Raw genomic sequence first — 115,343 nt, 5'->3', positions numbered from 1 at the left:
TTTAACCTGGAGAACCCGGGCGAGGCGGATCAACCGGACGGTTCCTTTGCCCAATTGCTGGAGGAGATGAGGAATACGATTGAGGCCTGTCTTAAAATTCCGGTAAGCATCGGTGTAGGCAGCGTGTGCGAAGGTTTCGCCCAGATCCCCTACTCCTACAATAAAGCCCTGACGGCTGCGCATATGAAGGATGTTGCCGGCGAACCCGGCCTGTTCTTCTGTGATGAAATGCGCCATTCACAGCATTCGCATCACATGCTGCTGAAGCAAATGGAGCAGTATATTATCAAACATTACGCTGATGAGAAGCTGAGTCTCGCGGCAATTGCCGGTGAAGTTCATATCTCACCATCGTACGTAAGTACTCTCTTCAAAAAATACAGAGAGATCAACGTAATCGAATATATCGCCGGCATCCGGATGGAAAAGGCGGCGGAGCTGCTGAAGCAGACAGATTACAAATCCTATGAAATTAGCGAAAAGGTAGGCTACCCTAATCCTCAATACTTCAGCGTGCTGTTCAAAAAGCACTTCGGCATGTCCCCTTCGGACTACCGTAAGGCTCAGCAGGGTTAAGCCGGCAGCCGCTAACTTATACGCAAACTGTTAAAGAAAACAAACAACCTTTGAAATATATCTTATTCAGCTGATCCGTTATCTGAATTACGATTGTTTTGGAGGTGCAGTTATGGATATTACGCGACAAACCGGGGGCAAGCTTGCCTTATCCAAACCGGGAAAAAGAAAACGCATCAAAGGGGACGGGTGGCTTCCCTATTTGCTTATCGCCCCCACAGTCCTGCTCATTGCGGGCATCCTGATCTTTCCGATATTCCGGGTATTCGACCTGAGTGTTCAAAGCTACGATTTCACCCGCCTGCAGGAAGCAGGCTATATCGGACTGGAGAATTTCCGCCATATCTTCACGGAAGACGATTTGTTCTACACCACACTGGTCACTACGCTGAAATGGGTGTTTTCCGAGGTGGCCCTTCAGCTGGTCTTCGGGCTGATTGTTGCCCTGCTGCTGAACCAGTCCTTCCGGCTGCGCGGCCTGGTCCGCTCGCTGGTGCTGGTTCCCTGGGCCGTATCCGGTGTGCTAACGACCATGCTGTGGTCGCTCATGTTCAACCAGCATATCGGGATCATCAACGATATCCTGATGAAGCTTGGCATCATTGATGAAGCCATCGCCTGGCTGGCTAATCCGAGCACTGTGTTCGGCTCCGTAGTCTTCGCCGAGCTGTGGCGGGGTATTCCGTTCTTTGCGATCACCCTGCTCGCCGCGCTGCAGACCATTCCACACGAAGTGTACGAATCCTGCGAGGTGGACGGTGCCGGGCCCCTGAAGAAGCTGTTTCATATCACTCTTCCCTATCTGAAGGAGAGCATTATTTTCGCCACCCTGCTCAGAGCCATCTGGGAATTCAACTCCATCGACATGATCTTTACGATGACGAACGGCGGCCCGATGGATATGACGACAACGCTGCCGATTTATATGATGAAGACCTCGATCCTTGAGGGCAACTACGGATATGGCTCGGCGCTTGGCGTCGTCACCTTCCTGTTCCTGATGCTCTTTGTCATTCTGTACCTGAGACTCAACCGGGGAGGAATGCAGGATGAATAAGACTACCGGCCGCAAAATAGGCAGCAGGCTGCTCTTTTACATTCCGCTGGCCTTAACGCTGATCTTTGTACTCGTTCCTTTTCTATGGGCTATCTCCACCTCTCTAAAAAAAGAAACGGACATTATGAGCTCGACAATTCAATATCTTCCGTCTCCGCTGACCTTCGAGAATTATATCAATGTGTGGAACGATAATAATTTCTCGCAATATTTCCTCAACAGTGTGCTGGTCTCCATCCTGTCGGTGATCGTCATTACACTGCTGTCGGTGATGAACGGTTATGCGATGAGCCGGTTCAAGTTCAAGGGAAAAAGCGCCTTTATGCTGATCCTGCTGGCTACACAGATGATGCCCGTCATCCTGTTTGTAATTCCGCTGTTCCTGATTTTCAAGAACCTCGGGCTAATCAACACGCCTTACTCGCTAGTCCTGTTCTATATCGTGCTGCAGGTCCCGTTCAATACGATATTGATGCGCGGCTTCATCGCCTCCACTCCGAAGGAGATTGACGAAGCGGCCATGGTCGACGGTGCGGGAAGATTCCGCATTATCTTCGCCATTATTGCGCCGATCGTGCTTCCGGGCATCGTGGCAACCAGCGCCTTCGCATTCATCGGCGTCTGGAATGAATTCCTGGTCGCGTTCTCGTTTATCACAACGCCGGACCGCTTCACAATTCCTATCGGGCTGAAATTTATGATCGGCGAATTCAGTGTGCAGTATGCCTCACTGGCAGCGGGAAGCATTATCGGGCTGATCCCTCCTGTGCTGCTGTTCATGTACATCCAGCGTTATTTGGTGGAAGGCCTCGGCGGTGCCGTCAAGGGCTGAATCCGGCTCCAGTCATTAAGGACGGGGCCGGAAAGGCTTTTCCCGGAAACGTCCTTAATATATACAACAATATAACTTTCAGGGAGGTCTAAAGATTTATGAAGACAAGAAAATTACGGAGTTCCGTATTGGTGGGCGCCTCGCTTCTGCTGGCATTGACCGGCTGCGGCTCGAACAAGGCAACGAACTCCGCCTCATCAGGCGAAGCCAGCAAGAACGGGGATAAGGCTAAGCAGACAACCATCAGCTTCTGGGCAGCTGCGGTGACTACGGAGCGCAACGCTTTTTTCGAGAAGATCATCAAGCAGTTTGAGGAAGAGAACCCGGATATTAAGGTGGATTATCTCGGGGTTCCCGGTGATTTGTCCGCTTACGAGCAAAAGGTAAATGTCGCGATCTCCGCAGAACAGGCACCGGATATCATGAATGATTTCAAGGCCGACCTGCTCGCCAGAGATGTGCTGGAGCCCCTCGATGCCTATTATGACAGCTGGGCCGACAAGGATCTGATTTCCGCTGAGCTGATTGCCAGTAACCGTAAGCTGGATACCAAAGAAGGAAAATTGTATGCGCTACCATACAGCTCCCAGACCTGGAATCTCTGGCTGCGCCCTGACTGGTTCAAAGAAGCCGGCCTTGCGCTCCCCGATACCTGGGATCAATTCTTCGAGGATGTTGCCAAGCTTACCGATAAATCCAAAGACCGCTACGGGCTCAGTATCCGCGGTGGTGCCGGAAGTGCCAATACGCTGGAAATGCTGATGTACTCCTACTCCGGAATTGCTGATTATTTTACGCCTGAAGGAAAAGCAACGATCAATGATCCCCTTCACGCAGAGTTTCTGGAGAAATATTTAGGCGCCTATAATGTCTATACTCCAGAGGATGATCTCAACAAGGGCTGGAGCGAGCTCGCCGCCACCTTCCAATCGGACAAAGCGGCTGTTGTTGTGCATAACCTCGGCTCGGCAAGCTCCCATGAGAAAGCATTCAACGGAGACTATACCAAGTTTGAAGCCGTTCCGTTTCCGAAGGGTGTCAACGGCTATCGTGAACATCCCGGCCTCATGCCGCTGGGTCTGACCATGACCAAAACCGCCGAAAACAAAGACGCGGTATGGAAATTCATGACCTTCTATCTGTCTCATGACATCAACAGCCAGTACGCCAAGCTTTATGGTGAAATCCCTGCCAATCAGGAGGCGGCGGCCGATGCCTGGATTCAGGACATTCCTTATATGAAATCCGCTTCGGAGCTGCTGAATTCAGCCGATACGCATTTTGCCGGCACTCCGTATTATTTACCGGGCTACAGCAATATCCAGAAAAAGATCGAGCCTATGATTCAAAAGGTGATGGCCAAAAAAATGACCGGAACAGAAATGCTGGACGAATGGGCTAAACTGCTTGAGGCAGAGAAACAGTCCTATGATCAGACTCAAAAATAATACGCCGCCGCGAATGGGAGGGCTGGAATGAATACTCATGCTGTTACAGGTTCCGGACGCTGGATTCCCGACCAGGGAGACGGGACTTACAGAAATCCGATCATCTATGCCGATTACTCTGATCCCGATGTTATCCGTGCAGGCGATGATTTCTTTATGACCGCCTCCAGCTTTGCGCATACACCGGGTCTGCCGATCCTTCACTCCCGTGATCTGGTCAACTGGAGCATCGTCAATCATGCGCTGCCGCAGCTGGAGCTTCCCGGCTATGAGCGGGTGCAGCACGGCAAAGGCGTGTGGGCGCCCAGCCTGCGCTTTCATGACGGGCAGTTCTGGATCTTCTACGCAACACCCGACGAAGGCATCTTCATGACCAAGACGGATAACCCGTTTGGTGCCTGGGAACCACCGCATCTGGTGAAGGCCGCCAAAGGCTGGATCGACCCTTGTCCTTTCTGGGATGAAGACGGGCAGGCCTATCTGGTCCATGCCTTTGCCCATAGCCGTTCCGGCCTGAAGCATATTCTGAGCCTCTGCAGGATGTCCCCGGACGGCAGAAGCCTGCTGGATGAAGGCCGGATTATCATCGACGGCACAGTAAAGCATCCTACACTGGAAGGTCCGAAGCTGTACAAAAGAAATGGCTATTATTATATCTTTGCCCCCGCGGGCGGAGTGCCCACAGGCTGGCAGGCGGTCTTCCGCTCCACCGCCATCGAAGGGCCTTATAAGGATAAAATCGTGCTGCATCAAGGGGATACCGCGGTGAACGGCCCGCATCAGGGAGGATGGGTTGAGCTTGCGTCCGGCGAGTCCTGGTTTATTCATTTCCAGGATAAAGGCGCCCACGGGCGGATCGTCCATTTGCAGCCCATGGAATGGCAGGAGGATTGGCCGCTGATGGGCCGGCTTGCACCCGGGCAGGACATCGGAGAGCCGGTAGAGCTCTGGAGCAAGCCCAATATCCGTGCCGCCGGAGAAATTGCCGTTCCCCAAACTGCAGATGACTTCCGCGGACCGTCGCTCGGCCTGCAATGGCAGTGGCAGGCCAATCCGGCCACCGGCTGGTACAGCCTGAATCCCTGGGGCGGCTTGAGACTGTATGCCGCAGCACTTCCAGAGGACTGCCGCACTCTTTATGACGCCCCGCAGCTGCTCATGCAGAAGTTCGCCGCTCCCGTTTTCTCGGCAGCCGCACAGATTACGCCCAGCTTTGCCACCTCCGAAGAACGGGCGGGCCTCGTGGTCTTGGGACAGCGGGCCTTCTATCTGGCCTTGTCTATGGACCAGGACGGAGCGCTCCGGCTGACCCAGTATGAGAGCCGTAGTGTTACAGAGAACCTCACGGAAGCCGGGGATATTAAAAAAGCTGAGATACTCACCGGTGCAGACAGCCTGCACTTAAGGTTCAGCTTGGGGGAAGATTGCCTTTGCCGGTTCAGCTTCAGCCAGGACGGTTCACAATACACCGATTTCGGTGAGCCGTTCACGATTGCTGAAGGACGGTGGGTCGGAGCCAAAGTTGGCCTGTTCGCAGCCTCCTTTGCCCCGGTCCAGTCCGGGGGCTTTGCGGACTTTGACCATTTCCATATCTAAGCTAAATTCTTCGCCGATATCCCAGGATATCGGCTTTTTTCCACTTAAAAAGCTGGCGGGAGCAGAAATTAGACAGCTGGATGGAAAATCATTCAAAACTTGGTTTGTATCCCTTTTCAACAAGTGTTACAGTGTTAGAAACGGCCTATTTTAAGGCTGAAGCAAGGAATGCAAGACATCTGGCGGGAAAGGAGTGCCCAATTTGCGGGAGTACCTTAATAAGCATCCATCCTTCAGCTCTCTGAAATGGTTCAATTTCTTCGTATATGGAACCGTGGTCCTCTTCACCAGCTTCTTCCCACTATATCTGCAGGATGTAGGGATGAATAAGTTGGAGATCGGGAGCTTAATGTCGGTAGGCGCACTCGTTTCAATTATTGCCAATCCTTTCTGGGGCATATGGAGTGACCGTTATCAGAATATGCGGCGGATTGTCCTCGTCATGCTGACGGGAACACTGGTATTGTCTCAGCTTGTATTTCAGGCGCATACATATGAAATGATTTATGTTTCCATCCTTTTCTTCTATTTCTTCCAGGGTCCGCTGTTCGCCCAGAGCAACACGATGATTCTTAGCTATATTGACGGCACGAATCACAAGTTCGGCTCTTTCCGGCTCTGGGGCTCACTCGGATGGGCGCTGACCGCGATCCTGGCCGGGCCCGTTATTGAGTGGGCCGGCGTATCTATCTTGTCTTATCTCTTTGCTGCACTGCTCTGCGCGGCCATGCTCTCGCTGGTTGCCCTGCCGAGGCTCGATCATTCCATAGGCGTTGCGCCATTGCCGTTCAGGGGCTTCCAGAAAATCTTCTATAATCCGTTTTTTCTATGTTTTATCTTCTTCGGCATTCTGGTCTCCATCCCCAATACGATGAACAATACCTTCGTGTCGCTCTACATTACAGAGCTTGGGGGCAGCAAAACAATGATCGGCCTTGCCGTATTCCTCTCCTCTATCCTGGAGGTGGGAGTGCTGCTGCTGTGCGACCGTTTCCTGAAACGCAAAGTCTCGGTGCTGCTGGGCTGGCTGGCACTCGTGAGCGTCTTATTTGTCCTGCGCTGGTGGCTGATGGCCGGTGCGACAACACCGCTTCAGGTAGCTTTTATTCAAATTCTGCACTGCATTACGTTTGGCGGCTTCTTCTATGTGGGAACGCAGCTGACCATGCTGCTGGTCCCACGCCCCTACCGTTCCTCTGGACAAGCCCTCTACACTCTGACCTGGAGCGGCATTTCCGGCATTCTGGGCGGTGTCCTCGGCGGTTGGCTGTATCAGACTCTCGGGGCCCAGAGCATGTACCAGTCCGGTGTATTCCTCTCGTTCATTGGAACGCTTGGCTTCGGCTTAATGTGGCTGTTCGTCAGCCGCGGCGACTACCTGAACCCGGCGGAGCAGGAGGAAGAGCTGGCGGGCCACGAGTAATAGTCTCATAAGCAGCGGATACACCCTATAGGACATAACACAAAAGCAGGCTTGGACTTCCCGATAAGGAAGCCAAGCCTGCTTTTATGTTAGCCTGCCAGATTACAATTCTATGAATTAGCCCTGCTTAGGCGGCTGGAATGAGCTTTTGAGGGATACCACAAGATTGAACACGAGATGTCCCGGCGCGGAGTATTTGCTGTCCACGTTAAAATAGCCATGGCGGAAGAATTGGAACTTGTCCTGCGGCACGCTGTCCTTCAGACCCGGCTCCACAAAGCCCTGCAGAATCTCAATGGATTGCGGGTTCAGCTGATCGAGGAAACTCGGCTCCGGTTTGTCGGCCACAGGCTCCATTCCTTCAATCTCAGCCTCCGCATCCGCTTCTTCAGCGGAAATCAGCGGCTCATAGAGGCGGAATTCCGCCGGTACTGCCTGGCTGGCATCCACCCAGTGCAGTGTTCCCTTGACCTTGCGGCCGGTAAATCCGCTGCCGCTCTTCGTCTCGGGATCATACGTGCAGTGCAGCTCCACAACCTCGCCATTCTCATCCTTGATGAACTCGTTACACTTAATGAAATAGGCGTTCTTCAAGCGCACTTCGTTGCCGGGAAAGAGACGGAAATATTTGTTCGGCGGAATCTCCATGAAGTCATCGCGCTCAATGTAGATTTCACGGGAAAACGGAATCTGCCGGTTACCCATTTCCGGATTCTCCACATTGTTCTCAATCTCGAAGTATTCGGTCTGACCTTCCGGATAGTTGGTAATGACCACTTTCAGCGGCCGCAGCACGGCCATCGTCCGGGGAACGGTCAGCTTCAGGTCTTCACGGATGAAATGCTCCAGCATTTGCAGGTCCACCAGACCCTGGCTTTTGGAAATGCCTGTTTCGTACACAAAGCTGCGGATCGCTTCCGGAGTGTACCCGCGGCGGCGCAGCCCGGAAATCGTCGGCATACGGGGATCATCCCAGCCGTCCACATGGCCTTCGTCCACCAGCAGTTTCAGCTTGCGCTTGCTCGTTACCGTCTGGGCCAGGTTGAGCCGGCCGAATTCATACTGATGCGGCACAGCCGGCATCTCGCATTCTGCTACCACCCAATCATAGAACGGGCGCTGATCTTCAAATTCCAATGAGCAGAGGGAGTGGGTTACACTCTCAATAGCATCTTCCAGCGGATGTGCAAAGGTATACATCGGATAGATGCACCATGCATCGCCGGTATTATGATGATGCGAGTGGGAAATACGGTAAATGACCGGATCGCGCAGGTTGATATTCGGCGAGGACATGTCAATTTTGGCACGGAGCACCTTTTCGCCGTCCTTGAATTCCCCTGCCCGCATGCGGCGGAACAGATCCAGGTTCTCTTCGATTCCGCGCTCACGGTGAGGGCTGTTCTGCCCCGGCTGGGTCAACGTACCGCGCAGCTGGCGGATTTCGTCGGCGCTGAGGTCATCGACATAGGCTTTGCCTTTTTGGATAAGCAGTTCTGCCCGCTCGTACATTTCTCCGAAATAATCGGAGGCAAAACGCAGTTCATCCCATTCATAGCCGAGCCACTGTACATCCTCTTGAATGGAATTCACATATTCTGTATCCTCTTTAAGCGGATTGGTGTCGTCAAATCTCAGATTGGTCTTTCCGCCAAATTCATCAGCCAGCGTAAAGTTAATCCAGATCGCCTTGGCATGTCCGATATGTAAGTAACCGTTCGGCTCCGGCGGAAAACGGGTGACGATCTCCTTAACCTTCCCCGAGCTCAGATCTTCAGTAATGACATTCTTAATAAAATTGGAGGGTGTTCCACGGTTCTCCACAGCTATCAACCTCTCGTTCTGTATTGTTCTACTTCCTTGTATGAACATGTTTCCTACTAATATACCCGTTAACCGTAGAATGTTCAATAAAATGGGTGACTCACTCAGCCTTGCCGGACGCTTTGACTTCTCTCCCGGCGATAGAGTAGCATGGAAATTATAAGGCATGATTAACGAATAACTTAACAATGGGGGACTCATTCTTATGAAACCGATGAAACTGCCTAAAGAGCAGCGCGACATTATTACAGAGAACATCCGCACTTACTTCGAAGCCGAACGCGGAGAGACCATCGGCCATCTCGCAGCCGACAATTTGCTGGATTTCTTCCTCAAGGAGCTAGGACCTGCCCTATACAATGGAGCGCTGAGCGATTGCCGCGCCCTTGTAGGACAGCGGATGCAGTCGCTGGAAGAAGATATTTACGCTCTGGAATGGAAGAAGCGTTAATCAGTACATCCGGCCCTAGTGGCACAGAGGGAGGTAGCCGCTTGTTTAATTATGTCATTGATGAAGAGCTTGTGCTGAAACTGTTGATGCCGGAGCAGGCCCGCCACATGTTCGCGCTGGTAGAGCGCTCGCGGAGCAGGCTCAGGCAGTGGCTGCCTTGGGTTGACGGAGTCACCGAGCAGGACCACATCGCCACATTTATCAAAAATGCCGTCAAGCAGGGCAGCGACAACGGCGGCTTCACCGCCGGACTGTGGGTCCGGGGAGAACTGGCCGGCATTATCGGCTATCATGAGATAGACTGGCAGAGCCGCTCCGTCGGAATCGGCTATTGGCTTGGCGAAGGATATGAAGGCAAAGGCTACATGACCAGCGCCTGCCGGGTTTTCGTAGATTATGCGCTGCTGGAAATGGAGCTGAACCGCATTGAAATCCGCTGCGCCACGGGCAACAGGCCCAGCCGAGCGATTCCCGAGCGGCTGGGTTTCGTATTCGAAGGGGTTCTGCGCCAGGCGGAGAAGCTGCCCGAGGGCTATGTGAATCATGCGGTATACGGCCTGCTGCGCAGTGAATGGAAGCTGCTGAGCTAAACAGTGGGACATATACAACCCGGCCGGATGTAACGGAATTTTAGATCTTTTATAACAAACCAAGCCCCCCGTAACAGGTGTCCGGGGGGACTTGGCATACCATCAAATTCACCGATTTTGGATATCAGCAATCGTTAGCTCTCCGCAGCCTCAAGCCAGCTCCGGAACTTCATCCGGGTTCCCGACGCCAAGGTGTCCAGTTCCGATAGCTCAGCCAGACCGTTCTTGTCCTTACGGCCATGTTCCATCAGATAGAGCACCCGCTTTACAGGGTAGCCTCCCGCACCGGATTCCTTCTTGACGATTCGATCACCGGCTGTAATCTGACCTTCACGCAGTACACGGAAATAAAATCCGCTGTATCCGGTAGCTAGCACTTTGGCTGGCATATCAGCCGGGCCATGCTTCTGCGAGAGCTTAAAGCAAGGAAACCGCGGCTGGCTGACCTGCAGCAGAGTCGAACCGATCTCATACACATCACCGATGCAGACCTCGGTCTCCAGCAGCCCGCTGACTGTGATATTCTCGCCGAAGGCGGAGAACTCCAGTTTCTTCCCGAGCAGCTCCTCCCAAAAGGCATAATGCTCAATCGGATACACACAGACCGCTTTGTCCGGCCCCCCATGGTTCACCAGGTCCGCTTGCCCGTCACCGGCGAATCCCTCAAGATGAAGCTGTACCGGTCCAGCCGCCGGCATTTTATAAATCCCCGTTTCCAGCGGCTTACCACGGTAATCTACCGTTACAGGTTTGCCCACATTAAGCGAAATGACTTCCATTTCCCTTCCCTCCAGTCAGCATGCAGCTCATAAATACCTCATCTACATAATGTCCGCCAAGATAAAACTCTTCCCTGAGCCGGCCCTCTTCCTCAAATCCGCATTTCCGGTAGAACGAGAGCGCAGGAATATTGCTGGACAGCACCCGCAAGCGGAGTTTGCGTATCCCGTTCTCTCCGGCATGCTGCTTGATCGCCTCGATCAGCTGTCCGCCGATGCCAAGCCGCTGGAACTTCGGATGGACAGCGATGTTCACCTCGCACACATGGCGGTTGCTCACCATCCCGCTGGGACAGCCGAAACCGACATACCCGCATAGTTCTCCTTCCTGCAAAGCTACAAGCTGGGAACCGGGAGGGGCATGGAGCAGATAATCCTCACGCGAACACCACATTAATGGACCCGGTGTGGTCTCCTCCGTCCAAATCATGTTATCGAGAATAATCAGCTCACGGGTATCCTTTAACTCCGAGGGACGAATCGTGAGCGAGCCTCTAATAATTTGTTGCATAGCTCTTTGCACTCCTTGACTTACCTTTAAGTGATTCTTCTACAGACCATTATACCCCATTTTGTTCCAGTGCACGGCCAGAACGGTTGATGAAGGCATGGACCGCGAAGAATCCTACCGCCAGCAACGCCATTCCGCAAGCCAGCCAGCCTGTCGGCGCAATGCCTCCCCGGTCATACAGGCTGCCCATCATATAGGGGCCGAGAACTCTGCCAACCGCGCCGATCCCACCGCTAAGCCCGAGATAGAAGGGCGCACTGCGGTCCGCATGATCGGAAATAAATGAAGGCATCGCCGGAGAAATAAGCATCTCTCCCAGCGTGGTCAGCAACATCGCCAGCACCAGGCCGGGATAGCTTGGCATTAACAAGATCACTGCATATCCACTCAGGTAAAAAACAGCGCTTGCCGTCATCTGCGCCGTCGAGGTCTCCGCGAACCAGCGTTTGATCAAACTTACCAGCGGCTGCGCGGCAAAGATCAGAATCCCGTTGAGCGTCCAAAGAAGGCTGTAGGTGCTCTTAGCCCAGCCTTCCGAAATAATAAACGGAGAAACTCCCGTATTCCAGATCGAGTTGCCGATCAATAAAAACATCGAACCTAAGGCCATATACAGATAGATTCGGGTGTGGCCTATAAGCTTCCAGTTCGACAGCTCTCCGGGGCCGTTTCTCCTATGCGGCTCGGCATGGGCCGGCTCTGTGCCAACCTTCCGCAAATACACAAAGAAAAATGCGGCAAACACCGCTGAGGTCAGCCCATTAAGCACGAAACTCAACAGATAGGAAATATCGGCCAGAAAACCGGCCAGCATCGTGCCCAGCGCTACCCCAATATTATTGGCGACATAAATTACATTAAAAAGCTCTCCGCGCTGTTCTGCGAAGCGGAAACCTATAAAGGCCTGAATGGCCGGCAATGACAACGAATTGAACAGACCCACCAGTCCCATCACCAGCATGAACATGTTCCAGTTCACGCTTGCCGCCGGCAAGGTAAACAAGGCCAGGGCATTCATGGCCAGCGCACCGACGATCAGGCGTTTGACACCAACTTTATGATAGAGTGATCCACCCAGCAGTTGTCCGAATATGCCTCCGAGGGATTGAATAACAATAACGAGTGCGGCATCTGTCATACTGCGGCCCAGTTCATCAAATACATACATCGTGACAAGCGGCCACATTAGTGCGCTGCCTGTTGCATTAATAAGACTGGCAATCAGGAATACTTTGACTTCCTTTGGATAAGCTTGTAAAAACCTCATGACTTGTCTTTCAACCCCTGTAATATATGTGTCATTAATTTCATCCAGTATCATCCCAAAACAGGACGAAGAGCAAGCATTCACACTGACGCATTATCGCGTCACTCAAACACAATATCCCTCATGATTCTTGACCAAAACCTGTGGACAGCCTCAGCAGTAAAAAGCCTGTCCAATCGGATCTTTATATTTTATAACTGCTGCCACCATGCGTAAATAAAATTGCTGAACAGGGACTGATTCGTTCTTCGTTTGCCCGGGTAATAGAGCATATGAAACACTCCCTATTAATTCGCCGTGAGCCCGATTTCGTTCCCCCGAGTCGGATATGCACGGCGAATTTTGTGTTGTGCGCCCCTATTTCACCTCACAAAAAAACACCCCGAGAACCTTCCCTCTTGAGCCGTTAGCTGGAAGAGAGAAGGTTACAAGGAGTGTCTATTGCCGTTTAAGACTGCATTTAATTAGTAAGAATTAAGCGTGTTTCTTCACCCCGACAGAGGATACACCCTCTACGGATTGCACAGCCGCCGGCCCTTTGCGAAGGTAAGCCATATAATAGGCTGCGGCTACGAAGATGGCTCCGCCCGTAAGGTTGCCCAGCCATACCGGGGCAAAGTTGCCGAAATATTGTGCCCAGGTAAAATGCCCCTCAAATATAGCAGCAGGAATAAGAAACATGTTGGCTACAACGTGCTGGAATCCGATGGCCACAAATGCCATGGTTGGGAACCAGATACCGAGGATTTTGCCGCTGAAATTATCCGCCCCGTAAGAGAGCCACACGGCCAGAGCTACCAGCCAGTTACAGCCGATCCCGGAGACAAAGGCCTGCAGGAAGGTTGCATCAATCTTATGTTCAGCCATATCGACCAGTTTATCGAGATACACTCCGTCTGCGGTGAGGCCGACAACGTGGCCGAAGAAATAAGCAACGAACAACGCGCCTGCCAGGTTGCTGAGCGTGATCAGTACAAGGTTCTTGATGACTTCCCAGAAGGAAATCTTCTTCGCAATAAATGCCAGCGGCACGGCCATCATATTGCCTGTCAGCAGTTCCCCGCCGGCCAGCAGCACCAGGATCAGTCCTACCGGGAACACCGATGCCCCGATAAAGTTTGCGATGGAGCCCCATTCCGCCGGAGCACCGGCAATGACACGAATATCCAGTAAAAATCCGAGCGCAATAAACGCTCCCCCCAGAAAACCGAGAATAAGTACGGTGGCAAGCGGGTTGTGAGCCTTCTTGATTCCGTTCTCTACCGTTACCTCGGCAATCTGCTGCGGTTTGTTATAAGCCATGATTCCTATCCCCTTTTAATACTTAAAATTTGTTCCTTTATGCCATTGTAGCGTGATCGCAATCACATTTACGTGATAAAAGTCACGTCTAGGAAAACTAAGTGAAAGTTTTCACTGACATGTCAAATTTACCTTATCTACACAATTCAGATTAACTTAATCACAAAAACATTTCTCACCATACATCCCATATCACGCTAAATATTCGGGCCGATTGTACCGATAGTGGAGTAAAAGAGGTGGTGATCGTGTTCCCGTAAACACAGGAAAAAGCACATACATATTGATAGACAACCTGAGGCGTGTCAGCCTGGCACTGCTATGTCTGATCCTAATCGGAACTGCTGCTGTCACTCCAGCTGCAAGGGCAAATAGCGCTCCATTTGTGGATACTGAGCGCAGCTATGCCCATCAAGAAATTGCACAGCTGTTCTCCAGAGGGATCGTTCAAGGCTATGGCAACGCAACGTTCAGACCCTATCAGCCGATTTCTATTGCAGAGATGGGCACCATGATGTCAAGGGCATTATCCATTCCCATTCCTAGTTCGGACTATCCGCTAACAACGGAAGCGGCACCGAATTGGGCCATCCCCTCCATACGCTCGCTTTTGTCTGCAGGCATTATACAAGACCAGACAATAGCATGGAGAGGTGAATTAACACGCGAGAGCTTGGCAGTATGGTATATCCGGGCCTTTGGAGTGTATGACCAGGTCCAAAAACAAGGGGATATGGCTTCGTTTAAGGATAGTCACTCTATCTCGGAAGAAGCCCAAACAAGCGTCTGGGCAGCCCAGCAGCTCGGGCTGTTCCAAGGAGATGAATATCAGCGGTTTAACCCAAAGCAATCCGTTGACCGTCAAAGCGCAGCTATGGTAACTGCTCGTGCATGTCTTCTGCTTGAGGATGCCAACCGTATACAAGATTTGCTTGAGCCTGGTAGTGACTTGCCTGATTATCCTGAAGTCCCCAAAGGCGCACCTTTAGAAGATAGCGAGATCGCTTATCCAAACGCTTCTTCTACAGATCCCGTAACACCAGTTCCACCGGCTTCACCGGATCCAACGCTGGGTCCATCCGCTTCACCGGATCCAACAATGGTTCCATCGGCTTCACCGAATCCAACGCCGGTTGCATCGGCTTCACCAGCTCCAACACCGGGGCCATCGGCTTCACCGGCTCCAACAATGGTTCCATCGGCTTCACCGAATCCAACGCCGGTGCCATCCGCTTCACCGGCTCCAACACCGGGTCCATCGGCTTCACCGGATCTAACACCGGTGCCACCGGCTTCACCGAATCCAACACTGGTGCCATCCGCTTCACCGGCTCCAACATCGGCGCCATCCGCTTCACAGGTTCCAACACCGGTGCCATCCGCTTCACAGGTTCCAACACCGGTGCCATCCGCTTCACCGAATCCAACACCGGTGCCATCCGCTTCACCGAATCCAACACCGGTGCCATCCGCTTCACCGAATCCAACACCGGTGCCATCCGCTTCACCAGTTCCACCAAAGGTTCCATCGGTTTTACCGGTGCCACCAAAGGTTCCATCGGTTTCACCGAATCCAACACCGGTGCCATCCGCTTCACCGGTTCCAACAACGGTGCCATCCGCTTCACCGGCTCCAACACCGGTGCCATCCGCTTCACCGGCTCCAACAACGGTGCCATCGGCCTCACCGGATCCAACAACGGTGCCATCCGCTTCACAGGCTCCAACAACGGTGCCATCGGCTTCGCCAGATCCAACACCGGGTCCATCGGCCTCACCGGATCCAACAACGGTGCCATCCGCTTCACCGGGTCCATCGGCCTCACCGGCTCCAACAACGGTGCCATCCGCTTCACCGGCTCCAACAACAGTGCCGCCAGTATATGAGGCAGTGGATTCTGTACAGGTAACCACCGATACAATTGACGTTTCGTTTAATGTATCTATGGAGGATTGGAAGCTGGCTTATGTGACCTTGGATGTATACGGAAGCGAAATCATGCCGGAGCATTTGCCGCCAGACCTCAAAGTGCTGGTTACTGATGATTACTCTGTACTGGCAGAGGATGGGACGGTAGCAAACTTTTATAACATCCCGAAGCCTGGAACTATAATCCATGGTCGAATCCTGCTCAGTTCCGAGGTCGCCGACTTTAGCATCATCAGCAACTTCGAGCTTGAGGTACTATCGCCTCAATACAATTCAACAGCTTATTTCACTGTATCCTTGTTGCTGGAAGATACAGGAGCAAACGCTACAACAGTTGCCGAAATGCAAACCATGCGGAATACACTGGCAACTATTGATCCCGATTTGCGGGTAACCTGGGCCATGGACAACCGATTTGTGTTCGATGATGCACAGCGCCCTCAATTGCAACAGGTGCTTAACTACGTGGATCTATATGGAGATGAGGTAGGGATCGCATCCGGCTATCCGAATGATAATTTCAACCTGGCCCAATGGATTGTAGAGATGAACTCGTGGCTGTACATGTACAGATATAATGCGCTCAATTCCCTGCACCAGGGGGGCACCAACGGAGATAGCTCCGTATGGGAGAGTATTCCTGACAAGTATCGTCCCAAGTCACTGTCCACCTATGCCATCAATCCCGAGCAGGCTGCCTGGTTAAAAGACAACTTCCGGATCGATGCGTTTATGGGCTGGGCTGCAACACAGTATAATGTAGGCCAATTGTCTGCTGAAGGATCACCGCTGATGCCATACTGGGCACATACCGCTAATCCGATGCTGCCCGCACAGGATGCTGCTACTAACAGTAACAATGTATTTATGAATGCCCTAAGCATTGATCCCATCGGCTCCCGCTATATTACAGGGGCATCCAGATGGACACTGCATCCGGCGGATCCATTTGTAAACGATACGAAGGCAGAACCTCAGCTGCATCTGGCCTCTCAGTATCTCAACAATCCTTTTCAGAACAGAAATACGGTCAATTACCTCTCACTGGTAATTGGTACCAATTGGGTGATGAGGTCACCCAACCTATTCGCAACCTGGCAAGACTTCATCAGCAGGTTCCCGAAAGATGCCGGCGTTGAAATATTGGGTGTTCATGGACTGGCAGAGATCTACAAAACAAAAACAGCCCACAGCAATGAACATTCAGAATTCACTCTGATGTTCCGGGGGGCTGGATACACTACGGTCAGTGGAGAGAATTCTCCGGGGGATTTAAGGTATCTGTGGACAGAAACTGCAACAGAGCGTATTATCCTTGCCAAAAGAGACGGAGACCCACTCTGGAGCATCATTGACTTCACCGATTACTCCAGATCGCCTGTTACCAAGCTTCCATATACGTCCAATGGAGCGGCGGACGATATAAGCTACATCACAGGGAGAAACTACAAGCTGACTCCCGCGGCTCCGTTAACCTCAACAGAAATCGAACGTATCCGTGCCCGGCTGGATGTCATTGATTTCCATGAAGATATCGACTACCAATGACCAATAAGCCATGCCAAGTGGAAACGGCTTCGCCGTCCTCAAAAGGACGGTATCCGTTTCAGCGAGAAATAGAAGGATAATTTATAGCGTGAAGCATATAAATTCTTATCTTTTAAAAAAAAACACGCCCTGCCAACCTTTTCGAAGGATTGGACAGGGCGTGTTTTCTTAGCTGTTATACCGTCACTGTTTCTTTATGTGTCACACTCTTTGGCAATGCCTGAAGGCCAGCAGTGTTCAGGAAGTTCCACGGCTTGTTGTAATGCGGCTGGAAGAAGAAATCAATGAAGGCCAGCTGATCCACCGTCATTTTGTTCTGGATGCAGACAGACACGGTATTGATCGACTGTGTCAGATCCATCTTGGACATAATCTGCGCTCCGAGAACCCGGCGGGTGGCGCGGTCAAATACTACTTTTAACTGAACCTGCTCAAAGGTCGGCATAAACTCCGGACGGTAGTTGTCGATCAGCAGCACGCTCTCGATATCCATGCCTTCGGCTTTGGCCGCGTCTTCCGTCAGTCCTGTTCCGGCGATGTTATCCTCATAAATCTTAATCCCCGATGTTCCCTGCGTACCCATGTATGGGATCGTATTCGCCACCAGGTTGCGCGCTACCAGTGTTCCCATACGTACGGCATTCGTAGCCAGCGGAATATAGGCATGTTTGCCGGTTGGGTTATAATGAATCGCACAGCTGTCGCCGGCGGCATAGACATCCGGGAGGCTGGTCTGCATATAATCATTGACGATAATCGCCCCGTTAGGCAGCATATCCACTTGCCCTTTCAGCAGCTCTGTATTCGGACGGAACCCGATGCAGAGAATAACCAGATCGGTCTCATGCTCCCCTTTGCTTGTGATCACCTTGGTCACTTTACCGTTCTCTCCGGCAAACGAGCTGACCTTCTCACCGAGCGCCAGCTTGATGCCGTGATCCTCCAGTGTCTGCTGGATCGGTGTAGTGAATTCTTCATCCAGATATTTGCTCAGGATCCGGTCCTCACCATCGATCAGCGTAACCTGTTTGCCGTTCATTTGAAAAGCCTCCACCAGCTCGACACCGATATAACCGGCTCCGACAACGGTGATTCTGTCCACCTGCTGCGCTTTTTCGATAATGGTGTTGGAGTGATTGTAGTTCTTCGAGAGCAGGATGCCATCCAGCTCCATGCCTTCCAGCTTTGGCACAATCGGCCACGAGCCGGTAGTCATAATGAGTTTGTCGTACGTATCTTCAAATTCCTGGCCGTTTGCCAGATTACGGGCTTTTAAGGTTTTGCGGGCTGTATCCACATTGATCACTTCATGGCGCATCTTTGTATTGACACCCAGTTCAGCGAGCTTCTCAGGCGAAGAATAAAATAAGCCTTGCGGATCTTTAACCACTCCGCCGACATATAGAGCAATGCCGCACGACAGGAAGGAAATATTATCATTGCGTTCGTACACCGTAATTTCGGCATCCGGGTAAAGCTGGGCGGTATTAACAATTGCTGCGGTTCCGGCATGGGTACATCCAATGACTGCTACTTTCATGATTTCTTCCTCCTCCAAATTGGCAAGCATATTTTTGTCTGTTTGTTTGTGATATATTTCACTTTATATACTGATTATATTGTGATTAATATCACATTGCAAGCCCTTTGGTACATCTTCTCATATTGTTCACATTTGAAATGTATGAACTGCACCGTTTTTCGGCACTCTGCGGCTTCCTTTAGCTTTTCCCCGGCGGCAAGACATTATGTCTTAAAAATGCAGGAAGCAGCAGCCAGCCTAGGATAACAGCCGCAGCGCAGCAGGATAATATCAATCCAGGAAACCCGTCACGCAAAAACCCCGGCACCCGCGAAAATTACGCAGCGGGTCCGGGGTTTCGGCCATACTAAAAGATATAGAGACTACTCCAAGCCGTGAATTACACCGTCTTCGTCGACGGAAATCCCTTCGGCGGCCGGCTTGGCCGGGAGCCCCGGCATGGTCACAATATTGCCGGTAATCACAACAGCGAAACCTGCGCCCAGCGACAATGTAATATCACGCACACCCATCGTGAAACCTTCCGGCGCACCCAGCAGTCTTGGCTGATCTGAGAAGGAATACGGTGTTTTGGCCATGCACACCTGAAGCTGCTGTAAGCCCAGCCGTTCGATGATGGCCAAACTGCGTTTGGCCGCAGGGGAGAACACGACTTCCGCACCACGGTAAATTTCGGTGACGATTTTATTGATTTTGGACGGAATATCCAAATTCTCTTCATACAGTGGGGTATAACTCCCTGCATCTTCACGATCCAGCAGTTTCTTCAGCTCCGCTGCCAGCTCGAGTCCACCGGCACTGCCTTCTGCCCATACCTTGGAAACGGCCGCAGGCACGCCAAGGCGGCTGCAGGCGTTCAGCACCTCTTCAATCTCCGATGGCGCATCACCTTCAAAGTGATTGAGCGCAACGAGCACAGGAACGCCGAATTTGCCTAAATTCTCAATATGGCGTTCCATATTGGACAGTCCCGAGAGCAGTGCCTCCCGGTTGCCTACATACAGCTCTTCTTTGCGGACACCGCCGTTATATTTCAGCGATTTCACCGTCACAACCAGCACAGCTGCAGAAGGGGCAAGCCCGGCCTGACGGCATTTGATATCCATAAACTTCTCCGCACCAAGATCAGCGCCAAACCCCGCTTCGGTTACAACCACGTCACCCAGCTTCAGCGCATAACGGGTCCCGATGACACTGCTGCAGCCATGGGCAATATTCGCAAAAGGTCCACCGTGCACAATGACCGGCGTCCCCTCCAGTGTCTGCACAAGGTTAGGCTTCACAGCTTCCTTAAGCAGCGCGGTCATCGCTTCCACCGCCCCGAGATCCTTGGCCGTTACCGGCTGTCCCAACTGGTCATAGCCGACCAGCATACGGCCTAAACGCAGCTTAAGGTCAGCAAGGTTATCGCAGAGGCACAGCACAGCCATAATCTCCGATGCTGTTGTAATCTGGAAACCGCTCTCCCTAACCGTTCCATTGCCGTCGCCCAGCCCGGTCACAATGCTGCGCAGACTGCGGTCATTCATATCCATGACCCGCTTCCAGACGATGCGCTGCGGATCGAGGCCCAGCACATTCCCTTGGAAGATATGATTGTCGATCATCGCCGACAGCAGATTATGCGCTGAAGTGACTGCATGAATATCTCCTGTAAAGTGCAGATTAATCTCATCAGCCGGAACGATCTGTGCCTTGCCTCCGCCGGTTGCCCCGCCTTTCATGCCAAGGCATGGCCCCAGCGAAGGCTCGCGCAGTGCCGCTACCGTCTTCACCCCCGCTGCATTCAGCGCCTGGGATAGCCCAATGGTTGTTAAAGTCTTGCCTTCGCCTGCCGGTGTAGGATTAACCGCAGTAACCAGAACCAGCTTGCCATCGGGCTTGTGCTTCAGCTCATCCCATAGCGTTGGCGCCAGCTTGCTTTTATATTTGCCGTACAGCTCCAGATGCTCTTCACTAATCCCTGCTGCCGATGCTACCTCTGTTATTAACCTCATGCCCTTATAAAACCCTCCTGCCGTTATTATCCTGCTTAGTACTGCGCATTATGCGCTTAATGTGCTTTATGTATGGCCAACGATGATGTTGCTCTCTTCAAAGGATACAGCGTCTCTGAAAAGCGTCAAGGATTATTTTCATAGTATATTTCACAGCGCAAGCCGTGGCAAAGGTTTCAGTGCCTGCTTTCACCGGAGATCAGCTATGGCTAATCAAATAAAAGCCCTCCCAAAATGCGGTTTGCACCGGGTTTCGGGAGGACACTGAATTTGCACTAAGCCGGACTTGGCCCAGGTTTGCAAATGCTGTTTACAGCAAAGATTCTATGAGTCCCTTCATCGTTTCAGGGGATTCCTTCGGCTCGATGCGGGCCACAACCTTGCCGCTGCGGTCAACCAGAAACTTGGTGAAGTTCCACTGGATGTCACTGCTCTCGGCTGTACCCGGCTGCTGGCCCTTCAGATATTGAAAGAGCAGGCTTGCATCCGGTCCATTGACATCCACTTTGGCGAAGACCGGAAATTTGACGCCATAATTAATCTGGCAGAACTCCTCCGCTTCTTCACTCGTTCCCGGCTCCTGGCCGGCAAATTGGTTGCAGGGAAAACCCAGCACGACAAGACCTTGGCCGCCATATTGCTCATAAAGATTCTGTAAATCTCCGTATTGCGGGGTAAGTCCGCATTTGCTGGCCGTGTTGGCGATCAGCAGCACTTTGCCTTCATAATCCTTAAGCGGCACTTCTTTACCGGAAGGCGTTACTCCGGCAAAACTGTAAATAGACATCCTGCATCCCTTCCTTTCGGGTGTATGTTAATAAATGACCGGTATTGCAGCGAAATGCCCAGACTGGGACTTTGCATTTCATTTCCCATCTTACCTTATCGGAAACGGAAAACAAAACTCAGCAGATTATTTATTATCCAGCGTCTGAGCCCCGCGGGGACAGCCCGCAAGCCTCAGCGATAAGCCGGAGGGATTTCAGCCGGTCCTCAAAGCTATGCATAAAACTTGCAAACATAATCTCTTCACATTGATATTGTTCGGCAAGAGCCTGGAACTGGCGCCGGATATCCTCCGGCGCCCCCACAACCATCCGCCTGCGGTTTTCCTCAATACGAAACCGGTCATACGGAGCAAAATTATAGCGGAGCGCGGCTTCTACGGAAGGCGTGCCTGTGGAGACATGTCCTTTCTCCAGCAGTACAAGCGAAAGATCCATGCTGGTTGCCAGCCGGTCTGCCTCTTCAGCGGTTTCGGCACACACAGCAAATACGGAAACCAGCGCACGCGGCTTCGCGGCAGCGTGAGACGGCCTGAAGCTCTGCCGGTAGGCACTTACCGCTTCAGAGCCTCCGTTGCCGTTAATAAATTGGGCGAAGGCGAAGCCGGTCCCTAGCTTCGAGGAGAGTTCGGCACTGTCTTTGCTTGAGCCGAGCAGCCAGATTTCCGGCGCTGTACGGACGGCCGGAGTGGCCTGCAGTCCGGCAAAACGGTGCCCGGAATCCACTGTGCCGTGCAAATAGGCAATGAGATCCTTAACCTGCTCCTCATAACGGCTTATGTCGTCTAACCGGTTCTCTTGCAGGGCGCGCACAGCCAAAGCCGCACCTCCCGCTGCCTTGCCCAGTCCAAGGTCAATCCGTCCGGGATACAGCCCTTCCAGCACGCGGAAATTCTCAGCCACTTTAAAGGTACTGTAATGCGGAAGCAGAACGGCACCGGAGCCAATCCTAATGGAAGAGGTCACAGCAGCCAGGTGGGCCATGAGTACTTCCGGGCTGGATCCGGCCAGTCCGGGAGCCGCATGATGCTCCGATACCCAGAAACGGTGATAACCCAGCCTCTCCGCCTCCCGGGCGAGCATGGACGTTTGGGCCAAGGCCTCGGCGGGGGAGCTGCCCTCGGAGACCGGAGACTGATCCAATATGCTTAATTTCATATTCCAAGCCACTCCAATGATAAGATTTGAGATATCCAGATACTTCCTCCATTATATCCTGAACGTTCCCTATGTACCTATCCCCAACAGCAAAAGTCCTTCTCCTGCGAACCGGAGAAGGACTTTACCTCGCTATATACCAGCGCATGCACCGGTAGAGCTGCGCACCCGCTTAACCAGCCTGTGGGCAAGCTTTGAATTACTCCTGAACCAGCTTGACCAGCATATGCGCCAGACGATGCCGCTCTTCCTTGCTGCCAACCTTCCACAGCTCCAGCAGCAGTTTCTCCTCGCTGTTGCGGGGCTCTTCATAAGCCGCCAGATAATCAGCGATTTTCTCGGCTGCTAGGGCCAGCTGCTCATCGCTGAGCCCGATTTTTCGGGCAAGATGAATCCGCTTACTTAAGTAGCTTTTAAACTCCTGAAAATTGTTCAGAATAACCTCTTTCTGCTCAGGTTCAATCCGGTCCAGGGCGTCATTGACACGGTTCATGGTTACACTTCCATCCTTGCTTACCACATGGTTATGTTCGGACACGTGATGCGCCTCCTTATGAAAACTAATTAGTTTCCCACTACTTAACCATCGGCCGCATAGCTGAACCATAGCATTGCAGGAAGCAGACGTTACGCATTGGCCAATCAAAAAAGCGGCCCCGTTATCCCGGGACCGCTGATGGAGCTGTTGCTAAACATATAGTGAGCCTACTTTTTAATAAGATGGCTTGCAGCCGGTTAATTCGATACGGGAACAGCATCAAAGTACTCTTCCAACGTAATACCTTTCTCTGCAATGGAGGCGGCAATCTCCTTGCCTACATAGCGGACATGCCAAGGCTCGTACTTATAACCGGTAATCGACTGCTTACCTTCCGGATAACGGATAATGAATCCGTACTCCGCAGCATGGCTAGCGAGCCAATCAGCTTCAGGCGTACCCGCAAAGCAGCTCTCGGCGGCGCATTTGCCGTCACTGCCGGAAATGTCAATCGCCAGGCCCGTCTGATGCTCACTATGGCCGGGAACTGCGCTGTAGGTGCGGGCTTTCTCTTCCCCGTCTCTGTCTACATAGTTGTTAAATAGCCTGATCTGGGTTTTCTCGGAACGGTAGGCCGAAACACCGGCCAGCTGTATGCCGTCCTTCTTCGCCCCTGCGAACATTTCCTCAAGCGCACCAGCTGCAGTGCGGCGCATCATCCGCTTCTCAATCTTCTCCGAGAAGAGGAACCGCACATTCGGATATACCAGATCCGAAGGCTTATACTTATCCGGCAGCTTGTACTGCTTGTTGACCATGACTGACATGCTTTCGGGCTCTGCGGCAGTCAGTTCGGCTACATTATTGCCTGAGTCCGGCGTGCCCGGCTTATTTGTAACAACAGAAGTTGGATTGGTAGCCGTATCCCCGCTATCGTTCTCTTCCGGATCAGCCGTAGCAGCCGGAGACCCTTCGGCTCCCGTGTTGTTTCCAGAAGTCTCCTGGTCCTGCTCGTCCGGGTTTACACTGGCAACTGGCGAAGGTTCTGCACTTGCATCCGGCTGACCCTGAAGGGCACTGCCGTCGCTTACTACTGTTCCTTCTTCCTCTGAAGCGGATGGAGCCGACGTATATTTCCCGATTCCCCAACCGATCGCAATCACGACAACGAACAAAATAACTATTTTGGCGGTCTTGGACATATGATGTATGTTTCCTCCTATACTTGTTGGCATCCTGCTTCCGATCCGTCTGTACGAAACCAACAGTTGCCTCATTCTCTGCACTCCTGCAGCTGGCACTCTATTTATCTATTAGACAGGCTAAAGGGCAAAAAAGTTTCAGTCGTATAAAACAAATGTTACCACAGGTCGTTGGCGGATACGCCAACTGCCCTATGGTAACAAGTTTCATCTATAGCTGTCGAGCGCCTTTATCTGGATGAGCCGCGTCCGCCGCGTGAACCGCCGCCGGAGCTCTTGCCACGCCCGCCGCGCGATGCACCGCCACCGCCGCCGCTGTTCCGTCCGCCGGAGCTGTACCCGCCTTTGCCGCCCTTGGAGCCGCCGCGCGCACCTTTGGGAGCTGCCGCATTGTAGCCGCCTGCTTCACTGCTGCGGGCTACATTGGCTCTGTGTTTAGGGCTGGCTTGCGCACCGCCCGGATTATAGCCGCTTCCGGAGCCTGCGCCTTTGGAAGCGCCATAGCTGAAGCCGCCAGCTTCCATTCCTCTGGTGACGTTGGAGCTGTAGCCGCTGCTCGGGCCGCCTTTGGATGGGGCGGCCGTTCTGCTGCCGCCACGCCCGCCGGCGGCATTGCCGCCTGCCCCGTAAGCTGCAGCCGGGCTGGCGCTTCTAGGGTCAAAGGCACCGTAGCCGCCGCCCGGTCTTGGCTTCGCCGCGCTCTTGCCGGCGGAATCGCCGCCTCTGGGCGCTGCCGCCTCATAGGCGCTGCGCTTGCCTCCAGCCGCTGCATTGCGGCTGATCTTCTCCGCAGGCGCGCCCCAGCTGCCTGCTTCCTTGTTGCCGCCGCGGCCGCGGCCGCCCGGCCGTGCTCCGGCTTCGGCGCGCGGTGCTCCGCCGCTGCGCCCTTGCCCGCGCCCGCCGCGGCCGGCACGCGCCGCTTCAGGCGCTGCGTTCTGGCGTCCGCCGCGCGGGGAGCCGCCGCCTTGCACGGAGGTGAATTCGCCTACGCCGAATTCATCCTTCTCGTAGCGGCGACGGTCCAGCCGCTGGGAAATGCCGTGCTCGATCAGCTCGAGCCCGGCGCGTTCGCGCGGCGAGGAGAAAGTGATCGCGAGGCCTTTGCCTCCGGCGCGTCCGGTCCGGCCGATCCGGTGAATGTAGCTGTCCGCATCCAGCGGCAGGTCGTAGTTGAAGACATGGGTAATCCCTTCAACGTCCAGACCGCGCGCGGCAACATCCGTAGCTACCAGCAGCTGCAGCTTCGCATCGCGGAACCGCTTCATCACTGCTTCGCGTTTGCCCTGGGACAAATCGCCGTGCAGCTCGTCGCAGTCATAACCTGCTGCCTGCAGCGCTTCGTTCAGCTTCGATACCCGCCGTTTGGTCCGGCAGAAGATAATCGCCAAATACGGGCGGTCGCGTTCGATCAGCGCCTGCAGCGCTTCTTCTTTGTTGCGGTCGGAGCACTCTACGACCTGCTGGCGGATATTGTCCAGCGGAATCGGCGAGCCGCTCTTGATCACGATGTCCAGCGGTTCCTTCATGTAGTTGGCGGCAAGACGTTTAATCGGATCCGGCATTGTGGCGGAGAAGAGCATCGTCTGACGGCGGTAAGGAACAGCCGTAATAATCGTCTCCACATCCTCCAGGAAGCCCATATGCAGCATCTGGTCTGCTTCATCCAGGACGAGCATCTTCACGCCCCCAAGATCCAGCGTTTCCCGCCGCAGGTGGTCAAGCAGTCTGCCCGGGGTTCCGATAATGAGATGTCTTCCGCCCTCCAGCTTGCGAAGCTGCTTCTCTACATCCTGGCCTCCGTAGACAGCCAGAATCTTCACACCCGTATGCCGTGCCAGCTTGCGTGCCTCTTCCGTAATTTGCAGGGCCAGCTCACGCGTCGGCGCGAGGATCAGCGCCTGCGGATAAGCCGCCTCCACCCGGATTTTGTCCATAATCGGCAGCAGGAAAGCGAGCGTCTTTCCCGTTCCCGTCTTCGCTCTGGCGATAACATCCAGACCCTGCACCACCGGCGGAATGGCTTCCTCCTGCACCGGCGTTGGTTTTACAATGCCTTGTCCTTTGAGCAAATCATTCAATAATTCAGAAACTCCTAATTCCTTAAAACCCGGCAATTTCTCCACCTCACTAATTCTCTAATTTGCTTTACTGTGCAGCATAACTTATAGTCATCCATTTTCGGGAGTAATGTACGCATCCATACGGCCTCCGCCGGAGTGGCGGCACAAGCTTATTTCAGGCGAAAACGGCATATTTTCAAACAAAAGCGGAAGAACCCCGTCACCGGAGTCCTTCCGTCCCACTTGCCGATTCTGGCCCTGCAGACGTGCGGTCCAAGTCGGTTTCAGGGGCAGCAGCGATCCACCGGACATTCAGACGGCACTCCATTTGCGTTCCATTACATACTATACGATAGCCTGTCCTGCCTTAAGGGGCAGAACAGTGACCTTAGAAAGTTATCTTTATATTGTACTTGATCCTGGGGCGTTTGTGTGCAACTGGCGAAGAATAATTATTCTTCCCTGCAGGGCTAGAAGCGGCCCGATTTAAAAATCGAGAAGAGCAGCCACAGAATCATCAGCAGCGCAATCACTGAGCCAATCTCCACCGTTGGAAAATCCCACAGCAGCGAAGGCTCGCCACGCAGCGATGAACCGATAATCAGTCCGGCCATAATAATGCTGAAGGCCAGCAGTACAATGCTGAAGGAGAGGCGATTGCCGACACGGCTGAACTTATGCTCTAAATTTTTCAGTTCGGGCAGCCCGACCTCTACCTTAAGCTTGCCTCTGCTGATTAGCGCCGACAGCTGCCGGGCCTGAGAGGGAAGCTCGACCAGACTTTCCGCCAGATCGGCGACGCCCCCGATAAGCTTACGCCGCATACGGCTGCCGCTGAAACGCTGCTTCACCAGCTGCCTGCCGAAGGGCTCGGCCATCTGCACGATGCTAAAGGAAGGGTCAAGGTTGGCAACAACCCCCTCCAGCGTCAGCATAGTTTTGCCCAGCATCGCCAGATCCGGCGGAATGACCAGCCGGTGCTTGCGGGCGATGCCGAACAGATCGTTCAGCGCCTTGCCGATGCTGATCTGATGGAACGGGATATCATAATAGGACTCCCGGAGCCGGTCCATATCATCATGAAGTGCAGCACGGTCAGCTTCTTCGGGAATTACTCCCAACCGCAGAATTGCCCGCACCATAGAATCGGTATTTCTGCGCATCAGCGCGATGACAAGCGCGGACAGACTGTCCTTCATCTCCTCACTGAGCCGCCCGACCATGCCAAAATCAATCAGCGCCAGCTTGTTGTTGTCCAGCAGCATCACATTGCCCGGATGGGGATCGGCATGAAAGAAGCCGTGGATAAAGATTTGATCCAGCATCATCTCCACAAGCTGCTGGGCTACAGTTTTTAGCTTGACGCCCCGCTCCAGAAGCTCATCCCGGTGGTTGAGTGTAATGCCCTCCACATATTCCATCGTTAGCACACGTGCCGAGCTATAGTCCCAATAGATTGCCGGAACATATACTTTATCATGTGCCGTCTGCTGGCTGGCAATACGCTCGGCGTTGCGGCCTTCCTGGCCGTAGTCCAGTTCAGCCAGCAGCGCCCGGGAGAACTCCTCCACCATCCGGATCAGCCCGTATTGCTTCGCCCAGTCCAATCTTCTTTCGGCAAGCGCGCTTAAGTCCTGAAGAATTTCCAAATCACGGGTCATGGTCCGCATGACACCGGGACGCTGTATCTTAACCGCAACCTGCTTGCCTCCATGCAGTACAGCACGGTGCACTTGGCCAATCGAAGCCGCAGCAAGCGGTGTATTCTCGAAATATTCGAAGGTTTCATCCAGATGCTGGTCAAGCTCCTGCTCGACAATATTGCGTGCAGTTTCCGCTGAGAATGGCGGCACACTGTCCTGCAGCTTCACCAGTTCCTGAATGATTGAATCAGGCAGTAAATCGGAACGGGTACTGGCCAGCTGGCCCAATTTGACAAAGGTTGGCCCCAAATCCTCCAGTACCTGGCGAATCCGTTCCCCGAGTGTAAGGCTTGCGTGAGTCTCCTGTGTTAACATCCGGCGCGGAAGGGAAAGAATATGGTAGAGACCCAGTTCCTCCACCATATAACCGAAGCCATGGCGCATAAGCGCCATGGCAATGGTCCGGTACCGTCCGGCATGTCTGATGCGTACAGCCATTTATTCCGTACGCGTTTCCGGCAGAGCTTCCTTCTGGGCAGAGGCACCCTCCAGCTCAGCCACACGGCTCTCCAAAACGGCAATTCGAGTTTCCAGTGCGGCGATATCGCTTTGCACGGGCACTTTAAGATCCTTCAGCACACGCTGAACCTGCTCCTGTACGGCATTCTTGAAGACTCCGCGTTCCTCGTCGCCCCGCTCCACGAGCCGGTCGACAAGCGCTTTGGATTCCGAGGGCGCAAGCTCTCCCCGTTTTACCAGCTCCTCAACTACCTTTTCCACCTTTTCCTTGCTGACAATGGTGAGGCCCACTCCTAAAGAGATTGCTTTTTTGAACAAATCACTCATAGTACTTTCCCCCCAAAGATTCCAGTTATGGATAAAGTATACCCCTTGTCGGAGCATTTCACAAAGGAAGCAGCCGCAAGGGGTATCATTTTATTGCAATCTCAAATTATCTGGGAATACGTGCCGCCCAGGTCGCCGCCCGAAGAATCAATTCACGGACCGCCGGATGCCGGAACGAAGGCTCATGATGTCCGGGCATAATATAGACAACCCGTCCCAGTCCGTAGCTGTGGCACCAGGCTGCCGGCAATCTTTCGCCCTCATATTCATACTCCAGCAGAATGGTCTTCTCGGTAAAGGGATCGAATTCAAACCGGTATGGCTCTTCATCGAGCTGGAAGTCTTCCATTCCCTCTGTAATATCATGCTCCATCACTTTGAAGTTCAGCGGAGCATAGGGCGGATGTCCGGTGAATCTGCCGCCGATCAGGTGGGCCAGTTCATAGCGCTTGGCCAGGGAAACCCCCGTATGCAGCACGATCAGGCCTCCCCCTCCGCTCACATAGCTGAGCAGACCCGCTGTCTGCTGGGGGGAAACCGTTTCGTTCCATAGTTCATTATAGGCGATGCATAAATCGTAACCGGCCAGGTGCTCGCTGAGCAGCAGCTTTTTATTCTCCGAGCACTGAACGATCAGCAGATCATTCAGAATCTCGCTGATTTGTTTGTCTACACCCTGCAGCGGATGGAACCGGGGATGAGTGTAATCGCCCAGCAGCAAACATTTTCTCTTGTCCATAGGTATCCTCCTCCTTGTCTCTATCTTGGATTATGGCACGTTGCTATTATTCTAAGTAAAAGTGCAGCGGATGTCCATTACCGGCAGGTTAAATGTCTGTGACCGGAGCCTTGCTTCAGGCTAGTTCAGGACTGCGGTTGCTACGCAATTTCTCACAATTGGAAACGGCTTCGCCGTCCTCAAAAGGACGGTATCCGTTTCAGTGAGAAATAGAAAGATAATTTATAGCGTGCAGCCTATAAATTCTTATCTTTTAAAAAAACAAATCCCGCCCACAAACGGAGCAGGATAACCGTCTTGCAGATCCCCCGCAGAAAATCGCAGCGGAACCCGGCTGAAAAATCAGCGGTTTGCCGCGACATAACGCCCAAGCTCAACGAACATGCTGCCCATCCGTTCATGCTCCGGCATCACAATCCGCTTGACGCCTTCCTCCTTCAGGGACTCAGAGGTAATCTTGCCCACGGAAACCGCCAGCACTTTAGTTTCAAAGGCTTGCACCAGTTCCCCAAGCTTGCCTTGTTCCCGGGCGTACCCTGCCAGGAAGCGGAATTGCGGTCCGCTCGTAAATGCTACGGCATCCACCAATCCCTCCGTAATTTCCGCCAGCAGCCTGGCAAGCGAACCCGGCTCGGGCGGGGTGTGAAGGTATGGCTGCACTTCGCGGACAACAGCTCCGGCTTCCGTAAGCCAGGCAACGAGACGGGGGGAGCGATCGCCATGCAGCTGCAGCACGACCTCCTTGCCCCGCAAGTCCCAATCCGCAAGCCCGCGGATCAGTCCTGTAGTGCTGCCATCGTCATCGCGCACCTCCGGCACCAGTCCCCGCTTCTTCAGGGCGTTCACCGTTTTATAGCCCCGGGCAGCAATCGGAGAGGACGAGAGGACCTCCTGAAACCGTTCGGCAAGCCCTATTTCCCCGGCCATTTCGAACAGTGCATCAAGCCCCATGCCTGTAGTCAGAATCGCCAGATCCGGCGGATGCTGGGTCCAGGCTACGAGCGCTTCACGAAGAGCCTCACCGTCGAGAAATACCGTGCCCTGGGCAGGCCGATGCAGCGCCGTCCCCCCCATATTCTGTACCAGTTTGGCCATTTCCTCCGATTTTCGCGGACCGGCAAGGGCTACGGTAATCCCCTTTAACTGCTCTGCCATAAATATTCCCCCTAGTTAGCCCTGCATTATTGCTTATCAGTATACTTGCAAAGCCCGGGAAAAGAAAAGTGGCGTAATCAAATCCGTAATCAGGAATTTTCCGCTCCCTTCTGAAGATCCGCTTCCTGCGGAACAGGAGTTTCAAAGGAAACCTGCTGCCCCGGGTGAAGCTTGAAGCGGCCTGCCAGCTTCTGCAGCTCTCCGGCAAGCTGGCTTAAGCCAGCCGTGGAAGAGGCGATTTCTTCAACGGAAGCAAGCTGCTCCTGTGCAGCAGCTGAAATCGTCTCCGTATTGCCTGCAGCCTCCTTGGAAATGCCCTGCAGCTCCCCGATCGCCTTCTCCATACTGGCTGCTTCTGCCGACAGCGTATGTACGGCTCCGTCCATCGCTTCAATTTTCTCTGCCGCGCCTTTGACCGCCCTGCGGATCCGCGATAAGGAGCGGCCTGTAGTATCTACTGCCAGGATGCCTGCCGACACCTTCTCTTTGGCATCCTCCATCGTCACTGTTGCCTGCTGCATTTCCCCGTTGATGGAGGAAATCTGCTCCGAGATCATCCGCGCCGATTTCTCTGATTCCTCGGCCAGCTTGCGGACCTCCGAGGCGACAACGGCAAAGCCGCGCCCCTGCTCGCCCGCTCTGGCTGCTTCAATGGAAGCATTCAGGGCCAGCAGATTGGTCTGCCTCGCAATACCTGTGATCACACCGACAATGCCCTGAATTTGTCCGGTGCGCTCATTCAGCTTGTCAATCATGTTGCCAAGCTCTTCCACCGTTTCATGAATTCCGTTAATTTTGTCAACCACACTGATGACTGAATCATTCCCCTCGGCTGCAGACAGCGAGGTCTTGTCCATCATGGCTGACACCTGCTCCATGAACCCGGAAATATGCTGGACTTCATGGGTTGTTGCCATGGCGCTCTCCAGCCCTTTTTGCACACTGCCTACCTGCCGTTCTGTGCCTGCCGCGACTTCCTGAATCGCTTCCGTCACATGCCTGATCGCCGTAGTTGACTGCTCAGCCCCGCTTGTCAGCTCTTTGGCCGAAGCGGACAGATTACCCGTCATCTGCTGAACACCGAGAATCATGCCGCGCAGATCAGCCACCATCGTGCGGAAATTGTCGGCCAATAGGCCAATTTCGTCCCTGCGGAACACCCCGATATCTTCAGACAGGTCGCCTTTCGCTATAGCCGCTGTAGCTTTGCGCAGACGGATCAGCGGCCGCACGATGGAGGACACATTGAAATAGATCAATACGAGCGCGAGCAATACAGAAACAGCAATCACTAGAACTACTTTATCACGGATGTCAGCTGTAGCATCAGCAACCTCTTGCTTGCTGATGGTGCCCCCGATTCTCCAGCCGGTAAGCTCATTGACCATGAAGGTCAGCTTTCTGGCAGTATCCTTATAGACATAATCAAAAGAGCCTGCTTCTCCCTCGAACATCTGCTTCACAAAATCCAGCGAGGATTCCTCGGCTATCGTCTCAGTGGGATGAACCAGAAACTTCTTGCTGCTGTCCAGAATCAGTATGTATCCTTCCTTGCCCAGCTTAATGTTCGTAAGATCAGCCAGGGCGGACAAGTTCAGGTCGAGCCCTATGACTCCGCTGCCATCCGCAAGTACTCCCGAAATGGCGATGGCCGTTTCATTATTTGCCGTTTTAAAAGCTGGGGAGATTACCGTCCCCTTCCCCTGCTTCAGCGCATTCACATAAAAGTTCTCCTTGCGCGGGTCATAGCCTTCCGGCTGCTGGTCATCGGAAGCATGAACAGACTTTGCCCCGCTGGTTCCGACGTAAATATCCAGAATATCGGGATGCAGCGCGGCATATTCCTGCAATCTGGCTTTTACATCAGCCGCACTTTCCCCTCCAGCCTCCCCATTCACTGACCCGGAGGAAATTTGCCCGGCAAAATAACTAACCGCGTCGATTTTGGACTGAATGTTCGCATTAATGATCTCGTTGGCCGCCATCACACTTTCTGTGGCGTTAGTCATCAGCTGGTCCTCCACCTTATGACTGGCCGATTGATAAGTCTGCCAGCCGATGATAAGGCTGGGAGCGAGAAGTACAAGCAGATATGTAAGAATAAGCTTCATACGGATGGTTAAGCGGGTGCTTTTATTCATGGGTGAAATCCATCTCTCCTTCTTATTAGGTCTTAAGTATGATTATTTATGGCATATATAGATTGAACTTATAATTCTTCTATTTTGGGATTGGCCGTGACTACAGAGAATGTTTGGACTTCCGGCCGCTGTTAGGTTTCGATTTCCTGAAATAACCGCGAATCGCGGTAGAAATTCAAACCTTGCCCATGCTTCCGAAGCGAGCTTTCCTGCGGAAAGCTTTCAGGCGGACGCTGTCGCTCCTACAGTTCCAAACTTCCCCTCCGCCACTTTTCCCTACATGTAATTCTCAAGTTCAATCTATATAGGTATATAATTATATACCGGGTATGGAATCCCTCTTTTATTCTGAAATTTCCCATGAATTTCAAGACTTTCTTAATAAATTTGCTGATAAAACAGCAAAAAGACCGTTTATTTGAAAACGGTCTTTTATTATATATCTATTCATAGTCAGACCCTTCGCCAGGAGTTTAGGCCCTTCTTAAACTAATTCATAACTTTGTTCCTGCAAGCCGGGCATACACCGCCGAATACGACATGGGCATGGGAAATGGAGTATCCGGTATCCTTAGCCACCGTATCCATCCACTCCTGGGGCACATGGCTCATTACCTCATCCACCGCACCGCACACCTCGCAAATAATATGCTGGTGATCGTCCATACGCGCATCATATCTGCTAGCTGCTTCGCCAAGCTTCAGCTCGCGGATCATTTCTTTATCGGCAAGATAACGCAGTGAATTGTACACGGTGCCATAGGCCAGGTTATGTCCCTGTTCTACCAGCCGGTTCATCACTTCTGCTGCGGTAGGATGATCATGTGACTGGCGGACGATATCATAAACGGCTTGACGCTGGGAGGTCAAATTCAGGTTCCTCATCTTCATCATCCTCTAACTTATTTTTAGATCAAGTATAAGTCTTGATTGTTCCAGCGTCAATCCAATCGTCTGCCTATCGAATCTAACTTATTTTGGCACTTGGTCCCTAATTTCATGCACCTGGACCTTTGAGGAGTTTCTTTTGGCGGGACTGTGGTAATAAATGAGATGAATATTGTCCGATGGAGGGATGTTAAGATGAGTTCAACGCACGATGTATCGCAGGGTCTTCCGCAATTTCCGCAATCGTTATGGAGAGACAGCACCGACCTGCCTTCGTTTCCGAAGCTAGCGGAAGATCTAGTTACAGATGTCGCAATTGTCGGGGCCGGTATTACCGGCATTACTGCAGGTTATTTGCTGGCAAACGCAGGGTATAAAGTCACTTTGCTGGAGGCGGGAGAAATTTTTGCCGGCACCACTGGATTCACAAGCGCCAAAATTTCCGCCCAGCACGGGATGATCTACGATGATTTGCTGAAGCATTTCGGGGAAGAACAGGCCCGGCTCTATTACAGATCAAACACTGAGGCGATGGAATGGATTATCGCCACTGCAGAGGAACTGAACCTGTCCTGCGGACTAACACGTGAAGACGCCTTGCTCTATGCTGATAACAGCGACGATAAGACGCTCAAACAACTGGAGGCGGAGTTTAAAGCTTACGAAAAGCTGGGACTCCCCGGGCAATGGCTGGACAACGTCTCCTTGCCGCTGATGGCCGGGGGTGCCATCAAGCTGCCGGCACAGGCCCGCTTCCACCCGCTTCAATACCTGCAAGGCTTGCTCCAGGTGATTCTGGACAAGGGCGGAACTGTCTATGAGCACACGATGATTGGAGAAAAGGTAGACAAGGACAACGGCCTCACGCTTTACACTGAAGGAGAGCAGCTGAAAATTAAGTGCCGCCATGCCATCTCGGCCTCCCACTTTCCTTTCTATGATGGCGGAGCCCTCTACTTCTCGCGCCTGCATGCAGAACGTTCCTACTGTCTGGCGGTTCAGCCGGAAACCGATTATGAGGGCGGCATGTATTTGAGCGCCGGAGAACCTACACGCTCTCTGCGCGCCGTCGAATGGGGCGGCCAGAGGCTGGTCATTGTCGGCGGGGACAATCACAAGACAGGCCAAGGCATCTGCACCTTCGGCCATTATGAGAACCTGGAGCTGTTCGCAGGTGAATTGCTGGGCATTAAGGCCATTCCGTACCGCTGGTCAGCGCAGGACCTCATTACCCTGGACAGAGTGCCTTATATCGGCAAGGTTTCCGGGGAGGAGGAAATCTATATTGCCACCGGCTATCGCAAATGGGGCATGACCAGCGGAACACTGGCCGCGCGTATGATCACGGATCAGATTCTGCGCAAGCATAGTCCCTACAGTGAACTCTATGATCCCTCGCGTTTTAAAGCCAACCCATCCATCAAAAATTTCATCGTGCAGAATACCAATGTCGCCAAAGAGCTGGTTGCCGGCAAGGTGGAGATTGTCCATAAGAAAACCCGTGATCTGGAGCCTGATGAAGGCGCGGTTGTCTTTCATGACGGCAAACGTGTCGGGGCCTACCGTGACACGGATGGCAAGCTGCATCTGGTAGACAGAACCTGTACCCATATGGGCTGCGAGTGTGAATGGAATGATGGAGAACGCTCCTGGGACTGTCCTTGCCATGGCTCGCGTTACTCCTATGAGGGAGCTGTACTTGAGGGTCCCGCTACGGTACCGCTGACAAAGCTGGATGCGGAGGCGAATTAAAGCCGCGATGGGTTTGCCTGAGCAGTCGCGTTTGTCTGTCTCTTGAAGTAACCCAGCGGCTTGGGACAGCTCCAAGCGGCTCCGGCGTGATTGTCCGCCCACGCTCAGGTATAATAGGAGCTGAATATTTTTATTATCATAAATTCAGAGGGAGCGTGACGGCAGGTTATGGATTTGAGAGGAAAAAGCATTGTGATTACAGGTGCCGGCAAAGGGATCGGCAAAGCCTTGGCCATGGCACTGGCGAAAGAAGGCGCTAATCTGGGCCTGATCTCCAGAACTTCAGGTGATCTGGAGGCACTGAAATCGGCTTTGACAGAGGTCTATGACGTGAAGGTCAGCATTGCTGTAGCCGATATCGCTGTACGCGAAGAAGCGGAGCGGGCGGTTGTTGCGCTTCAGAATGATCTAGGCACCTTCGATGCGTTGATCAACAACGCCGGAATTGCCAAATTCGGCACCTTCCTGGAAATGGACCCGGCAGATTGGGAGCGCCACATGCAGATCAATCTGTTCGGCACCTATTATGTAACCCGGGCAGCACTGCCGGCAATGATTGAACGCAATGGCGGAAATATCATCAATATTTCCTCTACAGCCGGTGAGCGCGGCTTCGCTACCGGCTCGGCCTACTGCGCCTCCAAATTCGCCCTGATGGGCATGACGGAAGCGCTGGCCCAAGAAGTGCGCAAGCATAATATCCGCGTAGTGGCCCTGACACCAAGCACCGTCAATACCGGGCTTGCCGAGAATGCCGGCCTGAAGATCGGCGATGAAGACCGGATGATGCAGCCGGAGGATGTGGCTGAGCTGACCCTGGCGGCCCTGAAGCTGCCGGACCGCGTCTTCTTGAAGACTGCGGGAATCTGGACTACCAATCCACAATAAATTGCAGAGTCTTTCGAGGGAGGAATCAGCATGCTGGTAGTAACAAACACCATTAAGGTTAAGGAAGGGCATGGAGAAACCCTTGCCCAGCGTTTTGGCGGAGCGGGCGGCGTGCAGGATATGCCCGGCTTTGTACGTATGGAGGTATGGCACAGCGCAGCTAAAGAGGGCGTGGAAGAGCTGAAAATCTGTACCGTGTGGGAGAACGAAGAGGCCTTTAAAGGGTGGACTGCCAGTCCTTCCTTCCGCGAATCGCACCGTGGGGCAGGTGGAAATGAAGCCATCCTTGGCGCGTCGCTTGATAAGTATGAGCTGCTGATCAGCCGTACACCGGGGGAATAATCAGGTAGAGGGGCGCAGGTCCCGTACTGCTCATACGTCTGCGCTAGGGCGTGTCAATTCCGTCCGGCGGCGCAAATCACTGCAAATAAAACAGGGACGCCCTACTAAGCTTGATGGCTTAGTAGGGCGTCCCTGTTTATTATCTGCCTGTAGCAAGCTCTGGCTTAATGCTCATCAACTGCCGGCAATGCCTTTTCCAGCTCCTGATGTTTGCCGGGCCAGAACGACCAGCGGCCCAGCAGCACTGTGATTGCCGGCACCAGAAACGGCCGGACGATGAAGGTATCCAGCAGCACGCCGATCGCGGTAATGATCCCGAACTGCACCAGCACCTGTATCGGCAGGCTCGCGAGTACGGCAAAGGTTCCGGCCAGAATGAGTCCGGCGGACGTAATCACCGATCCAGTCTCGTTCACACCCTCGGCGACGGCCTGCTTCAGCGGCATCCGCTTGCGCTTTTTCCAAATGTTCGAAATCATAAAGATGTTATAGTCCTCTCCCAGCGCCACCAGGAAGACGAAGGAATACAGCGGAATCGCGCCCTGAATGGCATCTGCACCCATCACGTAATGAATAATAATCCACCCTAAACCAAGGGCCGAGAAAAAGGACAGAATGACTGTAGCCACCAAATAAACGGTTGCCACTACAGAACGCAAGTAGATCAGCAGCAGCAAAGTAATCAACCCGATGACTACTGGTATAATCAAATCAGTATCCCGTTCACCCAGCTCTTTCGTATCATGCTGGGTTGCCGTCTGCCCGCTGACCCATACCTTGTCGCCGGGTTCGGCCACTCCTACATCAATCAGCGCCTGCTCCGCTGTATCCTGAAGCGCCGGTATGTGGCTCATCGCTTCCAGGGAATACGGGTTATTCTTAAATTCAATATCATAACCGAGAATATTCTTATTGACCGCACCTTGCTGGGGGTCCGATACAACATCCACGTATGAAAGGCCGCCCAGGATCACCTTAAGATCCTCACCGTCCGCTTTGCCCTCGGTATCTATCATCAGCTTGGCGGGAGCCAGCTCCCCTGGGGAGAACTGATTGCCTATCAGGTCAAAACCTTCGCGCGACTCCATATCCTCCGGAAAGGACGATAGGATATCATAAGTGAACTTGATGCCCCCGGAGAAGGAAGCCAGCACACCCAGAAGCACCACGGTTACTCCTACAATCGCCCAAGGACGGGAAACGACAAAGCTGCCGATTCCTTTGTTACGGGCAGGTTTTGGCTGCGGAGCCGGCTTGCCTTTGGCTCTGGCCCGCTCCGCTTCCATCAGCGGAGTGCGTGGAACAAACGGGAAGAATGAAGTCCGCCCGAAGATGGCCAGCAGCGCCGGCACCAGGGTCAGACTGGCGATGCCCATAATAAGAATGGATACGCTGAAAGGAACCGCAAAGCGGTGGTACGCTCCATATTTGGCCAGGAGCAGCGCGAACAGTGCCAGCACTACTGTAAATCCGCTCATTGCAATAGCACCCGAGGAATGGGTGATTGCGCTCAGCAGTGCACGGCCCTTGCTCTCCTCCACCTTCAGCATCTGGCGGAACCGGGAGATCAGGAACAGGCAGTAATCTGTGCCTGCGCCGAACAGCAGCACGGTCATGATTGAGATAGCCTGTGAATCCACTGTAATCCAGCCCTCCTGGGCCATCTTCCCAATCACCGGACTGGTAACCCCATAAGCAAATCCTACCGCCACGAGCGGAATCAAAGCCAGAATCGGCGAACGGTAAATCAGCAGCAGGAACACCAGCACAAGAATTACGGTCGCGATGAGCAAGGAAACGTCCGCATCCTTGAACAGCCCTGTCGCATCAATGGAGATGCCCACAGGACCGGTAACCCGCAGGCTCAACTCACTGCCGTCCACCTTGGCAGCAGCAGGATCACCGCCGGTTTCCGCAGAGATCAATTCCTTCATTTGCGTTACAGCCTCACCGAGCTGATCACTGTCCGCGGACTTGTCGAAGAGCACCGGTGTGACCAGTGTGCTGCGGTCCTCAGACAGGGAAGCCTGCAGCGCCTGCGGCGGCAGCTGTCCCAGCGGCGGAACATAGTTCTGGTGCGGCAACGGCTGCTGCTCAAGCTTGCCATATACAGTAATGATATGTATCAGATCTTCTTCGGACAGCCCGCCCTCCCTATGCCATACAAGAAGTGCCGGCACGCCGCTCCCTGCTGGAAACTCCTGTTCCGCAACCGCCGCCGCCCGGACCGACTGCGAATCATCAGGCAGATTCTGCGCATTATTCACTACCTGTGAGTTTACAGAAGGCCAAAGAAGTGTAAGAGCACCCACAATTACGATCCAGACCGCAAGAGTTATCCACTTTGTTTTACGGCCAGCCACCCATTTTCCGTAGCCTGACATTCCCTTCATCCTCTCTTCAACCCCGGCATCTCTAAAAAATGAGCCGCGGGTCATTTTATTAACCTTATCATATATACCCTAAAATTTTTAATCAAATCTTTTTTATATTTTATTCTTTGCCATAAGATATTCCCTTCATGCAAAACACCCCTCTGCTCACAGCAATAGTAGTCTGCTGTAGACAGAGGGGTGATATTTGATGGATATATTCAGATGATATTTGCTGCTTCTGCTTGCGGTTTAGCCCACATCCGGCAGATCGTCACCGGAAAATTGGCTGTTATACAGGTCGGCATAGAAGCCGCCTTGCTCCAGCAGCTCCACATGGGTGCCTTTTTCAATAACGCTGCCTTGGTTCATCACCAGGATCAGATCTGCGTCACGAATCGTTGAAAGGCGGTGCGCAATTACAAAGCTTGTTCTGCCGTTCATCAGCGTATTCATCGCCTTCTGAATCTGCACTTCCGTCCGTGTATCGACACTGCTGGTCGCTTCATCAAGAATCAGGATCGAAGGGTCGGCCAGAATTGCCCGGGCAATAGTCAGCAGCTGCTTCTGCCCCTGCGAGATATTCGAGGCTTCTTCGTTCAGGATTGTGTCGTAGCCAAGCGGAAGCGTGCGGATAAAGTGATCGGCATGCGCCGCCTTGGCCGCACGTACCACATCCGCCTCTGTTGCACCTTCGCGGCCGTAAGCAATGTTGTCGTGGATCGTCCCGTTAAAGAGCCAGGTATCCTGCAGCACCATACCGAATTTGCTGCGCAGCTCGCTGCGCTTCATGTCGGTGATGTTGACGCCGTCAATGACAATCTCGCCGCCGCTGATCTCATAGAAGCGCATCAGCAGGTTGATCAGCGTGGTTTTGCCGGCACCGGTTGGTCCTACAATCGCTATGGTCTGACCGGGGCTGACTTCAATGTTCATATCTTCAATCAGAATAGCATCCTCTTTGTAGCCGAATTTCACATGACGGAATTCGACTGAGCCTTCTTCGGCAACTGCAGCATGCTTAGCCTGAGCAGCAGTAACTTCCGGAATTTCCTCTTCTTCATCCAGCAGCTCGAACACGCGCTCTGCGGAAGCTATGGTGGATTGAATGATGTTGGCGATATTGGCCGTTTGTGTAATTGGCATGGTGAACTGGCGGGAATACTGGATAAACGCCTGAATATCACCGACCTCAATCGTTTTCTTGGTCACGAAGATCCCGCCGACCACACAGACCAGCACATATCCCAGGTTGCCGATGAACATCATCAGCGGCATAATGATCCCGGAGATAAATTGGGAGCGCCAGCCGGAATTGTACAGATCGTCATTAATACTGTTGAACTCTTTAAGCGATTGCTTCTCGCGGCCAAAGGCCTTGATAATGCGGTGACCCGTGTACATCTCCTCTACATGGCCGTTCAGCTCACCCAGTGATTTCTGCTGGCCAATGAAATATCTTTGCGAACGCTTGGAGATCGCAATAATCACGACAAAGCTTAGCGGCAGGGTAATAACTGTAATTAAGGTCAGCCATGGGCTGATGGTGAGCATCATGATAATGACACCAATGATAGTTACGATGGACGTAATCAGCTGAGTTAAGCTCTGCTGCAGTGTCGTACTGATATTGTCTACGTCATTGGTCGCACGGCTAAGAATTTCCCCATGCGTCCGGGAGTCGAAATATTTCAGCGGCAGACGCTCCAGCTTGTTGTTGATCTGCTCGCGCATATCAAAAACAACTTTCTGGGCCACGCCGGCCATTACATATTGCTGTACATAGCTGAACAAGGAGCTGAACAGGTATAGACCCGCCAGGATAAGCAGAATTTTGTTTACATAATCAAAATCAATCGCGGCTCCCGGAACACCCTTCAGTATGCCGTATGCGCCCTCGAACAGCTTGGTTGTCGCCTTCCCCATCACCTTCGGGCTGAAAATACTGAATACGGTGCTGGCGATAGCCATAATAAATACAATCAGCAGCTGCACCTGCCGCGGACGCAGGTAGCGGATTAGCCGTTTGAGCGTACCTTTAAAATCCTTGGCCTTCTCCACCGGCAGGCTCATTCCGGGCGGTCCGCCGGGTCCACCGCCATGTCCCCGCGGAGGTTTGGGCATTCTGGTTCCTTTATTCGCTTCACTCATGCTATTTCCTCCTCTGACAACTGCGAGGATACGATCTCGCGGTACACTTCGCTGTTCTCCATCAGTTCACGATGGTTGCCGATGCCGGCAATCACGCCGTCATCCAGCACAATAATCCGGTCAGCATCCATAACCGTGCTGACCCGCTGGGCGACGATCAGAACCGTTGATTCCGTTGTTTCGTCTTTGAGCGCGGCGCGCAGCTTGGCATCGGTCTTGAAATCAAGTGCCGAGAAGCTGTCGTCGAACAGGTACACTTCCGGTCTTCTTACCAGTGCACGGGCAATCGACAGCCGCTGCTTCTGGCCGCCGGACACGTTGTTCCCGCCCTGGGCAATTTCGGAGTTGAAGCCTTCCTTCATCGCAGAGACAAAATCATAGGCCTGTGCTACCTTTGCCGCATGAATGATCTCCTCATCCGTAGCATCTTCTTTACCGTAGCGGATATTCTCGTTGATCGTGCCGGAGAACAACACCGCCTTCTGCGGAATATATCCGATCTTGCTCCGCAGCTCTTCCTGCGTCATCTCGCGCACATCTACGCCATCCACACGCACGGCGCCTTCAATGGCGTCATAGAATCTCGGAATCAGGCTCAGCAGGGTCGATTTACCCGAGCCTGTACCGCCGATGATCGCTGTAATCTCACCGGGCCGCGCGCTGAAGCTGATTCCGGACAGCGCAGGCTGCTCCGCACCGGGATAGGAGAAGGAAACATTGTCAAATTCAACAAACCCATGCATAGCATCCCGGCCATCCTTCTTCGTTACTGCAGCCGTGTTCTGAAGCTCAGACACCGTAGGATCTGTAATCTCAGGCTGCATATCCAGCACTTCATTGATACGCAGTGCGGAGGCAGAGGCCCGGGGAATAAGCACGAACATCATCGACACCATGATTAAGGAGAACATTATCTGCATTGCATATTGAATAAATGCCATCAATGAACCTACCTGCAGATCGCCATCGCCAATCCGGATTCCGCCGTAATACAGAATGGCAATCATCGAAAAGTTCATCACGAGCATCATAATCGGCATCAGGCCGGCCATCACCTTGTTGACTTTGATTGCCGTTTCCGTAAGATCCTTATTCGCTTCAGTAAATCTTCTGTTCTCATGATCAATCCGGTTAAAGGAACGAATGACACGGATACCGGTCAAATGCTCACGCAGCACGCGGTTTAATTTGTCCAGCTTGACCTGAATCGCCTTGAACAGCGGCAAGCCCTTCATTCCGATGAAGAATATCGCTCCTACAAGCACAGGAATCACGACTACAAAAATAAGGGAAAGCTTGGCATCTTCCGATACCGCCATGATAATCCCGCCGATCATCATCATCGGAGCGCCGACCATCATGCGCAGCATCATAGTAAGTACGGTTTGTACTTGTGTAATATCATTAGTAGTACGCGTAATCAGCGAGGCAGTACCCAGCTTGTCGAATTCATGCAGCGTAAAGTTCTCCACATGATTGAACATCCGCGAGCGGACATTTTTACCGAAGCCGGCAGCAACCTTTGCCGATAAATAACTGGCAACGATAGAGCATATGGCTCCTCCGCCCGCCACCAGCAGCATAAATCCGCCGATTTTCCAGATATAATTGCGGTCGCCCTGCACGATCCCTTTATCCACGATATCGGACATCAGCGTAGGGAGGTACAAGTCGCCCAGAGACTGCAGAAAGATAAGGATTAACACAGCGGCGACAGCCAGCTTAAAAGGGCTCAGGTTTTTTAATAGTTTAATCAAGTTTCTCATCTCCGTTCATTTGTAGCAGGTCTAGATTAGGCGGCGGATTATCTTCTACGAATGCGTGGACCTTCAGCAGAAGGTCTGCCAGATGGTTGCACTCTTCTTCGCCCAAATGTTCCGCCAGTTTGTTCAGCGATGCATCCATATGATGTTTGGCTTTGCGTGTGATTACTTTCCCCTGCTCCGTCAGCTTAATACGGACAACTCTCCGGTCGGAGGGATCAGCCACCCTGAGAACCATGTCTTTGGCTTCAAGACTGTTGATTAGCTGGGTAACGGTTGGCGGCATCAGCCCCAGGAATCGGCTCAGTTCCGAAACCTTTAGTCCTTCATCCAGGGAATGGGACCGCTTGGCAAGACATATCAATAAAGTCATCTCACTTGGCTTGTGGCCTTCCACAGTGTGCTGCCAATGAACTTTTCGCAGCTGCCGCAATGCGGCAAACAGCCTGTGCGCGACTGGATTTTCTTCATGGTTTATCCCAATGCTGTTCACCTCTGTCGTTAGTTAGGTTTACTAATAATTAAATACTATATTAATTAGGCTACCTAATTATATTTTCAGCGTAATTGTTTGTCAAACATTGAAGGCGTTATCAATTATTACGGAATGAAGAACATCAGCGCTGCAACTGCTGTGAAACCAAAACTCCCCCGCCCGAAGGCGGAGGAGGAATTTTCATAGTATAGAATTTGTAAGATGAGGCAACTGTACCATACCGGATTGCTGATCAATATTTACTGCGTTTTCATCATTTTTCCTTAACTCTTGTATGAGTTCTCTATACTTCTTCTGCTGGTCATCGGTAGCGTAATCCCTGCTTGTCTCGAATAAAGTTACACAATCAATCAAGTCCTTCGCACTGTTCAGCTCAACGGCGAGCGTGAGACACTGCAGAATGCAGTCCACTCCAGACATATACCGTTCCCGGTCTATATGGTAGATGGCCAGCTGATAGCTGAGCCTGTATACACGGTCAATATTCATCGGGTCCTGATACAGCACACAATGAGCCATCTCCACTGAAAACTGTTCCAGCACATCGTCTACAGCGAATCCGAACCGGTTGGCCGCCTCTATAATAATGACCAGGCCAGGCAGAATCTCCCCGGGATGATCCACCAGAAAAGCTGTATATGCCGGCAGTACTGCGTAATTGCCCACCAGCATTTCCAGGGTAAAGCTGTTCGCTGTGGCAAATAAACGAAAGGCTTCAACCTCAGACCGGCCCTCATCATCAAGAAATTGAAACCAGCTTAAATCGGCATAGCCAGCGGTATATTTCTTGGCTTCCTCATATCTGCCCTGTTTCGTAAGCGAGGTCGCCTTCAGCAAATAGCCATGGGCATAATAAAAAACAAGCGGGCGCTCCAGTTTCAATTCTTCACCCCGCCTGCCTGCCTTCTTCTGCAGCTGTTCCCGGTACATCGCACTGGCTAGTGCCCTCAGTTCATCGGTATACTTCTCCATTTCTTTGTACTTATGCAGGGTATAGGTGACCTGGGCCAGCTTCAGCAGACCATCTAGCTGCAGATTCTCGGGAAGGCGTCCGCGGAACGGTTCAAAGGTGATCACTGCCCGCAGCTTCTCCTCCCAATTCACAACGAACATCAGCGATTTGAAAATACGGTACTGACTGATCGCCAGCCGTTCGGAGTAACTATCTTGTTCATTGTCCACTACAATTTTATAAAAAACAGTCGCCTCCTGCATCTTGCCGGCGGTGAACAGTTTATCGGCTACTGAATAGACAATATCGAGCGGTTTGGGGTATTCCATCATTCTGCTTAGCACTTCATCAATACAATGCTGCTTGCCGGTTTCGGCGCAGCGAATTAAAAAAGGCTCCACCCTGCGGCGCGAGACCTTCTCTTCACTAAAGCATTCATCCACATAAAGCGAATATAAACATCCTTCCGGAAGTCCGAAGGCTCGGTTGAACGCATCCAGCTGCCTCAAAGAAATCGGCTTAGGCGGATTGCCATGAAGAATGGCACTGAGACTGCCGCGGTTCAGGCCGGAAACTTTCGCGAACGAGGCTAGATTATGACCCGAGCGGGACAGATTGTCCTCAATTTCAGAGCGTAATGTTGTCAGTTTCGCCTCCACTCGGCACCTCCCCCGGTCATGTTGAAATAGTGCTGCTATTAATTGACATTATAGGTGAAGCCTGTGGAAAGCACAACAAAATGGCCCCGCAACGCGGGACCTTTCCTTTCAGCGGCAGCTGATTATTTATGAAATTACTGTTCCAACAACTTCAGAAGAAAAGCAGCAGACTCTTCTGTCAGCACCTATCCGGTTGTTAGAAGCCGGGCGGAACTACTGCTGCAGTGCTGCCTTGCTTCTTACCCTTTGGCTCTTGGTAACTTTGCCGAAAGCGGAAGCTGCATTATTGCGGCTGCGCAGGCCTTCCATCATTTGCTTCTGAGCCATTACAATGTAGCCGTCCAGACGCTGGCTGAGCTCAACGACTGTATGGTCGCTCAGACTGCGCTCCTGCGCCACCTCCAGCAATTGACTTCTAAGGCTCTCTATAGTTAAAAACAACTCGTCTTCTCTGTAATCTCTTCTATGTTCCTCGTGGGAAGCCTGGTATAAGTTCACGATCAGTCACCTGCTCTCTATCAACTTCTACCTTATCATAATTCATGATGCCAAAAAACATATTTTGAAAAAAAAGAAAAATATGTCGAACATATTACATTTGTAAATTTTCATTCATTCCTCTGAATCGACATTCCCGGAGGACTGTAACGCTGGCCAAGGACTCCCATGGCAAAAGTTATCCATTCCCGCGCGGCAAAGGACAAATACCGGTCTCTGCGCCAGATCATCCCCAGCTGCCAGGGAATAACAGGCTCTGTTAAAGGAATCACAGAGATTCTGGATCGGTCCATGTCACGGCAGATGGTCTCCGGCAGCAGTGCGATACCCATCCCGGCAGCCACCATCCGGCTAATCAGGTCCCACTGTGAACTCTCATATACAACTCTGGGCTGAAATCCGGCTTTTACGCATTCTGTTATGATCCGGTCATGCAGGGCAAAATCCTCGCGAAACAGCACAAACTCCTCCTCCGCCAGTTCTTTCAGAGGAACACTGTCTGTACCGGTCAGCCGGTGTCCTATCGGCACCAGAAGCTCCAGTTTCTCCTCTACAAAAGTAAAGCAATGAAACTTTGCCGTATCCACGGGCAGCACAATCGCCCCGATATCAAGCAGCCCCGTTTCCACATCATCCTCCACTTTTTTGGCTCCGTCCTCATGCAGCCGGATGGTAACCTCGGGATACCGCCGGTGAAATTCTCCGATGACGGCCGGAAAGAAGCTGGCGCCCACCATGGGCGGCAGGCCGATGCGGATATGCCCGCGCTTCAGGTTGCGCAGGCTGTCCAGCTCGGAGGAGAGGCTGGCGAACGACTCCACTATATTTTGCGCCTTGGAGAGCAGAATCTCCCCTGCATCTGTCAGCCTTATGCTCTTGCCTTCACGGTAAAAGAGGTCCGCACCCAGCTCATTCTCAAGGTTGCGGATCATTTTGCTGATCGTGGGCTGTGAGATATAGAGCGACTCCGCCGCTCTGGAAAAGCTATTCAACCTGGCCGCCTGGACAAAGTACTGTAATTGGCGGATATCCATCGCTTATCGCCTCCCATGCATAGACAAAAGGAATGTCATTCATTCGATCTATTCATTTTACCTATGAAAATAATTGATGTAAACTTTCATTATCATGAAAGGAGCGAAGCCTTATGAAAAAGTTATCCCTAGGCTTGCTGCAGGTAGCCGGACTTACAATATTCTCAATGCTTATCAATACATTGACTCCACTACTTCATATACCTATTCCCGGAAGCATTATCGGGATGATCCTCTTGTTCCTGCTCTTGGAATCCGGCGTCATCCGCCTGAACTGGGTGGAAGTCGGTGCCTCTTGGCTGCTTGCCGAGCTGCTGCTGTTCTTTATCCCTTCCGCTATCGGAGTGATGAAATATTCGAGTCTGCTTGAAGCAGACGGCCTTCAAGTGCTGGCGGTTGTACTTGTCGGCACATTTGCGGTAATGGCCGGTTCAGGCCTGCTTACGGGAGCCATCTATAAAGTGAAGGAGCGTAAAAGCTGATGATTACAGGACTGCTGCTGCTAGGTCTCACCATTGCTGTGTATCTCATCTCCAAACGTATTTATGCCTCCAGCACCAAGATGTATGCTTCTCCGCTCATCATAACACCTTTGGCGATGATCCTCTTTCTGCTATTGATGGGCATCCCTTATGAATCTTACAATGCGGGAGGCAAATGGCTTACAGATCTGCTGCAGCCGGCGACCATCGCCTTTGCAATCCCACTCCATAAAAACTTCAAAGTACTCAAAAAACACGCCGCCGAAATTGCGGCGGGCGTGTTCTCGGGTACAGTAATTGCAGTGCTCTCCTCGATGCTGCTGGCAAAGTGGCTGCATTTAAGCGGGGAACTGGCGACCAGCCTGGTACCCCGTTCGGTGACGACACCGATTGCCATGAGCATCTCGCAAAGCATTGGCGGCGTCCCGAGCATTACGGCTGTTTTCGTAATTCTCACCGGCGTGCTGGGAACATTGATGGGGCCAACCGTACTCCGCCTCTTCCGCATTGACAACGAAATTGCGCGCGGTGTATCGCTGGGAACCGCCGCACACGGCACAGGGACATCCAAGGCCTTTGAGCTGAGCTCCCTGACCGGTACCATCTCCAGTATCTCGATGATTCTGACGGCGCTGTTCTCGATCGGACTTGCACCGGCACTTCTCGCGGTATTCCTCCACTAGGCCGACCCGGCTTGGGCCAAAAACCTGCCGATCATTTAACCGATCCGGCAGGTTTCTTTTTACTTAAGGCCAGAAGCGGCTATTCCTAAAGTTTCACCGGCAGGCCGCGCTGAGCCGACTCATATGCCGCGCAGGTTACTTTCAGCGTTTTGTAGCCGTCCTCATAATCGCTGAGAATCCGTGAGCGGTCTCCGGTCCGCACCGCATGCAGGAAAGCTTCGGTCTCCACTGCGTAAGGATTGCCTGCATTGACGAATTCCTTGCTGTCGCCGCTGCGCACCTCCAGCAGACGTTCCGGATTCCAGTCCAGCAGCCCGTTGTCATTGTAGAAGCTGAGTCCGACACGGCCAACCTCGCCCGGCAGCACACAGGTATTGGAAATATTCGCAACCACGCCGTTTGCCAGCTTCAGCGACACTGTGCCCACATCGGCTACCGTTACATTCTCGTGCTGCTCATGCATGATCCGGTTGCCGAACATACCATATACTTCTGTCACCTCGCCGGCCAGATAACGCAGCAGATCGACGATATGGGTCGTCTGTTCCGTGAATTGTCCGCCGGATTGTTCCTGGTTGCGCCACCAGGCTACGCCGGGCATCCCTCCCATCCATTGTCCGACAATCATTCCTACCTTATCTCCACTTAGGGATTGCTTCAGACGCGTTATGTTCTCCTGATAACGGAAATGATAGCCAACCGAGGTCAGCAAATTATGTTCTTTAATATCCTGCAGCAGACTTGCCGGAATTTCCGTGCTTGACCCCAGCGGTTTCTCGATAAAGAAAGGAATCTCTCTTTTAATCAGCGCCCGCTCTATTGCTCCATGCGATTGTGGAGGCACACAAATGTACACAGCATCCAGCTTATGGGCATCCAGCATCTCTGTTATTTCACCATAACCCTCCGCTCCATACGGACGGGCCATATCTTCACCCTTCTGCTTGCTGCTGCCGCAGATGGCTTTCAGAGACACATCCTCCATGCCTGTGAGCAAATCGGCATGCATCTTGGAGAACCAGCCTGTTCCTACGATTCCGATATTAAGTGTCATTTAATTCCCTCCTGTAGCGTTCTAGTCAAGAGCATCTTTTCATAGAAGTACAATTAGATTATAAGCGTTTAAGCCAGTACAAGGTAGTTTCTCCATTCCCCGGGGAGCAGCTGCTGGTATGGATATTGCAGGAACCGGTCATCTGCGAGCACAATGCTTCCGCTGTCATTCTCGCTGCGGATCAGCCTGCCCCCGGCCTGCAGCACCTTGCACATGCCGGGATAGACATAGGCGTAATCAAAACCGTTCTTGCCCCGGGACTGGAAATATTCACGCAGCAGATTACGCTCCAGCCCTACCTGCGGCAAGCCTACCCCTACAACCATCACACCGTTCAGGCGGTCACCGGGCAAATCCACACCTTCCGAGAATATCCCCCCCAGCACGGCGAAGCCAAGCAGCGTTTCCGGGTTATCCGGGCGAAAGGAGGAGAGGAATTGCTCCCGCTCGGGTTCACTCATGCCGCTGCTCTGCACCAGCGTGGGGACCTCCGGATATTTGTCCGCGAATATCTCATAAACATTCTGCAAATAGACATACGAAGGAAAGAACACCAGATAGTTGCCTTTCCGGGAGACCAATCCTTTCAGTGCATCACTCAGCGGAAGCAGAGAATCCGCCCGGTCGCGGTAACGGGTGGAGACTGGCAGCACAGACACCTGCCACTGCTCCTTATGAAAGGGAGAGGGCACACTCAGGCTGTAGTCTTCCTCGCCCGCGCCGATCATGTCTCTGTAAAAGGAAAGCGGCGACAGCGTAGCCGAGAAGAAGATCTGGCTGCGGTAGCTCTTGCCCATTTGCTGCAGCAAAAAGGAGGGGTCCAGATTGAACAGCTTCAGCACCACATCCCCGCGCTGGACTTCCGCATAGGTGACATACCGTTCATCATAGGTTTTGAACGTGCGCAGCATCCCCTGCACCGCATAATACGTATCCAAAAGCCCGCCTTCGCCGTCTTCTTCCCCCTCCTGTGCAACCAGCGAAATAGGCGAAGGGCTGAGCAGCTCAAGCTCCGCTTCTGCGGCAAAACTCTCCAGCAGGGCAGGCAGCTCCTCCGGATACATCGTCCATTCACCTGCCCCTTCTTCACTGCAGCGTTTGCGCAGGGCAATGAAAAAAGCATTCACCGCTTTGGCGGCAACGCCGAGTGAGCGGTTGACAGTCTTGTACTGCCGCTGCAGCGAGAGGAACGGAGCCTTCGCCAGACTGGCCGAGTACATCTCCCTCCCCCGGTCCACCAGATTATGCGCCTCATCCACCAGCAGCACCGTCTTCTTCTTCCGTTCCTCAGGCAGCCGCTTTAAGCTGATACGGGGATCATAAATATAATTGTAATCACATATAACGGCATCACAGGCATAGGCGGCATCCAGCGAAAATTCAAACGGGCAAACCTGATGTCTCTTGGCATATCTGGCAATCACATCCTGTGTCATCAGCGTCTCGTGCTCCAGCATGTCCAGCAGCGCGTTATTGATCCGGTCATAATATCCGTCGGCAAAGGGACAGAAGTCTTTGGTGCACAGCCCCTCATCACGAAAACAGGCTTTCTCCTTTGCCGTAAGCGTAATAGCGTGCACATGAAGCCCGCCTTTCAGCAGCATGGCTATTGCCTCCTGCGCGGCGAACCGGTTAACCGTCTTGGCGGTCAAATAGAACAGCCCGGCTGCCTTGCCTTCTCCCAATGCCTTGAGCGCAGGAAAGAGGGTGGACATCGTTTTGCCGATGCCGGTCGGGGCCTGGGCGAACAGATTGACGCCCTCCGTGACTGATTTATAGACCGCGGCCGCAAAATGCCGCTGTCCCTGCCGGTATTCGGCAAAGGGAAACGACAGCCCGCGGATGCTGGCTTCCTTCTGCGCCTCATGCCTGACCATCAGCTCAGCATAAGGGGCATACTTCGCTACCGTATCAACGGCAAAGGCAATCAGTTCCTCTTTGGACAACTGCCTGTAGAGGCTCCGCTGCTCTTCACCGCCCCGCCGGACATAGGTAAGCTTGACCTCAATAGAAGTAAGCTCCTGTGCTAGACATATCATATAGGCGTACATGTATGCCTGCGCCCAGTGCACCTCCCGGCCTTCGAAAGCAGGTTCGAGCGGACCGGCAGTTGATTTGATCTCTTCGACCGTCACACTTCCGTCCTCCCCGGTGAGCAGGCCGTCGCAGCGTCCGTCGATCATAAATATAAGGCCTTCATGGGCAATTTCTGTCTTCAGGTAGACTTCTTTACGGTCTCCTTCCTTATACTGCTTCTGAATGTGCTGATGAATACGCGTACCCTCCACCATCGCTGCTCCACTGCGGAATCCCGGCTCCAGACTGCCGCTGCTAAAGACATATTCCACGAGGGATCTCACTGAAAGAACTATTTCCGCATATTCCATGTATGCCCACCCCCATTATTTCCCGAGCCCCTTTTTAGCATCGGTGGCCGTTTTCGTCCTTTTTCCATGATATAAACTGATCTGAGTGCTATAATCTCGGCTTCATTCCTGCGCATATCGCTTTACGCGGTCCATGGTGGTTATACGACGATTCTGATTTTTGACATTCCTCCACCAGCACTGCATAATAAGTTCTATTAATATGGAATTCTTTTGTCTATACGCTGCGTCCTCCTAGCCGGGAAACGGCGTTTCATCTTGCAGAAAGAAGGCGAAGCTGTGTCATCCCTTACTATTAAACGATGGTTGGTTAAACCATTTGTATTCTTCACTATCATCTTCATTCTCAAAAGCTGTCTGGCTTGGGGTGTAATCTTTGGAGATTTATTGCCTTGGAAAACAATATTAACCGAAATTCCTTTTGTCTGGGCGCTTTTTTGCCTTATTGAGCGTTTTGCCTCCAAACGGAAGCTTGGTTATTATATGACCGTCAATCTGCTCGTTACCGCGATCTTTTTCGCCGCTATTATGTACTTTAAATATTACGGAGTTATTGTCACTTACCATGCGGCAGAGCAGGTGAACCAAGTCACTGCTGTCCGCAACAGCGTATTTTCACTGATGGACCCGTACTATCTGCTGATATTTGCTGACATCATCATCCTGGGCATCTATTTCTTCTTTAATAAGAAGGGCCGGACGTATAAAAAGGATAATATTAACCGCTGTGAACACCGCCGCAACGGCAAGCTTTCCTTTAGTGTGCTGTTCGCCGTTTCCTTCGCACTCTGCTTGTTCAATATACTGCCCAATAAGGCCAGTATGAATGAGATCAAGAAAGCGCAGGAGATGGGTATCCTCAATTATGAGGCTTATACCATTTTTGCTCAAGATAAAACCGAGCTTGTGAACGCCAGTGAGATTACGCAGGATGCTATCAACAAGCTGAAGGGAATTGATCCCGCAGCTGTCTCCCCGCTTCAGGGTGCTGCCAAAGGCAAGAACCTGATCATCATTCAGCTCGAGTCCTTCCAGAGCTTTCTGATGGGGCTAAAAGTGGACGGCCTGGAAATTACGCCGAACCTGAACCGTTTAATGGATGACAGTCTTTATTTCCCTAACTTCTACCAGATGGTGGGGCAGGGAAATACCTCGGATGCGGAGTTCGTTGTTAACTCTTCTTACTATATTCCGCCGCAAGGTGCCGCTACGATGGCGTATGTCGACAAGGATCTGCCAAGTCTGCCGAAATTGCTGCAGGCCAACGGGTATCAGACAGCCACCTTCCATACGAATGATGTGGAATTCTGGAACCGCGGTGAGCTCTACAGTTCACTGGGCTGGGAGCAATATTACGACCATAAGTTCTTCGGCGATGAAGATGCCTTCTTCTTCGGTTCTTCCGACGAAGTGCTCTACCGCCGGTCTGCCGAGAAGCTGAAAGAAATGGATGACAGCAGCAAGCCGTTTTATGCTCAGGTCATTTCCATGTCAGCGCACCATCCGTTCACCATTCCGGCAGAGAAATATCAAATGAAACTGCCGGAGCGTTATGAGGGCACCTTTGTCGGAGATTATATCCGTTCGCAGAATTATGCCGACTATGCTTTCGGACAATTTGTTGAAGAGCTCAAAGCAAGTGGCGTCTGGGACAACAGTCTGATCATGGTCTACGGAGACCATATGGGTCTGCCGATTTATTCACTGGACCATGATGACAAAGAACTGATGACTGAAATATACGGACATGAATATGAATATTCCGATATGCTCAATATTCCGCTAATCATTCATGCCGGAGACAGCCTCAAGCCACAAACTCTGGAACAAGTTGGCGGAGAAATTGATATTATGCCAACGGCTGCCAGCCTGCTGGGTGTCTCCATGGCGAACAATATCCACTTTGGCCAGGACTTGCTCAGCCAGACATACAATCTGCTGCCGCAGCGTTATTATTTGCCAACCGGCTCTTTCATCTCCAGCTCCGGGCTGTTGATTCCCGGGAACAGCTTTGAAGACAATACGCAATATAAACTGGCTGCCGGAGGGAAAACTCCTGCCGGTACCGAAGATGAATATTCCAATGCTTTGCGGTTGCGCCAGCTGTCGGACAGCTATGTGACCCAATTGCCGGATAAAAAGACCGCCGTAGAATAACACAGGCGGATTAAACAGCAGTACAAAAAGAGCCGCGCTCCAACTGGGAGCGCGGCTCTTTTTGTATCCCTAGGCCAATCACGTTATCGTTCCTGCTGCTCAAGGAACCGGTAATAGTCCGCGAAGTTCTGCAGTTCCTCCGGCTTGAGAATTGATAAATGTTCAGCAAGCAGCAGCAGCGAACGGTACTGCGCTTCCTCCAGCAGCTCCTGACCCTTGGCTGTAAGAGTCACAATAACTGCTCTGCGGTCATTCTCATCCGGCTCGCGTGCGATAAGTCCCAGCGCTTCTAACCGGTCCAGCATGACTGTAACCGCACTGGACTTCACCTCAAGCTTATCGGCCAGTTGGATCACCCGTGCTTTTTTCTCCTGTGCGATCATGCGCAAAAGTCCGAACTGCGGTACAGTTAGACCGATTTCTTTATGCAATGACATCTGTGAAGTGATTTTACGCTGCACCCTCCACATAGACAATCCTACGGCCTCAATCAACGGATCGATTTGTTGCGGCATCCCTTTCAGCTCCCAGTCCGTTAGTCCTGCCTTAAGCGTACCATTTCGGCAGGTGATGATTCAATGCTTTTGTCTTTTTGGACATGATCAGAGTCATTGCAAAAGTGATTTTTTTAGGAAAAGTCTGCATTTTTCGACACAAAAATACTACATTCTAGCTACTGCTCTAAGAGCCGCGATACGCTATAATCGTAGCAGTGAACAGTGATTCACTGAATACATTTAGTCAGGGCTGGTGGTACGAGTCATGAAATTGGCAACAAAGTTAACTTGGATGATGCTTATTGTGTTACTTCTTGTCGGATCATCCATCGGGTTCTTCGGATACCGCGCGGCTTACAGACAGGTGGATGAAGCTGCAGGTATCGAACTGGTAGGCTGTGCGAACATTACTACCGGCCTAGTAGATCCCGCTGACATATCGGCACTAGTGTCAGGTGACAGCAGCAAGGTGGCCGCTGTAGAAGACCGGATCAGCTGGATTATTAACCATAAACCGATTTTCAAGGAAGCATTCATCCTATCCTTGGACGGTACTGTGCTTGCCGCAGACAAAAGCTTCAAAGAAAGAGGCTATAAGGCCGGCGACACTTTCTATTTTTCGGATAAAGATAAAGAAATGATTACTTCCATGAAGCATTCCGCATACTCCAAAGTTTATACATATCAAGGCACCTCCCTCAAAACCGGGTACGGCCCCATTTATCAGGATCATGACCCCACGAAGCCCATTATCGCACTTATGGCCATCAATTTTGACGGCCCGCTGATTCAGACGCGTACGAGGGACATCATCGTTCAGCCTTTCATTATCGGCGCATCCATACTGGTAGTAGCTATTATTGCCGCTTATTTGGCCATCCGGCGCATGGTTAGACCTCTCACCAAACTATCCAGTTCAGTTAACAACGTGGCTAAGGGCGATTTGACCCGTGAACCGCTCCTGTTCAAGAGCAAGGATGAAATCGGCACCTTGGCCCGCGACTTTAACGAAATGACGTCGAGCCTGCGCTACCTCATCACCCAGGTCAATGATACCTCCATGCTGGTGGCCTCTTCCTCCCAGGAGCTCTCATCAAGCGCGCAGGAAACGAACCGGGCCGGAGAGCACAGTGTCAATGTCACCCTTGAGCTTGCCGATGGTGCCCATACGCAGCTGGACAATCTGGAAGGAAGCTATAAAGCTGTTCAGGACATGTCCCGTTTTATTACCGAGATTGCCGACAATGCGGACAGCGCCATGAATAATGCTGCCAGCAATGCACTGAAGGCCCGGACAGGCCGGGAAGCGATGGATTCCACCACCTCGCAAATGCAGGTAGTCAGCGGCAGCATTACCAATTTGTCTGCTATTATTGATACGCTGGCCAGTCATTCCAAGGAAATTGAGAGTATCGTCAGTACGATTGCCAGCATCGCTGAAGAAACCAACCTGCTGTCATTGAATGCAGCGATAGAGGCCGCCCGGGCCGGTGAAGAGGGCCGCGGCTTTGCCGTAGTTGCCGGATCCGTCCGCAAGCTTGCTGAACGCTCAGCTAAATCAGCAGGTCAAATTGGCGATTTGGTCAGTCTCATTGTAAATCAGATGGACAAGGCCGGAGAAACCATGAGACGTTCCACGGATGAAATGCAGCAGGGCAGAGAAATGATCATGTCTGCCGGGCAATCCTTCTCCGAGATAGAGGTTTCCGTCTCTGATATGTCTTCCCAAAGCCAGCAGATTTCGGAGACCGTCCGTGAACTGGCGCTGATCTCCGACGGGCTCGTGACCGCGATCCAGAATATTGTTGCAGTATCGAATCAGACTGCTGAAGGCGCCGAGACGTTATCCGCCTCCTCCCAGGAGCAGCTTGCAGCTATGCAAGAGGTTGAGTCCTCCGCTGCGTTCCTTTCTTCACTTGCTGAGAAGCTGCAGGTGCTGGTGGAGAACTTCAAAATCTAATTCTAAAAAAGCAGCGAAGTCTCAACAAGAGACTTCGCTGCTTTTTTAATGCAACAGACTAAACAAGTGGAAACGGCTTCGCCGTCCTCAAAGGACGGTATCCGTTTCAGCGAGAAATAGAAGGATAATTTATAGCGTGAAGCATATAAATTCTTATCTTTGAACAAGAGGCTGGTCATCCTGTTTCTCAGTGATGACCAGCCTCTTGTATAGTACATTGAGCATTATAAATGTTATGTAGCGTCTAAGCTGTATTTTCTATAAACCATTGACCCAGTTCATGAACCGGCATCGGACGGCCGTAATAGAAACCCTGCATTACCCGGCAGCCAAGCGATTGCAGCAGTTCTATCTGTTCAGTTGTTTCTACGCCTTCGGCGACAACCTCCATATTGAGATTGCTGGCAATCGCAATAATATTGCTGATAATCGCTTTTTTCGAATGCATTTTACTTTTGCGGATAAAGACCTGATCAATCTTAAGTGTATTGACCGGAATCTCATCCAGATTACCAAGTGAAGAGAACCCTGTACCGAAATCATCGAGCGATACACGCACCCCGAGATTCCGCAGCTTGGAGAGCTGTGCTACCGTCTCCTCCATATTGTTCATTGCGATGGATTCCGTGATCTCCAGTTCGAGGAAATGCGGCTCCAGACCAGAGCGCGTAAGCGCCTCCTCCACCACATCATACAGGCCTCCGCCTTCAAACATCCGGGCCGACATATTGATGGATACAGGAACATTCGCTACCTCAGCCCTGTGCCACAGCATATTCTGGCCGCATACATCATGCAGCATCCAGTACGTAATCGGCACGATAAGGCCCGTCTCTTCGGCAATCGGTATAAACTCTGCCGGAGAGATGATCCCATGCTCCGGATGCCTCCAGCGCAGCAGCGCCTCCAGTCCAACAGTGACGTTCATAAATGAATCCCACTTCGGCTGATAAACCACCATAAATTCAGAGCGGGCCAGCGCCTTGCGCAGATCCTTCTCCAGTGACATCCGCCGCAGCTGGTGGCGGTTCATCTCCTGGTCGAACACACTGAATTTATTTTTGCCGGAATCCTTGGAGGTGTACAGCGCGGTATCCGCGGCTTTCATCAGTGCAGAGCGGTCCGTGCCATGTACAGGAGCCAGGCTGATTCCGACACTCGCTGTAACATACAGCTCATTGCCCTTAATGCTGTAGGACTTCTTAACCTCCCGCAATACATGCTCTGCCATGTCCTGAGCATTCTCTAATGTACAATCCGGCAGCGCAATCAGAAATTCATCGCCACCCATCCGAAAGACCTTGCCCTGGCAGCCTACACAACACATCAGCCTGTCTGCAACCTCCTGCAGCAGCTCATCGCCGATGTCATGTCCCAGCGTGTCGTTGATCGACTTGAACCGGTCCAGATCGACAAAAAACACCGCACCTGAGTTCACCCCAAAGAACTCATCCAGAAAGTAACGCTCCAGTCCATGCCGGTTCGGCAGCTCGGTTAAAGGATCATGATAGGCCATTTTTTCCAGAATATGCCGGTCCAGAAACACGGCGCCTCCAGATATTGCAAGTATAAACAGAGTTACCAGCGATACCCCTGTCAACAGAATGAAATCCGTCTCCATCAGAAAGGGCTTAGCCCCAAGCCGGCTGTTGAGCTCAAAGTGGCTTGTACTCAGGCTGATATAATGCATTCCGGTTACCGCAAACCCGATGAACAACGAGGAGCAAAGCTTCCAGGCACTGAAGCCGGTGTAGTCCTTAAACTTGCGAAACAGAAATACAGCGATGTAAGAAGCCAGAAGAGCAATCATCATAGATATGCCCTGAGCCATTGGCTCATAGTGAAGTCTGCCGTCCATCTCCATAGAGGACATTCCGACATAATGCATGGCGGAAATTCCGCCGCCCAGAATGAAGCCGGAGGCCAGCAGCCTGAGCAGCCGCTGGCGGGGTGCTACGGCAATCCCCAGGGCCAGAAAACTGGAAAGGATGCTGATCAGCAGGGACAACACCGCTCTGCCCGGATGATAACCGACTTCAAACGGCAGGCGGCTGGCCATAATGCTGACAAAATGCATCGCCCAGATTCCGCTGCCCAGCACACATGCCCCCGACAGCAGCCACAAACGCCGGATCTTGCCCGTAGAATGGGAAACCTGTGAAATCAGATTAAGCGCTGAATAGGCCGCGGTTGCCGCCAGCGCGAAAGATAGCAAAACAATCCAAATGTTATAGTGGATTCCCATTTGATCCATAGTTGACCTCTTCACCGGTTATATTATCATTATCGCTGTCATGTATTCTCAAGTATAAAATCAATATACGAGTATCAGATAAACGGAAGAGTGTGTAAAGATTATAGGTGATCCCTGAGAACTAACTTTAGGTGTATTCTACCTTTTATTTGGAAATCTGTCTAAGTAAATACTGGAACTTGAACCCCTTTTTTAAGGATGGCAAAAAATGTCCATATTTACCTGCTGTCTCAAGCGCCGAGAGTTGGGAGCTTCCCGTTCCGCGGAGCGGCTTCGGGGAAGGAAACATGCCAAACCCACCAATTGAGAGCTGTCAAAATTACCAAATAGATGTAAATCCCCGGAAAGAACAAGGTGAACACATAATGAACCCCGGCAAACCCCATTAATATAAACAGCAGAGCAATGGAAATCCCTTTGTAATCACTCTGCTTGGCGGCTTCATATTTCTCGGAGAAGGGCAGCGCCTGCGGCATCATGCGGTAGCAGATGACGGTATACAGCAGCGAGGCCAGCAGCACAGCGAACAAATCTACAATGATCTGGCCTCCGAACAGCCAGACGAATACCGCTCCTTCCAAGACAAACAATGGCAGCAGCAGCCGCAGCAGCACCGCCTTAAGCATCCCGCGGTACACCGCGGCCGTCTCGGGCAGCGGAATAGCTTTATAAATCCATGCGCCCTTATAGCTGGCCGAATAACGCAGCATTTGCACGGCAGTCAGCACCAGCATTGCGCTGAGATAAACAAACAGGTAGGTTTTGGAGCCTCTGACTGCCTCCATGTCTCCGCTCCACACCTGGTTGAATATAAAGATAAAGGGCAAGACCAGCGACAATCCTATGGACGGGTATACCTTCAGCTTGAAATCCCGTTCGTTTTTCATCATGGACCAGGTAAACCGGAAGAACATCCCCTCTTCCTTGTTCCGGCATACGATCGCAGACAACCGTCGGGACAAGCGTCCATTATCTTTGCCCGCAGCGCCCTGCTCCGCCAGCTTCTGCAGACTCCGTTCGAATGTCGGCATCAGCTTGATGTATGCCGCAAGCAGTACCAGCGGCACCACAAGGCCAAGCAGTGCCAGCTCCGCAAGATGGGCACTCTTTTTCCCGGCAATCAGCAGCTCAAACGGAGCAGAGAACCAGATCGGGGCGAACAGAAAATTCCACCAGGCCGCTTTAAAAGTAACACCCAGCTCAGTGATGTTGAACAAGCGGGAAATCAGCTGGGCGCCCACGGTAACCCCAATGGATAAAATGATCTGGACATAGTTGATGATGTCCTTGAGCTTTTCCCCGTCAAAGACCCTTAGGATCAATAAATAGAGCAGCGCGGTAAACACAAGGATAAAGCAGTCCATCAGAATGACTGCAGCAGCGTACAGCAGGAAGAAGGGTACTCCCTGGATAAATATCGAAACGATCAGTGACGGTCCCGTAAACGTCAGCGTGACTGTCAGCAAATAAATGAGAATATGCAGGCTCTTCGCCATGCTCAAGGTCCGGCGGTTCACCGGCTTGGAGAACAAAATATTCTTGTCCCGCAGATCCAGCATGACCGATGAGAAGTCGGAGATCAGTGTTGTCATAATCATGAACATAACCACACTAAACAGCATACTCATCATCAGGATATAATTCCCCTTGGGAATAACGATGAAAATCATCATCAAACCGATCAGTAAATAAAACCACTGCACCCGGAACGGCGAACCCTCGGTCTCCTGCTTATTGTTCTGTGATCCCGCAAATACCGTCGGCGTCCGCCTTCCGTCCATGGTCAGCTTTACTTGAAGAATGTTGCGCAGCATACCATAATCGACACCGATTCTCTTGAAGCCTCCCTGCAGCCGGTCAAGCAGCTTCAATACAAAGAAATCATTCATGCGGAGCACCCTCAGCAATGACCGCTACAAATTCACCGGCGATATCCCGGTACTGGTCAAATCCGGTCAGCTGATTGAAAATCTCCTCCAGCGAGCCTTCCCTGTTCTGCTCCTTCAACTGCGAGAAGCTGCCGTCTGCTACGATATCTCCCCCGTCGATCAGGATGATCCGGCTGCTAATCTTCTCTACCACATCCATAATGTGCGAGGAATAGAAGATGGTCTTGCCCCGTGCCGCAAGTGAGGCGAAGATTTCCTTAACGATCATTACACTGTTGGCATCCAGCCCGCTGAGCGGTTCATCAAGAAATAAGATGTCGGGATCATGCAGCATGCTGGAAATCAGCAGCACCTTTTGCTTCATCCCTTTGGAGTAGGAGGCGATACGCATGTCGTAAGCCCTCTCCAGATTTAAAAGACCCATCAGCCTTTCCGCTTTCTCATCAGCATCCTTTTGCTTCATGCCGTACAGTTCGCCGATGAATGTCAGGTACTCCCTGGCGGTCAGGCTGTCATACAGCTCTGCGACCTCCGGCACATAGCCGATCCGCCTTTTGTAGGCAGTATCTCCGTCAGCGATGTCTCTGCCAAAAATTTTCACCGTACCGTTGTAACCCTCTACCAGCCCGAGCATGATCTTGACCGTGGTGCTCTTGCCCGCCCCGTTGGGCCCGATATAGCCAATGATTTGCCCCCGGTGAACCTCCAGATCGATTCCCCGCAGCACCATTCTGTCACTGTAATTCATCCATAAGCCGGATATTGAGATGACCGGCTCTTCCAATAGCCCCATTGTTAATCTCCTTTCGAATCGGCTTTCCTTTAAATCATTAAGACAAACTTTCAATACTATTCCTATTCTATCAAATTTTACAACGTTCCTCATGTGAGCAATCGCAACAAACTAACCCTACAAAGTAGCGTTTTGGCTTTGAAAGCAACACAGCACCTTTGCGGAGGCCCTGAAAACTTATACATTCACGAAAAAAAGGAGCGGCTACAGGGCCGCCCCTTATAATGACTCGTATTTATGCTAGCAGAATAGGACATTAACCGATTCCGGTTTTCTATTGCAGCGCAGTCTTTCTACTTGGATAGCAGATTATAAAAAACCTGCGCCGCTTGCGCCCGGGTCGAAGGGTCGAGCGGATGGATTCTTCCGTTATCCCCCTCGACAATGCCGCGTTCCACTAGTGCATTCAGTGCTTCCTGAGCGTAGCCTGCAACATCAGCTGCATCGCTGAAGCCGGTCAGCTCCTTGCCTGAGTTCTTCCCGGGAAGCTCTCCCAGAGCATCAAGGGCGCGGTACAGCAGCGTGAACAGCTCCTGACGCGTGATATAGCTGTCCGGCTTGAACTCGTTGTTGCCGGAACCGGAGGCAATGCCCAGCCGTTTGGCAGCGGCCAGATAGTCGCTGTAGTACGTCTTGCCTGCATCGCTGAAATTGCCCTCAGCTCCCGCTTCCGGCGCAATGCCGTAAGCCTTAAGCAGCAGAACGATAAACTGGCCTCTGGTGATGTTGTCATTCGGGCTGTAGCTGTTGCCGGCAGTACCTGAAGTGATCTCTCTTGCTGCCAGGAAGCTTACAGCATTGTTATACCAGGCGGTGGCAGCAATATCGGCAAAACTGACCTTGTTATAGGCAATGATATATTGCGAGAAATGGGTGGTCACAAATTCCACCGCTCCCGCAGCCGCATTGTATTTGCCCCGGACAATATCCAGACCACCGGCACTGGTGATGTTGTAAACAATAATGGAGTTTGCTTCTTCGCCTGCCTGCAGCTTGTAAGGAAGGCTGAGCTGCACTTTGCCTCCGCCGAAGACAGCCACCTTGCTGTCTCCTGCTTGAACTGTCAGATCATACACCGGTCTGTCGCCGAGCACAGCCTTACCTTCTTCGGTTAAGGATACTTTGGCAATTCTGATGACAATGGTCCCGGCATCGGCGGCTGCGCTGATGCTTGCCACCGCAGTGGAATCAAAGGTGATCTGCCCAACGTTCTCGACATTAATCGTAAGTCTGGCATTCGTGCCGGAAGCTATCTCATTAAATGGGCTTCTCGGAATGCTGAGTTCAGTGGTCTTGGTACCCGTACCTGCTCCAATCTTGATTTCCAGAACAGCCTTCTTTCCTTGCGCTTCCGCAGCCTTGGCGCTGCTGACAAGGCCTGCCACCGCATCGGCAGTAACAGCAGCTGTGGTCACGCCAGTAGCATCGTCAGTTTTAACCGACGCGGTTGCAACTGTAGTCACTGTATCTCCGGATGTTGTCGCAGACGGGGCTGGACTCGCGCTTGGTACCGGCACAACCGGTGTTCCACCGCCGCTCCCGCCGCCCGAACCTGTTGCCGGCACATAGGCTGGTACGACAACACTGGTATCCGGGCTTGGCTTATAGCCCAGCTTGCCAGCAGTTCTGACGTTATAGGTTCCAGCGGCCAGACCCGTGATTTCTTTATCCGTTGCCGGAATGTAGACGGATGCCGTCGACAGCTTGTATTCCAGGGCTGTCGTTGTGCCTGTAATCACTCCGTTCTTGTTCTCGGAGGAGGTAGGCGCTATGCCGGCCAGACCGGTTGGCGCAGTCTGTTCCTGAAGGTTGCCGGGGACAACTACATCGGCCGCCGGGCTTGCTGCATAACCCTCTTTGGCCGGATATCTTACGTTGTACACGCCCGGTATCAACCCGGTGGTCTCTCCGTCTCCCGCATAGACATATTCCGTAACGGTGGACAGCTTGATCTGCAATTGCTTGGTGGTCCCTGTGATCTTCCCGTCTTTATTCTCCCAGGTAGTCGGCTTCACTCCTGCCAGGCCGGTAGGTGCCGCCTGTCTGTCTGTGAAGGCCGGAACGGCAACGCTAGCCTCAGGGCTTGCCGCAATTCCTTCCTTAGCCGCATATCTTACCTGATAGATACCCGGTATAAGATGTACAGGCAATACATCCTTGGCATACGTATACTCCGTAACCGTTGCCAGTCTGTATTCCAGCGATTGCAGCTCTTCCGCACTCAGCGCACCCTTGGCACCGCTGATCTGTCCATCGGCGTTCACCGCAGTTGTCGGCGGCAATCCCTTTAACCCTGCAGGGGCGGCCTGCTCTCCGGGCAAGGGCACAACCACTTCTACCGCTTCTCCCGCAGCGTATGGAATGGCCGTGGTTCCTTCCGGCTTAATAATAGGACCTTGGAAACCCGCAGTGGCCTTATATCTTACCAGATAAGTTCCCGGCTCCAGTCCCGAAATCGTATCGCCTGCGGCAGATTGATATTCATAGACGGAGTCCTGCACACTTTTGTATTTGTATTCCAGCTGGCTGTTGGCTCCTCTGATGGTGCCGTCTGCGGTGCCGTACAGTCCGGCAGGCACAGCCTCCAATCGGGAATACAAAGTATTCAAAGCTTGAATGGCATTCTTGTATCTGGCACCGTCGGAATAACCGCTGCTTACATAACCCGGCTGGATGTTCGTCCAGGAGTACATCAGCTCCACGTGCCCCAGAATAGGAGCCTTTGCTCCAGCCGCATCTTTGTTGTCTTTATTGTACGTGAAGAGATACGGCACTTGAAGTCTGTCGCCTGTGACTGTCTCGTTCAGATCATTAACATAACTGATCACAGAGGGTTTAGCCGCCTGATTATTCTCTGTCTTGATATTGGTGAGATAGGTATCCACCAGATCCACGTAGAGATTGGCATACGGGTGATTGCTTGTTCTAATCTGCAGCTCATTGTTATTATGCGGATTGGCCCGTCCGTTGGTTCCCGTATTATTACCGGGCTCAGCTACCGTCAGCCCCGAATCGAGCTTCGTGTCAAAGAAATAGATCTTGTCTATATGGTGCGCGATCGCTTGTTCATTGACATATTTGATGATTGCCTGGGTATTCGGGCACCAGGAACCCCCAAACAGCAGGGTATAATTGCCGTCACTGGCCAGAATCTGCTTCAGCTGATGATAGGTCACATGCTCAAGCACCAGATTTTTGTCCTCCGGAGTAAAAATAATATTCCCATTGTTCTCCCCGGCGTAATTCCGGTTAAATGCCGATTTAATATACTCGGATTCATTGATCACACTGTAAGTGGAAGCAGCCTTAAACACCTGTCTGACAGAGTTTTTATAAGCATCGACCTTGGCTGGATCAAGCTGGCCGCTTGTCTGAAATTGTTCCCAAGACCCACCGTCTTTCAGATAGGATACAATAGGCGCGCTGTTGCCTTGTCCATCCTTATGATCCTTGTTGTACAGGAACAAGAACGGAGCATCAATCTTGTTGGCAGAAACAGTCTCGCCAGCTGCATTCACATAGCTGACGTTGTGTTCCCGGTCGGTTTTGTCATACAGCGAAAGATTCTTCAAATATTTGTTGACCAGATCAACGTATTTATAGGCATACGGATTATTGCTGTCTGCAATATCAAGAGTGGCCCCGTCCAGCTTGGCGTCAAAATTATAGATCGCGGGAACGTTGATCCCATTTTCCTTGGCCACCTCATTAATGAACCCGATATTGGCCTGGGTCTCCTCGCTCCAGGTGCCGCCAACCAGCACAGCATAAGTACCCTCGCTCTCAAACAAATTGACGATATCTTCATATGTAGCGGTCTTGTACACATGATTACGGTCATTCAGATGGGGATAATTTTCATAAAAATAATTATATGTGCTGACCGTTCCGGAACCGCTGAGCGGAAGAACCGCCTCAGCCCCTGCCTTGCCGGGGTTAACCGGCAAGACGAGCAGCGCAGCCGCCAAAAGCGGCGCAAGGATTTTTTTCAGTGTTTGCTGTCTTTTCATTAGCGCACCTCAACTTTATCTTTTTCTATACTTGCAATACCAAGCTTCAGGAGCTTAAGGGCAAACTTCCTCTTCAGCAGCCGGGGCAGGCGCCGGATTGCTCGCAGCCGGTGCTGCTGCCGGTGCGCTGGCCGCTTGGGATGAGGATGTGCCGGCAGCCGCTTCTGACGCCGGAGCAGTTGTGTTCGCCTTGACTACCTCAGTTGTCGAGAACGTCACCTTCTTCGCGGCAGGCTGTTCAGCAGCCGGAGCGGCTGTAGCTGCGGCCTGTACTTCAGCAGCCGGTTTCACCGTTTCGGCCTTGGGCGCTGCAGTTGCTTGCGGAGCCGCAGTTGCCTTTGGAGCTGCGGCCGTTTTAGGTGCCACGGCCGCTTTAGGAGCAGCAGCTACGGTGTTGGCTTCAGCCTTGGCAGTTGCCTGGGGCTGCGGCTCTTTAGCCGCAGGAGCGGCAGTCGCCTTAGCTTGAACAACCTCCGCCTTGGCCTGAACTACCTCTTGCGCCTTGGCCGGAGCGGACGGCTTGCTCGCCTCAGTTGCTGCCGGCTCAGCCGCCGGTGCTGCTGTCGCTGCGGCCTGCCCTGTATCGGCAGCCCCGCCTGCCTTGTCTGCAGCTGCCGCTTGAACCGGTGCTGCAGTGGCAGCTGCCGTCTCTACAGACTGAGCAGGCCCGGTCGCTGCCGGTGCAGTGGCCTGAGCCACACTACTGTCAGCCGCTGTTTTCACAACAGCCGGTGCTGCTGCCGCCTCAGCACTATTGTCTTGCTTCGCTGTCACAGCCGCATAAGTCAGAGCTGAGAAAATCAAAGTTGCTGCTACTACGGATACAGTGAGCTTTTTCATAAATGGTAACCATCCTTTTCTCTGGCCCGGTGCAGTGTACTTAAGTTCATACGCCCGCCCCTTGGCCTGCTCTAATGTTGGACTATCGAATTGGGTACACCTATCTATTACCTTTCTTTAGATTTTTGGCAAAAAAAATAGAGCTTCAATACAGTGCAATAGCAAGCACTGATTGAACCTCTGGTCGTCCAGTCGATTCCCGTCTGCAAATCTTCAACAGCAAAAAGTTATCCTGTGATGTGATTGATATCATGTTAATAAGGGATCACTTTCTTGTCAATCCCCAAATTATATTTTTCTCATCGTTTTTGTTGGAATTAAACATTACCACCTCGCATATAATAGCTTAACTAAGGAAAATAGGGGGGGATATTAAGACTACGAAACAACGTAAAATTACAATTCTTATCTTTTAGAAAAGGATTGACAGTACAGCGGAACTTCCAGTATATTTATCCCACATTAATTCTTACATAACTAATTGGATTAGGGGGATTATTAAAAATGTCTATCGACAACAACTTGATCACCGCCATCGAAAGCAACTGGTATGGCTTTGTTGTATCGATTTTTGTATTCGGGGTACTCTTCCTATTGGCCCGCAAGCGCGTCGGGTTTGGTACGCGGGTCATTGTAGCCCTGGCAATTGGTCTGGTCGTCGGCATTCTTTTTCAGAATCTGGAGTTTGACACTAAGGCTATCACCACCTTCGGCAGCATCTATGTCAGCCTGATCCGCATGTTGGTCGTCCCGTTGGTCTTCGTTCTGGTGCTTAACAGCATTGCATCGCTGACCAATCTGGAGTATTTGCGTAAAATCGGGTTCAAGACCTTTGCCTGGTTCCTTGGAACAACGGGTATTGCTTCAATAATAGGTCTACTGGTTGCACTGCTGTTCAACCCGGGAAGCGGCATTCAGCAGGATGTGCCCGCCGATTTCACCGCCCGTGAAATTCCGACCTTCTCCCAGGTCATTCTTGACCTTGTACCTTCCAACCCGATCAATGAAGCGGCTGAAGGCAAGGTTGTGCCAGTGCTTATCTTTGCAATCTTCCTTGCAGTGGCCATCATCAAGATCGGCTCGAAAAATGCAGAATCCGTGAAGCCTGTGCGTGACCTCATTCAATCGCTGACACTGGTGCTGCATCAGGTCGTTAAATTCATCATCCGGCTGACGCCTTACGGTGTATTTGCACTCATCGCCGGCATCACCGCCCGCTACGGCTGGGAAACGCTGCAGGAGCTGGGAAGTGTAATTATAACCTCCTATGTCGCACTGATTATCCATTTTGTGCTGGTGTTTGGCGGGCTCGTATTTTTTGTGGCCAAAGTCAATCCGCTGCGCTTCTTCCGCAAAATTTATCCGACCGTTGCCGTGGCCTTTACGACCAGAAGCAGCTACGCTGTACTTCCGGTTAACCTTGAGGTTATTACAAAACGGCTGCATGTTTCTCCCCGGATCGCCAGCTTTGTCGCTCCCCTTGGGGCGTCAGTCAACTTCAACGGCTGCGGCGGGATCTGGCCGGCCATTGTTGCTGTCTTCACTGCACAGGTATTCGGAATAGATCTTGGCTTGACCGACTATATCCTGCTAGTTTTTGTCAGCATCATTTCCTCCATCGGAGTTGCCGGTGTGCCCGGACCCGCAGTGATCTCGACAACCGTCGTACTTACCGCTTTGGGCCTGCCGCTCGAGGGTATCGCAATTGTCGCCGGTGTGGAAGCGCTGATCGATATGGGCCGCACAGCTGTAAATGCTACCGGAACAACCGTCACCGCCCTGTTGGTGGCCAACTCCGAAGGGGAGTTCGACCGGGACGCGTTCAATAACGACAACGACGAAGATGAGCTTATTGCATCCGCCGTATAATTTATTGCCTGACCTATATTCACCAAAAAAAACGGCTGCGCCGTCCTTGAACCAGGACAGCACAGCCGTTTGTATGTGCAACAAAACTTACAGCAGAATCCGTTCCCGCCGGCGGGCAGAATCGAGACAGGTCTCAATCAGCCGCATATTCAGCACCGGATCATCTGCAGCTACTCTGGGTTTAACCCCGGAAACGGCGGCCGCAAAATTATCGGCCTGCCAGACATAAGGATTCGCGCCGGTAGCTTCGATCACCTTCGCTTCGCCGCCCGTATGCAGGATGAATTCCGCATCTTCAAATCTCGCATTGAACGGCATCGGAATTTCAATCCGGCCTTCCGTGCCGAGTACCTCCAGCAGCTGGCGGTTGTAGGCCCACATCCCGCAGTCGAAGATCAGGCTTACTCCGCCTGGAAACTCAACCAGACCTGAAGCCATCATATCCACATTGTCATGCTCCGGGGAGAAAATCGCTTGTACCGTTACCGCTTCCGGCTCCGCAGCGAACAGCATACGCGCCGCGCTGAGCGGGTAACAGCCGACATCGTACAAAGAGCCCCCGCCCCAAGCCGATTTAAACCGGATATTTGTCGTATCCCCGGCATCATTATATGTAAATGTTCCGCGGATCGAACGCAGCTCACCGATTTCTCCCCGGGCGATAATGTCCTGCAGCTCGGCAATCCGCGGATGATGCCGGTACATGTAGGCCTCAGCCAGATGAACACCGGCCTTCCGGCATGCATCTACCATCTCTGCCGCCTCAGCACTGTTAAGCGCAATAGGCTTCTCACAGAGCACATGCTTGCCAGCTTCCGCAGCGCGGATGACCCATTCCCGGTGAAGATGATTCGGAAGCGGAATATAGACCGCATCAATATCCTGATCCGCAAGCAGCTCCTCATAGCTACCGTAGGCCTTCTCTATCCCAAACTCCGCAGCCACGGCACTGCTTTTCTCCAGTCCACGGCTCGCTACTGCTGCGATGATGCCGGATTCCGATTCCTGAATTGCCGGCATGACCGAATTTGTGGCAATCTGGGCACATCCCATAATTCCCCAACGAAGTTTCTGCGCCATAGATGTACACCTTCCTTGTATTAGATTGTCTATTTATACCTATAAACACCATATCATAGAATAAGGTTTATCTCTATTTACAGAGGTAGGATGATGTTATGAGGTAATCCAAATATCCAGCACAACGGCCAGTCCAAGCACAATAACGCGGGCCATGCTCATCAGCACAAAATTTTTGACTGCCAGGATAAAGGTCGTTTCCTTCTCCTGCTTCTCATAAAACAGGGCAATATTGCGGCGCAGCGGAATCAGCGTCAGCAGCAGCAGCACAACCAGAACAGGATGGATGCCAAGCAGCAGCAGCACGATCAAATCCAGAAAGGAGACATAGTAGAGAAGCTTAAACAGCAGCAGCGCATTGCTGCGGCCGATGTAGACGGGCAGTGTATACCTGCGGTTCTCCATATCATCCTCAATATCGCAGATGTTGTTCGCCAGCATAATTCCGGCAATTCCCAGAATCGCCGGCACCGAAAACCAGAATAGATACAGGACCTCCACAAAGTTGATATGCAGATCAATCCAGCCTTCCCGGAACAGCAGGGTAACAACACTCTGCTCGGAATGGATGTAAGCCGAAATGAAGATGATGACAAAGCCCATAAACAGGCCTGAGAACAGCTCACCCAGCGGCATCCGCGAGATCGGTATCGGCCCGAATGAATACAAGATCCCGATCAGGAAGGATAATCCGCCGAGCAGAAATATGATCAGACCGGTCTGGGAGACAAGCGCAATCCCGCCCCCGACCGCAAGCACCAGCAGGATAATAATCGTCGCCACCACAGTGCTTTCTTTGAGCTTGTAATGAACAATGGCATTATGGGTCTCATAGCCGTAACCGTGGGTTTTGGCCGCTTTTTTGAAATCGTAATAGTTGTTAATTGCCGTTGTCGCCATATCGAAGCTTAGCAGGGACACGAACATGAGCGCAAAACGCAGAAGATAAAAATCCTCAAACCGGTACAGGGCATACAATGACCCGAGCAGAAACGGGATAACACTAGCCACCTTGGTCGGCAGCTCTACAAATCTCAGGAAACTTTTCACATTCAAGGCGATCCACCCTCATCTGTCAATTAAGCACGGTTATTGTGCGGATGTTGTTATGGTCAGCGGAGACCATTCGGCGATGACTGTCTGGCCATGGGCGGACACACTGCCTTCGGGCGTGAGGTCCTTCTCGGTCATAATGCCCAGCGCTACAGTGAAGCTGTTGAATTTGATCGGCACATGCTGCTCGCGCCGCACCTCTTTGCCGTTGACATAGAACACAGCCTCATCGTTCCCGCGGTTATAGGTAATCTTATATGTGTTGAATTCACGCGGTTTGAAGTCCGTATCTTCCTTGAATATGCAGAAGTATTTCGTTCCGCCGGTTTCGGGAACCTGCACGCCCGGGAAAGGCAGAACTCCGTAGACACTGGCATATTTGTCGTTTCCGGCAAAGAAATCAAGCGCCGCACCTGTCGTGAAATCAAGCAGATTCAGCGAAACATAACCGTCATACAGATCTCCGGGTGCCGTACCCTGCGTGCGGGCGCGAATCTGCAGCTCGAAGCTGATCTCTCCGCTCTCCGGCACCTCGACCGGCTGAGCCGAATAATACATATGCTTGGCATTGTCGAGAATCTGCACCTGGTTGTTCTGGCGGGACAGCTGGGCCCGCACATACAGATAGCCATTGCGTACAATCACAACAGCCTCCGGCTCACGGTAAGCCCAGAAAGAGCCGTCCGGCAAGGTGAATCCTCCGGTCTTCCAGACCTTGCCCTCCGACAAAATAGTATGAAAGTCTCCCAGTACGATCGGGCTATTCTGTGCAGCCTGTGTATCTTCATTGCTTGTTTTGTTCTTGTCCATGGGGTTCACTCTCTTTCTATCATCTAATCTTCAGCAATTTTTACATAAAGCCTTGAATAAGCAGTGCTACCGCCATAATTGTACCGCAGCGCACGGAGGCCTGCTGCGAGGCGCCCATCAGCGGCAGATAAGCTGGTGAAGCATTTTGCGGCTGCAGGCCGCGGTATACATGCACCGGCGCAACCGCAGTGAGCAGTGCGAGCAGCGCATAAACCGGAAGCACGCCAAAGCCCACGCAGACGATCAGAGAAGCGTAGGAAGTATAAAGCAGCACACGCGAGAAGATCAGCGACTTGCGCTCTCCCCAGACGACAACAAGCGTACGCTTGCCTGCCTGCTCGTCCGCTTTCCAGTGCAGAAAATGATGGTTGAACAGCAGCAGCGTCGTCAGAAGCCCAACCGGAACCGAAAGCAGTACCGGCTTCAGGCTGAATTCGCCGGTCTGCACGAAATAAGAGCCGAGTACAGGCATAATGCCAAACGCAACGAAGATGGCGAATTCACTGTAGCCCTTGCCCCGGTACCCAAAACGCAGCGGTGGAGCGACATAGAAATAGGCGATAAGTGCCCCTACCGCTACAAACCAGAGAATCTCCCAGCCGCTATAAATACTGAGCACCGCGCCGCAAAACACGGCGACTGCAAGCAAGCTCCAGGTCAATACTGCGAAAACTGTTTCCGAGAGCAGACCTCCGGACAAAAAACCGGAGTTTGTGGAAATCATCCCCGGTGTATTTTTTGCCTCCATATCGGTCCCATTGCGAAAGTCCCATAAATCATTCACCATGTTGGAGAACAGATGCGCGGATATTGCACCGATGATCGTTATAACAAACAAAAACGGATGGAATTCTCCCCCCCATACATATGCCCCGACAGTTCCCAAGACAACCGGTATGAGCATAACTGGGATGGTTCCAAACCGTGTAGCTTTCTTAAAAAATATCCATTTGTTCATACCCAAGCTGGTCCCCTTCTATTATAATGTGATAATTATTATTGCTTATATATTATACATCAAATTTCGACAGTTAGGGTAGAAAAGCGCTGCAAAATATTCCCTAATCATGGTACACTGGTTTTAATGGTACTTATTTCCTATGAAGTTTATAGATACTAAGGGGAGCAACATGAAGCTGCGCAAAAAATTAGTGATCTTCATCTGTGTTGTTGCACTATTCGGCTTAGGGCTGACTTATCTGCTCCTGCACCTGATTCTGCTGGGCCGCTTCGAGAAGCTGGATGAAGCCGCACTGCGGTACAAGCTGGAGAATGCCGTCTCTTCTTATCAGAATGAGCTGCAGAGTATGAAGACCCAGTTGCTCAAATATTCAGTTTGGGATGAAACCTACCGGTTTGCGGAATCCACGGACCCCGCAGATTCTATTAGTGATGCCTACCTAAGCAGTAACTATAGCCGGACAACTTATGAGATTAACCATTTTGATATGATGGCCCTGCTGAACCCTTCGGGCACCCCCTTGTACGGTGGCACTTACAACACAGACTCCCGCAGCATAACTCCGCTAACAACAGAAATTATCGACTTATTCAGGGATATTCATCAACGGCTGCCGGAATTTTCGGGCGCAGAGGACAGCACAAGCGGCATTGTATTACTGGATAAAGGGCCTATGCTGATCACCCTCACCCCTATTGTGAACAGTGACAAAACAAAACCGGTTGTTGGAACTGCTGTAGCCGGCAGAATGCTGCTGCAGGAGCAGATCACACAAATCTGGAACGAGACACCGTCCACCATCCAGATCACTCCAGTGAACCCCGGCAGACTCGCGGAGAGCAAAACCAGCAATATCTGGATGAGCTCTGCCTCGAACAACGTGATATCCATTCACACAACTATATATGACCTGTTCGGCAACCCCGGTGTGGTTCTCACCCTCAAGCATCCGCGGCAGATTTACTTAAGCGGCCTACAGTCGATCACCAGCTTCCAGTGGTGTTTCTTTGCCGTCAGTATGCTGATGTGTGTGGCCAGTCTCCTCTTCGTCAATCGCTCTATCCTTGGAAGAATGTCCTTGCTGACCCGGAATATCCGGGCTATCGGCAACAGCAAGGATCTATCCATCCGGATCGGCCCTTCCGGCAAAGACGAATTCAGCGATGTGGAGCAGGAGTTCAACCGGATGATTGATTCCTTGGAGCAGGCGCAGGAAGAGCTGCAGCTGCAAGCGATGCTTGACCCTCTGACTCAGCTGCCCAACCGTTCGCTGTTCTTCACGAAGCTTAATGAAGCGATTGCTTCAATTAAGGGAACCGGCAGACAGCTCGGGCTGGTATTTATTGATCTGGATCACTTCAAGACCGTAAACGATACACTCGGCCACGACTTCGGTGACTCCATGCTGAAAGAGATCGCTTTGCGGATTTCCCAAGTTATCGGACGTGATGATGTGGTGTCCCGTCTGGGCGGCGACGAGTTCACCATCCTGCTCGCCGACATTCCCGATTCGGACAGCATTTCCGAGCAGCTGCTGCGCATACGGGAGACGCTGTCGCTGCCCCACCACATACAGGGACATCTCCTCTACAATACGGCCAGCATTGGCGTCAGCATCTATCCGCAGAACGGAGAAGACGCCGATTTCCTGGTCAAACAGGCCGATCTGGCCATGTTCCATGTCAAAGAAACAGGCCGCAACAACATTTTTCAATACTCTGAGGATCTCGAAGAAAGTATCCGCCGCAAAAATGTACTCTCCCAGCTGCTGCTCTCAGCAGCCGTGAATCATGAGTTTGAAGTCCATTATCAGCCGATCCTCAGCTCCGGCAACCTGAAGGTTTCGAAGCTGGAGGCGCTGCTGCGCTGGACAAGCCCTGCATACGGCCCTATCTCGCCCGGTGAGTTTATCCCGCTCGCCGAAACCAGCGGCTCTATTGTAAACATCGGGAGCTGGGTGCTGCGGCAAGTCTGCTCCGATCTGCGTACTTTCCGGCAGAATGGGCTGGAGCTGACCGTGGCGGTCAACATTTCCGCCATGCAGCTGATGCAGCCGGGACTGTCTGAGCTGCTGCTGGAGCTGCTCCATGAATACGGGCTGCCCAGCTCAAGCCTGGAGCTGGAGATTACGGAGAGCGTACTGGTGTCGGGCGACAGCATTTTCCATTCGCTGCAACAGCTCAGGGGAAACGGGTTCCGCATTTCCCTGGACGACTTTGGCACAGGCTTCTCTTCCCTTAGTTACCTGCGGCGCTTTCCCGTTGATGTAATCAAAATCGACCGTTCTTTTGTTTCCCAGATGACACTGGGCCCGCAGGGTGACGTGCTGATCAAGGCCATTATCGAGCTTAGCCATACCCTCGGGCTGCAGGTAGTCTCCGAAGGGATCGAGCTGGAAGAGCAGTTCGACATGCTGCGCCATCTGGGCAGTGATGAGCTGCAGGGCTACTATATAAGCAGGCCGGTAAAATTCCAGGATATCCCTGACTTTTTAACGCAAAATAATCTCCTTTACCACAATAAATGAGCACTCTTTTTTTGTAGGCAAGCTCAAAACGATATGATATGATAGGCAAGCTGATCACAGCACCCATTTCCGGGTGCTGTGATCCTATGCGAACACTTATGAAAATTGGAGGCTTTAATTGCTATGTCAGCGCAACCGCAAACACAATCCGTCAAAATCGTCACTGCCGACCCCAGCGCCATCGGCTTGTTCGGATTGGCTATCGTCACCTTGGTCGCTTCTTCACAAAAGCTCGAAATTACAACAGATCTCAGCTACTGTATTCCATGGGCTATATTCCTCGGAGCCTTCGCCCAGCTGTTCGCTTCTATCCAGGATGCCAAACACAACAACACCTTCGGGATGACCGCTTTTGGCGCTTATGCGTTCTTCTGGTTCGGCATGGCCGCAAGCTGGCTGATCAAGCTAGGTGTATTCGGTACCGTTCTGGCAGAAGGCGTTGATCCCAAACAGCTCGGCTTTGTTTTTGCGGGTTATTTGGTCTTCACGCTGTTCATGACCCTCGGCGCTGTGGAAGCCAATAGAGTGCTGCTTGTTATTTTTATACTGATCGATTTCCTGTTCCTCGGCTTGACCTTTGATGCGTTCGGAGTGGCTGCGGAATTCTTCCACAAGCTGGCTGCCGTATCGGAACTGGCCATCGGTATCGTATCACTGTACGGCTGCGGCGCATCTGTGCTCAACGCTCATTTCGGCCGCACGTTCCTGCCAATCGGTGCACCGCTGGGTATTTTCAAGAAATAACCCCGTCTCTTCACTTACACAAAATCCATAATGTACTCATTTCTAGAGCAACGGATAAATACAGGCTGCCTTTAGGCGGAACGTATTTATCCGTTTTGGATTTTATAGGGTTCTTGTTAGGTTTTTCCTTGCACAAAGGCGATAAAAATGACATGCTTAAGAAACACCCACGACATATCTCGACATTTTTCTGCGGTGCTGGAACAGCTTCTAATGATTTATATATATAATGTTGAATTACGGGTATCGGAGGCATTCCATGGCTTTCTTTAATAAAAAGCCTTTAACGATCATCCTCGGCTTCTTAGTCGTACTGCAGCTCTCTCTGTTCTATTATTACTCCTTATCAGTGAACCGGGAATACCGGGCTGAAAAAGCCGACTTGTCCTCAAAGGCAGTCATGTTATCATCGAACATTGAAGAGAAGGTTTCGATTGTCAAAGGTGTTAGCTCTTTTATTCAAACGGTCGGCTTTGATGCTGAGCCAGCGCTTATTAATCAATATTTAATGAAGGCTTATAACAATTCAAGCAATATTATGAATATTATGATCGCTCCGGACGGCCTCATCCGTTATCTCTATCCTCTCTCAGGCAATACAGCGATTCTTAATAAAAGTCTCCTGCTCGATCCTAACTTGTCCTCGCCCGGTTTGATTCAAGAAACGATCACTTCCCGGGGCATTACGGTGGACGGTCCCCGGACACTTGCCCAGGGCACCCCCGGCATGGTGATCAGGCAAGCTATTTATAACGGCAACTCATTCTCCGGCATCGTTTCCGTCACACTGAAGATCGATGATATTGAGAACCAGCTGCTGCTTAAAGACTCCCCCGTGTACGTAACAGATGAAGATCATACCTTTTTGTTTGGCAATCAAGCCCACGGGAACGAAGAGCAGGTCACGGTCCCCATTGAAATTAAAAATCAGCATTGGCTGATGGGAATCCCTTTTTCTTCGCACAAGAAATGGGAGATCTTCCGCAGCATCCTGTGGATCGACATTTCCTTTCTGCTCGTTATGGCCTTTATTCTCTATATCTTCTGGCATCAGGGCCGGTTCAACCGTGAACTGGAACGCGTGGTCAGTATCCGCACCCGGGATCTCCGAATATCCAAACGGCGGTATGAAAAACTTGCCCATTACGACAGTTTGACGGAAATTCCGAACCGGCGTTACTTCATGGATGAATTCGGGCGGCTGCTGCAATGCGCCGAGCCTACGCAGACCTATACGCTGTTCTTTTTTGACCTGAACCGGTTCAAGGAGATCAATGATACTCTCGGCCACTCCACGGGCGATCAGGTCATCAAGACACTGGCCAGCCGGCTGAAGGACAGCGGTCTGCCCTTTAAGCTGTTCGCGCGCACCGGCGGCGATGAATTCGTGATGATCTTCTCCAATTTGCCGCGGGAGCAGATCCCGGAAATTGCCGGGCATATCAGCCTGCTGATCTCGGAAACACTGCTGATTGCCGGGGCATATTTAAGTCTATCGACCAGCATAGGGATCTCTCTTTATCCGGAGCATTCCCTCCACAAGGAGGATTTGCTGAAATTCGCCGACATGTCCATGTATCAGGCAAAGTCGCAGGAAGACAGCAATTATTTTGTGTTCGACTGGGAGCTGCGCGAGAAGCTAGAGCAGAAGACCATGATCTCCAAGTACCTGCATTCCGCGCTGGAGCGCGAAGAATTTGTTCTCCATTATCAGCCGCAGATCAATGCCGTGACCGGCCAAATGGTTGGCATGGAGGCCTTGATCCGCTGGAATCATCCGGAGAAGGGACTGATCGGGCCCGGAGCCTTCATCGCTGCTGTGGAAGACGCCGGGCTAATGATTCAGCTCACCGACTGGGTGCTGCAGGAAGTATGCCGCCAGCTCTGCGAATGGAGAACGATGGGCATGCCGCTGCTGCGGACATCCATCAATATCTCCAACAGCTGGTTCTATAACCGGAATCTGATAGAGAACCTGCTTGGCGTGCTTGAGCAATATGGGCTGGAGACGAATATGCTGGAATTCGAGATCACGGAAAGCACCGCCCTGCTGGAGGAGCATTATCCGCTGCTGCAGCAGATGCGCGACCATGGGATTGTCGTTTCGATTGACGACTTTGGTACCAAATATTCTTCACTGAACTATTTGAAGCATTTTCCTGTCAACAAGATCAAGATTGACCGCACCTTCATCACCGGCATTGGTGTCAGCTCCATTGATGAGACGATTATTAAGTCAATTGTTTATGTCGCCTCCCAGCTTGGTTATGACCTGATTGCGGAAGGCGTAGAGACGCCTGAACAGGCCCAGTTCCTGATTAAGCATGACTGCCCTTATATCCAGGGATTTCTTTATTTCCCTCCGCTTCCTGCGGATGAGATCTTCAAGCTTGCTTCCTGATGTTGCCCGGGAAGATACTGTACCATATGTCTTAGGCTCCCTTTGGGGAGCTTTTTCTGTACTATATATAATAAGTAAGCACTACCGGAGGTGGGATTCTGTGAAAAATGAAAAGGCCTTAGGGGTGTATGGCTTCCGCTTTAGCGAGCCGGAGCAGTTGCCGCTCTGCAACCTCTTTGCAGTCGGGCATGAGATTGTGAGTGATGCTTCTTACCACTGGAATGGAATGGAGCGCCGTGACGGGCCCCTGTTACTCTTCCAATATACAGTTGATGGCGCAGGGGGCTTCAGCACGGAACACGAGAGCTTCAAAATCAGCTCCGGGCGGGCATTTCTGGCTGAAATTCCCAGCATCCACAGCTATTATTATCCCGGCGGTTCCCAGCCGTGGGAGTTTTATTTCCTGCTCTTCAGGCCGCAGCTGGTACAGCCCCTCTGGGAGGAGATCAAGGCCAAGCTCGGTCCGGCTCCGGTCATCGACGCGGGAAGCCTGCCCATCCGCATGCTGCGGGATATTACCCGGGAAGCCCATAGCGGAAAAATTACCGATCCTTACATTGCCTCCTCGCTGCTGTATCAATTCATGATGGAGCTCGGCAGACTGTCCTCCAGCGGGCCGCGCCATGAAACGGAATGGCCGGCGGCGGTTAGGGATGCCGTTAATTTTATCGAAGGCCATTACAACTCCATGATTGGCCAGGAAGAGCTTGCGGAGAAGCTCGGGCTTTCCAAATTCCATCTGCTGCGGACATTCAGCAAATATGTCGGTGTAACACCCAATGAATACCTGAACCGCATCCGTATCGAGCGGGCGGTGGACCTGCTGCGGACGACAGACCACAGTATTGAGGCCATCGCGGTTCAGGTCGGATATTCCACCGGAAGCTATTTCATCAAAGTGTTTCACAAGCTGACGGGACAAACGCCTGGCAATTTCCGCACCGGAAACGGCAGTCTTCAGTATAACCGTTTGTTCTTCAGCTAAATTCCCGACATGCGCAATTTTGTGCTATCGAGACAACTATTTTACTGTAGAAATGGGTTTTGAAAGTGTTTTATGATGGATCTGTTAGAGCAAGTTTATTCTACAACCCCTTCCGGGGTTTAAGGAGCGAGATCATCATAATGAGTCACTTACAGTATGCGAAAACACCGCCTATGGGCTGGAACAGCTGGGATTGCTATGGAGCTGCAGTTACGGAACAGGAAATCCGCGGAAATGCTGAATATATGGCGGCGAACCTGAAGTCCTTCGGCTGGGAATATGTCGTTGTGGATATTCAGTGGTATGAGCCGGGGGCAATTTCTTCGCAGTACCGTCCTTTTGTTCCGCTGAAAATGGACGAATATTCCCGGCTGATGCCGGCAGTGAACCGTTTCCCCTCGGCAGAAGGCGGCAAGGGGTTTCTCCCTTTGTCTGATTATGTACACAGTCTGGGCCTTAAATTCGGCATTCATCTGATGCGCGGAATTCCAAGACAGGCGGCGCATGCCGCCACCCCGGTCAAAGGTTCAACGGCGACCGCCCGGGACATCGCCCACCCCAACTCCATCTGTCCCTGGAACACCGATATGTATGGGGTTGATGCTGCCAAGGAAGGCGCCCAGGCGTACTACAATTCCCTCTTTGAGCTGTATGCCGAATGGGGCGTAGACTTTGTGAAGGTGGATGACATTGCTGCGTCCAGACTGTATGATACACACCAGCCCGAGATTGAGCTGATCCAGAATGCGATCCGGCACTGCGGACGCCCGATGGTCCTAAGCCTCTCCCCGGGACCGGCACCGGTTTCTTATGGAGATTTCCTCGGCCAACACGCCAATATGTGGCGGATCACCGATGACTTCTGGGATCATTGGGACCTGCTCCTGGATATGTTTGACCGCTGTGAGGCGTGGGCAGGCAAAGCCGAAGCCGGCAGCTGGCCGGATTGCGACATGCTGCCACTGGGCCATATCGGCATCCGCTCCGTAGACGGCGGCGGCGCTGACCGCTGGACTCGCTTCACGCCTGATGAGCAGGTCACCATGATGACCTTGTGGAGCATCTTCCGCTCGCCCCTGTTCTTCGGCGGCGAACTTCGCGATAACGACGCTTGGACCCTTTCCTTGCTGACCAACCCAGATGTACTGGAGATGCACCGCAACAGCAAAGGCGCACGCCTCATCAGCCGGGCAGGAGACCGCGTGGTCTGGACGGCGGAAGGAGACTCCGGGTGCCGCTATGCCGCGATGTTTAATACCGGTGAAACCAACCAGAAGGTCAGCGTAACTCTCGCGGAGCTGGGCCTTGAGAGACCAGTCACTGCCAAGGAGCTTTGGAGCGGGGCGGAGGTTGGCCCCATGCAAGACGAGCTCGCTTGCGAGATTGCTCCGCATGGCGCAGTACTGTATCGTCTGGCGTAGCTCCCGCTGCAGCGATAACAGGCAGGATGGAATAACAGTTGAATGAACCAAGTGATTCATCTTACGGCAGACCCGGATTAACGGGCCTGCCGTTTTGCTGCGGATATATGCCGGGAAATCGAACCAGCCATAGCACATCCCCTCGCAGGACAGTCACAGGATAGATCCAATCGAGTCAATCCCCTATACGCCTAGCGGCATTTGGAACATCCTGTGACAGCAGGCATACTTCTCCTCGCGGTAACCATACTAAGGTCATTCTATGAAGTGACGGAGGAATGCAGCGATGGGCAAAAAGATGAATCTGCTGATGTTCAGCGGGGAATATGACAAAGCAATGGCCGGGTTGATCCTGGCCAATACCGCAAGGGATATTGAGGTTGAGGTCACAATGTTTTTCGCCTTTTGGGGCCTTTTTCTGGTCCGCGACCCGGAGAAGATGACACTTGAGGATAAGACAATTTATGAAAAGCTGATGGATGTCATTACACCGAAGGGACCTCAGCACCTCCCGCTTTCGCGGATGAACTTCAGCGGCCTTGGACGGATGATGCTGGAGGAAATGATGGAGGATCAGGGTGCGCCGAAGCTGATTCATTTTCTCAAGGGTGCCCGCAAAAAAAATATTAAATTCTACGCCTGCAAGCTGTCCGTAGAGATCATGGGCTTTAAGCCGGAGGAGTTTCTGCCCGAGGTGGAGATCATTGATGCGGCCACCTATCTAAAGGATGCGCTGGAAAGCGACATGCAGCTATTTATTTAGAGGAGCTCCTCAATGAATGCAGACAATAGGCTTTAACCCATTGCCTCCACCGGGCATATACTGAGCCTGGGAATATAACCCCACTCTTAATTAGCAAGAAGAAACGGCCGTGACGTCCTTTGTGAGGGGGCGTGATCCGTATCTTGCGAGAAATCACCGGGCTGGAGGGATTGTCTGTGCTGAGCATCAACCACGCTTCTTCTGCGGAGGAGCCCGCTTCACTGCAAGAGCATTTCGCAACGTTTCGCGAGCATACCATCGGCAACCGGCATTCTATCTCCACGCCTTATGGACGGCAGCCGCTGCTGTATGCCGACTGGACCGCCAGCGGGCGCTTGTATGAGCCGATTGAGCGCAAAATGCAGGAGACGTTCGGCCCCTATGTCAGCAATCCGCATACCGAGTCCAATACGACCGGTTTAACTATAACACTGGCCTATGCCGAGGCGCAGAACATCATTAAGCGGCATGTTCATGCCGGGCCGGGAGACGCCCTGCTCTTCTGCGGCAACGGCACAACCGGAGCAGTGAACAAGCTGCTGCGGCTGATGGGCCTAAAGCTGCCGGAATGGATGCGGGATCATTACCTCTGTCTTCCAGAGGAACGCCCGGTTATCTTCATCAGCCACATGGAGCATCATTCCAACCTGCTGCCTTGGCAGGAGGGCATCGGCGACGTGGTCACCGTACCGGCCGGAGCGGATGGAAGCATGGACCTCCGGCAGTTGGAGGAGCTGCTGATCCGCTACCGGAACCGCCGCTTCAAGATCGGCTCCTTTACCGCCTGCTCCAACGTAACCGGCATACAGACCCCGTACCACAAGCTCGCTGCGGCGATGCACCGGCACGGAGGCCTCTGTTTTGTCGATTTTGCCGCCAGCGCGGCTTATGAAGAGATCGACATGCATCCTGCCTCCCCGCTGGAGAGGCTCGATGCCATCTTCTTCTCTCCCCATAAATTCCTTGGAGGCCCCGGTTCAAGCGGGGTGCTGGTATTCGATGCCACGCTTTGCAGGGGCCAGCTCCCGGATGAGCCCGGCGGCGGCACGGTGGTCTGGGTCAATCCCTGGGGCGGACGCCGCTACATAGATGAAGTGGAGGTCCGCGAGGACGGTGGAACACCGGGGTTCCTGCAGGCCTTCCGCACAGCGCTCTGCCTGAAACTGAAGGAGAAGATGAATGGCGACGGGCAGTTCATGATGCGGAGGGAACAGGAACTGTGCCGCCAGCTTCTGACCGGGCTTGCCGGAATCCCCGGATGTTACATCCTGGCGGGTGATCATAACAAACGCCACGGCATCGTATCCTTTATCTTGAAGGACATCCATTACAACCTGGCCGTTAAGCTGCTGAATGACCGTTTTGGCATTCAGGCCCGCGGAGGCTGCTCCTGCGCCGGCCCCTACGGACATTATCTGCTTGGACTTGACGCCAAGCATTCCCAGCATTTCATTCAGGCGATTCAGGCCGGAGACCAGTCTTTGAAGCCGGGTTGGACCCGCCTTTCGCTGCACCCCATCATGACAGACCGCGATGTCCAAACGATCATCTCTGCAGTGCAGAGCATTGTCCGCCATATAGAGGAATGGAGACAGGATTACCGCTATAACGCCTCTACAAACAGCTGGGTTCATGTCAGCGGAAACCATGAGACCGATGCTGACATCAGCGGACTATTCGTGGTGTGAAGAATTCCCTGCGGCTAGCGGCTTCTCCTGTCCCCGCGCCGCCCGGGCAAACCGGGCCTCTATGGCCTTGACGCACCATAGGGAAACACCGATGAACAGCAGCACATAGATGATCTCCCACGGATTGCGGATAAACCGATCCAAGTCATTTCCGATATAGGAAACTGCAAACACCATGATGGCTTTGCCTGCACACAAAGCGAGCAGATAAGACCGCAGGCGCATGCCGGCAAGACCGGCTGCCATATTGATGACCACGAAAGGCCCTACCGGAAATATACTGAGCAGGAAGACATAACTGAACCCGCTCTGGCGGACCCACGTCATGCTTCTCGCTACTTTTGGCCGCTGCGCCCACTTCCGCAGATAGCGGTGGGACGCAATTTTGCGGATAATCATAAACGTGGTCACACAACCGGCAACCAGCCCGATCCAGGAATACAGGAATCCGAGCCATAAGCCATAAACCGCACCGTTTAATCCCACAATCGCAATCGTAGGCAGCGGCGGTACAAAAGATTTCATAAAAGTCAGCCCGATCCCGGGCAGCGGCCCGAGCGAGCGGTACTGCTCCAGCAACAGCCGCAGACGTTCCTCTGTCAGCCATGATACCGTATCCAGAAAGTACATACCCTCCCGCACTCCTCATCCTTGCTAAATTTGAGTCTGTATAATTTGTGGCGCCGAGCCTCAATTATACAATACATTTGCGTAGGATTGCCTTTTCTGTTGGCAGCATCCCGTTCTTCTTGTACTATGTTGCTATGATTATCAATGTAAAGGGGAGAGATTCATGTTAATGCCATCGGGACTGCTGGATATACGGAAAACTGTGCTTCAAGATTTGGATTTCGTCCTGGCTGCTGAGCAGGCCGAATCTAATCGCCGCTTTATCGGACAATGGAGCAGGGAACAGCATGATGCAGCACTACAGGACGAGGACATTCTGCATCTCATCACCCAGGATAAATCCGGGGAACAAGCAGGCTATGTGATTATAACGGGGCTGCAGGACCCTAATCTTAGTGTCTGCATTAAGCGGCTTGTCATACAGACCAAGGAACGAGGCTACGGAAAAACAACCCTCTCACTGCTGACGGATTGGATCTTCGCCCAAACCGAAACCCACCGGCTGTGGCTGGACGTTAAAGAACATAACTCCAGAGCCCGTCATGTCTATGAAGGTGCAGGGTTCACACTGGAAGGCACACTTAGGGACTGTATAAAGACTGGGGATTCTTTTGAGTCGCTGCACATCATGTCGATTCTGCGGTCCGAGTATTTGGACAAGCTATCGCTGCAGGCATAGTCTTCTTGGCGCTAATTCCCTCTGCAGCCTTTAGCAGGGCAAGTTCTCTACATAAGTCTGCCGGACTGCACAAAAAAGACTGCCGGATAGGAGCCAATGTTTCTTGGCCTACCGGCAGTTTTTTTGACACGCGGACCCTGTATCTTAGAATTGTCGCGCCTTACGTATGCGTTTCTATGGGGGCGGCCGGTCTCTGACCCGATAAAACCGCCGTCGTCACATGCTTGCGCGCATCCGCCGTCAGCAGCTGCAGCTCCACCGGCACCCTGCCCGGGCTGCTGTGAATAAATTTTACCCTGGCACCGTCCAAATCCTCTTCAATACTGACGATGGAGTAGCCTTGCAGCAGCAAAGCGTCAATCTCCTGCCGCTCTTGGTCAAACTCATCAAATGCAGACATCTCAGACCACTCCTCCGCTGATTTCCGCTTTGGCCGGACGCGGCGCTTCTGCTGCAAACCGTTTGCGGTGCAGGTATTTGCCGGAACCCGCCCGCCCGACAAATTGCTTGTCGCGGATCACGAATTCACCCCGGCTGAGTACGGATACCGGTTCGCCTTTAATCTCAAAGCCTTCAAACGCGTTGTAATCAACGTTCATATGATGGGTTTCAGCAGAAAGTGTTCTTTCCACCGACGGGTCGAAAATCACGATGTCTGCATCGCTGCCCACAGCTATGGTACCCTTTTGCGGAAATAGGCCAAACAGCTTGGCGCTGGAGGTCGAGATGATATCCACGAATTTATTAAGCGAAATCCGCCCCTTCTGTACCCCTTCGGAGTAGAGCAGGCTGAACCGGTCTTCAATCGTCGGCCCGCCGTTCGGGATCTTGGAGAAGTCGCCCAGACCCAGATCCTTCTGTCCCTTGAAGTCAAAGGAGCACTGATCGGAACCGATCGTTTGCAGCGTGCCGCTCCACAGCGCATCCCACAGCACCTCCTGGTTCCACTGCTCACGCAGCGGCGGGGACCAGACATATTTGGCGCCTTCAAAATCCGGCTTCGCAAGCGCGGTCTGATCCAGCACCAGATATTGCGGGCAGGTTTCACCGTAGACACGCAGCCCCTTCTTGCGGGCTTCGGCAATCTTCCAGGCCGCTTCAGCGCAGGTGACATGTACGACATACAGCTGCGAATCGGTCAGCTCCGTCAGGTAAGCGGCCCGGCCCGTGGCTTCGCCCTCCAGCTCCGGGGGGCGGGTCAGCGCATGGTAGATCGGATCGGTGTTGCCTGCGGCCAGAGCCTGCTCCACCAGATATTCGATCACATCGCCGTTCTCGGCATGGACCATAACGAGTGCGCCTTCCCGCTTGGCCGCCTGCAAAGTCTTGTACAGCACGCCGTCATCGGCCTGAAAAGTGTTCTTATAGGCCATGAACACCTTCAGCGAAGTGATGCCTTCGTCTTCAATAATTTGCGGCAGCTCGCCCAGCACCTTGTCATTCAGCTCCGAAACCATCAAATGAAAGCTGTAATCAATCACCGCTTTATCCTGTGATTTGTTATGCCAGGTATCGACAGCCCGCTGAAGCGGCTGGCCTTTGGTCGTCAGGCAGAAGTCGATGACCGTTGTCGTTCCGCCATAGGCGGCGGCAATCGTGCCGGTCTCGAAGTCATCAGCCGTCACGGTTCCCCCGAAAGGCATATCCAGATGTGTATGGGGATCTATCCCTCCCGGAAAGACATAACAGCCGGAAGCGTCAATAATCTCCGCACCCGTCGCTTCCAGATTCAGCCCTATTCCGGTAATAATGCCGTTCTCAAACAGCACATCTCCCGTATAAGTATCCGCTGCGGTAACGATAATACCATTTTTGATTATCTTCTTCATGCTAGACCACCTCCGCTTCTGAATACGAGCCGTTCAAGCCGCTGATGACCTTCTGACGCTGATTCCAGGTCAGAGGTGCCGCGCCGCTGTCCAAGGCAACCATATCAATGGCTCCGTCTGCCGGGCAGACAATGGAGCACAAATTGCAGCCCACACAGTCTTCTTCACGCACTTGCAGAATCGCCTTTCCTGCGGCATCCGTTAACATGTCGATACATTGATGTGAAGCATCCTCGCAGGCAATATGGCATTTGTTGCAGTTGATGCAGTTCTCCTCGTTAATCCGTGCAACGACTTTATAGTTGAGGTCCAGATCACCCCAATTGGAGTACTTAGACACCGATTTACCGGTCAGCTCAGTGACCGAAGCCAGCCCTTTATCATCCAGATAATTGTTCAGGCCGTCGATCATCTCCTCGACGATCCGGAAGCCGTGATGCATAACTGCCGTGCAGACCTGAATGCCCGTAGAGCCCATCAGCATGAACTCAACCACATCCTGCCAGGTGGAGATGCCGCCAATTCCAGAGATCGGTACGCCAACTCCGCGGTCGCGGGCGCATTCGGCCACCATGCTGAGCGCAATCGGCTTCACCGCCGGGCCGCAATAACCGCCATGCGCGCCTTGGCCGCCGACATTCGGAATCGTGTTCCAGCTGTGAATGTCGACGCCGGCCAGGCTGTTGATCGTATTAATCAGGCTGATCGCATCGGCGCCGCCTTTGACGGCATGGCGGGCAACGACTGTAATATCCGTTATATTCGGGGTCAGTTTCACAATGACCGGCGTGGTCGCGACTTCTTTAACCCAGGTCGTCTGCGCCTGTACGAGGTCAGGCTGCTGGCCGGAGGCTGCGCCCATGCCGCGTTCCGCCATCCCGTGCGGGCAGCCAAAGTTAAGCTCCAGGCCGTCTACGCCGACAGCCTCTACCCGTTTGACGATTTCATGCCATTTGTCCTGCCTCGGTTCGACCATCAGGGAGGCAATAATCGCATGACCCGGAAACTTTTTCTTCGTTTCATAGATCTCCTTCAGGTTCACCTCAAGCGGGCGGTCCGTAATCAGCTCGATATTGTTGAAGCCCGCCACACGCTGACCGTTGAAATGCACGGCCGCAAACCGGGAGGAGGTGTTAATAATCGGATCACCGAGTGTCTTCCACACCGCCCCTCCCCAGCCGGCCTCGAACGCCCGCTGCACTTGATAGCCTGTATTGGTGGGCGGCGCAGACGCCAGCCAGAATGGATTAGGTGACTTGATACCTGCAAGATCAATACTCAAATCTGCCATTGATGTTCCCTCCCTGTCATATAAAGTCCGGTTGAAGCCGCCGGTCTTGTATTGCTTGGCACTCCCCGTTTAGACAGCAGAACCTGCCACGCTTTCCTGCAGACCCGACAATTGCTTCACAATAGCATAAGCAGCGTCTTTGCCCTGCTGGGCGGCGGATACGACCATCGCTTCGCCTTTGCCGGAACCAAACACAATATCACCGGCGGCATAAATCTGTGGATCGGACGTCCGTCCGGTCTTCTCATCAATTTTGACAACCCCATAGTTGTGCTCAAGACCGAGCGCTTCAATCAGGTCCAGCCGCCGCTTCTGTCCGATCGCCACCACAACCGCATCCACCGGTATCAGGAATTCAGAGCCCTCAACAGGCATCGGCGCAAGGCGGCCGTCTTTGCCGGTCTCCCCGGTCAGCTTCATCTGCACGCACTCCAGTGCCGTAACATTGCCGAGCTCGTCCCCGACAATACGCTTCGGTAAAGTCAGCCAGTTAAATTCCACACCTTCCTGCTTGGCAAATTCATATTCGAAATCGTAGGCCGTCATCTCCGAGCGCGTACGGCGGTAGACCATCTTCACATTCGATGCCCCCAGCCGCACCGAGCAGGTTGCCGCATCAATGGCCGTATTGCCTGCGCCGATGACAGCGACGCGCTGGCCCATCAGCTCCAGTGTCGGAATGCCTGTCTTGGTGGTTTCCACCAGCTCTATCGCATCGTATACCCCGGACAGCTTCTCACCTTCAATGCCAAGCGGAGGAACATACCCCATCCCTGCAGCCAGCACAATGGCATCATACTCCGCCTTCAGCTCCTCCACGGAGACGTCAACGCCAACCTTCGTTCCGGTGCGGATCTCCACGCCCAGCTGCTCCACCTGCTCCACTTCCCATAGCGATATAGACTGCGGCAGCCGGAAAGAGACAATACCATGTGTATCCAGCCCGCCGGCGAGCGGCTTCGCCTCATAGATCACCACCTGGAAGCCTTCACGCGCCAGCTCTCTAGCCGCAGACAGCCCGGCCGGACCGCTCCCGATGACAGCGACCTTTTTGTCATTAGGAGCACCGGCTTTGAATAACTGAACACCGCTGCTTATAGCCCAGTCCGTGGCATAACGCTGCAGCAGTCCGATCTGGATCGGTGCCGAAGCATCATTCAGAACGCATGCGCCTTCGCACAACTCCTCAGTTGGACAGACACGGGCGCAACTCGCACCTACAGGATTGGAGTCCATGATCGTCTGCGCTGAGCCTTTTAAATTATCGGTGGCGATCCGCTTAATAAAGGAAGGAATATTAATGCTGGTCGGGCAGGCTTTAATACAGGGGGCGTCATAACAATACAGACAACGGTTGGATTCTTCGATTGCACCTTTGCGGGTTAAACCCGGCTCAGCCTCGGCGAAGTTGCGCATGAACATATCAGGCGTAAACGTGGTTAACGGAGAAGAATGCTCCATCAGATCTCCCTCCTTCTGGACGAATGGTGTTCCCAGGCATTGCCGGATAAAAAATCACATTTTCATCATCGAAATCATCTTTGTGTTATATAATATAACATTATTCCAATGATCGCCTTAATATTTTACTTACTTATCAGGCTTAATGTAGTAAAATGGACAATAAACCAAAGGACCCATTCTATTTTCTTTCTAAACGAGTTATATTTCCTCACATATTATATTCAAACTATAGTCATTTTGATTTTTCGTTACATTAGACACATTGTCTAATTTCAAAAGTGTATTTTTTACCTGCCTGACGACATAGCGAGGGGGAAGCTTATGGATTGGGAACTTGTATTTACGGTCCGCGATGCGCTGAAAAGACCGCTGTTTGCGGAAGCGGAGCTTATAGGCGGAAAAAACGGCCTGAACCGGGCGATTCGCTGGGTGCATGTGCTGGAAAGTGCCAGTTTTGAAAGGCTGATTCACGGGGAAGAGATGATATTGACTACGGGGATGGGTGTAAGTGTTGATTTGCCTTCCTCCTTATCGTTTATGCACAATTTGATCGATAAGAATGCCGCCTGTTTGTGCATCGAGCTGGGAGAGTATTTCTGCAAAATCCCGCAGGAGATGATCGACCTGGCGAACAGCCACGATTTCCCGCTGATTATTTTCACCCGAACGGTACGTTTCGTGGATATCACGCTTGATCTGCATTCCCTCATCATCAACCGCCATCACCGCATGCTGCAGGAGCTGGAGAGCATCTCCCGTGAATTCCACCGCCTGACGCTGACTTCCCAAGGGACCCTTAAGGTTCTGCAGCTATTATGTAAAAGCACCCGCACGCAAATTGTATATATGCAGCTGCAGGGCAAACCCCTGTTCTTCCCGGCGCTGCCGCCCGAGGATCAGGCCCCATTGCTTCAGTTCTTCGAAGCCTTCAGTGAAGAGATGGAGGGCGTACAGCCCGATGCCGCACCTTACATCCGCGAATTCGGCCATAAGCTGATCGCGCTGAAGCCGGTGGGTGCGCTCGACCAGACCTGGGCTTATATCCTGATGGTCAGCAGCCACAAACCCCAGGAGTTCGACTGCCTGCTGCTGGATTCTGCCTCCCTGTCGATCGCCCAGGAGCTGCTGCGCACACGGTATATGGAGGAACGTAAGCTGTTCTCCGAGAACCTGTGGGTGGATGAGCTGATCAGCGGCCGCACCCAGGATGACAACCGGCTCAAGGGACTGGCGGGACCCGACTTTAATGTCGTGAATGAGCTGCCGTACCGCGTATGCCTGATTGAGATCGAGAATCCCCGCGATGTTAAATGGAACAGCTCGGAGAATGATTGGGAATCCATCACCTTCCATCTGTCGCTCATTCTCCGCTCCATCTTCGAGAAATACTCGCTGCGCCCGCTGATCACACTCAAGAACAACCGGCTCACTGTCATCGCGCTCGATATCCAGTCCAAGCTGCCCGGCAAGCTGCGGCTGCAGCAGGCGCTTGATTCCCTGCTGCATATCCGCTCCGACGAGAAATTGAAGGACCTGCAGCTCGTTATTGGAGTCAGCAAGTCCCACAGGGGCCTGAAACATGCCTATGCCGGTTATCAGGAAGCCGTACAAGCGCTGTCTCTCTATACTTGTTACCAGAAGTCTGTGTTGTTCTACGAAGAGCTCGGCGTATTCCAGCTGCTGCTGAACCTGAATGACGGCAAGACGCTGGAGAATTTCATCCGCAGCTATCTCGGCCCGCTGATCGATCACGACCAGTCTAAAGGGAGCGAGCTCCTGCTGACGCTTCGCGTCTATCTCGACCATGACGGCTCCAAGCAAATCGCCGCCCGCAATTTATTCATCGTCAGACAGTCGCTCTATTACCGGCTGGACAAAATCACTGAACTGCTGGGCGAAGACTTCATGCTGCCGGAGAACCGCATCTCCATCCAGGTCGCCCTGCGTGCCTACCAGTTCCTGTATCCGGAGAAATTCACTCTGCCCAGCTCCCGTTCAGCACAGCTTTGAACGTGTCGATTATAAACTGCACATCCTCATCGGTGGAGGATAACGGCGGTGCGAAGGTAAGCACATTATTGAATCCCGCCACCGTATCTCCGTTTTTGCCGATGATCAGCCCTTTGGATTTGCATTCGGCAATAATGCCTTTGACGACAGCCAGATCGGCAGGCTGCTTGGTGGCTTTATCTGCCACCAGCTCAATGCCGATGACCAGTCCAAAGCTGCGGACATTTCCTACCAGCTTGTGATCCCGCAGCCCGGAGAATGCACCTGCCAGCCTTTGCCCGAGGATTTCAGCACGCTCCACCAAATGCTCCTGCTCCAGAATCTCCAGGTTACGCAGCGCAAGCGCACAGGCCGCAGGATTGCCGCCGAACGTATTCACATGGCGGAAATATCCGTAATCATCACTGTTGTCCTTAAAGACCTCATAAATATCCTTTCGCACCGCCGTTGCCGACAGCGGAAGATAGGCGCTGGTCAGCCCTTTGGCCATCGTCACTATATCAGGTTTGATGCCGAAATTGTGATGGCCGAAGTTGCGGCCGGAACGCCCGAAGCCGCAGATGACCTCATCAATAATCAGCAGCACCCCATGCTTGCGGCAGATTTCCTGCACCCGGTCCATATACACCTGATGCGGCACAATGACTCCGCCTCCGGTAATTACCGGCTCCATAATTACCGCCGCAACCGTCTCTGCTCCCTCCCAGACAATCGTATCCTCAATGGCCTGCGCACACTGGAGGTTGAACGCCTCCACAGTCATGCCGTCAGGACGGCGGTAGCTGTCGGGCGGAGCCACATGGAGGAATCCGCCGGTCAGCGGCTCATATTTATATTTGCGCTGCGCCTGGCCGGTCGCTGACAGGGCGCCGAGCGAGCTGCCATGATAACCGCGGTAGCGGGCAATGAATTTATGCCGGTAATGCTGGCCGATTTGCTGCTGGTATTGGCGGGCCATTTTGAAGGCCGCTTCGTTCGCTTCCGATCCGCTATTGGAGAAGAAAATGACATAGTCGTCGCCCAGCCATTCATTCAACTTCTCGGCAAGCGCGATAGCCGGCCTGTGGCTCTGCGTGAGCGGAAAATAAGGCAGGGTGAGCAGCTGCTGATAGGCCGCATCGGCCAGCTCCTTGCGCCCATATCCGACATTGACGCACCACAGCCCGGACATCCCGTCCAGAAATTTATTCCCGTCAATATCGGTAACCCATGATCCGCTTGCCGTCGCCGCGATCATCGGCGGATGGCTCTCGCTGTAAGGTGTAATGTTATGCCATAGATACTGCTGATCTTTCTTGACGGCCAGCTCACTTTCGTTCTCCAGGCTCTGCACCGCAATCTCTCCTCTCAACATTCCATTGTGGTCAATAACGCGCAGTGATCATTTTCTTGCGGGTGTAGAATTCCACACCGTCACGGCCGTTGGCGTGCAGGTCTCCATAGAACGATTTCTTATAGCCCGAGAAAGGGAAGAAGGCCATCGGCGCAGGCACACCGAGATTCACGCCAAGCATTCCAGCATCAATCTCTTCCCGGAATTCCCGGACCGCCTTAGCGCTGTCCGTATAAATGCAGGCTCCATTGGCAAACGGGGACTGATTCGTTACGTTTATCGCCTCCGCCAGATCCTTGACACGCACCACAGACAGCAGCGGAGCGAAAATCTCATCGCGCCAGATCGTCATTCCCGGCTCTACACGGTCGAAGATGGTCGGCCCGAGAAAGTAGCCCTTACCTCCCGCCGCTGCATCTTTCCGGCCGTCCCGCACCAGCTCCGCCTTCTCCTGTACACCTGCCTCAATATAAGCCAGCGTGCGGTCCTTGTTCGACTGGCGGATGACCGGCCCGAGAAATACTCCGGCCTCTCTGCCGTCGCCGATCTTCAGCCCGTCGGCCGCCTCAAGGAGACGGCGCACCAGTTCGTCGGCAATCGTCTCCTGCACGACGACCACCGAACAGGCCATGCAACGCTCGCCCGCCGACCCGAAGGCCGCAGCGATAATATTCTTCACCGTATGGTCCAGATCGGCATCTTGAAGCACAATCGAATGGTTTTTGGCTCCGGCCAGTGCCTGCACCCGTTTGCCATGTGCAGTCCCTTGCTTATACACATATTCCGCTACCGGCTGTGAGCCGACAAAGGAAATCGCCTTCACCTCGTCGTGTTCAAGTAATCCACCCACCACATCATGTGCTCCATGCACCACATTCAGCACACCCGGCGGAAACCCCGCTTCCGCAAACAGCTCCGCCAGCCGGTTCATCAGCAGCGGTGTCCGTTCGGAAGGCTTCAGCACAAAGGTATTGCCGCAGGCCACTGCCAGCGGAAACATCCAGCAGGGTACCATCATCGGGAAGTTAAAGGGCGCGATCCCGCCGATCACCCCCAGGGGGTAACGGTACATGCCCGATTCAATTCCGGTGGCAATATCCGGCAGCTGGCTGCCCATCATCAGTGTGGGGATGCCGGAGGCAAACTCCACACATTCAATACCGCGCTGCACTTCGCCCAGCGCTTCCTCCAGGCTTTTGCCGTTCTCCAGCGTAATCAGCTCAGCCAGCTCATTCCAGTGCTGCACCAGCAGCTGCTGGTACTGGAAGAAATAGCGGGCCCTCCGCGGAACGGCAACCCTTTTCCATGAATGAAATGCCTCTGCCGCAGCTTGCACCGCAGTATCCAGCTCTTCGCGGCTGGAAATCGGCACATAAGCAATCACTTCTCCGGTTGCCGGGTTAAACACTTCCTCCTCCCGCCCGGATGATGACGCCACCCAAACCCCGTTTATATAATTCCTGACTTTTTCAGTCTGCTTCGCCAGCAGAGACATAGCCCACACCTCTTTCACTGTTTCTGGATGCCGATGATAACAGATGACCGCCAGAACGGGCGGCCATCTATCATCAATATGAGGGAAACCGCTTATTTTGCCGCCATTTCAACAATCTCGTTCGTATAGGCTTCTTCCACGTTGGCCGCCTCTTTGATTACACCGAATTTGAGCGCGATGTCTGCCGTCTGCTGGAATGCAGCTGCATCGGTATACCCCAGCTTGGAAACGTCAAAGCCCTCCGGCTGGATCAGCTTGGCAACCTCCGTCATCATCGTAAGCTGATGCTCTCTTGAAGTGCTGCCTTCTTCAGCGAGCTTCATTACACTATCCACAGCCGCCTCAGGATCGGCAATGGCATCTTTCCAGCCCTTCAAGGAAGCGCGGACGAATTTGGCCGCTGTCTCCTTATTGTCTGCAAGCCACTCTTTATTGGCGAACAGATTGTCTTCGAGCATCGCTACGCCTTCATCATTCATATCAATCACATTCAGCTCTTCGGCCTTGATGCCCGATTCCAGCACAACCTGATATTCGTTATACGTCATCGCCGAAGCCGCGTCGATTTCGCCGCCAAGGAATTGGTCCATCGTGAAGCCCTGCTTCGTGAAGTTAAGGTCCTTGTTGGAATCCAGCTTGTATTTATCAAAAAGCGCAAGGATTTCAAACTCGTTGCCACCCATCCAGTTGCCGACTTTTTTGCCTTTCAGATCGGCTGCACTGCTGATTCCCGCCTCCTTCTTGGACACCAGCACGAGTCCGCTCTTCTGGTAGATTTGCGCAATCTGCACCAGCGGCATTTCCTGTTCCTGGCTGGTCAGCAGACTCGCCACCCAATCCACGCCGATATCGGCGGAGCCGCCCGCGACCTGTTGCTCAGGCACTATATCCGGACCGCCGGGCAGGATCTCCACATTAAGACCTTCTTCAGCATAGTACCCCTTGTCCTGGGCCAGAAAGTATCCGGCAAATTGGGCCTGCGGCACCCATTTCAGCTGCAGCTTGACCGTCACCGGTTCCGCAGCCGGTTCTGTGGCCGCCGCCGTTTCCGGTGAAGCCGAAGCTCCCGTGCCTGCCGTCGCTTCAGCCGCCGGAGCATTATTATTGTTGTTACCTCCACAACCTGCCAGCAAAGAGATTGCCATGATCATTACCGCCATCAACAGCCCACCGTGAAATTTGCCTTTATTCCCTTTCATCACGCAGCTCCCCCTACCCATTTGAGTTTGTAGTTTGGTGTAACAGATTTAAGATGACGCACGCTGGGAGGAATGCCACTTGATGAATACCTTCTCCAGCCGCTCCACTACCAGATAGAAGATGACTCCGGCTATAGCCGCAAGTACGATGCAGGACCAGCCCAGCGGCATCTTGGCCACCTTGATCGAGTTGGATAGCAGGTAGCCAAGCCCTCTGGAGGAGAAGAAAAACTCTCCGACAATCGCTCCGATCATACTTGCGGTAGCATTGATCTTCAGCGCGGTGAACACATACGGCAGACTGTTCTGAATCCGCAGATAGCGGAACACCGCCGGCTTGCCGGCTGCGTAGGAATGCATTAAATCCAGCGCCAGCGGATCGACTGATACCATCCCTTTATAGGCATTGATAGCCATCGCCGCCATGGTCGTTGCCGTAACGATTGCCGCACGCGAGCCGATCCCGTCGCCGAACCACAGATTCATAATCGGTGCCAGCGCAACAATCGGAACAGCATTCAGTGCAGCGACCAGTGTCAGGCTGCCACCGCCCCAGCGGGGCCAGGCCGTTGCGACCAGGGCGATTAAGAACCCGAAGGCCGAACCAATCAGCATTCCCACCACAGCCTCAGTCAGCGTATAGCCGGTATAGGACAAGAGCAGGCTGAAATTATCCCTAATCGCCTCCGCTATGGCCGAAGGCAGCGGCAGCTGGTATTTTTTCAGATCGAACAGCTTGTGGAATATTTGTGCTTCCCAGAGAACCAGAAAAAGCACACCGGCCAGCAGAGGCAGAATCACGCCAGCGTTCAGCCATTTCACAGAGCGGCGTCCAAGCTTCCGCTTGCTCCGTCCAGTAAATACGCTATCCTTCGTTGTTATACGAGATGGTGTAGCTCCCTCATTTCCTGCAGAAGCTATCAACGTTGCTTCACGCACAGTATTTCCCTCCATTAACGGCGGCCCCCCTTCGGGCGGAATTCAGGCTGCCATGGCGCAACCAGGCGTTCGGCGAGGCTCATCAGTCCGTAGCTCGCCACTCCCAGCAGAGCGCCGACAATTACCGTGGACCAGAACATATACGTATGGGAAGGACCATAATAGAGATTGCGCAGCATGATCACACCAATGCCGTGCTGCGCCCCCATAAGCTCTACCAGAATCGCACCGGTCACGGCAAGCGGGGCTGCAACCTTGAGGCCGCTGAACAGTGCCGGCAGTGCGGCCGGAAAGCGCAGCTTCCAGTACACCGCCCAAGGTTTGGCAGCATAAGAATGCATCAGCTCCAGCGCCGGCAGATCGACGCTGCGCAGACCGCGCAGCATGTTGAGCGCAACCGGGAAAAAGGTAATGTATCCGGAAATAATGATCCGGGACACCTGCTCATCACGTACAATACCGTAAATAATGGGCGCAAGCCCCAGAATCGGGATCATCTGCGAGGCAATGGCATACGGAAAGGCAAGCTGCTCGATCGTCTTCGACAGACTCATCAGCACAGCGAGAACCACACCCGCAGAGGCACCGATCAGAAACCCGACTCCTGCATTGCCAAAGGTAGCTCCCCCCTCCTTAACCAGTGTGCCGCTGTACTTCCATAAGGTAGCCGCCACTTCATGAACATAAGGCAGCTTCGACTGGGCCAGCGGCGTTTGTGCCACATGGAGCAGCATCCAGGAGCCAGCCTCCCACACAATCAGCAGCCCAAGGAGCCAGACGGACAGCGGCAGCACGCGGCTGCGCATAAACGCACTGTTCCCCTTCATCGTTACACCCCTTCAAAGCTGTCGCGGATCGTGGCGATCAGTTCAAAAAACTGCGGGCTGTTTCTCATTTCCGCCGTACGCGGACGCGGCAGCGGAATATCAACAATGGCCGACAGCCTTCCCGGATGGGGAGAAAGCACGAATACGCGGTCAGACAGAAAAATGGATTCAGGAATGCTGTGGGTGACAAAAACAATGGTGCTCTGCACCTTGCTCCAGACAGACAGCAGTTCTTCATTCAGGCGCTCGCGGGTAAACTCATCCAGTGCGGAGAACGGTTCATCCATGAGCAGTATCTCCGGCTCCATCGACAGCGCTCTGGCAATCGCAACCCGCTGCTGCATGCCGCCGCTGAGCTGCCAGGGATATTTGTCCGCGAAGCCTTGCAGCCCGACGAGATCCAGCAGTTCCAGCGCCTTGTCCTCACGGATCGACTTCTTGACGCCCATCAGCTCCAGCGGCAGGGTAATGTTGTGTTTCACCTTGCGCCAGTCATAAAGTACCGGACTCTGGAAAACTATGCCATACTTTTGGGCGAGTCTGGCTTCCTTGGCGCTCTTGCCAGCCACCGTAATGTTTCCGCCGGTTGGTGTAATAAGATCTGCCATCAATCTCAGCAGTGTAGTTTTGCCGCACCCCGATGGACCCAGCAGGGAGACGAATTCTCCTTTGGCAATATCAAGGCTCACCTGATGCAGTGCAAGTACGTCGGCAGTCTCCGCCATATAACGCATTTCAACGTTTTCCAGCTGTATTTCAGGAATTCTTGCCGCTACTAATGACATTTCCAGCTCCCCCTTCATCCCTGAATTTGATCGATTAATGTTAATTAACATAACGCAATTTCTTATTAAATGCTGACTTTCTTTTCGAAATGTAGTATTAACTAACATGGTACACTTTGCTCCCGGTACACTCACTAGACAAATAGTAAAATTGCATCTGTGAAATTCCGTCACTTTGTCTAGGAGAGGCGCTTTCATTGTCAATAATGAAGAAATATGCCGATAAAAGAAGGTAGCGGTATTCACGCTTCACTGCGTTCAATCCCGAATGTTATCCATGAAGATATGTGGTACTATTTATCTATATTCTTGCTGAAACAGGAGACAATACGTGATGTTTAATGCTTATAATAACGCCTCATGGCTATATGCCCCGTTGTCCCTGCTCCCATGGCCAACCTCGGCAGCCCACACTACCTGGAGGCCCGGCCGATGGAAGCTATGATCTCGAATTATATTATCATTGTCTCCATCTCCGGTGTGCTGAGCGCACTTCTCGCGCTGTTCGCCTATTACAGAAGAACGGATTTCTCCGGAATCAATGCCTTCATTCTCAGCTCTATCACTTCCGCGATCTATACCTTTGGCTTCGCGCTGGAATTGTCGGGCAGCACCATGCAGGAGATTGGCTTTTGGGTCAAGGTGGAGTATCTGGGAATGCCCTATATCGCTCCTTCCAGCCTGATTATGATCATGCATTTCGTCGGCCTGGACCGGCTGGTTAAGAAAGGGCTGCTGACCGCGCTGTACTCCATCCCCTTAATCTCTACCGTGCTCGTATGGACCAACGATTATCACCATCTGTTCTATCAGTCGATGCATTTCCGGGAGGGTGCCCCCACCCCGCTGATCGACATCGTAATGGGACCTTGGTATATTGTGCAGGGCAGTTTGACCTTCGGCTGCATGCTTGCGGGAATGTGTCTCATTCTCTGGCAATGGAACCGGATGAAGCGGGTCTACCGCCGGCAGATGATGACGATCTTCATCGGACAGTTCCTCCCGGCTTTGGGAGCCTTCCTATATTTAATGAACATGACCCCTTATGGAATGGACCCTGTGCCGGTGATTATGAGCGTGACTTCGACCCTCTATATTTGGGCAATTCTTTCCAGGGGCATGCTTACCGCGGCCCCCATCGCCCGGGAGAATTTGTTCGAGAGCATGCGTGACGGAGTGCTGGTCACGGACCGCAAAGATACGCTCGTCGACTATAACCGTGCTGCCACGGAAATGCTGGAAGGCCTGGATTCATCGGCCATCGGCAGACCGCTCGCCCAGCTGTTCCTGCCTGCGGGCAAAGACGCTGTAGATTATGTAATGAATTCTGACCCTCTGCTCAGCGAGGAACGCGAGCTGGCCTGGAATATCAACGGGGAGACCAGCTATTACCAGGTCAGATCCTCTCCGGTGCAGAAGCATGACGGTCATCTGGCCGGGCGGATGATTATGCTGATCGATGTGACAGAGCGGACGCTGCTCCAGGCCAAGCTGCTGCAGCTCGCCACTGTCGACAGCCTGACCGGCATCTATAACCGTACGCACTTCATGGAGCGGAGCCGGTCTCTGCTGGAGGAAGCAGTTGGCAGCAAGCGCCCCTTGTCCATCATTCTGCTCGATATCGACTTTTTCAAGAGCATCAATGACCGCTACGGACATCAATATGGCGATATGGCGCTCCAGCATATTGTCGGCGTATGCAGCAAGCATGTGCGCGAAGGGGATATTTTCGGACGTTACGGAGGTGAAGAATTCGTCATTTGTCTGCCTGACACTTCCTTGAAGCAGGCGGCTCTGCTCTCCGAAGCTATCCGTGACAGCATTGAGCACAGCGAAGTCAGCACCTCGTCCGGTCCGGTCCATGTGACGGCAAGCTTCGGGGTGGCGGAGGCGTTCAGGGAACCTACTTCGCTTGAAGAGCTGCTCTCTGAAGCGGATCATGCGCTCTACAGCTCCAAACGCAACGGACGCAATACCGTACATTTATCTAGCGGAGGTTCGATCACCCCCTTTACACCTGTTTAAACGAACAGCCCTGTTCTCCGGCAAGAAGCCGTTTAGAGAACAGGGCTGTTATCTCATCAATCTGCAACACAATGAACCCGCCAGTGCGTGGCAGGGTCTGAATATAATCAGTAGAAAATATGAATATTGCAGTTAACGCCGCTTCGCGCCTGCCATGAAATATTCCACACCCTGCAGCAAATCCCCAGGCAGCTCTTCAAGCTGCAGATAGGTCTTCAGCTCCAGCACCACCCGTTCCCGGTTGTGTCCGAACACATCGACGATCCGGGCCAGCCGTTCCCAGGGAGCCAGATCCTCCCGGAACTCCTGCCTGGTCATCGGCAGCCCATGCGACTCCACATACCAGTCCGCATCATAGCGGTAGGCAATGTCCAGCAATCTTAAGAACCCGGTGCTGCTGTATTGGCGCGGTCCGCCATACACAGCAGGGCCTAGAGCATCGCCCAGAAAAAGGACCTTGTCTTCCTTAACGTAAAGCACACAGGAGTCCGGCGAATGGTCGCCGCCCACATGGACCACTTCACAGACAACTCCGCCCAAATCGACCGTGAGGCTGCCGGTAAACACAATATCCGGCTTGACGACAGTTACCTCTCTTGCCTCGCCGTACTCCAGGCGGATATGTTCCGCACTTTCTTCACTGATCGTGCCACTCTTTACAAGCTTCTCCAAGCCTTCTTCTCCCCAGTTCAGCCCGGTCAGGCTCTCCAGCACTTTCGCCGTCTCTTCATGGGCAATAGCTGGGGACTTCCAGGATGAGAGTCCGAAGGTGTGATCCCAGTGCCAATGGGTCAGAATCAGCATGTCTGGCTGCCTGCAGCCGCGTCTAGCCAGTTCTTCCCGAAACAGCGCTGCATGGGCCGGCGAATTGCCGGCATCCATCAGAAGTGTACGCCGTTCCCCTATAATTGCTGCCAATACCGGACGATCCGTGTCATGCTCCGGATGCATAATCAGAATATGACGGCTAAGCTGCTCGAACTTGTGCTCCATCTCGTGCTCCCCCTTGCAATATACATCTGACTGAAAATAGGCCGGACTACAAAGTATATCCGGACGTTCTTTTGGTGATAACAGCACCCATAGCGGTATTTCCGGCCTCGTTCGTTTCAGGCCATCTTTAATCTTCATGTTGCCTCAATTACGGACATTAATCAACAGGCCTTGTTTGCTAAAGAGGGTTTTAAGTTTAATAAGAGTTAGCTGATCTGTTCGGGTCAGGTACGGATATACTGACAAGGAGGAGATTCCATGATTAAGATCGGGCTAACCGGCTTCGGTGACCACGAAGAGCTTTACGGCAAAATCAAGCCCGCTGACCGGCTCCCTACCTATAGCGCGCATTTTCCGATTGTGGAGATTGACAGCTCCTTTTATGCCGTGCAGCCAGTCAGAAATTACGCCAAATGGGTGAGCCAGACGCCGGATGCCTTCCGGTTTATCGTTAAAGCCTATCAGGGAATGACCGGACATTTACGCGAGAAAAAGAATTATTACGACACTCCGGAGGAAATGTATCAGGCTTTCCACACCTCTATTGAGCCAGTCCGGGCAGCCGGGAAGCTTGCGATGGCCCTCTTCCAGTTTCCGCCGTGGTTCGACTGCACCAAAGAAAACGTGCAGTTTCTGCGTGAGGCCAAGCAGCGGATGCTGGATGTGCCTTCCGCCATCGAGTTCCGCAATGACTCCTGGTACAGTCCGGAAATGCAGGCCAAAACCCTGCAGTTTCTGGAGCAGGAGGGCTGGATTCATACGGTGGCCGATGAACCCCAGGCCGGATCAGGCTCGGTTCCGATTGTGCCGGTGGCCACATCGCCGGATATCACCTACGTGCGGCTGCATGGCCGCAACGCCCAGGGCTGGAGCCAGAGCAGCCATCCGAATTGGCGGAGCCTGCGCTACTTGTACCGCTACAGCACAGAGGAGCTGACCGAGTGGCGGGACCGGCTGCTTGCGCTGGAGCAGTCCTGCCGGGAGCTGTACGTGGTCTTCAATAATAACTCCGGTGGTGACGCCACCGATAACGCCAAAGAGCTGCAAGCGCTGCTCGGAATCGACGGCGGACTGGCCCCGCGCCAGCTGGACTTATTTTCATGAGCACCAGATGTGTACATATCCTCTCTTCTGCTCCTTACTGAAGCACGACAACAATCGTATTTATCCATTCATATCATAATTTTAAAGGAGGCCAAACGGAAATGAAGAGAAACCATACGATGATGCAGTTTTTCGAATGGCATGTCGCCGCGGACGGGAACCACTGGAAACGGCTGGCTGATGCTGCCACCGAGCTGAAGGCCGCCTATATTGATTCTGTCTGGGTACCGCCGGTAACCAAGGCTGTCTCTGGCGAGGATACAGGCTATGGTGTCTATGATCTATACGATCTGGGCGAATTCGACCAGAAGGGGACCATCCGGACCAAATACGGCACCAAGCTGGAACTGGTGGAGGCGATTGCCGAATGCCAAAAGAACGGCATCGCTGTTTATGTGGATCTGGTGATGAATCATAAAGCGGGCGCCGACGAGACCGAAGTGTTCCAGGTGATCGAGGTTGATCCGAACGACCGCAACAAGGAGATTTCGAAACCGTTCGAGATTGAAGGCTGGACCAAATTCACCTTTCCCGGACGTGGAGACCAGTACTCCGCCTTTAAATGGAACCACACTCATTTTAACGGCACCGATTTCGATGCCAAGGAAAGCCGGACCGGCGTATTCAAGCTTGCCTCCGACAACAAGAGCTGGAACCCGAATGTGGATGACGAGTTCGGCAACTATGATTATCTGATGTTCGCCAACATCGACTACAGCCATGAGGAAGTTAGGCATGAGATGCTGGAATGGGGCAAATGGCTGGTCGACACGCTGCAGTGCAGCGGATACCGGCTGGACGCCATCAAGCATATCAATCATGAATTCATCAAAGAATTCGCTGCCGAAATGGGTAAAAAACGCGGTGAGGACTTCTACATTGTCGGCGAATTCTGGAACTCGAATCTCGAGGCCTGCCGGGAATTCCTCAACACGGTGGATTATCAAATCGACCTGTTCGATGTATCGCTTCACTACAAGCTGTATTCGGCTGCACTGGCGGGCAGGGACTTTGATCTGACCCAAATCTTTAACGATACGCTCGTCCAGACCCACCCTGGCAATGCCGTAACTTTTGTTGACAATCATGATTCGCAGCCCCATGAAGCGCTGGAATCCTGGATCGGCGACTGGTTCAAGCAAAGTGCCTATGCCCTGATCCTGCTGCGGCGTGACGGATACCCGGTTGTCTTCTACGGTGATTATTATGGCATCGGCGGACCAACTCCGGTGGAAGGCAAGAAAGCCGCCATTGATCCGCTGCTCTACACCCGGTACCATAAGGCATACGGAGAGCAGGATGATTATTTCGACCACCCCAATACGATTGGCTGGGTGCGGCGCGGTGTGGAAGAAATCGAAGGCTCCGGCTGTGCCGTAGTCATCTCCAATGGAGATCAGGGGGAGAAGCGGATGTTCCTCGGCGAGGAACGCGCAGGCGAAGTTTGGAAGGATTTCACCCATAACCGCGAGGACAATATAACCATCGGTGAGGATGGCTGGGCGGTTTTCCCGGTAAACGGCGGAAGTGTCTCTGTCTGGGCTCTGCCCGATAACGGCGACAAGGAGCCCGATCCGGCATAAAGCATCTATTTAATAAAAGAGGTGAACTACGCGCCGTACCGGCAGCCGTTAGTTCACCTCTTTGTTATATACGTTGACGTTCCGGTTCAACTGAGTTTATAGCTCAGCATATATTCTGTAAGCGGTCCGTCAAGATCAAGCTGCGGATCATTAACAGTCCATTCCCCCGCAATGTCCAGTTCACGGCAGGCAAGCCCGAAATTGCAGGCGGCAATCCCGATATCAATCCGCTGCATCTCAAAGCCCAGCTTGTTGCCGCTGTAATTCGGCGTATGCTGCAGGTAGAAATGGGCCTGCTTCCGGTCCGGAGAGACTACCACTCTCCAAGGCTGTTTATTTGAAGCGGAAGGGCCGAGCCGGACCATTTCCAGCGGGGGCGCAAGCTTCCCGGCTGACTCGGGAGCGAGCATATTGCCAAATTCGGTGTCGTAGAACAGATCCCGCCAAGGCTTCTTCTGATCAGCTTTGACGACATAGCGCATCGTGGCATCCAGCAGCCGCTGCTTCTCCCGTGCATACCCCAGCGGCGTGATGCAAGGAATAATCTCGCCCTGGGCAAGCTCGATTTCGCGGGCAAAGGTCTTGCGGTTGAACGTCCCGCCAAGCCAGCAGGTGCCAAGTCCCAGGCTGGTGGCATAGAGAATCAGCCTATGAAACACATACCCGAATTCCAGCAGCGCCAGTTTGTCGTTCCTGACCTTGCCGACCAAGTACGCCTGCGGATTCTGGATGATACCGTAAGCCCCCAGCTTCACGTTTTTTCCGTCCTCTGTCCCGCTTTTGGCCCAGACCCACTCAATTCCCGGCTTTCCGCCAAACGGCCCATGCAGATTATCCTCCTGGCTCAGATAATCCATTATGGAAGCATGGACGGCCTCCCCGATCGGTGTGGCTTCATAAGTCCGTACAGATTTACGCTTCTCGATAATATCCATAACCGGAATTCCCATCTGATGTCCCTCCCCTTCATTATTTTAAAAAAGATGGCGCCTGTGGAAACAGGAGCCATCCAAGTGATGATGGATACTTATGATTGCTTATTCTGCAATCTTAATAAGATCTTAATAAGAGCAAAGGTTTAGTTAGTTATATTTTTCACATACTAATATTAACATCTATAGACCATGCTGTATAGACGCAGAGCCCGCCTTAGGGGGAATTTCAATACGCCGGTGACGGCTGCTTCTGCACCCAAAAAGAGGACTCCCTCACGGCAAAGGATGTCCTCTTTTTGGGTAAGCTGTTTACTTGGCTTCGGGTGCGTACTTATACGCGGATGTCAAATCTTCCTTCGCTGTCCGTAGTGGCAGCAGCGATCTCTTGCGCGCTTGCCGCAGCAAGCGTATTGCTGTTTGCAGGTTTCTCAGGTGGTGTGCTGCTGCTGTTTGCGGAAGCGGAGCTGTTCTTGGATTTCTGGGCAATTTGCGCATCGATCTGCTTGATCTGCTGCTCAATTTGCTTGGTCTTGGTTTCCTTTGTCTTCTCGTCGTCCTTGCTGGCCCCGATCTTCTCCAGGTCGGCTTGCAGCTTCGCTTTTTGCTTCTCCAGCGCACTTGTATCGGTAGCACTGGAAGCAGTATAGGAAGCGGAAGATGTAGATGATGCGGATGAAATATTCATTCACATTCCTCCTTTCACCTCTACACTATAATCCTTCCACCCCAAAGGAACGTTAAAATGCGCTGAAGGTTTGCTGAAAGTATTCGAAGCTATGAATTGGATTAGACCTTGCTCTGACCACTCTCATCCACTGCCTGAGCCGTTTTTGGCCGGGTTTTGCGGTTGACCAGCGTTACGCTAAGCAGAATAATCGCCAGACCGGCAAGCGTATTGGCATAGACCGGTTCATTCAGGAAGATTACACCCCACATCAGCCCGAACACGGGGACCAGAAAGGTAACGCTGACGGTCTTGACCGCGCCGACACTTTGGATCAGGTGAAAATACAAGAGATACGCCACGGAAGTGCAAATGAATGACAAACCGAGTACGGAAAAAACCGCTGCCGAAGACGGCAGCTCCCGGGGGGCAAAAATTACCGCCAGCGGCAGCAGCACTACAGCCGCCCCGAGCTGCTGGCCTGCAGCAAGCGCCAATGGCGCAAGGCCACGGCCCACGCGTGCAGCGTATAATCCCCCGAAGCCGTAGGCAAGTGCAGCTCCGAGAGAGAAAAACACAGACAACAGAACCTTGCCGGAGAGCGGCACCGGACTCCATCCGACCAGCACTGCTACGCCGAGCAAGCCGATCACGAGTCCTATAGACTTGGACAGTCCCGGCTTCTCCTGTTGCGTTCCCCAAGCAGCAAGTGCAGCGAACATCGGTGTGGTGGCATTGAGGATGGCTGCCAGCGAAGCGCTAAGGTGCAGCTCGGCCATGCAGATCAGTGTGAAGGGCAGCGCGGCATTAATGGAGCCCAGCACAAGGAACTGCTTCCAATGCTGCCAGATCCCCAGCTTCCGCTTGGTGACCGCTGCAAAGAGCAGCAAGGTTGCTGCTGCCAGCGTAACGCGCAGCTCTGTCGTAACAACAGGCCCCAATTCGGGAGAAGCAATTCTCATAAACAGAAAGGAAGCGCCCCAGGAAAAGGCCAACAGCAAAAGAATGGAGAAATCCTTACGGCTCATTTCTTCTCCCCTCTCTTGCAGAGCAGCAGATAGGACAGGATAGAACAAACCCCGGCACCCGCGATCACGATCGCCATCGGCAGCGCCGTTTCGTCACCCCCAAGGCCGACCAGCGGAGCGACACAGCCGCCAAGCAGCAGCGGCAGCAGACCCAGCAGCGCTGAAGCGCTGCCTGCGGTTTCTCCCTGATCCTGCATCGCCAGCGAGAAGCTGGTAGTGCCCACCATTCCCACACTGGAAACCACAGCGAACAGGCAGATCAGGATGGGAAGGAGACCGCCTCCCGCCAGAATAGTGATCAGCAGCACAACACCTCCCAGTGTGCAGAGCAGGAGGCCGCTGGCCAGCAGCTTCGCTTCGCCCAGCCGTCCGGACAATCTTCCGGCAATCTGGCCGGACATAATAATCCCCAGCCCGTTAACGGCAAAGATCAGACTGTACATTTGCGGAGACACTCCAAAAATATTTTGCAGCACAAATGAAGAGCCGGAAATATAAGCGAACATCGCCGCTGTAACAAACCCTTGAGAGAGCGCATAACCTATAAACTTCCTGTTGCGGAGCAGATCACGGAAGGTGCGCAGCGTGCCTAACAGCCCGCTTTTTACGCGCCGCTCCTTCGGCAGCGTCTCCGGCAGCCGCAGCAGAATGGTGGCGCAAAAGAGCAGCCCGGCTGCAAATAATACAATGAATACGCCCTGCCAGGTCGTTATTCTCAGCAGCTGCCCGCCGATAACGGGAGCGAATATGGGCCCCAGACCATTGACGATCATCAGCAGCGAGAAAAACTTCGTGAGTTCGGAGCCGCTGTACAGATCGCGGACCGCCGCCCGGGAGATGACCACCCCTACCGAGCCGGCCAGGCCCTGGATAAAGCGCAGCCCGACCAACAGCCCGATCGAGGGGCTGAAGGCGCAGAGCAGCGAGGATACCGCATAAATCAGCATGCCGATGAGCAGCGGACGGCGGCGCCCGTGGACATCACTCAGAGGCCCTGCCACAAGCTGCCCCAAGGCCAGCCCCAGCAAAAAGAAGGTCAGACTGAGCTGTACCAGCGCTGCGCTGGTGCCGAAATGTTCGCCAAGCGCGGGAAGCGCAGGCAAATACATATCGATGGACAGCGGACCAATGGTGGCAATAGCCCCCAGAATGACAGCAAGCTGAAGCCGCTGTTTCCGCGATGGGCCTTCTGCGGCCAGCGAATTCTTATCGTTTTGTATTTTGATCATGGTAAATTATTGTCAACCTTTCCGCAGCAGGCCTCAGGCCAGTTTTTTTGTATTCTTCATACTACCTGATGGGGGCATGTTGTTCAATGTTTTTCCCTATTTATCCCATTGGACTTTCAGTGCATGTACAGGTCGCCCGTCCATAGTGATAGGCAGTCCTGCATTATCTATGTACCTCAGAAGCAACGGCTTTCCGGTGCGGGTTGTATTCGGCATAGGCTCCGGTTATGTGTCTGTAATCCAGCGGGGCATCCTCGATGATCGCTTTGCGTTTGGCTTTCAATACAATTTGCTCGATATCGGCAAGGCTGCAGCCCGCCAGCAGTTCAGCCATCCGGCGGGACAGCTCCTGCGCCTCCGGTTCAGAACCGACAAACAGCCCAATATACTGAAGCCGGTCTTCCTCTGTCGGCAGCGAATACGTCATTTTCGTATCAAACCGCCGCCACACCGCTGGGTCCAGCTCTTCCTCCAGGTTGGTTGCGGCAACAAAAATACTTTCGCCATGAAACTCATCCAGGCATTGCAGCAGCGTGTTGACCACCCGTGCCATCTCCTTCACCTCATCGCCGGAATCACGCATTCGGCCCAGCACATCGAATTCGTCCAGAAAAAGCACACAAGGTGCGGCATTGGCATAGTCAAATACCTTCCGCACATTGCTCCCGGTCTCACCAAGATGGCTGTGAATAATCGTATCCAGGCGGACCAGAACAAGCGGAAGCTCCAGGCGGTGCGCGATATAAAATGCGGTCAGCGTTTTGCCGGTGCCGGGAGGACCGAACATCACCATTTTGCTCGGCATAGGCACATCCTCCGCCTCAAATCTTTCTTTCATGCCCTGGATCGTAATAAATTCATCCACAATGGTCCGGTTGACCCCATTCAGAATGATGCGCCGCACCTTGCGCCCGCATTCCTTTGGTGTATATACGGTTGCCATATCCAATCCCTTGGCCCGGGGCAGCCGGGCGGGGTTGCTGTTCTTTTTGCTGCTGTTCACGTTGGGTAGACTCCTTACATTCATAATATTAAATAGTAACAATTACGATTAAAGTCCATGGTACCAAAAACCGGAGAAATTTGCTACATCCCATGACTATCTGCAGGCAAAAACCAGAACGCTGCCGGAGGATTAGATGGATTTAAACAGAAATAAAGGGACGCACGTGTGTGCGTCCGTGTCCGGAAAGTGTATTCCTGGCTCTCAGCATAAACAGACCGAGTTGCACTTATTTTGGGCTTTTAGCCTGTTACAGTAGGGAAACGGACTCCAGTGCAGTTATTTCTCCCTGCTGGCCGTTTTTAGATAGAATGCAGAGCAGATAAGGTCCACTGGATCCGAAAAAGAAAATAAACAGGGGTTTTACTCTCCTTAGCGTCTCCTGAGTCCGGTACGAGTAAACGAACCCGCTGAGGGCTTTTAAGGGACCCTATTTCTGTACTAAATCCCTGCTTCCCCAGAGCCCTTCCAGTTTGAAGACATGCTCTAGCAGGCTGGCTTGCGCAATATCATGACAGCAAAAAACCGCCCGCAGGAGCTTCTAAGCGACATTACGTCACTTATCAGCGGCCCCGCAGGCGGTTGTAGTTGTAGCTTTCCTGAAATTATTTGCTGTTCCGGTTCAGCCAATCACGGGCTGCTTCAGCCTCGGCCGCGCTCAGGCGGTGTCCCTGATTACCCCAGTGGGAGGTAACTTCAGCCCCCGCCCCCTGCAGCAGCTGCTCCAGCTCCCGCGTTTCTTCTGCCCGGATCAGCGGATCATTGGTGCCTGCACCGATGAAGACCGAAACGCCGTTAAGCGAAGGGATCGCAAGCCCACGGAGCGGCACCATCGGATGCAGCAGCACTGCCGAACGGAACAGGTTTCCGTAATGAAATAGCAGGCTGCCGGCGATATTCGCTCCATTGGAGTAGCCGACGGCTACGAGATTGTCTGCATCGAAACCGTACTGCGCCGCAGCTACATCCAGGAACTGCTTCAGCTCATGGGTGCGGAAGATCAGGTCCTCTTCATCAAAGACACCTTCAGCCAGACGGCGGAAGTAACGCGGCATGCCGTTCTCCAGCACATTTCCCCGGATACCCAGTACAGAAGCGCCGGGAGCCAGCAGCTCCGCCAGCGGCAGCAAATCCTGCTCGTTTCCACCTGTGCCATGGAATAATACTAGTGTTGGTTGGTTGGCGTCTGTTCCTTTCCGATAGACATGAATCATCCCTGCTTCACCTCAATTTCCCGGATTTCAAAAGGGCTCAAATTCTCTTCGATCAGGGCACGGTGCGGTTCAAACCATGCCGGAAGCATCAGCTTCTGGCCCAGCGCATCCGGAGCCTCGTCATTGGCGAACCCTGGAGGATCGGTAGCAATCTCGAACAGGATTCCGCCTTCTTCACGGAAGTAGATGGCATTGAAGTATTGGCGGTCCTGTACCGGAGTGGGCTGGTAGCCGTGGCTTTGCACATGGCGTCCCCATTCCAGCTGCTCGGAATCATCTTTAGCGCGCCAGGCGATATGATGAACGGTTCCCGAGCCTCCGGCTCCTTGCGGCACCGGCGAGTCTTTAAGATCAATAATGTTGCCGAGATCGGCAGTAGAGCCGTAACGGATATAACCGTCTCCCTTGGCGATCAGCTCCATTCCGAGTGTACGGGTAAGTGTATCAGCTGTTTTTTCGGGATTTGTACTGTAGAGCACAGCCCCGCCAAAACCTTTAATGGCATGCTCCGCAGTCACTCCGGCAAAGGACCAGGTACTCCGCGGACCTGCTTCGCGTTCCACCAGCTCAATCCGCAGTCCATCGTAATCGCTGAAAGACAGGTAAGACTCAGAGATCCGGGTTACATGGGTAACCGGAATCTGATATGCGGCAAGCCGCTGCTCCCAGAAAGCCATCGAACCAACCGGAATCGCGTAAGTGGTTACGCCAACCTGCCCGCCGCCAATCCGGCCTTTGCGCCCTGTCGACCAAGGAAAGAAGGTAATAATGGTGCCCGGTGCACCCTGCTCATTCCCGAAATAGAGGTGGTAAACCTCGGGGGCGTCAAAGTTAATTGTCTTTTTTACAAGCCGCAGGCCGAGAATTCCGGCATAGAAATCGGCATTACGCTGAGCATCTCCGACAAAAGCTGTAATATGGTGAATCCCTGCAGTTTGAAGTGTCATTATAAGTCATCTCCCTAAGGTTTTTTTTAGATGATAAGTTTGAATAGATGAACATCTGGCGTATAATCCGATTTAGTTAAAAAACAGGGCATCCAGCGAAATCGAACCTGCTCCGGTCAAAGCCACACCTACTGCGACTACGAGCACCGTTAATGGAAACTCGATTCCGTTGGCCGTCGACCAAAATCCGTTCGGAGCATGAACCTTGATAATCGCGCCGAGCATCGTTGCGGCAATCAATACTGCGGCTACAGGAGTCAGGAGTCCGGCTGCGAACAGCAAGCCTCCGACAAGCTCCAGCATTCCTGCCAGCACGGCCATCGCGACCCCCGGCTTAATGCCGATGGATTCCATCCAGCCGCCCGTGCCCTTTGGACCGTATCCTCCGAACCAGCCAAACAGCTTCTGTGCCCCATGTCCGATAAAAGCAATCCCGATCACCAATCTTATCAATAACAACCCTACACTAACCATTTTATACCCTCTCCATTCTCTTGAATTTAATTATCTTAACCTTAAGATATTAGCTAAAAAAATATAGTTGAACCTTGTACTTGCTGCTGGCCTGGTAAATGCTGATAAGCAAGCTTCCCGCCCCGTTCTTAGGAGAACGCCGCTAACCTAAATGCCTTTACCAAGCTTCTTTAGTAATTCTATTGCCTGTTCCTTCTCCTCCTGATTCAAACCGCCCATCATCCCGTGAATAGAAGAAACATGGCGGGGGAAAATATCGTCAAACAGCTCGCGGCCCGCTTCGGTAATCTCCGCATAAGTTACGCGCCGGTCATCGCTGCAGGGAACACGCTTCAGCAGTCCTCTCTTCTCCAGCTTGTCGATATTGTAAGTGATGCTCCCGCTGGTAACGAGAATCTTCTCTCCGATCTGCTGCAGCGGAATCCGCGTTCTATGATAGAGCACCTCGAGGATCATAAACTCGGCAGAAGCTAAACCATGGCTCTTCATATCCTTTACTGCCAGATCCATCAGGCTCTTATAAGCTTTGGACAAGACCACGAACAATTTCAGTGATGAAGCCTGCTCCTGATCCGATGCGCCAGCCGTTTTGCTGATCAACTCATTGTAGTCACTCATATTGTACACCTCCAATGCTTTCGGCATTTATCTTTAAGTTAATTATCTTTAAGTTAAGATAAATATAATCCTGCGCGGGAAATTTGTCAACAGTTTTTATTTCCTTCAAATCTATAAAACAATCTTGATCTGCAGATGATCTCCTATTAACTCGGCACTGACCGTTCCGCGTAATTTATCTGTCAGTATTTTGACTATCGACAATCCTAATCCTGTACTTCCCGCGCTTCGTGATACATCTGAAGTATAGAAGCGGTCAAATAACCGCGCCGGATTAATGTCTTGTGAACTGGATATTGCATTTGTCAAAATCAATTCTGTTCTACCATTATTCAGAAGGGTGATCCTGATATCACTCATGGCATACCGCGCCGCATTGTCGAGCAAATTCTGTAAAATACGCCGCAGCATCTCTTCGTCAGTCCAAACAAATACGCTTTCTTCCGGGAGTGATATCTGCGGATGCAAGCCCCTCTGCTCAAACATCGTTGCACATTCTGCAACGGTATCCATGATGACATTAGAGTAATTAACATTTCGAAACTCCGGTTGAATATGCTCTGAATCAAGTACAGCCAATTCATAAAATGACTTGATCAAGGTTTGTAAATGATTTGCTTTTCGTAAAGTAATGACGATTTGCTCACGCTGCTCTAAAGTTACATGTCCTTTTTGCAAAAGCTGAAGGTAGCCGATCATTGAGGTTAGCGGTGTCCGCAGATCGTGTGAGATATTCGCTATGGATTCTTTCAAGTGTTTTCCGCTTCTGATCATATTAATCCGAAGTTCGCGCTGCTTGGTCAGATTCTTATTAATTTCTGCAGCCAGCAGAGTGACATCCTTATCAATCAATGAAATGTCCAGCTTCTTATCCATATTTCCGGCTGACAGTTCTATCAATTGTTTAGTGATATTGCGTATTTGCTTTCTAAGCGAACAGAGGCGAAACATAAGTGTTACAAGCATTATCGCTAATAGGATAATAATATACAGCATCTATTGTAGCGCCTCTTTCCCCGTTTTTATCTTAATTCACATGTATTGAATCTCTGAAATGAAAGTGAGATGAAAAAAAGCAGATATACCAGCCCTGAGAGAAAAATTTCTGAAACTTGTGCTGTGGAAAGCGAATAGGCCAATGATGTTCTAATTTGATTCATAGGTAAAAAACGCAACCAAGGCAACGAATCATACCACCCCATAGGTCCAGCATAGGCGATGCACATGGCACTTACAAAAAGAACAATCATAGAGACAGAAACTGTTCTAGCCGAGTCCCGGAATATGAATGCAAAAAAAATGCAAACAGAAAACACCGCACTATTAAGTAATACAGAAAAACCAACCACACGCAGGATATACAATACATCATTATTCCAAGAATCTCCCCACCCCAGCAGAAAAGACATTCTTATACTTCCCACAATGGGACTTATCAGCATTAAAATGTTGAAAACGGCTAAATAAATGAGACATTTACTAATAAAGATCTTTATTCTGGAATGGCCTGCTACAACCTCCAAATGTATCGTACGATTGGTGAAATCCTGTCCAATCAGTAAAGCTGCGATAGCAGAGAACAAAACCAGCCAAATGGTGGAATCATAGACCATTGCAGTGAAGATACCTATAGCATCTACACGTGTAGTCAAATCGGCAACATATCCTTTGCTGGCGAATACTCCATAAATTATACTTAGCAGCGAACAACCGATGAAAAATTTATTATATTTTAAACGGTACCATTCCATTTGCATAAGATTATTCATTGTATCCCCCTTTAATGTAACTCTGAACGATTGAAAATCTTGCTTGCAGCGAAACATAAAACCGCAAGAAAAATCATTCCGACAAGCAGCGCTGCTCCTAATGATGAAGAATGCTCTATTAAAAGTCTCAACTGTCCCAAAGGAATAAACCTTGCAATCTCTTTTGCATGTGGACCATTCAGCAGGAATATAGTTAGAAAATATAGCAACGCCGGGATTGATAATGTGTTCCCGACATCTTTGCATGTAAAGGCTACTATTAGAGAAACTCCGCACATCGCAGCATTTAGTACAGCTGTTGTAAAAAATAAAGAAATTAGATAATCAAGATCTGACCAGAATGAAGAATGTCCCCATCCGTGAATAAACGTGTTTATAGAAATGATCAGAACCGGTTGCATTAATAAAACGATGTTTGATCCGGCTATAAATACTATGGCTTTGCTAAAAAACACATGATAGCGTTTATGCCCTGCACATATTGTCTGGTAAAGCGTATGGTCGGCAAGATCTTTTCCGATATAAAGGGCTCCGAATACACTTGTCAACAGCATTAATATGGGTGCGTTATACAAAGATGCAAAGATACTTTCATACCCGCTTAGTCCCCCTTGATCAAGCATAAGGAAGCTTCCAAGGACTATTGACAGTCCCAGCAGGACGAAAAAACTTCTATCATGCTTCAGCTTGTACATTTCAGCTTTAATGAGACAATACATTGTTTTCTCCCCCAATACGGTGGAGGAAGTAACTTTCCAGCGTATCACCAGCCAGTGCCATTCCGGTTATCAGTACACCTTCCTTCATAAGCACCGCAGAGATAGCCTCCATGTCATCCAAGTGATCGTACAATTTAATAGTGCCATCAGGCATTACCTGATACTCTTTTATGCCCAGCTGACTCTCTAATGCGAGCAATGCATTCTCAACCTTATTGGTTTGCAGCGCAATATGGCGTTTACACTTTTCATTCAGCTGATTTTGCGTTAATTCTTCTATCAGGGTACCTTTATTAATCAATATGTATTGCGACACCGTTTGATAAAGCTCATTAAGGATATGACTGGATATTAATATCGTTGTACCGCGTTCCTCATTCAAGCGCTTCAGTAAAATTCGTATTTCAGCAATCCCCATGGGGTCAAGGCCATTAATGGGTTCATCTAAAATGAGTAATTCAGGATCATGAAGTAATGCAATTGCAATACCCAACCGCTGCCGCATTCCCAAAGAAAAATTACGGACAGCCTTCCTTCCTATACTACTGTCATTCAGACCGACCAGCTCCAAAGTTTCCTTGATTACCTGTTTATCAGGTATACCACGCTGAATACGCTGAACCTCCAAATTCTGTACAGCAGTCATATTGGGGTAAAGCGCGGGTGTTTCGACCATGCAGCCTATTCGTTTACGTTGCTCTTGCAGAGCCTGTTTTCCTGTTTTCCCAAAAAGGTACAGCTCGCCGCTTGTGGGAAAGGATAATCCTGCAATCAAGCGAATCAACGTTGTTTTTCCTGCTCCGTTCTGACCCATGAAGCCATAAATTTTCCCCCGTTCAATACTTAAATTAATATTATCCAAGGCCAAAACATGATTGTATTTCTTGGTGAGGTTTTTGGTCATAAGGATGGTGTCATTCATCTCTGTCACACTCCTTATATAAAATAAGCTAAAGTACAGAAGCTTGTGGTTGCTGCCTATTTTAGAATAAAACCTTAAATAAATTCTTAAATTAAACCAGCGTATCTTAAAGAATCCATAAAGTCTTTGTTCGTGACTATGATTAAATTTAGTTTATGTAGTCTTATACAAGCGATAGCCAATTCCCCAGACCGTCTCAATGTATTGCTGGTCAGGGTTGATGACCTTCAGCTTATTGCGTATGTTGCTAATATGGACATTAAGCGTATTATCCTCGCTCATATATTCTTCGTTCCATATACTCCTGAATAAATTTGCTTTTGAATATATTTTGTCCGGATGCCTCATAAGCAGCGCCAAAATCCCGTATTCTTTGGCAGTAAGTGCAAGTTCGCGTCCTGCAACCTCTACAAGATGATTAATATCATCCAGCTCAATATCTTTATAGATCAGACATTTGGAGCCGGCAGTATTCATCTGCATTTTATTACGCCGCAAATTGCTTTCGATCCGGGCTAAAGTCTCGTCGAGATCAAAGGGTTTTGTGATGTAATCATCTGCTCCGATACGCAAAAGATCTATTTTTGTTTGCGTTGTATCTTTGGCAGAAATCACTATCACCGGAACTGCAGAATGTTTGCGCAGTTCAAGCAGAATCTGATCACCGCTTTTATACGGCAACATCAGGTCTAACAATATTAAGTCAAAGGTTTCCGTTTGAATAAGCTGCAAGGCTTCTAATCCATCATATGTAGAAGTCGTTAAATAACCATGTCCGGATATAAAGCTGTGAAGCAATCCGTTTATTTCTTTCTCATCTTCGACAATCAGTATATGCTCCATTTCATCACACCTCTTGATTAACTTGAGATCCGGTTATTCTGCTCACAGCTAATTTACCGGATTTTCAGGGTATAAAATCTTCCTTTTCCCCTTTATTTTAACACTAAGCCTTGAAAATACGTTTACTATATAGATTAAACTTGTGGTTTTAGAGTACAGGATCAGTCGCAACTACGGTGAATATTTGGACTTCCGGCCGCTGTTGTCGTAAGAATTTCTTGATTTTAACCGCTATTTAGCGGTAGAAATCCGAAGACAAAGGCGGTCACTACCGTTCCTCCAGTTCCAAAATCCCCCTCCGTTGCTCCTTTCCCTTATCTCAAGTTTTTAAGTTCAATCTATATAGCATTTCAAATCATTTTGATTTCAGCTAACCCGTCTAGAAATTCCCCGGCGAATTTGACCTGCCTCCTAAAACGGCGTAGACTTTCAAAAGTGAGCAGAAACAATAAAAGATCAGGCCGCAACCAGCGGTTTATTTGTGCTATTTCAAGTTCATCTATAGAGAAGGAGGCTGAGTAATGAAGGCAGATCATACTTCAACCTCGACCGGCGAAGCCGTGGAGGAAGCCCTGCCGCGCGTGCTGATCGTAACCGCTGTCGAAGCCGAGCGGGAGGCGGTCCTGCGCGGCCTGAGGGGCAGCAGCAGGTTCCACGTCATTGCTGCGGGTGCCGGCACCGCGGCAGCAGCGGCGGGCACCGCCGCCGCTCTGGCAGCCGGAAGCTACGGCTGCGTTATCAGCGCCGGGATCGGCGGCGGGTTCCCCGGGCGGGCGCCCGTAGGTTCGCTGGCCCTCGCCAGCGAGAT

95 protein-coding genes and 1 pseudogene (1 of these 96 running past the window's edge) are annotated in these 115,343 nt (G+C 52.2%); 31 read left to right on the top strand and 65 right to left on the bottom strand.

The features are described 5' to 3' along the window. The 6 genes from ACAN56_RS22100 to ACAN56_RS22075 form a co-directional block, all read left to right on the top strand. Positions 1–576, top strand: the end of a protein-coding gene (locus tag ACAN56_RS22100) for a response regulator (RefSeq protein ID WP_038597498.1). It extends 690 nt beyond the left edge of the window; the window shows 576 of its 1,266 coding nt (coding positions 691–1,266); its start codon lies beyond the left edge, outside the window; the stop codon is at positions 574–576. Positions 577–688: 112 nt separating this feature from the next. Beyond that, positions 689–1,633, top strand: a complete 945-nt coding sequence (locus tag ACAN56_RS22095; protein ID WP_052092358.1) for a carbohydrate ABC transporter permease — start codon at positions 689–691, stop codon at positions 1,631–1,633. Continuing rightward, entirely contained in the window at positions 1,626–2,465 is an 840-nt protein-coding gene (locus ACAN56_RS22090; protein ID WP_038597501.1) for a carbohydrate ABC transporter permease, read from the top strand. The genes ACAN56_RS22095 and ACAN56_RS22090 overlap by 8 nt, the downstream gene beginning before the upstream one ends. A gap of 98 nt (positions 2,466–2,563) precedes the next feature. Continuing rightward, entirely contained in the window at positions 2,564–3,913 is a 1,350-nt protein-coding gene (locus ACAN56_RS22085; RefSeq protein ID WP_038597504.1) for an ABC transporter substrate-binding protein, read from the top strand. A gap of 27 nt (positions 3,914–3,940) precedes the next feature. Further along, entirely contained in the window at positions 3,941–5,509 is a 1,569-nt protein-coding gene (locus ACAN56_RS22080) for a glycoside hydrolase family 43 protein (RefSeq protein ID WP_379145764.1), read from the top strand. A gap of 202 nt (positions 5,510–5,711) precedes the next feature. Beyond that, positions 5,712–6,932 (top strand): MFS transporter, encoded by a 1,221-nt coding sequence (locus ACAN56_RS22075; RefSeq protein WP_379145763.1) that lies wholly within the window; start codon positions 5,712–5,714, stop codon positions 6,930–6,932. A 117-nt stretch (positions 6,933–7,049) separates the two neighbouring features. On the opposite strand, the gene ACAN56_RS22070 is transcribed toward ACAN56_RS22075, so the two are convergent. Continuing rightward, complete coding sequence (locus ACAN56_RS22070; protein ID WP_379145762.1) at positions 7,050–8,756, bottom strand: glutamine--tRNA ligase/YqeY domain fusion protein; 1,707 nt, start codon at positions 8,754–8,756, stop codon at positions 7,050–7,052. 205 nt (positions 8,757–8,961) lie between these two features. Here ACAN56_RS22070 and ACAN56_RS22065 point away from each other — a divergent pair, with 205 nt between their 5' ends. Both ACAN56_RS22065 and ACAN56_RS22060 read left to right on the top strand, forming a co-directional pair. Continuing rightward, positions 8,962–9,207 (top strand): DUF2164 domain-containing protein, encoded by a 246-nt coding sequence (locus ACAN56_RS22065; RefSeq protein WP_038597516.1) that lies wholly within the window; start codon positions 8,962–8,964, stop codon positions 9,205–9,207. A 41-nt stretch (positions 9,208–9,248) separates the two neighbouring features. Next, the gene (locus ACAN56_RS22060) at positions 9,249–9,797 is read left to right on the top strand and encodes a GNAT family N-acetyltransferase (protein ID WP_379145761.1); all 549 of its coding nucleotides are present in this window, start codon (positions 9,249–9,251) and stop codon (positions 9,795–9,797) included. 134 nt (positions 9,798–9,931) lie between these two features. Here the strand turns inward: ACAN56_RS22060 and ACAN56_RS22055 are convergent, their stop codons facing one another. The 4 genes from ACAN56_RS22055 to ACAN56_RS22040 all read right to left on the bottom strand — a co-directional run bounded on the left by ACAN56_RS22055 (position 9,932) and on the right by ACAN56_RS22040 (position 13,656). Beyond that, positions 9,932–10,576, bottom strand: a complete 645-nt coding sequence (locus ACAN56_RS22055) for an MOSC domain-containing protein (protein ID WP_379145760.1) — start codon at positions 10,574–10,576, stop codon at positions 9,932–9,934. Beyond that, positions 10,557–11,087, bottom strand: coding sequence for a GNAT family N-acetyltransferase (locus ACAN56_RS22050; protein ID WP_379145759.1), 531 nt, complete (start codon positions 11,085–11,087; stop codon positions 10,557–10,559). The genes ACAN56_RS22055 and ACAN56_RS22050 overlap by 20 nt, the downstream gene beginning before the upstream one ends. 49 nt (positions 11,088–11,136) lie before the next feature. Further along, positions 11,137–12,354 (bottom strand): MFS transporter, encoded by a 1,218-nt coding sequence (locus ACAN56_RS22045; protein WP_379145757.1) that lies wholly within the window; start codon positions 12,352–12,354, stop codon positions 11,137–11,139. Between the two features lie 474 nt (positions 12,355–12,828). Beyond that, positions 12,829–13,656 (bottom strand): formate/nitrite transporter family protein, encoded by an 828-nt coding sequence (locus ACAN56_RS22040; protein WP_038597531.1) that lies wholly within the window; start codon positions 13,654–13,656, stop codon positions 12,829–12,831. A 385-nt stretch (positions 13,657–14,041) separates the two neighbouring features. Here ACAN56_RS22040 and ACAN56_RS22035 point away from each other — a divergent pair. After that, positions 14,042–14,518: pseudogene (locus ACAN56_RS22035) on the top strand (S-layer homology domain-containing protein); the annotation flags it as partial. A gap of 143 nt (positions 14,519–14,661) precedes the next feature. Here ACAN56_RS22035 and ACAN56_RS22030 read toward each other — a convergent pair. Further along, positions 14,662–15,570 (bottom strand): serine-rich family protein, encoded by a 909-nt coding sequence (locus ACAN56_RS22030; protein ID WP_379145797.1) that lies wholly within the window; start codon positions 15,568–15,570, stop codon positions 14,662–14,664. Between ACAN56_RS22030 and ACAN56_RS22025 the strand changes: the two genes are divergently transcribed. Then, positions 15,548–17,134, top strand: a complete 1,587-nt coding sequence (locus ACAN56_RS22025) for a DUF3863 domain-containing protein (RefSeq protein ID WP_379145796.1) — start codon at positions 15,548–15,550, stop codon at positions 17,132–17,134. The two genes, ACAN56_RS22030 and ACAN56_RS22025, sit on opposite strands and share 23 nt — an antisense overlap. A gap of 175 nt (positions 17,135–17,309) precedes the next feature. Here ACAN56_RS22025 and ACAN56_RS22020 read toward each other — a convergent pair whose 3' ends face one another. The 14 genes from ACAN56_RS22020 to ACAN56_RS21955 form a co-directional block, all read right to left on the bottom strand. Beyond that, positions 17,310–18,674, bottom strand: a complete 1,365-nt coding sequence (locus ACAN56_RS22020) for an FAD-dependent oxidoreductase (RefSeq protein ID WP_379145755.1) — start codon at positions 18,672–18,674, stop codon at positions 17,310–17,312. Between the two features lie 365 nt (positions 18,675–19,039). Beyond that, positions 19,040–20,674, bottom strand: coding sequence for a formate--tetrahydrofolate ligase (locus tag ACAN56_RS22015; protein ID WP_379145754.1), 1,635 nt, complete (start codon positions 20,672–20,674; stop codon positions 19,040–19,042). A gap of 310 nt (positions 20,675–20,984) precedes the next feature. Further along, positions 20,985–21,461 carry a glutathione peroxidase gene (locus ACAN56_RS22010; RefSeq protein WP_379145753.1) on the bottom strand — a complete coding sequence of 159 codons (477 nt, stop codon included), beginning with the start codon at positions 21,459–21,461 and terminating at the stop codon, positions 20,985–20,987. A 133-nt stretch (positions 21,462–21,594) separates the two neighbouring features. Next, positions 21,595–22,617, bottom strand: coding sequence for an LLM class flavin-dependent oxidoreductase (locus ACAN56_RS22005; RefSeq protein ID WP_379145752.1), 1,023 nt, complete (start codon positions 22,615–22,617; stop codon positions 21,595–21,597). A 199-nt stretch (positions 22,618–22,816) separates the two neighbouring features. Further along, on the bottom strand, positions 22,817–23,155 hold the full coding sequence (locus ACAN56_RS22000) for a DUF3243 domain-containing protein (protein ID WP_076109691.1): 339 nt from the start codon (positions 23,153–23,155) through the stop codon (positions 22,817–22,819). Between the two features lie 197 nt (positions 23,156–23,352). Continuing rightward, on the bottom strand, positions 23,353–24,297 hold the full coding sequence (locus ACAN56_RS21995) for a M15 family metallopeptidase (protein WP_379145750.1): 945 nt from the start codon (positions 24,295–24,297) through the stop codon (positions 23,353–23,355). 230 nt (positions 24,298–24,527) lie between these two features. Then, entirely contained in the window at positions 24,528–26,375 is a 1,848-nt protein-coding gene (locus ACAN56_RS21990) for a DEAD/DEAH box helicase (protein WP_379145749.1), read from the bottom strand. 90 nt (positions 26,376–26,465) lie between these two features. Beyond that, on the bottom strand, positions 26,466–26,669 hold the full coding sequence (locus ACAN56_RS21985; protein ID WP_038597555.1) for a hypothetical protein: 204 nt from the start codon (positions 26,667–26,669) through the stop codon (positions 26,466–26,468). A gap of 158 nt (positions 26,670–26,827) precedes the next feature. Beyond that, the gene (locus ACAN56_RS21980) at positions 26,828–28,498 is read right to left on the bottom strand and encodes an ABC1 kinase family protein (RefSeq protein ID WP_038597558.1); all 1,671 of its coding nucleotides are present in this window, start codon (positions 28,496–28,498) and stop codon (positions 26,828–26,830) included. Continuing rightward, positions 28,499–28,846, bottom strand: a complete 348-nt coding sequence (locus ACAN56_RS21975) for a phasin family protein (RefSeq protein WP_038597562.1) — start codon at positions 28,844–28,846, stop codon at positions 28,499–28,501. It lies immediately after the preceding gene. Between the two features lie 106 nt (positions 28,847–28,952). Then, positions 28,953–29,585 carry a ThuA domain-containing protein gene (locus tag ACAN56_RS21970; RefSeq protein WP_038597565.1) on the bottom strand — a complete coding sequence of 211 codons (633 nt, stop codon included), beginning with the start codon at positions 29,583–29,585 and terminating at the stop codon, positions 28,953–28,955. 342 nt (positions 29,586–29,927) lie between these two features. Then, entirely contained in the window at positions 29,928–30,740 is an 813-nt protein-coding gene (locus tag ACAN56_RS21965) for a uroporphyrinogen-III synthase (RefSeq protein ID WP_038597567.1), read from the bottom strand. Between the two features lie 89 nt (positions 30,741–30,829). Then, a complete protein-coding gene (locus ACAN56_RS21960; protein ID WP_379145748.1) occupies positions 30,830–32,881 on the bottom strand; it encodes a methyl-accepting chemotaxis protein in 2,052 nt (683 codons plus the stop codon). A gap of 489 nt (positions 32,882–33,370) precedes the next feature. Continuing rightward, on the bottom strand, positions 33,371–33,766 hold the full coding sequence (locus tag ACAN56_RS21955) for a Fur family transcriptional regulator (protein WP_038597570.1): 396 nt from the start codon (positions 33,764–33,766) through the stop codon (positions 33,371–33,373). Positions 33,767–33,964: 198 nt separating this feature from the next. Between ACAN56_RS21955 and ACAN56_RS21950 the strand changes: the two genes are divergently transcribed. From ACAN56_RS21950 to ACAN56_RS21940, 3 genes are all read left to right on the top strand, one after another. Next, positions 33,965–35,521: an FAD-dependent oxidoreductase gene (locus ACAN56_RS21950; protein ID WP_038597573.1), complete on the top strand. Its 1,557-nt coding sequence runs from the start codon at positions 33,965–33,967 to the stop codon at positions 35,519–35,521. 168 nt (positions 35,522–35,689) lie between these two features. Next, the gene (locus ACAN56_RS21945; protein ID WP_038597576.1) at positions 35,690–36,409 is read left to right on the top strand and encodes a 3-ketoacyl-ACP reductase; all 720 of its coding nucleotides are present in this window, start codon (positions 35,690–35,692) and stop codon (positions 36,407–36,409) included. Between the two features lie 30 nt (positions 36,410–36,439). Next, positions 36,440–36,751, top strand: a complete 312-nt coding sequence (locus ACAN56_RS21940) for an antibiotic biosynthesis monooxygenase (RefSeq protein ID WP_038597579.1) — start codon at positions 36,440–36,442, stop codon at positions 36,749–36,751. A gap of 164 nt (positions 36,752–36,915) precedes the next feature. Here ACAN56_RS21940 and ACAN56_RS21935 read toward each other — a convergent pair whose 3' ends face one another. The 7 genes from ACAN56_RS21935 to cidR form a co-directional block, all read right to left on the bottom strand. Then, on the bottom strand, positions 36,916–39,144 hold the full coding sequence (locus tag ACAN56_RS21935) for an MMPL family transporter (protein WP_379145746.1): 2,229 nt from the start codon (positions 39,142–39,144) through the stop codon (positions 36,916–36,918). A gap of 231 nt (positions 39,145–39,375) precedes the next feature. Beyond that, a complete protein-coding gene (locus ACAN56_RS21930; protein ID WP_379145744.1) occupies positions 39,376–41,274 on the bottom strand; it encodes an ABC transporter ATP-binding protein in 1,899 nt (632 codons plus the stop codon). Beyond that, positions 41,271–43,031 carry an ABC transporter ATP-binding protein gene (locus ACAN56_RS21925; RefSeq protein WP_038597585.1) on the bottom strand — a complete coding sequence of 587 codons (1,761 nt, stop codon included), beginning with the start codon at positions 43,029–43,031 and terminating at the stop codon, positions 41,271–41,273. The genes ACAN56_RS21930 and ACAN56_RS21925 overlap by 4 nt, the downstream gene beginning before the upstream one ends. Then, positions 43,024–43,470: a MarR family winged helix-turn-helix transcriptional regulator gene (locus ACAN56_RS21920; protein ID WP_379145742.1), complete on the bottom strand. Its 447-nt coding sequence runs from the start codon at positions 43,468–43,470 to the stop codon at positions 43,024–43,026. Before ACAN56_RS21920 ends, ACAN56_RS21925 begins: the two co-directional genes overlap by 8 nt. A gap of 243 nt (positions 43,471–43,713) precedes the next feature. Then, positions 43,714–45,144, bottom strand: coding sequence for a hypothetical protein (locus ACAN56_RS21915; RefSeq protein ID WP_038597588.1), 1,431 nt, complete (start codon positions 45,142–45,144; stop codon positions 43,714–43,716). A gap of 213 nt (positions 45,145–45,357) precedes the next feature. Continuing rightward, the gene (locus ACAN56_RS21910; RefSeq protein ID WP_231578352.1) at positions 45,358–45,642 is read right to left on the bottom strand and encodes an aspartyl-phosphate phosphatase Spo0E family protein; all 285 of its coding nucleotides are present in this window, start codon (positions 45,640–45,642) and stop codon (positions 45,358–45,360) included. Positions 45,643–45,752: 110 nt separating this feature from the next. Continuing rightward, positions 45,753–46,676: a cidABC operon transcriptional activator CidR gene (gene cidR, locus ACAN56_RS21905; RefSeq protein ID WP_038597594.1), complete on the bottom strand. Its 924-nt coding sequence runs from the start codon at positions 46,674–46,676 to the stop codon at positions 45,753–45,755. Between the two features lie 113 nt (positions 46,677–46,789). Between cidR and ACAN56_RS21900 the strand changes: the two genes are divergently transcribed. Together ACAN56_RS21900 and ACAN56_RS21895 are read left to right on the top strand one after the other, a co-directional pair. Next, complete coding sequence (locus tag ACAN56_RS21900; RefSeq protein ID WP_038597597.1) at positions 46,790–47,158, top strand: CidA/LrgA family protein; 369 nt, start codon at positions 46,790–46,792, stop codon at positions 47,156–47,158. Continuing rightward, positions 47,158–47,841, top strand: coding sequence for a CidB/LrgB family autolysis modulator (locus tag ACAN56_RS21895; RefSeq protein ID WP_379145741.1), 684 nt, complete (start codon positions 47,158–47,160; stop codon positions 47,839–47,841). Before ACAN56_RS21900 ends, ACAN56_RS21895 begins: the two co-directional genes overlap by 1 nt. Before the next feature lie 85 nt (positions 47,842–47,926). On the opposite strand, the gene ACAN56_RS21890 is transcribed toward ACAN56_RS21895, so the two are convergent. Together ACAN56_RS21890 and ACAN56_RS21885 are read right to left on the bottom strand one after the other, a co-directional pair. Further along, positions 47,927–48,895, bottom strand: a complete 969-nt coding sequence (locus ACAN56_RS21890) for a Gfo/Idh/MocA family protein (protein WP_379145740.1) — start codon at positions 48,893–48,895, stop codon at positions 47,927–47,929. Positions 48,896–48,963: 68 nt separating this feature from the next. Continuing rightward, a complete protein-coding gene (locus ACAN56_RS21885; protein ID WP_379145739.1) occupies positions 48,964–51,282 on the bottom strand; it encodes an ATP-dependent DNA helicase in 2,319 nt (772 codons plus the stop codon). A gap of 279 nt (positions 51,283–51,561) precedes the next feature. Here ACAN56_RS21885 and ACAN56_RS21880 point away from each other — a divergent pair, with 279 nt between their 5' ends. Further along, positions 51,562–53,439 (top strand): LTA synthase family protein, encoded by a 1,878-nt coding sequence (locus tag ACAN56_RS21880; RefSeq protein WP_379145737.1) that lies wholly within the window; start codon positions 51,562–51,564, stop codon positions 53,437–53,439. 83 nt (positions 53,440–53,522) lie between these two features. Here ACAN56_RS21880 and ACAN56_RS21875 read toward each other — a convergent pair whose 3' ends face one another. After that, entirely contained in the window at positions 53,523–53,954 is a 432-nt protein-coding gene (locus ACAN56_RS21875; protein ID WP_052092363.1) for a MarR family winged helix-turn-helix transcriptional regulator, read from the bottom strand. A gap of 247 nt (positions 53,955–54,201) precedes the next feature. On the opposite strand from ACAN56_RS21875, the gene ACAN56_RS21870 reads away from it, so the two are divergent. Further along, entirely contained in the window at positions 54,202–55,896 is a 1,695-nt protein-coding gene (locus ACAN56_RS21870) for a methyl-accepting chemotaxis protein (protein WP_038597606.1), read from the top strand. A 244-nt stretch (positions 55,897–56,140) separates the two neighbouring features. On the opposite strand, the gene ACAN56_RS21865 is transcribed toward ACAN56_RS21870, so the two are convergent. From ACAN56_RS21865 to ACAN56_RS21845, 5 genes are all read right to left on the bottom strand, one after another. After that, positions 56,141–58,150: a putative bifunctional diguanylate cyclase/phosphodiesterase gene (locus ACAN56_RS21865; RefSeq protein WP_379145735.1), complete on the bottom strand. Its 2,010-nt coding sequence runs from the start codon at positions 58,148–58,150 to the stop codon at positions 56,141–56,143. A 230-nt stretch (positions 58,151–58,380) separates the two neighbouring features. Beyond that, entirely contained in the window at positions 58,381–60,039 is a 1,659-nt protein-coding gene (locus ACAN56_RS21860; protein WP_052092364.1) for an ABC-2 family transporter permease, read from the bottom strand. Then, positions 60,032–60,832 (bottom strand): ABC transporter ATP-binding protein, encoded by an 801-nt coding sequence (locus ACAN56_RS21855; protein ID WP_038597612.1) that lies wholly within the window; start codon positions 60,830–60,832, stop codon positions 60,032–60,034. Before ACAN56_RS21855 ends, ACAN56_RS21860 begins: the two co-directional genes overlap by 8 nt. Before the next feature lie 293 nt (positions 60,833–61,125). Further along, entirely contained in the window at positions 61,126–64,842 is a 3,717-nt protein-coding gene (locus ACAN56_RS21850; protein WP_038597615.1) for an S-layer homology domain-containing protein, read from the bottom strand. Positions 64,843–64,896: 54 nt separating this feature from the next. Beyond that, complete coding sequence (locus ACAN56_RS21845; protein WP_052092365.1) at positions 64,897–65,682, bottom strand: hypothetical protein; 786 nt, start codon at positions 65,680–65,682, stop codon at positions 64,897–64,899. Positions 65,683–66,186: 504 nt separating this feature from the next. Here ACAN56_RS21845 and ACAN56_RS21840 point away from each other — a divergent pair. Continuing rightward, complete coding sequence (locus tag ACAN56_RS21840) at positions 66,187–67,551, top strand: dicarboxylate/amino acid:cation symporter (RefSeq protein WP_179091696.1); 1,365 nt, start codon at positions 66,187–66,189, stop codon at positions 67,549–67,551. A gap of 87 nt (positions 67,552–67,638) precedes the next feature. Here the strand turns inward: ACAN56_RS21840 and ACAN56_RS21835 are convergent, their stop codons facing one another. From ACAN56_RS21835 to ACAN56_RS21820, 4 genes are all read right to left on the bottom strand, one after another. Then, a complete protein-coding gene (locus ACAN56_RS21835) occupies positions 67,639–68,631 on the bottom strand; it encodes a Gfo/Idh/MocA family protein (protein ID WP_379145732.1) in 993 nt (330 codons plus the stop codon). A 96-nt stretch (positions 68,632–68,727) separates the two neighbouring features. Beyond that, complete coding sequence (locus ACAN56_RS21830; protein ID WP_379145730.1) at positions 68,728–69,687, bottom strand: prenyltransferase; 960 nt, start codon at positions 69,685–69,687, stop codon at positions 68,728–68,730. A 33-nt stretch (positions 69,688–69,720) separates the two neighbouring features. Then, positions 69,721–70,494 (bottom strand): DUF6081 family protein, encoded by a 774-nt coding sequence (locus ACAN56_RS21825; protein WP_052092366.1) that lies wholly within the window; start codon positions 70,492–70,494, stop codon positions 69,721–69,723. 40 nt (positions 70,495–70,534) lie between these two features. Further along, positions 70,535–71,452 (bottom strand): prenyltransferase, encoded by a 918-nt coding sequence (locus ACAN56_RS21820; RefSeq protein WP_379145729.1) that lies wholly within the window; start codon positions 71,450–71,452, stop codon positions 70,535–70,537. A 172-nt stretch (positions 71,453–71,624) separates the two neighbouring features. Here ACAN56_RS21820 and ACAN56_RS21815 point away from each other — a divergent pair, with 172 nt between their 5' ends. The 7 genes from ACAN56_RS21815 (at position 71,625) to ACAN56_RS21785 (ending at position 81,984) form a co-directional block, all read left to right on the top strand. Beyond that, a complete protein-coding gene (locus tag ACAN56_RS21815) occupies positions 71,625–73,982 on the top strand; it encodes an EAL domain-containing protein (protein ID WP_379145728.1) in 2,358 nt (785 codons plus the stop codon). Between the two features lie 123 nt (positions 73,983–74,105). Beyond that, positions 74,106–74,726: an acetate uptake transporter gene (locus tag ACAN56_RS21810; RefSeq protein WP_379145727.1), complete on the top strand. Its 621-nt coding sequence runs from the start codon at positions 74,106–74,108 to the stop codon at positions 74,724–74,726. Positions 74,727–74,985: 259 nt separating this feature from the next. Further along, positions 74,986–77,127 carry a bifunctional diguanylate cyclase/phosphodiesterase gene (locus ACAN56_RS21805; protein ID WP_379145726.1) on the top strand — a complete coding sequence of 714 codons (2,142 nt, stop codon included), beginning with the start codon at positions 74,986–74,988 and terminating at the stop codon, positions 77,125–77,127. Positions 77,128–77,227: 100 nt separating this feature from the next. After that, a complete protein-coding gene (locus ACAN56_RS21800) occupies positions 77,228–78,112 on the top strand; it encodes an AraC family transcriptional regulator (protein WP_038597628.1) in 885 nt (294 codons plus the stop codon). Between the two features lie 140 nt (positions 78,113–78,252). Beyond that, positions 78,253–79,533: a glycoside hydrolase family 27 protein gene (locus tag ACAN56_RS21795; RefSeq protein WP_379145725.1), complete on the top strand. Its 1,281-nt coding sequence runs from the start codon at positions 78,253–78,255 to the stop codon at positions 79,531–79,533. A gap of 286 nt (positions 79,534–79,819) precedes the next feature. Continuing rightward, complete coding sequence (locus ACAN56_RS21790; RefSeq protein WP_038597634.1) at positions 79,820–80,296, top strand: DsrE/DsrF/DrsH-like family protein; 477 nt, start codon at positions 79,820–79,822, stop codon at positions 80,294–80,296. Positions 80,297–80,472: 176 nt separating this feature from the next. After that, positions 80,473–81,984: an aminotransferase class V-fold PLP-dependent enzyme gene (locus ACAN56_RS21785; RefSeq protein WP_144024265.1), complete on the top strand. Its 1,512-nt coding sequence runs from the start codon at positions 80,473–80,475 to the stop codon at positions 81,982–81,984. Here the strand turns inward: ACAN56_RS21785 and ACAN56_RS21780 are convergent. Further along, positions 81,970–82,614, bottom strand: coding sequence for a TVP38/TMEM64 family protein (locus ACAN56_RS21780; RefSeq protein ID WP_076109720.1), 645 nt, complete (start codon positions 82,612–82,614; stop codon positions 81,970–81,972). The genes ACAN56_RS21785 and ACAN56_RS21780 overlap by 15 nt on opposite strands. Before the next feature lie 163 nt (positions 82,615–82,777). Between ACAN56_RS21780 and ACAN56_RS21775 the strand changes: the two genes are divergently transcribed. Then, complete coding sequence (locus ACAN56_RS21775) at positions 82,778–83,293, top strand: GNAT family N-acetyltransferase (protein WP_379145724.1); 516 nt, start codon at positions 82,778–82,780, stop codon at positions 83,291–83,293. A gap of 160 nt (positions 83,294–83,453) precedes the next feature. On the opposite strand, the gene ACAN56_RS21770 is transcribed toward ACAN56_RS21775, so the two are convergent. The 4 genes from ACAN56_RS21770 to ACAN56_RS21755 form a co-directional block, all read right to left on the bottom strand. Then, positions 83,454–83,693: a hypothetical protein gene (locus ACAN56_RS21770; RefSeq protein ID WP_038597644.1), complete on the bottom strand. Its 240-nt coding sequence runs from the start codon at positions 83,691–83,693 to the stop codon at positions 83,454–83,456. 1 nt (position 83,694) lies between these two features. Next, on the bottom strand, positions 83,695–85,122 hold the full coding sequence (hydA, locus tag ACAN56_RS21765) for a dihydropyrimidinase (RefSeq protein WP_379145722.1): 1,428 nt from the start codon (positions 85,120–85,122) through the stop codon (positions 83,695–83,697). A gap of 1 nt (position 85,123) precedes the next feature. Next, the gene (gene preA / locus ACAN56_RS21760) at positions 85,124–86,413 is read right to left on the bottom strand and encodes an NAD-dependent dihydropyrimidine dehydrogenase subunit PreA (protein ID WP_379145720.1); all 1,290 of its coding nucleotides are present in this window, start codon (positions 86,411–86,413) and stop codon (positions 85,124–85,126) included. 69 nt (positions 86,414–86,482) lie between these two features. After that, a complete protein-coding gene (locus ACAN56_RS21755; protein ID WP_379145719.1) occupies positions 86,483–87,874 on the bottom strand; it encodes an NAD(P)-dependent oxidoreductase in 1,392 nt (463 codons plus the stop codon). Between the two features lie 324 nt (positions 87,875–88,198). Here ACAN56_RS21755 and ACAN56_RS21750 point away from each other — a divergent pair, with 324 nt between their 5' ends. Continuing rightward, positions 88,199–89,887, top strand: a complete 1,689-nt coding sequence (locus tag ACAN56_RS21750; RefSeq protein WP_038597653.1) for a PucR family transcriptional regulator — start codon at positions 88,199–88,201, stop codon at positions 89,885–89,887. On the opposite strand, the gene ACAN56_RS21745 is transcribed toward ACAN56_RS21750, so the two are convergent. The 6 genes from ACAN56_RS21745 to ACAN56_RS21720 form a co-directional block, all read right to left on the bottom strand. Next, positions 89,853–91,220, bottom strand: coding sequence for an aspartate aminotransferase family protein (locus ACAN56_RS21745; RefSeq protein ID WP_379145718.1), 1,368 nt, complete (start codon positions 91,218–91,220; stop codon positions 89,853–89,855). The genes ACAN56_RS21750 and ACAN56_RS21745 overlap by 35 nt on opposite strands. A 31-nt stretch (positions 91,221–91,251) precedes the next feature. Continuing rightward, complete coding sequence (locus ACAN56_RS21740; protein WP_379145717.1) at positions 91,252–92,715, bottom strand: CoA-acylating methylmalonate-semialdehyde dehydrogenase; 1,464 nt, start codon at positions 92,713–92,715, stop codon at positions 91,252–91,254. 92 nt (positions 92,716–92,807) lie between these two features. Continuing rightward, complete coding sequence (locus ACAN56_RS21735; protein WP_038597661.1) at positions 92,808–93,914, bottom strand: ABC transporter substrate-binding protein; 1,107 nt, start codon at positions 93,912–93,914, stop codon at positions 92,808–92,810. 48 nt (positions 93,915–93,962) lie between these two features. Further along, positions 93,963–94,868 carry an ABC transporter permease gene (locus ACAN56_RS21730; RefSeq protein WP_379145715.1) on the bottom strand — a complete coding sequence of 302 codons (906 nt, stop codon included), beginning with the start codon at positions 94,866–94,868 and terminating at the stop codon, positions 93,963–93,965. Continuing rightward, positions 94,868–95,680, bottom strand: a complete 813-nt coding sequence (locus tag ACAN56_RS21725) for an ABC transporter permease (RefSeq protein WP_379145713.1) — start codon at positions 95,678–95,680, stop codon at positions 94,868–94,870. The genes ACAN56_RS21730 and ACAN56_RS21725 overlap by 1 nt, the downstream gene beginning before the upstream one ends. Positions 95,681–95,682: 2 nt before the next feature. Further along, positions 95,683–96,465, bottom strand: coding sequence for an ABC transporter ATP-binding protein (locus tag ACAN56_RS21720; RefSeq protein WP_038597670.1), 783 nt, complete (start codon positions 96,463–96,465; stop codon positions 95,683–95,685). Between the two features lie 432 nt (positions 96,466–96,897). Here ACAN56_RS21720 and ACAN56_RS21715 point away from each other — a divergent pair, with 432 nt between their 5' ends. Further along, positions 96,898–98,490, top strand: a complete 1,593-nt coding sequence (locus tag ACAN56_RS21715) for a histidine kinase N-terminal 7TM domain-containing protein (RefSeq protein WP_038597673.1) — start codon at positions 96,898–96,900, stop codon at positions 98,488–98,490. Between the two features lie 132 nt (positions 98,491–98,622). On the opposite strand, the gene ACAN56_RS21710 is transcribed toward ACAN56_RS21715, so the two are convergent. Then, positions 98,623–99,483 (bottom strand): MBL fold metallo-hydrolase, encoded by an 861-nt coding sequence (locus ACAN56_RS21710; RefSeq protein ID WP_052092371.1) that lies wholly within the window; start codon positions 99,481–99,483, stop codon positions 98,623–98,625. 258 nt (positions 99,484–99,741) lie between these two features. On the opposite strand from ACAN56_RS21710, the gene ACAN56_RS21705 reads away from it, so the two are divergent. After that, complete coding sequence (locus tag ACAN56_RS21705) at positions 99,742–100,587, top strand: DUF72 domain-containing protein (protein WP_038597676.1); 846 nt, start codon at positions 99,742–99,744, stop codon at positions 100,585–100,587. Positions 100,588–100,688: 101 nt separating this feature from the next. Further along, a complete protein-coding gene (locus tag ACAN56_RS21700) occupies positions 100,689–102,170 on the top strand; it encodes an alpha-amylase (protein ID WP_038597679.1) in 1,482 nt (493 codons plus the stop codon). Positions 102,171–102,256: 86 nt separating this feature from the next. On the opposite strand, the gene ACAN56_RS21695 is transcribed toward ACAN56_RS21700, so the two are convergent. The 14 genes from ACAN56_RS21695 to ACAN56_RS21630 all read right to left on the bottom strand — a co-directional run bounded on the left by ACAN56_RS21695 (position 102,257) and on the right by ACAN56_RS21630 (position 114,535). After that, positions 102,257–103,120 carry a nitroreductase family protein gene (locus tag ACAN56_RS21695; protein WP_038597682.1) on the bottom strand — a complete coding sequence of 288 codons (864 nt, stop codon included), beginning with the start codon at positions 103,118–103,120 and terminating at the stop codon, positions 102,257–102,259. A 316-nt stretch (positions 103,121–103,436) separates the two neighbouring features. Continuing rightward, positions 103,437–103,790 carry a FlxA-like family protein gene (locus ACAN56_RS21690; protein WP_038597685.1) on the bottom strand — a complete coding sequence of 118 codons (354 nt, stop codon included), beginning with the start codon at positions 103,788–103,790 and terminating at the stop codon, positions 103,437–103,439. A gap of 101 nt (positions 103,791–103,891) precedes the next feature. Beyond that, positions 103,892–104,797 (bottom strand): DMT family transporter, encoded by a 906-nt coding sequence (locus ACAN56_RS21685; RefSeq protein ID WP_038597688.1) that lies wholly within the window; start codon positions 104,795–104,797, stop codon positions 103,892–103,894. Then, complete coding sequence (locus tag ACAN56_RS21680; protein WP_038597691.1) at positions 104,794–106,026, bottom strand: multidrug effflux MFS transporter; 1,233 nt, start codon at positions 106,024–106,026, stop codon at positions 104,794–104,796. The genes ACAN56_RS21685 and ACAN56_RS21680 overlap by 4 nt, the downstream gene beginning before the upstream one ends. A gap of 163 nt (positions 106,027–106,189) precedes the next feature. Next, the gene (locus ACAN56_RS21675; RefSeq protein ID WP_379145791.1) at positions 106,190–106,969 is read right to left on the bottom strand and encodes an AAA family ATPase; all 780 of its coding nucleotides are present in this window, start codon (positions 106,967–106,969) and stop codon (positions 106,190–106,192) included. A 665-nt stretch (positions 106,970–107,634) separates the two neighbouring features. Beyond that, the gene (locus tag ACAN56_RS21670) at positions 107,635–108,243 is read right to left on the bottom strand and encodes an alpha/beta hydrolase (protein ID WP_038597696.1); all 609 of its coding nucleotides are present in this window, start codon (positions 108,241–108,243) and stop codon (positions 107,635–107,637) included. After that, positions 108,240–109,190, bottom strand: coding sequence for a ring-cleaving dioxygenase (locus tag ACAN56_RS21665; protein ID WP_379145709.1), 951 nt, complete (start codon positions 109,188–109,190; stop codon positions 108,240–108,242). Before ACAN56_RS21665 ends, ACAN56_RS21670 begins: the two co-directional genes overlap by 4 nt. Positions 109,191–109,262: 72 nt before the next feature. Beyond that, positions 109,263–109,664 carry a DoxX family protein gene (locus ACAN56_RS21660; protein WP_038597702.1) on the bottom strand — a complete coding sequence of 134 codons (402 nt, stop codon included), beginning with the start codon at positions 109,662–109,664 and terminating at the stop codon, positions 109,263–109,265. 147 nt (positions 109,665–109,811) lie between these two features. Then, positions 109,812–110,282: a MarR family winged helix-turn-helix transcriptional regulator gene (locus ACAN56_RS21655; RefSeq protein WP_052092372.1), complete on the bottom strand. Its 471-nt coding sequence runs from the start codon at positions 110,280–110,282 to the stop codon at positions 109,812–109,814. 111 nt (positions 110,283–110,393) lie between these two features. Then, positions 110,394–111,278, bottom strand: coding sequence for a sensor histidine kinase (locus ACAN56_RS21650; protein ID WP_379145708.1), 885 nt, complete (start codon positions 111,276–111,278; stop codon positions 110,394–110,396). 26 nt (positions 111,279–111,304) lie between these two features. After that, a complete protein-coding gene (locus ACAN56_RS21645; protein WP_076111020.1) occupies positions 111,305–112,051 on the bottom strand; it encodes an ABC transporter permease in 747 nt (248 codons plus the stop codon). 11 nt (positions 112,052–112,062) lie between these two features. Then, positions 112,063–112,674: a hypothetical protein gene (locus ACAN56_RS21640; protein WP_379145707.1), complete on the bottom strand. Its 612-nt coding sequence runs from the start codon at positions 112,672–112,674 to the stop codon at positions 112,063–112,065. Between the two features lie 79 nt (positions 112,675–112,753). Next, entirely contained in the window at positions 112,754–113,692 is a 939-nt protein-coding gene (locus ACAN56_RS21635; protein WP_379145706.1) for an ABC transporter ATP-binding protein, read from the bottom strand. A gap of 153 nt (positions 113,693–113,845) precedes the next feature. Beyond that, entirely contained in the window at positions 113,846–114,535 is a 690-nt protein-coding gene (locus ACAN56_RS21630; RefSeq protein ID WP_076111016.1) for a response regulator transcription factor, read from the bottom strand. Between the two features lie 521 nt (positions 114,536–115,056). On the opposite strand from ACAN56_RS21630, the gene ACAN56_RS21625 reads away from it, so the two are divergent. Further along, positions 115,057–115,343 (top strand): nucleoside phosphorylase-I family protein (locus ACAN56_RS21625; RefSeq protein WP_489685704.1); only part of this gene is annotated, 287 nt, incomplete at its 3' end.

Source organism: Paenibacillus paludis, from assembly GCF_042610515.1.
In the GTDB taxonomy this organism is placed as follows: Bacteria; Bacillota; Bacilli; order Paenibacillales; family Paenibacillaceae; genus Paenibacillus_AQ.
Note: the sequence above shows the minus strand (reverse complement) of the source record. Positions and strands in the feature narration are given on the sequence as shown.

What these genes read in the sequence shown, in the direction of transcription:
- ACAN56_RS21815 (WP_379145728.1), top strand. Translation starts at nt 71,625, where the DNA reads ATGAAGCTGCGCAAAAAATTAGTGATCTTCATCTGTGTTGTTGCACTA.
- ACAN56_RS21860 (WP_052092364.1), bottom strand. Translation starts at nt 60,039, where the DNA reads ATGAATGATTTCTTTGTATTGAAGCTGCTTGACCGGCTGCAGGGAGGC.
- ACAN56_RS21690 (WP_038597685.1), bottom strand. Translation starts at nt 103,790, where the DNA reads ATGAATATTTCATCCGCATCATCTACATCTTCCGCTTCCTATACTGCT.
- ACAN56_RS21675 (WP_379145791.1), bottom strand. Translation starts at nt 106,969, where the DNA reads ATGGCAACCGTATATACACCAAAGGAATGCGGGCGCAAGGTGCGGCGC.
- ACAN56_RS21780 (WP_076109720.1), bottom strand. Translation starts at nt 82,614, where the DNA reads ATGTACTTTCTGGATACGGTATCATGGCTGACAGAGGAACGTCTGCGG.
- ACAN56_RS21960 (WP_379145748.1), bottom strand. Translation starts at nt 32,881, where the DNA reads ATGAATAAAAGCACCCGCTTAACCATCCGTATGAAGCTTATTCTTACA.
- ACAN56_RS21775 (WP_379145724.1), top strand. Translation starts at nt 82,778, where the DNA reads ATGTTAATGCCATCGGGACTGCTGGATATACGGAAAACTGTGCTTCAA.
- ACAN56_RS21820 (WP_379145729.1), bottom strand. Translation starts at nt 71,452, where the DNA reads ATGAACAAATGGATATTTTTTAAGAAAGCTACACGGTTTGGAACCATC.
- ACAN56_RS21655 (WP_052092372.1), bottom strand. Translation starts at nt 110,282, where the DNA reads ATGAGTGACTACAATGAGTTGATCAGCAAAACGGCTGGCGCATCGGAT.
- ACAN56_RS21630 (WP_076111016.1), bottom strand. Translation starts at nt 114,535, where the DNA reads ATGGAGCATATACTGATTGTCGAAGATGAGAAAGAAATAAACGGATTG.
- ACAN56_RS21850 (WP_038597615.1), bottom strand. Translation starts at nt 64,842, where the DNA reads ATGAAAAGACAGCAAACACTGAAAAAAATCCTTGCGCCGCTTTTGGCG.
- ACAN56_RS21885 (WP_379145739.1), bottom strand. Translation starts at nt 51,282, where the DNA reads ATGGAATATGCGGAAATAGTTCTTTCAGTGAGATCCCTCGTGGAATAT.
- ACAN56_RS21735 (WP_038597661.1), bottom strand. Translation starts at nt 93,914, where the DNA reads ATGAAAGGGAATAAAGGCAAATTTCACGGTGGGCTGTTGATGGCGGTA.
- ACAN56_RS21805 (WP_379145726.1), top strand. Translation starts at nt 74,986, where the DNA reads ATGGCTTTCTTTAATAAAAAGCCTTTAACGATCATCCTCGGCTTCTTA.
- ACAN56_RS21695 (WP_038597682.1), bottom strand. Translation starts at nt 103,120, where the DNA reads ATGGGAATTCCGGTTATGGATATTATCGAGAAGCGTAAATCTGTACGG.
- ACAN56_RS21680 (WP_038597691.1), bottom strand. Translation starts at nt 106,026, where the DNA reads ATGATCAAAATACAAAACGATAAGAATTCGCTGGCCGCAGAAGGCCCA.
- ACAN56_RS21790 (WP_038597634.1), top strand. Translation starts at nt 79,820, where the DNA reads ATGGGCAAAAAGATGAATCTGCTGATGTTCAGCGGGGAATATGACAAA.
- ACAN56_RS21715 (WP_038597673.1), top strand. Translation starts at nt 96,898, where the DNA reads ATGGAAGCTATGATCTCGAATTATATTATCATTGTCTCCATCTCCGGT.
- ACAN56_RS21855 (WP_038597612.1), bottom strand. Translation starts at nt 60,832, where the DNA reads ATGGGGCTATTGGAAGAGCCGGTCATCTCAATATCCGGCTTATGGATG.
- ACAN56_RS21935 (WP_379145746.1), bottom strand. Translation starts at nt 39,144, where the DNA reads ATGAAGGGAATGTCAGGCTACGGAAAATGGGTGGCTGGCCGTAAAACA.
- ACAN56_RS21640 (WP_379145707.1), bottom strand. Translation starts at nt 112,674, where the DNA reads ATGCTTGATCAAGGGGGACTAAGCGGGTATGAAAGTATCTTTGCATCT.
- ACAN56_RS21995 (WP_379145750.1), bottom strand. Translation starts at nt 24,297, where the DNA reads ATGTCCAAGACCGCCAAAATAGTTATTTTGTTCGTTGTCGTGATTGCG.
- preA (WP_379145720.1), bottom strand. Translation starts at nt 86,413, where the DNA reads ATGGCAGATTTGAGTATTGATCTTGCAGGTATCAAGTCACCTAATCCA.
- ACAN56_RS21635 (WP_379145706.1), bottom strand. Translation starts at nt 113,692, where the DNA reads ATGAATGACACCATCCTTATGACCAAAAACCTCACCAAGAAATACAAT.
- ACAN56_RS21650 (WP_379145708.1), bottom strand. Translation starts at nt 111,278, where the DNA reads ATGCTGTATATTATTATCCTATTAGCGATAATGCTTGTAACACTTATG.
- ACAN56_RS21945 (WP_038597576.1), top strand. Translation starts at nt 35,690, where the DNA reads ATGGATTTGAGAGGAAAAAGCATTGTGATTACAGGTGCCGGCAAAGGG.
- ACAN56_RS21755 (WP_379145719.1), bottom strand. Translation starts at nt 87,874, where the DNA reads ATGGAGCATTCTTCTCCGTTAACCACGTTTACGCCTGATATGTTCATG.
- ACAN56_RS21865 (WP_379145735.1), bottom strand. Translation starts at nt 58,150, where the DNA reads ATGGATCAAATGGGAATCCACTATAACATTTGGATTGTTTTGCTATCT.
- ACAN56_RS22090 (WP_038597501.1), top strand. Translation starts at nt 1,626, where the DNA reads ATGAATAAGACTACCGGCCGCAAAATAGGCAGCAGGCTGCTCTTTTAC.
- ACAN56_RS21825 (WP_052092366.1), bottom strand. Translation starts at nt 70,494, where the DNA reads ATGGACAAGAACAAAACAAGCAATGAAGATACACAGGCTGCACAGAAT.
- ACAN56_RS21705 (WP_038597676.1), top strand. Translation starts at nt 99,742, where the DNA reads ATGATTAAGATCGGGCTAACCGGCTTCGGTGACCACGAAGAGCTTTAC.
- ACAN56_RS21795 (WP_379145725.1), top strand. Translation starts at nt 78,253, where the DNA reads ATGAGTCACTTACAGTATGCGAAAACACCGCCTATGGGCTGGAACAGC.
- ACAN56_RS21985 (WP_038597555.1), bottom strand. Translation starts at nt 26,669, where the DNA reads ATGTCCGGTGGATCGCTGCTGCCCCTGAAACCGACTTGGACCGCACGT.
- ACAN56_RS21670 (WP_038597696.1), bottom strand. Translation starts at nt 108,243, where the DNA reads ATGATTCATGTCTATCGGAAAGGAACAGACGCCAACCAACCAACACTA.
- ACAN56_RS21700 (WP_038597679.1), top strand. Translation starts at nt 100,689, where the DNA reads ATGAAGAGAAACCATACGATGATGCAGTTTTTCGAATGGCATGTCGCC.
- hydA (WP_379145722.1), bottom strand. Translation starts at nt 85,122, where the DNA reads ATGAAGAAGATAATCAAAAATGGTATTATCGTTACCGCAGCGGATACT.
- ACAN56_RS21660 (WP_038597702.1), bottom strand. Translation starts at nt 109,664, where the DNA reads ATGGTTAGTGTAGGGTTGTTATTGATAAGATTGGTGATCGGGATTGCT.
- ACAN56_RS22055 (WP_379145760.1), bottom strand. Translation starts at nt 10,576, where the DNA reads ATGGAAGTCATTTCGCTTAATGTGGGCAAACCTGTAACGGTAGATTAC.
- ACAN56_RS21740 (WP_379145717.1), bottom strand. Translation starts at nt 92,715, where the DNA reads ATGTCTCTGCTGGCGAAGCAGACTGAAAAAGTCAGGAATTATATAAAC.
- ACAN56_RS21895 (WP_379145741.1), top strand. Translation starts at nt 47,158, where the DNA reads ATGATTACAGGACTGCTGCTGCTAGGTCTCACCATTGCTGTGTATCTC.
- cidR (WP_038597594.1), bottom strand. Translation starts at nt 46,676, where the DNA reads ATGGATATCCGCCAATTACAGTACTTTGTCCAGGCGGCCAGGTTGAAT.
- ACAN56_RS21950 (WP_038597573.1), top strand. Translation starts at nt 33,965, where the DNA reads ATGAGTTCAACGCACGATGTATCGCAGGGTCTTCCGCAATTTCCGCAA.
- ACAN56_RS21730 (WP_379145715.1), bottom strand. Translation starts at nt 94,868, where the DNA reads ATGGAGGGAAATACTGTGCGTGAAGCAACGTTGATAGCTTCTGCAGGA.
- ACAN56_RS22050 (WP_379145759.1), bottom strand. Translation starts at nt 11,087, where the DNA reads ATGCAACAAATTATTAGAGGCTCGCTCACGATTCGTCCCTCGGAGTTA.
- ACAN56_RS21900 (WP_038597597.1), top strand. Translation starts at nt 46,790, where the DNA reads ATGAAAAAGTTATCCCTAGGCTTGCTGCAGGTAGCCGGACTTACAATA.
- ACAN56_RS22085 (WP_038597504.1), top strand. Translation starts at nt 2,564, where the DNA reads ATGAAGACAAGAAAATTACGGAGTTCCGTATTGGTGGGCGCCTCGCTT.
- ACAN56_RS21970 (WP_038597565.1), bottom strand. Translation starts at nt 29,585, where the DNA reads ATGGACAAGAGAAAATGTTTGCTGCTGGGCGATTACACTCATCCCCGG.
- ACAN56_RS21955 (WP_038597570.1), bottom strand. Translation starts at nt 33,766, where the DNA reads ATGAGGAACCTGAATTTGACCTCCCAGCGTCAAGCCGTTTATGATATC.
- ACAN56_RS22065 (WP_038597516.1), top strand. Translation starts at nt 8,962, where the DNA reads ATGAAACCGATGAAACTGCCTAAAGAGCAGCGCGACATTATTACAGAG.
- ACAN56_RS22005 (WP_379145752.1), bottom strand. Translation starts at nt 22,617, where the DNA reads ATGAAATTAAGCATATTGGATCAGTCTCCGGTCTCCGAGGGCAGCTCC.
- ACAN56_RS21750 (WP_038597653.1), top strand. Translation starts at nt 88,199, where the DNA reads ATGGATTGGGAACTTGTATTTACGGTCCGCGATGCGCTGAAAAGACCG.
- ACAN56_RS21720 (WP_038597670.1), bottom strand. Translation starts at nt 96,465, where the DNA reads ATGTCATTAGTAGCGGCAAGAATTCCTGAAATACAGCTGGAAAACGTT.
- ACAN56_RS21840 (WP_179091696.1), top strand. Translation starts at nt 66,187, where the DNA reads ATGTCTATCGACAACAACTTGATCACCGCCATCGAAAGCAACTGGTAT.
- ACAN56_RS21725 (WP_379145713.1), bottom strand. Translation starts at nt 95,680, where the DNA reads ATGAAGGGGAACAGTGCGTTTATGCGCAGCCGCGTGCTGCCGCTGTCC.
- ACAN56_RS21870 (WP_038597606.1), top strand. Translation starts at nt 54,202, where the DNA reads ATGAAATTGGCAACAAAGTTAACTTGGATGATGCTTATTGTGTTACTT.
- ACAN56_RS22010 (WP_379145753.1), bottom strand. Translation starts at nt 21,461, where the DNA reads ATGTCTATTTACAGTTTTGCCGGAGTAACGCCTTCCGGTAAAGAAGTG.
- ACAN56_RS22015 (WP_379145754.1), bottom strand. Translation starts at nt 20,674, where the DNA reads ATGAGGTTAATAACAGAGGTAGCATCGGCAGCAGGGATTAGTGAAGAG.
- ACAN56_RS21890 (WP_379145740.1), bottom strand. Translation starts at nt 48,895, where the DNA reads ATGACACTTAATATCGGAATCGTAGGAACAGGCTGGTTCTCCAAGATG.
- ACAN56_RS21940 (WP_038597579.1), top strand. Translation starts at nt 36,440, where the DNA reads ATGCTGGTAGTAACAAACACCATTAAGGTTAAGGAAGGGCATGGAGAA.
- ACAN56_RS21835 (WP_379145732.1), bottom strand. Translation starts at nt 68,631, where the DNA reads ATGGCGCAGAAACTTCGTTGGGGAATTATGGGATGTGCCCAGATTGCC.
- ACAN56_RS21710 (WP_052092371.1), bottom strand. Translation starts at nt 99,483, where the DNA reads ATGGAGCACAAGTTCGAGCAGCTTAGCCGTCATATTCTGATTATGCAT.
- ACAN56_RS21875 (WP_052092363.1), bottom strand. Translation starts at nt 53,954, where the DNA reads ATGCCGCAACAAATCGATCCGTTGATTGAGGCCGTAGGATTGTCTATG.
- ACAN56_RS21645 (WP_076111020.1), bottom strand. Translation starts at nt 112,051, where the DNA reads ATGAATAATCTTATGCAAATGGAATGGTACCGTTTAAAATATAATAAA.
- ACAN56_RS22080 (WP_379145764.1), top strand. Translation starts at nt 3,941, where the DNA reads ATGAATACTCATGCTGTTACAGGTTCCGGACGCTGGATTCCCGACCAG.
- ACAN56_RS21980 (WP_038597558.1), bottom strand. Translation starts at nt 28,498, where the DNA reads ATGGCTGTACGCATCAGACATGCCGGACGGTACCGGACCATTGCCATG.
- ACAN56_RS21665 (WP_379145709.1), bottom strand. Translation starts at nt 109,190, where the DNA reads ATGACACTTCAAACTGCAGGGATTCACCATATTACAGCTTTTGTCGGA.
- ACAN56_RS22095 (WP_052092358.1), top strand. Translation starts at nt 689, where the DNA reads ATGGATATTACGCGACAAACCGGGGGCAAGCTTGCCTTATCCAAACCG.
- ACAN56_RS21965 (WP_038597567.1), bottom strand. Translation starts at nt 30,740, where the DNA reads ATGGCAGAGCAGTTAAAGGGGATTACCGTAGCCCTTGCCGGTCCGCGA.
- ACAN56_RS22045 (WP_379145757.1), bottom strand. Translation starts at nt 12,354, where the DNA reads ATGAGGTTTTTACAAGCTTATCCAAAGGAAGTCAAAGTATTCCTGATT.
- ACAN56_RS21810 (WP_379145727.1), top strand. Translation starts at nt 74,106, where the DNA reads ATGTCAGCGCAACCGCAAACACAATCCGTCAAAATCGTCACTGCCGAC.
- ACAN56_RS21770 (WP_038597644.1), bottom strand. Translation starts at nt 83,693, where the DNA reads ATGTCTGCATTTGATGAGTTTGACCAAGAGCGGCAGGAGATTGACGCT.
- ACAN56_RS21685 (WP_038597688.1), bottom strand. Translation starts at nt 104,797, where the DNA reads ATGAGCCGTAAGGATTTCTCCATTCTTTTGCTGTTGGCCTTTTCCTGG.
- ACAN56_RS21975 (WP_038597562.1), bottom strand. Translation starts at nt 28,846, where the DNA reads ATGAGTGATTTGTTCAAAAAAGCAATCTCTTTAGGAGTGGGCCTCACC.
- ACAN56_RS22040 (WP_038597531.1), bottom strand. Translation starts at nt 13,656, where the DNA reads ATGGCTTATAACAAACCGCAGCAGATTGCCGAGGTAACGGTAGAGAAC.
- ACAN56_RS21930 (WP_379145744.1), bottom strand. Translation starts at nt 41,274, where the DNA reads ATGAGTGAAGCGAATAAAGGAACCAGAATGCCCAAACCTCCGCGGGGA.
- ACAN56_RS21845 (WP_052092365.1), bottom strand. Translation starts at nt 65,682, where the DNA reads ATGAAAAAGCTCACTGTATCCGTAGTAGCAGCAACTTTGATTTTCTCA.
- ACAN56_RS22020 (WP_379145755.1), bottom strand. Translation starts at nt 18,674, where the DNA reads ATGAAAGTAGCAGTCATTGGATGTACCCATGCCGGAACCGCAGCAATT.